The sequence below is a fragment of the Xanthomonas sp. NCPPB 3583 genome (assembly GCF_041475715.2).
GTDB classification, from domain to species: domain Bacteria; phylum Pseudomonadota; class Gammaproteobacteria; order Xanthomonadales; family Xanthomonadaceae; genus Xanthomonas; species Xanthomonas euvesicatoria.
In genome coordinates, this window is the sequence record NZ_CM191263.1 from 1 (window position 1) to 115,343 (window position 115,343).

95 protein-coding genes, 2 other RNA genes and 2 pseudogenes (1 of these 99 running past the window's edge) are annotated in these 115,343 nt (G+C 65.3%); 44 read left to right on the plus strand and 55 right to left on the minus strand.

Annotated features, from left to right (window positions below; all coding sequences use genetic code 11):
• The 12 genes from dnaA to ACCQ07_RS00060 all read left to right on the plus strand — a co-directional run bounded on the left by dnaA (position 1) and on the right by ACCQ07_RS00060 (position 13,979).
• Positions 1–1,329 (plus strand): chromosomal replication initiator protein DnaA, encoded by a 1,329-nt coding sequence (dnaA, locus tag ACCQ07_RS00005; protein WP_372363661.1) that lies wholly within the window; start codon positions 1–3, stop codon positions 1,327–1,329.
• Positions 1,330–1,605: 276 nt separating this feature from the next.
• The gene (dnaN, locus tag ACCQ07_RS00010) at positions 1,606–2,706 is read left to right on the plus strand and encodes a DNA polymerase III subunit beta (RefSeq protein ID WP_005912436.1); all 1,101 of its coding nucleotides are present in this window, start codon (positions 1,606–1,608) and stop codon (positions 2,704–2,706) included.
• Positions 2,707–3,757: 1,051 nt separating this feature from the next.
• Positions 3,758–4,864: a DNA replication/repair protein RecF gene (gene recF, locus ACCQ07_RS00015; protein WP_372363662.1), complete on the plus strand. Its 1,107-nt coding sequence runs from the start codon at positions 3,758–3,760 to the stop codon at positions 4,862–4,864.
• 114 nt (positions 4,865–4,978) lie between these two features.
• Entirely contained in the window at positions 4,979–7,423 is a 2,445-nt protein-coding gene (gene gyrB, locus ACCQ07_RS00020; RefSeq protein ID WP_008572975.1) for a DNA topoisomerase (ATP-hydrolyzing) subunit B, read from the plus strand.
• A 68-nt stretch (positions 7,424–7,491) separates the two neighbouring features.
• On the plus strand, positions 7,492–8,328 hold the full coding sequence (locus ACCQ07_RS00025) for a CPBP family intramembrane glutamic endopeptidase (protein WP_372363664.1): 837 nt from the start codon (positions 7,492–7,494) through the stop codon (positions 8,326–8,328).
• Between the two features lie 183 nt (positions 8,329–8,511).
• On the plus strand, positions 8,512–9,318 hold the full coding sequence (locus ACCQ07_RS00030; RefSeq protein ID WP_071117765.1) for a M48 family metallopeptidase: 807 nt from the start codon (positions 8,512–8,514) through the stop codon (positions 9,316–9,318).
• Between the two features lie 277 nt (positions 9,319–9,595).
• The gene (locus ACCQ07_RS00035; protein WP_008572970.1) at positions 9,596–10,789 is read left to right on the plus strand and encodes a tetratricopeptide repeat protein; all 1,194 of its coding nucleotides are present in this window, start codon (positions 9,596–9,598) and stop codon (positions 10,787–10,789) included.
• Between the two features lie 153 nt (positions 10,790–10,942).
• Positions 10,943–11,614, plus strand: a complete 672-nt coding sequence (locus ACCQ07_RS00040; protein ID WP_005912443.1) for an energy transducer TonB — start codon at positions 10,943–10,945, stop codon at positions 11,612–11,614.
• Positions 11,615–11,699: 85 nt separating this feature from the next.
• Positions 11,700–12,461 carry a TonB-system energizer ExbB gene (gene exbB, locus ACCQ07_RS00045; protein ID WP_005912445.1) on the plus strand — a complete coding sequence of 254 codons (762 nt, stop codon included), beginning with the start codon at positions 11,700–11,702 and terminating at the stop codon, positions 12,459–12,461.
• Between the two features lie 46 nt (positions 12,462–12,507).
• Positions 12,508–12,930 (plus strand): ExbD/TolR family protein, encoded by a 423-nt coding sequence (locus ACCQ07_RS00050; protein ID WP_005912447.1) that lies wholly within the window; start codon positions 12,508–12,510, stop codon positions 12,928–12,930.
• Positions 12,931–12,933: 3 nt separating this feature from the next.
• Entirely contained in the window at positions 12,934–13,347 is a 414-nt protein-coding gene (locus ACCQ07_RS00055) for an ExbD/TolR family protein (RefSeq protein WP_005912449.1), read from the plus strand.
• 251 nt (positions 13,348–13,598) lie between these two features.
• Complete coding sequence (locus tag ACCQ07_RS00060; protein ID WP_029818092.1) at positions 13,599–13,979, plus strand: ExbD/TolR family protein; 381 nt, start codon at positions 13,599–13,601, stop codon at positions 13,977–13,979.
• A 280-nt stretch (positions 13,980–14,259) separates the two neighbouring features.
• On the opposite strand, the gene ACCQ07_RS00065 is transcribed toward ACCQ07_RS00060, so the two are convergent.
• The 3 genes from ACCQ07_RS00065 to cls all read right to left on the minus strand — a co-directional run bounded on the left by ACCQ07_RS00065 (position 14,260) and on the right by cls (position 16,840).
• Positions 14,260–15,027 carry a pyridoxine 5'-phosphate synthase gene (locus ACCQ07_RS00065; protein WP_031420457.1) on the minus strand — a complete coding sequence of 256 codons (768 nt, stop codon included), beginning with the start codon at positions 15,025–15,027 and terminating at the stop codon, positions 14,260–14,262.
• Positions 15,028–15,034: 7 nt separating this feature from the next.
• Positions 15,035–15,304 (minus strand): hypothetical protein, encoded by a 270-nt coding sequence (locus tag ACCQ07_RS00070; protein WP_008572960.1) that lies wholly within the window; start codon positions 15,302–15,304, stop codon positions 15,035–15,037.
• A gap of 75 nt (positions 15,305–15,379) precedes the next feature.
• The gene (cls, locus tag ACCQ07_RS00075; RefSeq protein WP_011345777.1) at positions 15,380–16,840 is read right to left on the minus strand and encodes a cardiolipin synthase; all 1,461 of its coding nucleotides are present in this window, start codon (positions 16,838–16,840) and stop codon (positions 15,380–15,382) included.
• A gap of 407 nt (positions 16,841–17,247) precedes the next feature.
• On the opposite strand from cls, the gene ACCQ07_RS00080 reads away from it, so the two are divergent.
• The gene (locus ACCQ07_RS00080; protein WP_372363665.1) at positions 17,248–17,973 is read left to right on the plus strand and encodes a helix-turn-helix transcriptional regulator; all 726 of its coding nucleotides are present in this window, start codon (positions 17,248–17,250) and stop codon (positions 17,971–17,973) included.
• Positions 17,974–18,022: 49 nt separating this feature from the next.
• Entirely contained in the window at positions 18,023–18,388 is a 366-nt protein-coding gene (locus ACCQ07_RS00085) for a DUF1330 domain-containing protein (RefSeq protein WP_003482184.1), read from the plus strand.
• A 117-nt stretch (positions 18,389–18,505) separates the two neighbouring features.
• On the opposite strand, the gene ACCQ07_RS00090 is transcribed toward ACCQ07_RS00085, so the two are convergent.
• The 3 genes from ACCQ07_RS00090 to ACCQ07_RS00100 form a co-directional block, all read right to left on the minus strand.
• The gene (locus ACCQ07_RS00090; RefSeq protein WP_136733095.1) at positions 18,506–19,633 is read right to left on the minus strand and encodes a PA0069 family radical SAM protein; all 1,128 of its coding nucleotides are present in this window, start codon (positions 19,631–19,633) and stop codon (positions 18,506–18,508) included.
• 195 nt (positions 19,634–19,828) lie between these two features.
• On the minus strand, positions 19,829–20,530 hold the full coding sequence (locus ACCQ07_RS00095; protein ID WP_136733094.1) for a 2OG-Fe(II) oxygenase: 702 nt from the start codon (positions 20,528–20,530) through the stop codon (positions 19,829–19,831).
• Positions 20,531–20,810: 280 nt separating this feature from the next.
• A complete protein-coding gene (locus tag ACCQ07_RS00100; RefSeq protein ID WP_011345782.1) occupies positions 20,811–22,151 on the minus strand; it encodes an outer membrane protein transport protein in 1,341 nt (446 codons plus the stop codon).
• A 218-nt stretch (positions 22,152–22,369) separates the two neighbouring features.
• Between ACCQ07_RS00100 and ACCQ07_RS00105 the strand changes: the two genes are divergently transcribed.
• The 3 genes from ACCQ07_RS00105 (at position 22,370) to ACCQ07_RS00115 (ending at position 24,483) form a co-directional block, all read left to right on the plus strand.
• The gene (locus ACCQ07_RS00105; protein WP_003482177.1) at positions 22,370–23,062 is read left to right on the plus strand and encodes a rhomboid family intramembrane serine protease; all 693 of its coding nucleotides are present in this window, start codon (positions 22,370–22,372) and stop codon (positions 23,060–23,062) included.
• A gap of 108 nt (positions 23,063–23,170) precedes the next feature.
• Positions 23,171–23,491 carry a DUF1820 family protein gene (locus tag ACCQ07_RS00110; protein ID WP_008572943.1) on the plus strand — a complete coding sequence of 107 codons (321 nt, stop codon included), beginning with the start codon at positions 23,171–23,173 and terminating at the stop codon, positions 23,489–23,491.
• Positions 23,491–24,483, plus strand: coding sequence for a D-2-hydroxyacid dehydrogenase family protein (locus tag ACCQ07_RS00115; protein ID WP_372363666.1), 993 nt, complete (start codon positions 23,491–23,493; stop codon positions 24,481–24,483). Before ACCQ07_RS00110 ends, ACCQ07_RS00115 begins: the two co-directional genes overlap by 1 nt.
• A gap of 166 nt (positions 24,484–24,649) precedes the next feature.
• On the opposite strand, the gene ACCQ07_RS00120 is transcribed toward ACCQ07_RS00115, so the two are convergent.
• Positions 24,650–26,179, minus strand: coding sequence for a S41 family peptidase (locus ACCQ07_RS00120; RefSeq protein ID WP_372363667.1), 1,530 nt, complete (start codon positions 26,177–26,179; stop codon positions 24,650–24,652).
• A 104-nt stretch (positions 26,180–26,283) separates the two neighbouring features.
• Entirely contained in the window at positions 26,284–27,582 is a 1,299-nt protein-coding gene (locus ACCQ07_RS00125) for a murein hydrolase activator EnvC family protein (RefSeq protein ID WP_170922844.1), read from the minus strand.
• Positions 27,583–27,679: 97 nt separating this feature from the next.
• Between ACCQ07_RS00125 and ACCQ07_RS00130 the strand changes: the two genes are divergently transcribed.
• Positions 27,680–28,336, plus strand: coding sequence for a DUF4097 family beta strand repeat-containing protein (locus ACCQ07_RS00130; protein WP_008572935.1), 657 nt, complete (start codon positions 27,680–27,682; stop codon positions 28,334–28,336).
• A 161-nt stretch (positions 28,337–28,497) separates the two neighbouring features.
• Entirely contained in the window at positions 28,498–30,294 is a 1,797-nt protein-coding gene (locus tag ACCQ07_RS00135) for a M28 family metallopeptidase (protein WP_029818099.1), read from the plus strand.
• Positions 30,295–30,607: 313 nt separating this feature from the next.
• Here the strand turns inward: ACCQ07_RS00135 and ACCQ07_RS00140 are convergent, their stop codons facing one another.
• The 6 genes and pseudogenes from ACCQ07_RS00140 to ACCQ07_RS00165 all read right to left on the minus strand — a co-directional run bounded on the left by ACCQ07_RS00140 (position 30,608) and on the right by ACCQ07_RS00165 (position 35,999).
• Positions 30,608–31,051 (minus strand): PepSY domain-containing protein, encoded by a 444-nt coding sequence (locus ACCQ07_RS00140; RefSeq protein ID WP_011345787.1) that lies wholly within the window; start codon positions 31,049–31,051, stop codon positions 30,608–30,610.
• 292 nt (positions 31,052–31,343) lie between these two features.
• Positions 31,344–32,477, minus strand: a complete 1,134-nt coding sequence (locus ACCQ07_RS00145; RefSeq protein ID WP_127166456.1) for a glycoside hydrolase family 5 protein — start codon at positions 32,475–32,477, stop codon at positions 31,344–31,346.
• A 274-nt stretch (positions 32,478–32,751) separates the two neighbouring features.
• Complete coding sequence (locus ACCQ07_RS00150) at positions 32,752–33,039, minus strand: hypothetical protein (protein ID WP_146200096.1); 288 nt, start codon at positions 33,037–33,039, stop codon at positions 32,752–32,754.
• Positions 33,040–33,105: 66 nt separating this feature from the next.
• Positions 33,106–34,158, minus strand: a complete 1,053-nt coding sequence (locus tag ACCQ07_RS00155) for a glycoside hydrolase family 5 protein (protein WP_109290582.1) — start codon at positions 34,156–34,158, stop codon at positions 33,106–33,108.
• 132 nt (positions 34,159–34,290) lie between these two features.
• Positions 34,291–34,692, minus strand: a pseudogene (locus ACCQ07_RS00160) (hypothetical protein); the annotation flags it as partial.
• A gap of 233 nt (positions 34,693–34,925) precedes the next feature.
• On the minus strand, positions 34,926–35,999 hold the full coding sequence (locus ACCQ07_RS00165) for a glycoside hydrolase family 5 protein (protein ID WP_372363668.1): 1,074 nt from the start codon (positions 35,997–35,999) through the stop codon (positions 34,926–34,928).
• A 308-nt stretch (positions 36,000–36,307) separates the two neighbouring features.
• On the opposite strand from ACCQ07_RS00165, the gene ACCQ07_RS00170 reads away from it, so the two are divergent.
• Positions 36,308–37,366 carry an NAD(P)-dependent alcohol dehydrogenase gene (locus ACCQ07_RS00170; RefSeq protein WP_184423030.1) on the plus strand — a complete coding sequence of 353 codons (1,059 nt, stop codon included), beginning with the start codon at positions 36,308–36,310 and terminating at the stop codon, positions 37,364–37,366.
• 84 nt (positions 37,367–37,450) lie between these two features.
• On the opposite strand, the gene ACCQ07_RS00175 is transcribed toward ACCQ07_RS00170, so the two are convergent.
• From ACCQ07_RS00175 to ACCQ07_RS00190, 4 genes are all read right to left on the minus strand, one after another.
• Entirely contained in the window at positions 37,451–37,852 is a 402-nt protein-coding gene (locus ACCQ07_RS00175; RefSeq protein WP_126952716.1) for a hypothetical protein, read from the minus strand.
• 462 nt (positions 37,853–38,314) lie between these two features.
• A complete protein-coding gene (locus ACCQ07_RS00180) occupies positions 38,315–39,796 on the minus strand; it encodes a glutamate synthase small subunit GltD family protein (protein ID WP_031420468.1) in 1,482 nt (493 codons plus the stop codon).
• A gap of 182 nt (positions 39,797–39,978) precedes the next feature.
• Positions 39,979–44,451: a glutamate synthase large subunit gene (gene gltB / locus ACCQ07_RS00185; RefSeq protein WP_372363669.1), complete on the minus strand. Its 4,473-nt coding sequence runs from the start codon at positions 44,449–44,451 to the stop codon at positions 39,979–39,981.
• A gap of 202 nt (positions 44,452–44,653) precedes the next feature.
• Complete coding sequence (locus ACCQ07_RS00190) at positions 44,654–45,034, minus strand: I78 family peptidase inhibitor (protein ID WP_011345797.1); 381 nt, start codon at positions 45,032–45,034, stop codon at positions 44,654–44,656.
• A gap of 57 nt (positions 45,035–45,091) precedes the next feature.
• Here ACCQ07_RS00190 and ACCQ07_RS00195 point away from each other — a divergent pair, with 57 nt between their 5' ends.
• A complete protein-coding gene (locus ACCQ07_RS00195) occupies positions 45,092–46,369 on the plus strand; it encodes a DNA topoisomerase IB (RefSeq protein ID WP_372363670.1) in 1,278 nt (425 codons plus the stop codon).
• A 217-nt stretch (positions 46,370–46,586) separates the two neighbouring features.
• On the opposite strand, the gene ACCQ07_RS00200 is transcribed toward ACCQ07_RS00195, so the two are convergent.
• Positions 46,587–46,931 carry a hypothetical protein gene (locus ACCQ07_RS00200; RefSeq protein WP_031420473.1) on the minus strand — a complete coding sequence of 115 codons (345 nt, stop codon included), beginning with the start codon at positions 46,929–46,931 and terminating at the stop codon, positions 46,587–46,589.
• Between the two features lie 248 nt (positions 46,932–47,179).
• Between ACCQ07_RS00200 and ACCQ07_RS00205 the strand changes: the two genes are divergently transcribed.
• Positions 47,180–49,579 (plus strand): penicillin acylase family protein, encoded by a 2,400-nt coding sequence (locus ACCQ07_RS00205; RefSeq protein ID WP_372363672.1) that lies wholly within the window; start codon positions 47,180–47,182, stop codon positions 49,577–49,579.
• A 79-nt stretch (positions 49,580–49,658) separates the two neighbouring features.
• Here ACCQ07_RS00205 and ACCQ07_RS00210 read toward each other — a convergent pair whose 3' ends face one another.
• Positions 49,659–50,528 (minus strand): NmrA family NAD(P)-binding protein, encoded by an 870-nt coding sequence (locus ACCQ07_RS00210; protein WP_372363673.1) that lies wholly within the window; start codon positions 50,526–50,528, stop codon positions 49,659–49,661.
• A 164-nt stretch (positions 50,529–50,692) separates the two neighbouring features.
• On the opposite strand from ACCQ07_RS00210, the gene ACCQ07_RS00215 reads away from it, so the two are divergent.
• From ACCQ07_RS00215 to ACCQ07_RS00225, 3 genes are all read left to right on the plus strand, one after another.
• On the plus strand, positions 50,693–51,568 hold the full coding sequence (locus ACCQ07_RS00215) for a LysR family transcriptional regulator (RefSeq protein WP_014088886.1): 876 nt from the start codon (positions 50,693–50,695) through the stop codon (positions 51,566–51,568).
• A 191-nt stretch (positions 51,569–51,759) separates the two neighbouring features.
• Positions 51,760–52,158 (plus strand): BlaI/MecI/CopY family transcriptional regulator, encoded by a 399-nt coding sequence (locus ACCQ07_RS00220; RefSeq protein ID WP_008572904.1) that lies wholly within the window; start codon positions 51,760–51,762, stop codon positions 52,156–52,158.
• A gap of 3 nt (positions 52,159–52,161) precedes the next feature.
• A complete protein-coding gene (locus ACCQ07_RS00225; RefSeq protein ID WP_031420478.1) occupies positions 52,162–53,901 on the plus strand; it encodes a M56 family metallopeptidase in 1,740 nt (579 codons plus the stop codon).
• A gap of 320 nt (positions 53,902–54,221) precedes the next feature.
• Here ACCQ07_RS00225 and ACCQ07_RS00230 read toward each other — a convergent pair.
• Positions 54,222–54,298, minus strand: a non-coding RNA gene (locus ACCQ07_RS00230) — sX9 sRNA.
• A gap of 739 nt (positions 54,299–55,037) precedes the next feature.
• Between ACCQ07_RS00230 and ACCQ07_RS00235 the strand changes: the two genes are divergently transcribed.
• On the plus strand, positions 55,038–55,604 hold the full coding sequence (locus tag ACCQ07_RS00235; RefSeq protein ID WP_218488963.1) for a hypothetical protein: 567 nt from the start codon (positions 55,038–55,040) through the stop codon (positions 55,602–55,604).
• Between the two features lie 35 nt (positions 55,605–55,639).
• Complete coding sequence (locus ACCQ07_RS00240; protein ID WP_071117899.1) at positions 55,640–56,821, plus strand: saccharopine dehydrogenase family protein; 1,182 nt, start codon at positions 55,640–55,642, stop codon at positions 56,819–56,821.
• A gap of 138 nt (positions 56,822–56,959) precedes the next feature.
• Here the strand turns inward: ACCQ07_RS00240 and ACCQ07_RS00245 are convergent, their stop codons facing one another.
• The gene (locus ACCQ07_RS00245) at positions 56,960–57,745 is read right to left on the minus strand and encodes a DUF1868 domain-containing protein (RefSeq protein WP_008574064.1); all 786 of its coding nucleotides are present in this window, start codon (positions 57,743–57,745) and stop codon (positions 56,960–56,962) included.
• A 10-nt stretch (positions 57,746–57,755) separates the two neighbouring features.
• Positions 57,756–60,413 (minus strand): TonB-dependent receptor, encoded by a 2,658-nt coding sequence (locus tag ACCQ07_RS00250; protein WP_372363674.1) that lies wholly within the window; start codon positions 60,411–60,413, stop codon positions 57,756–57,758.
• Between the two features lie 102 nt (positions 60,414–60,515).
• On the opposite strand from ACCQ07_RS00250, the gene ACCQ07_RS00255 reads away from it, so the two are divergent.
• Positions 60,516–61,673, plus strand: coding sequence for an ROK family protein (locus tag ACCQ07_RS00255; protein ID WP_071117534.1), 1,158 nt, complete (start codon positions 60,516–60,518; stop codon positions 61,671–61,673).
• Positions 61,674–61,816: 143 nt separating this feature from the next.
• On the plus strand, positions 61,817–64,006 hold the full coding sequence (avrBs2, locus tag ACCQ07_RS00260) for a type III secretion system effector avirulence protein AvrBs2 (RefSeq protein WP_218557741.1): 2,190 nt from the start codon (positions 61,817–61,819) through the stop codon (positions 64,004–64,006).
• A gap of 486 nt (positions 64,007–64,492) precedes the next feature.
• Here avrBs2 and ACCQ07_RS00265 read toward each other — a convergent pair whose 3' ends face one another.
• Both ACCQ07_RS00265 and ACCQ07_RS00270 read right to left on the minus strand, forming a co-directional pair.
• A complete protein-coding gene (locus ACCQ07_RS00265; RefSeq protein ID WP_372363675.1) occupies positions 64,493–65,950 on the minus strand; it encodes a ribonuclease H-like domain-containing protein in 1,458 nt (485 codons plus the stop codon).
• Positions 65,947–68,442, minus strand: coding sequence for a DEAD/DEAH box helicase (locus ACCQ07_RS00270; protein ID WP_029818119.1), 2,496 nt, complete (start codon positions 68,440–68,442; stop codon positions 65,947–65,949). The genes ACCQ07_RS00265 and ACCQ07_RS00270 overlap by 4 nt, the downstream gene beginning before the upstream one ends.
• 177 nt (positions 68,443–68,619) lie before the next feature.
• Between ACCQ07_RS00270 and trhA the strand changes: the two genes are divergently transcribed.
• The 4 genes from trhA (at position 68,620) to ACCQ07_RS00290 (ending at position 70,035) form a co-directional block, all read left to right on the plus strand.
• A complete protein-coding gene (gene trhA / locus ACCQ07_RS00275; protein ID WP_011345814.1) occupies positions 68,620–69,282 on the plus strand; it encodes a PAQR family membrane homeostasis protein TrhA in 663 nt (220 codons plus the stop codon).
• Between the two features lie 65 nt (positions 69,283–69,347).
• Positions 69,348–69,605: a type II toxin-antitoxin system prevent-host-death family antitoxin gene (locus tag ACCQ07_RS00280; RefSeq protein ID WP_184423124.1), complete on the plus strand. Its 258-nt coding sequence runs from the start codon at positions 69,348–69,350 to the stop codon at positions 69,603–69,605.
• Positions 69,593–69,895 carry a type II toxin-antitoxin system RelE/ParE family toxin gene (locus tag ACCQ07_RS00285; protein ID WP_184423126.1) on the plus strand — a complete coding sequence of 101 codons (303 nt, stop codon included), beginning with the start codon at positions 69,593–69,595 and terminating at the stop codon, positions 69,893–69,895. The genes ACCQ07_RS00280 and ACCQ07_RS00285 overlap by 13 nt, the downstream gene beginning before the upstream one ends.
• 63 nt (positions 69,896–69,958) lie before the next feature.
• Positions 69,959–70,035: non-coding RNA, sX9 sRNA (locus ACCQ07_RS00290), on the plus strand.
• A 42-nt stretch (positions 70,036–70,077) separates the two neighbouring features.
• Here the strand turns inward: ACCQ07_RS00290 and ACCQ07_RS00295 are convergent.
• Together ACCQ07_RS00295 and ACCQ07_RS00300 are read right to left on the minus strand one after the other, a co-directional pair.
• On the minus strand, positions 70,078–70,977 hold the full coding sequence (locus ACCQ07_RS00295; RefSeq protein WP_372363676.1) for an SDR family NAD(P)-dependent oxidoreductase: 900 nt from the start codon (positions 70,975–70,977) through the stop codon (positions 70,078–70,080).
• Between the two features lie 58 nt (positions 70,978–71,035).
• Complete coding sequence (locus ACCQ07_RS00300) at positions 71,036–71,773, minus strand: SDR family oxidoreductase (RefSeq protein ID WP_031420496.1); 738 nt, start codon at positions 71,771–71,773, stop codon at positions 71,036–71,038.
• A 125-nt stretch (positions 71,774–71,898) separates the two neighbouring features.
• On the opposite strand from ACCQ07_RS00300, the gene ACCQ07_RS00305 reads away from it, so the two are divergent.
• A complete protein-coding gene (locus tag ACCQ07_RS00305) occupies positions 71,899–72,810 on the plus strand; it encodes a LysR family transcriptional regulator (protein ID WP_031420497.1) in 912 nt (303 codons plus the stop codon).
• A gap of 54 nt (positions 72,811–72,864) precedes the next feature.
• On the opposite strand, the gene ACCQ07_RS00310 is transcribed toward ACCQ07_RS00305, so the two are convergent.
• The gene (locus tag ACCQ07_RS00310; RefSeq protein ID WP_031420499.1) at positions 72,865–73,959 is read right to left on the minus strand and encodes an ATP-grasp fold amidoligase family protein; all 1,095 of its coding nucleotides are present in this window, start codon (positions 73,957–73,959) and stop codon (positions 72,865–72,867) included.
• A 252-nt stretch (positions 73,960–74,211) separates the two neighbouring features.
• Here ACCQ07_RS00310 and ACCQ07_RS00315 point away from each other — a divergent pair, with 252 nt between their 5' ends.
• Both ACCQ07_RS00315 and ACCQ07_RS00320 read left to right on the plus strand, forming a co-directional pair.
• On the plus strand, positions 74,212–74,403 hold the full coding sequence (locus ACCQ07_RS00315; RefSeq protein ID WP_031420501.1) for a hypothetical protein: 192 nt from the start codon (positions 74,212–74,214) through the stop codon (positions 74,401–74,403).
• A gap of 115 nt (positions 74,404–74,518) precedes the next feature.
• Complete coding sequence (locus ACCQ07_RS00320) at positions 74,519–75,196, plus strand: SEL1-like repeat protein (RefSeq protein ID WP_372364099.1); 678 nt, start codon at positions 74,519–74,521, stop codon at positions 75,194–75,196.
• A 229-nt stretch (positions 75,197–75,425) separates the two neighbouring features.
• On the opposite strand, the gene ACCQ07_RS00325 is transcribed toward ACCQ07_RS00320, so the two are convergent.
• From ACCQ07_RS00325 to ACCQ07_RS00360, 8 genes and pseudogenes are all read right to left on the minus strand, one after another.
• Positions 75,426–76,034 (minus strand): NAD(P)H-dependent oxidoreductase, encoded by a 609-nt coding sequence (locus ACCQ07_RS00325; protein WP_014088904.1) that lies wholly within the window; start codon positions 76,032–76,034, stop codon positions 75,426–75,428.
• 169 nt (positions 76,035–76,203) lie between these two features.
• Positions 76,204–77,312, minus strand: a protein-coding gene (locus ACCQ07_RS00330; RefSeq protein WP_122272034.1) for an IS3 family transposase whose coding sequence is annotated in 2 segments (ribosomal slippage) — positions 76,204–77,051 and positions 77,051–77,312 — 1,110 coding nt in all. Because the reading frame shifts where the segments join, the coding sequence is not laid out codon by codon here.
• A 113-nt stretch (positions 77,313–77,425) separates the two neighbouring features.
• Positions 77,426–77,646, minus strand: a pseudogene (locus ACCQ07_RS00335) (XAC0095 family protein).
• Positions 77,647–78,045: 399 nt separating this feature from the next.
• Positions 78,046–79,878: an XVIPCD domain-containing protein gene (locus tag ACCQ07_RS00340; RefSeq protein WP_372364100.1), complete on the minus strand. Its 1,833-nt coding sequence runs from the start codon at positions 79,876–79,878 to the stop codon at positions 78,046–78,048.
• 77 nt (positions 79,879–79,955) lie between these two features.
• The gene (locus ACCQ07_RS00345; RefSeq protein ID WP_372363677.1) at positions 79,956–80,594 is read right to left on the minus strand and encodes a hypothetical protein; all 639 of its coding nucleotides are present in this window, start codon (positions 80,592–80,594) and stop codon (positions 79,956–79,958) included.
• A gap of 117 nt (positions 80,595–80,711) precedes the next feature.
• Entirely contained in the window at positions 80,712–81,242 is a 531-nt protein-coding gene (locus ACCQ07_RS00350; protein ID WP_228735415.1) for a hypothetical protein, read from the minus strand.
• A gap of 1,062 nt (positions 81,243–82,304) precedes the next feature.
• Entirely contained in the window at positions 82,305–82,493 is a 189-nt protein-coding gene (locus tag ACCQ07_RS00355) for a CsbD family protein (RefSeq protein WP_008575250.1), read from the minus strand.
• A 236-nt stretch (positions 82,494–82,729) separates the two neighbouring features.
• On the minus strand, positions 82,730–83,899 hold the full coding sequence (locus ACCQ07_RS00360) for an HDOD domain-containing protein (protein ID WP_372363678.1): 1,170 nt from the start codon (positions 83,897–83,899) through the stop codon (positions 82,730–82,732).
• Between the two features lie 213 nt (positions 83,900–84,112).
• Between ACCQ07_RS00360 and ACCQ07_RS00365 the strand changes: the two genes are divergently transcribed.
• Entirely contained in the window at positions 84,113–84,643 is a 531-nt protein-coding gene (locus ACCQ07_RS00365; protein ID WP_031420509.1) for an SRPBCC family protein, read from the plus strand.
• 300 nt (positions 84,644–84,943) lie between these two features.
• Here the strand turns inward: ACCQ07_RS00365 and ACCQ07_RS00370 are convergent, their stop codons facing one another.
• The 3 genes from ACCQ07_RS00370 to ACCQ07_RS00380 all read right to left on the minus strand — a co-directional run bounded on the left by ACCQ07_RS00370 (position 84,944) and on the right by ACCQ07_RS00380 (position 87,088).
• On the minus strand, positions 84,944–85,255 hold the full coding sequence (locus tag ACCQ07_RS00370; RefSeq protein WP_005917446.1) for a protealysin inhibitor emfourin: 312 nt from the start codon (positions 85,253–85,255) through the stop codon (positions 84,944–84,946).
• Entirely contained in the window at positions 85,252–86,322 is a 1,071-nt protein-coding gene (locus tag ACCQ07_RS00375) for a M4 family metallopeptidase (protein ID WP_372363679.1), read from the minus strand. The genes ACCQ07_RS00370 and ACCQ07_RS00375 overlap by 4 nt, the downstream gene beginning before the upstream one ends.
• Before the next feature lie 109 nt (positions 86,323–86,431).
• Positions 86,432–87,088 (minus strand): SDR family oxidoreductase, encoded by a 657-nt coding sequence (locus ACCQ07_RS00380; protein WP_372363680.1) that lies wholly within the window; start codon positions 87,086–87,088, stop codon positions 86,432–86,434.
• A 258-nt stretch (positions 87,089–87,346) separates the two neighbouring features.
• Between ACCQ07_RS00380 and ACCQ07_RS00385 the strand changes: the two genes are divergently transcribed.
• The 5 genes from ACCQ07_RS00385 (at position 87,347) to proP (ending at position 94,951) form a co-directional block, all read left to right on the plus strand.
• Positions 87,347–87,790: an NUDIX domain-containing protein gene (locus tag ACCQ07_RS00385; RefSeq protein ID WP_008573866.1), complete on the plus strand. Its 444-nt coding sequence runs from the start codon at positions 87,347–87,349 to the stop codon at positions 87,788–87,790.
• 283 nt (positions 87,791–88,073) lie between these two features.
• Complete coding sequence (locus ACCQ07_RS00390) at positions 88,074–91,796, plus strand: M48 family metallopeptidase (protein ID WP_372364102.1); 3,723 nt, start codon at positions 88,074–88,076, stop codon at positions 91,794–91,796.
• A 383-nt stretch (positions 91,797–92,179) separates the two neighbouring features.
• Complete coding sequence (locus ACCQ07_RS00395; RefSeq protein ID WP_008577854.1) at positions 92,180–92,578, plus strand: host attachment family protein; 399 nt, start codon at positions 92,180–92,182, stop codon at positions 92,576–92,578.
• Positions 92,579–92,598: 20 nt separating this feature from the next.
• Positions 92,599–92,928, plus strand: a complete 330-nt coding sequence (locus ACCQ07_RS00400; protein WP_008577855.1) for a thioredoxin family protein — start codon at positions 92,599–92,601, stop codon at positions 92,926–92,928.
• A gap of 532 nt (positions 92,929–93,460) precedes the next feature.
• Entirely contained in the window at positions 93,461–94,951 is a 1,491-nt protein-coding gene (gene proP, locus ACCQ07_RS00405; protein WP_055026614.1) for a glycine betaine/L-proline transporter ProP, read from the plus strand.
• A gap of 343 nt (positions 94,952–95,294) precedes the next feature.
• Here proP and ACCQ07_RS00410 read toward each other — a convergent pair whose 3' ends face one another.
• On the minus strand, positions 95,295–95,768 hold the full coding sequence (locus ACCQ07_RS00410; protein WP_008577858.1) for an SRPBCC family protein: 474 nt from the start codon (positions 95,766–95,768) through the stop codon (positions 95,295–95,297).
• Between the two features lie 170 nt (positions 95,769–95,938).
• On the opposite strand from ACCQ07_RS00410, the gene ACCQ07_RS00415 reads away from it, so the two are divergent.
• Both ACCQ07_RS00415 and ACCQ07_RS00420 read left to right on the plus strand, forming a co-directional pair.
• A complete protein-coding gene (locus ACCQ07_RS00415) occupies positions 95,939–96,733 on the plus strand; it encodes an EcsC family protein (protein WP_017157982.1) in 795 nt (264 codons plus the stop codon).
• 195 nt (positions 96,734–96,928) lie between these two features.
• Complete coding sequence (locus tag ACCQ07_RS00420) at positions 96,929–97,585, plus strand: DUF938 domain-containing protein (protein ID WP_372363682.1); 657 nt, start codon at positions 96,929–96,931, stop codon at positions 97,583–97,585.
• Between the two features lie 259 nt (positions 97,586–97,844).
• Here ACCQ07_RS00420 and ACCQ07_RS00425 read toward each other — a convergent pair whose 3' ends face one another.
• The 15 genes from ACCQ07_RS00425 to ACCQ07_RS00495 all read right to left on the minus strand — a co-directional run.
• On the minus strand, positions 97,845–99,626 hold the full coding sequence (locus ACCQ07_RS00425) for a carboxypeptidase regulatory-like domain-containing protein (protein WP_372363683.1): 1,782 nt from the start codon (positions 99,624–99,626) through the stop codon (positions 97,845–97,847).
• 157 nt (positions 99,627–99,783) lie between these two features.
• Complete coding sequence (locus ACCQ07_RS00430; protein ID WP_372363684.1) at positions 99,784–102,057, minus strand: hypothetical protein; 2,274 nt, start codon at positions 102,055–102,057, stop codon at positions 99,784–99,786.
• The gene (locus ACCQ07_RS00435) at positions 102,054–103,253 is read right to left on the minus strand and encodes a BatA domain-containing protein (RefSeq protein ID WP_277574197.1); all 1,200 of its coding nucleotides are present in this window, start codon (positions 103,251–103,253) and stop codon (positions 102,054–102,056) included. Before ACCQ07_RS00435 ends, ACCQ07_RS00430 begins: the two co-directional genes overlap by 4 nt.
• Positions 103,254–103,296: 43 nt before the next feature.
• The gene (locus ACCQ07_RS00440) at positions 103,297–104,193 is read right to left on the minus strand and encodes a DUF58 domain-containing protein (protein WP_031420521.1); all 897 of its coding nucleotides are present in this window, start codon (positions 104,191–104,193) and stop codon (positions 103,297–103,299) included.
• Between the two features lie 13 nt (positions 104,194–104,206).
• Entirely contained in the window at positions 104,207–105,199 is a 993-nt protein-coding gene (locus ACCQ07_RS00445) for an AAA family ATPase (protein WP_372363685.1), read from the minus strand.
• Between the two features lie 112 nt (positions 105,200–105,311).
• Positions 105,312–106,130 (minus strand): DUF4159 domain-containing protein, encoded by an 819-nt coding sequence (locus tag ACCQ07_RS00450; RefSeq protein ID WP_014088927.1) that lies wholly within the window; start codon positions 106,128–106,130, stop codon positions 105,312–105,314.
• The gene (locus ACCQ07_RS00455) at positions 106,127–107,461 is read right to left on the minus strand and encodes a TldD/PmbA family protein (protein WP_008573991.1); all 1,335 of its coding nucleotides are present in this window, start codon (positions 107,459–107,461) and stop codon (positions 106,127–106,129) included. The genes ACCQ07_RS00450 and ACCQ07_RS00455 overlap by 4 nt, the downstream gene beginning before the upstream one ends.
• Before the next feature lie 14 nt (positions 107,462–107,475).
• Positions 107,476–109,110, minus strand: coding sequence for a TldD/PmbA family protein (locus ACCQ07_RS00460; RefSeq protein WP_011345841.1), 1,635 nt, complete (start codon positions 109,108–109,110; stop codon positions 107,476–107,478).
• A gap of 718 nt (positions 109,111–109,828) precedes the next feature.
• A complete protein-coding gene (locus tag ACCQ07_RS00465; RefSeq protein ID WP_029818159.1) occupies positions 109,829–111,457 on the minus strand; it encodes a TldD/PmbA family protein in 1,629 nt (542 codons plus the stop codon).
• A 373-nt stretch (positions 111,458–111,830) separates the two neighbouring features.
• A complete protein-coding gene (locus ACCQ07_RS00470; RefSeq protein ID WP_011345843.1) occupies positions 111,831–112,220 on the minus strand; it encodes a hypothetical protein in 390 nt (129 codons plus the stop codon).
• Positions 112,221–112,285: 65 nt separating this feature from the next.
• The gene (locus ACCQ07_RS00475; protein WP_011345844.1) at positions 112,286–112,510 is read right to left on the minus strand and encodes a DUF2164 domain-containing protein; all 225 of its coding nucleotides are present in this window, start codon (positions 112,508–112,510) and stop codon (positions 112,286–112,288) included.
• Positions 112,511–112,657: 147 nt separating this feature from the next.
• On the minus strand, positions 112,658–113,044 hold the full coding sequence (locus ACCQ07_RS00480; protein WP_372363686.1) for a hypothetical protein: 387 nt from the start codon (positions 113,042–113,044) through the stop codon (positions 112,658–112,660).
• A gap of 85 nt (positions 113,045–113,129) precedes the next feature.
• The gene (locus ACCQ07_RS00485) at positions 113,130–113,597 is read right to left on the minus strand and encodes a hypothetical protein (protein WP_029818163.1); all 468 of its coding nucleotides are present in this window, start codon (positions 113,595–113,597) and stop codon (positions 113,130–113,132) included.
• Between the two features lie 322 nt (positions 113,598–113,919).
• The gene (locus ACCQ07_RS00490) at positions 113,920–114,930 is read right to left on the minus strand and encodes a class 1 fructose-bisphosphatase (protein WP_008573980.1); all 1,011 of its coding nucleotides are present in this window, start codon (positions 114,928–114,930) and stop codon (positions 113,920–113,922) included.
• 267 nt (positions 114,931–115,197) lie between these two features.
• On the minus strand, positions 115,198–115,343 hold the end of the coding sequence (locus ACCQ07_RS00495; RefSeq protein WP_014088932.1) for an amino acid aminotransferase. Its footprint extends 1,057 nt past the window's final position; 146 of the gene's 1,203 nt are visible here — the last part of the coding sequence; its start codon lies off the right edge, out of view; the stop codon is at positions 115,198–115,200.

A 115,343-nucleotide genomic window follows, 5' to 3' on the forward strand; every position in this document is an offset into this window, starting at 1 on the left:
ATGGATGCTTGGCCCCGCTGTCTGGAACGTCTCGAAGCCGAATTCCCGCCCGAAGATGTCCACACCTGGTTGAAACCCCTGCAAGCCGAAGATCGCGGCGACAGCATCGTGCTGTACGCCCCGAACGCCTTCATCGTCGACCAGGTTCGCGAACGGTACCTGCCGCGCATCCGCGAATTGCTGGCGTATTTCGCCGGCAACGGCGAAGTCGCGCTGGCGGTCGGTTCGCGTCCACGTGCGTCCGAGCCGGCCCCCGCAGCGGCGGCGGTGCCAAGTGCGCCCCAGGCTGCACCGATGGTGCCGTTCGCCGGCAACCTGGATTCGCATTACACCTTCGCCAACTTCGTCGAAGGCCGCAGCAACCAGCTGGGTCTGGCCGCCGCGATCCAGGCGGCGCAGAAGCCCGGCGACCGCGCGCACAACCCGTTGCTGCTGTACGGCAGCACCGGTCTGGGCAAGACCCACCTGATGTTCGCGGCCGGCAATGCGCTGCGTCAGGCCAATCCGGCCGCCAAGGTGATGTACCTGCGTTCGGAACAGTTCTTCAGCGCGATGATCCGGGCGCTGCAGGACAAGGCGATGGACCAGTTCAAGCGCCAGTTCCAGCAGATCGATGCGCTGCTGATCGACGACATCCAGTTCTTCGCCGGCAAGGACCGCACCCAGGAAGAGTTCTTCCACACCTTCAACGCGCTGTTCGATGGCCGCCAGCAGATCATCCTGACCTGCGACCGCTACCCGCGCGAAGTGGAAGGCCTGGAGCCGCGCCTGAAGTCGCGCCTGGCCTGGGGCCTGTCGGTGGCGATCGATCCGCCGGACTTCGAAACCCGCGCGGCCATCGTGCTGGCCAAGGCACGCGAGCGCGGCGCCGAGATTCCCGACGACGTGGCATTCCTGATCGCCAAGAAGATGCGCTCCAACGTGCGCGACCTGGAAGGCGCGCTCAACACCCTGGTGGCGCGTGCCAACTTCACCGGCCGCTCGATCACGGTGGAATTTGCCCAGGAGACGCTGCGCGATTTGCTGCGCGCCCAGCAACAGGCGATCGGCATTCCCAATATCCAGAAGACCGTGGCCGATTACTACGGCCTGCAGATGAAGGACCTGCTGTCCAAGCGGCGCACCCGCTCGCTGGCGCGCCCGCGCCAGGTGGCGATGGCGTTGGCCAAGGAGCTCACCGAGCACAGCCTGCCGGAGATCGGCGACGCGTTCGCCGGCCGCGACCACACCACCGTGCTGCATGCCTGCCGGCAGATCCGCACGTTGATGGAGGCCGACGGCAAGCTCCGCGAGGACTGGGAAAAGCTGATTCGCAAGCTCAGCGAGTAGGCCATCGGCTGCCATCGGCGCCAGGCTGGAAAAAAGCGTGGAAACGTTGGGGTCAAATGCGGGAGAATCTGTGGATAACGTTGCACCGCAGTCCGGCTGGGAAACTATCCACAGGTTTTCCGACCAGCTCAGGCGCACTAGTCCAACGCGTTTCAGATGCTGAAATGTCTTTGGAAACAAATAGTTACGGTGGTTATCCGCTGAAAACGGCCCTACCATCACCACCAAGCTTTTGATTTATTCCATATCTTTTAAAGCATAGGGGCACGGAACCACATGCGTTTTACACTGCAGCGCGAAGCCTTCCTCAAACCATTGGCACAAGTGGTCAATGTGGTCGAACGCCGTCAAACCCTGCCCGTCCTGGCCAACTTGCTGGTCCAGGTCAAGGACGGACAGGTCTCGTTGACCGGCACCGACCTGGAAGTGGAAATGATCTCGCGCACGCTGGTGGAGGACGCGCAGGACGGCGAAACCACGATTCCGGCGCGCAAGCTGTTCGACATCCTGCGCGCCCTGCCCGACGGCAGCCGCGTCACCATTTCGCAGACCGGCGACAAGGTCACCGTGCAGGCCGGGCGAAGCCGCTTCACCCTGGCGACGTTGCCGTCCAACGACTTCCCGTCCGTGGACGAGGTCGAGGCGACCGAGCGCGTCGTGGTGCCCGAAGCCGGCCTCAAGGAGCTGATCGAGCGCACCGCGTTCGCCATGGCCCAGCAGGACGTGCGCTACTACCTCAATGGCCTGTTGTTCGACCTGCGCGACGGCTTGCTGCGCTGCGTGGCTACCGACGGTCATCGTCTGGCGCTGTGCGAGATGGAGCTGGAGAAAGCCGGCGGCGCCAAGCGCCAGATCATCGTGCCGCGCAAGGGCGTGACCGAGCTGCAGCGTTTGCTGGAAGGTGCCGATCGCGAGGTCGAGCTGGAAGTGGGACGTAGCCATATCCGCGTCAAGCGCGGTGATGTGACCTTTACGTCGAAGCTGATCGACGGCCGGTTCCCGGACTACGAGGCAGTGATTCCGATTGGTGCCGATCGTGAGGTCAAGGTGGATCGTGAAGCGCTGCGCGCGTCGCTACAGCGTGCCGCCATCCTGTCCAACGAGAAGTACCGCGGCGTCCGTGTGGAAGTGTCGCCGGGTCAGCTGAAGATCAGCGCGCATAACCCCGAGCAGGAAGAGGCGCAGGAAGAGATCGAGGCCGATACCAAGGTCGACGACCTGGCTATCGGCTTCAACGTCAACTATTTGCTCGACGCGCTGTCGGCACTGCGCGACGAGCACGTGGTGATCCAGCTGCGTGACGCCAATTCGTCTGCATTGGTGCGTGAGGCCAGCAGCGAGAAGTCGCGCCATGTGGTGATGCCATTGCGTCTCTAACGCTTCGTTCCACGTGGAACACGCAAAAGCCCGGCATCTGCCGGGCTTTTTGTTTGCGCCATTCGGGGCTTGTTGTGTGTAGATAAGCATCGCGGCCAAGTCGTCTGTGGCGACCAAATGGGGCGTGGGTCGAGCTATGGCGCCTGTGCATGATCTGAAGGGATAAAGCGCTGACGTAAGCGTGGGAGCTATGCCTTCGATCCGATCGATCGACCAAACGCGCTCCACGCGCTTGCCACGGCGCTGCTGTGTTGGCTGGACATCGGCGCCAGGGTTGAGACGCGGTACACATCGAGTTTCAGAATCCACATGGGACGGCCGCGGATCCAGCTCCGACTTGGTCGAACGTCAGGACAAGACTCACCGCGGCGCGTACGTGGGTCCTTTACGGCCTGTTGCCGTCGCCACGCCTCTTCGCGTTACGTCAGCAGGGTCCTGAAATTTTGGACTGGCCTGGCACCTGGCGACTCAGCGAGGTCCGAAAGTCTCAACGTGGCCGGAGCCGAGCCTGATTCATGCGCCCTGTCTTTGGCCGTCGAGCTGGCCTGGTCTGGGACACAGCGAAAGCAGGCAGAGAACAAGACATCTTCTCTCTCATGCGCCGTTGGGTTTGAAACTACGTTCGTTCAAACTGAACAAATTCAGCTAAAGGTGAATCAACTGATTTGCTACCGCCCCTTGCCGGCGAGACCTAGCGTTCAGCTGTTCAGCTCCCTACTGTTTTTGACTTATGCACATCGCGCTTTGCTTTTAAATCTATAAATAACTTAAGAGCTTTGTGGTGATGGTAGGCGCAGATTTCGCGTAAAAACACCTCAAGTGATTGTTCTTAAAGGAAATTATCGGGTCGAAACCCTGTGCTTATCGGCCTGTTTTACGGCTTACAAGCTGTGGATAAGCAAAAACACCGCCCTCCGCCCCCTTTTTATCCACATGTTATCCCCCGCCTGTCCCGCCATTGTCGCCGGCCACGACTGCGCGCGTTTCGTGCCGATCCCGTATCCTTCGACCCGACCGGCATGCCGGATTACAGCCCAGAGCACACCGATCGATGCATGTAGTGCGGTTGTCCATTCATCGGCTTCGCCGGTTTCACACGGTCGAGCTTCATCCCTCCAGTACCTTGAATCTGCTGACCGGCGACAACGGTGCGGGGAAGACCAGCGTGCTCGAAGCGCTGCATCTGATGGCCTACGGCCGCAGCTTCCGCGGGCGCGTCCGTGACGGCCTGATCCAACAAGGCGCCAACGACCTTGAAGTTTTCGTGGAATGGAAAGAAGGCAACGGCGCTGCGGGCGAACGGACGCGTCGAGCCGGCCTGCGTCATAGCGGGCAGGAATGGACGGGACGTCTGGATGGTGAAGACGTGGCGCAGCTTGGCGCGCTTTGCGCTGCGCTGGCAGTGGTGACGTTCGAGCCCGGCAGCCACGTGCTGATCAGTGGCGGTGGCGAACCTCGCCGCCGCTTCCTGGATTGGGGCCTGTTCCACGTGGAACCCGATTTCCTCACCATGTGGCGCCGCTACGCCCGGGCGCTCAAGCAACGTAATGCGTTGCTGAAGCAGGGCGCGCAGCCACGCATGTTGGACGCCTGGGACCACGAACTCGCCGAATCCGGCGAGAGCCTGACGTCTCGGCGCACGCGCTACCTGGAACGCCTGCAGGAGCGGCTGGTTCCCGTGGCAGACGCGATCGCGCCCTCGCTGGGACTGTCTGCGCTGACGTTCGCTCCCGGCTGGAAGCGGCACGAGGTCTCGCTGGCGGACGCCCTGCTGCTTGCGCGCGAACGAGATCGCCAGAACGGCTACACCTCGCAAGGCCCGCACCGCGCAGATTGGGTGCCCAGCTTTCAGGCACTCCCTGGACGGGACGCGCTTTCCCGGGGACAGGCCAAGCTCACCGCCCTCGCTTGCCTGCTCGCACAGGCGGAGGACTTCGCCTACGAACGCGGCGAGTGGCCGGTCATCGCCCTGGATGATCTGGGCTCGGAGCTGGACCGGCACCATCAGGGGCGTGTGCTGCAGCGGCTCGCGTCCGCGCCCGCGCAGGTGCTCATCACCGCAACCGAAACCCCGCCTGGCCTTGCAGATGCCGGCGCACTATTGCAGCAGTTCCACGTGGAACACGGCCACATTACGCGACAGGCAGCGGCCCACTGAGCCGCAACGGCCGGCTCGTGCCGGCTGGTATAATTTGCTCGCTATCCCCCTTTTCCCACGGTGCGGAGCGGCTATCGCCGCCTTCGCCCGTGTTGTGGAGCCAACGGCACGCGCATGACCGACGAACAAAACATCCCGCCAACACCCAACGGCACCTACGACTCCAGCAAGATCACCGTGCTGCGTGGCCTGGAGGCCGTCCGCAAGCGCCCCGGCATGTATATCGGCGACGTCCATGACGGCACCGGTCTGCATCACATGGTGTTCGAGGTGGTCGACAACTCGGTCGACGAAGCCCTGGCCGGGCATGCGGACGACATCGTGGTGAAGATCCTGGCCGATGGCTCGGTGGCGGTCTCCGACAACGGGCGCGGCGTGCCGGTCGACATCCACAAGGAAGAAGGCGTCTCGGCGGCCGAGGTGATCCTCACCGTGCTGCACGCCGGCGGCAAGTTCGACGACAACAGCTACAAGGTCTCCGGCGGCCTGCACGGCGTGGGCGTCTCGGTGGTCAATGCATTGTCCGAGCACTTGTGGCTGGATATCTGGCGCGACGGCTTCCACTACCAGCAGGAGTACGCGCTGGGTGAGCCGCAGTACCCGCTCAAGCAGCTGGAAGCCTCGACCAAGCGCGGCACCACGCTGCGCTTCAAGCCGTCCGTGGCCATCTTCAGCGACGTCGAGTTCCATTACGACATCCTGGCGCGGCGCCTGCGCGAGCTGTCCTTCCTCAATTCCGGCGTCAAGATCACCTTGATCGACGAGCGCGGCGAAGGCCGTCGCGACGATTTCCATTACGAAGGCGGCATCCGCAGCTTCGTGGAGCATCTGGCGCAGTTGAAGTCGCCGCTGCACCCGAATGTGATCTCGGTGACCGGCGAGCACAACGGCATCATGGTGGACGTGGCCCTGCAATGGACCGACGCCTACCAGGAAACCATGTACTGCTTCACCAACAATATTCCGCAGAAGGACGGCGGCACCCACCTGGCCGGTTTCCGTGCGGCGCTGACGCGCGTGCTCAGCACCTACATCGAACAGAACGGCATCGCCAAGCAGGCCAAGGTCGCGCTGACCGGCGACGACATGCGCGAAGGCATGATCGCGGTGCTTTCGGTCAAGGTGCCCGACCCCAGCTTCTCTTCGCAGACCAAGGAAAAGCTGGTCAGCTCGGATGTGCGCCCGGCAGTGGAGAACGCCTTTGGTGCGCGCCTGCAGGAGTTCCTGCAGGAGAACCCGAACGAAGCCAAGGCCATCACCGGCAAGATCGTCGATGCCGCGCGCGCGCGCGAAGCCGCCCGCAAGGCGCGCGACCTGACCCGCCGCAAGGGTGCGCTGGACATCGCCGGCCTGCCGGGCAAGCTGGCCGACTGCCAGGAAAAGGACCCGGCGCTGTCGGAACTGTTCATCGTCGAGGGTGACTCGGCGGGCGGTTCGGCCAAGCAGGGACGCAACCGCAAGAACCAGGCCGTGCTGCCGCTGCGCGGCAAGATCCTCAATGTCGAACGTGCCCGCTTCGACCGCATGTTGGCCTCCGACCAGGTCGGCACGCTGATCACTGCGCTGGGCACCGGCATCGGTCGCGACGAGTACAACCCGGACAAGCTGCGCTACCACCGCATCATCCTGATGACCGACGCCGACGTGGACGGCTCGCACATCCGCACCCTGCTGCTGACCTTCTTCTACCGGCAGATGCCGGAGTTGATCGAGCGCGGCTACATCTACATCGGCCTGCCGCCGCTGTACAAGCTCAAGCAGGGCAAGAGCGAGCTGTATCTGAAGGACGACGCGGCGCTCAACGCCTACCTGGCCAGCAATGCGGTCGAGGGTGCGGCGCTGATTCCGGCCACCGACGAACCGCCGATCACCGGCGAAGCGCTGGAGAAATTGTTGATGCTGTTCACCAGCGCCAACGAAGCGATCGCGCGCAACGCACACCGCTACGACCCGGCCCTGCTCACCGCGCTGATCGACCTGCCGCCACTGGATGTGGAAAAACTGCAGGCCGAAGGCGACCAGCATCCGACCCTGGATGCACTGCAGGCAGTGCTCAACCGCGGCACCCTGGGTACCGCGCGCTACCAGTTGCGCTTCGACCCCGGCAGCGAGAACGCGCCTGCCACCCTGGTGGCCATCCGCCGCCACATGGGCGAAGAGTTCACCCAGGTGCTGCCGATGGGTGCGTTCGAAAGCGGCGAGCTGCGTCCGCTGCGTGAGGTCTCGCTGGCCTTGCACGACCTGGTGCGCGAAGGTGCCCAGATCGTGCGCGGCAACAAGAGCCACCCGATCACCAGCTTCGCGCAGGCCCATGCCTGGTTGCTGGACGAGGCCAAGAAGGGCCGCCAGGTGCAGCGCTTCAAGGGCCTGGGCGAAATGAATGCCGAGCAGCTGTGGGAAACCACGGTCAACCCCGATACGCGTCGCCTGTTGCAGGTGCGCATCGAGGACGCGGTGGCCGCCGACCAGATCTTCAGCACCTTGATGGGCGATGTGGTCGAGCCACGCCGCGACTTCATCGAGGACAACGCGCTGAAGGTGTCCAACCTGGATATCTGAGGCACCCGCATCGGCCGGCACGTCGCAACCGCGGCGTGGTGGCCGGTGCGGTGTTCGCAGGATTGATGATGCGCACCGATCTTCCACCGCCCCCGGCACCACGCACGGTTGCCGGCAAGCCGCCGCTGCTGCCCGTGCTCGTGGGTTTCTGGGTCGACGTGCTCATCGCCGCCGGCCTGCTGTTGACCCTCAGCGTGGCCGGCTTTGCGTTGTGGGGCGCGGTGCGTGGCTTTGGCCACGTACAGGCGGCCAAGGTGCAGGGACTGACTCCCTCGCCCACCGAGGTCATGGCCGCCATTGGCCAACCCGGCGTGATGGTGCAGCTGCTCACCGCCTTGGTCAGCACGGCCACGCCGGCGCTGCTGTTGTACTACTGGCGCCGCCGCGCCACCGCTGCCGAACAGACCGCCTCGCGGACTGCCGCGCGTCGCGCCTCCACCTGGGGCTGGACCGCGCTGGTCGCCGCCGCAGTGTTCCTGCTCAGCAACCTGGTCAGCGTGGCGGCTTCGGCGTTGGGCATCAAGCCGGTGCCCACCAACCTGCCGTTGATGGAAGACGCGCTCCAGCAGTGGCCGCTGGCACTGACGCTGTTTGCGGTGGTCATCGCGCCGGCTTACGAAGAACTGCTGTTTCGTCGCGTGCTGTTCGGGCGCCTGCTCGCTGCCGGCCACCCGTGGCTGGGCATCGTGCTGAGCGGGGCGATTTTCGCGCTGGTGCACGAAGTACCCGGCATCAGCGGCAACGGCCCGGCCGCGATCGCGCAGCTGTGGCTGGTGTACGGCAGCATGGGCGCGGCGTTCGCATGGCTGTACTGGCGCACCGGTACGTTATGGGCGCCAGTTGCCGCGCATGGCATCAACAACGCCACGGCCCTGGCAGCGCTGTACTTTTTCGGGCTTGGCTGAGTCCACAAGCGGTCAGATGCGAGAACCCAGCCGCAGCGGCGCGGCGCCCGGGCACCGAATGGATCCGCACGCTTTGGACAGCCGATCGCCCCGGCTGGGCACGCGTCATCGGCCGCACGGAACCGTTTGACGAAAAGTTAAGACGAGCCTGCCAGAATGCCCCCATGGTTCTAGGGGGATCGAATGAAAGCTAGGCTGTTGATCGTTGTTGCCGTGCTTGCACTGACGGCGTGTGCCACCACAACTTCGCCAACCGGCCGCCGACAGGTGGTGGGCGGGGTATCGCAACAGCAATTGGACCAGTTGGGCGCGCAATCCTTTGCGCAGACCAAGGCCAAGGAAAAAGTCAGCACCGATGGCAAGCAGAACGCCTACGTGCAGTGCGTGGTCAATGCGCTGGTGGCACAACTGCCGCCGCAATGGCGCGAAACCAAGTGGGAAACCGCGCTGTTCGTGGACAACGAAGCCAATGCCTTCGCCCTGCCCGGCGGCAAGGTCGGTGTCAACACGGGCATTTTCACTGTCGCCAAGACCCAGGATCAACTCGCCGCCGTGCTCGGGCATGAGATCGGCCATGTCATTTCGCGCCATCACGAAGAGCGCATCACCCGTCAGCTCGGCGCGCAGACGGGCCTGGGCATCATCGGCGCACTCGCCGGCGCTGCCTATGGCGACGGGGCGGCCAGCGCAGTCAATCAGGTCGGCGGTATGACTGCCCAGACAGTGTTCCTGCTGCCCGGCTCGCGTACCCAGGAAAGCGAAGCCGATGTGGTCGGCCAACGTCTGATGGCCCAGGCCGGCTTCGATCCGGCGCAGGCGGTGACGCTGTGGCAGAACATGATGGCCGCCAGCGGCAATCGCCAACCGCAGTGGCTGTCGACCCACCCCGACCCTGCCAACCGCATCCGCGAACTGCAGGCCGACGTTGCCCAGCTCGAACCGGTGTACCAGCAGGCCAGGCAGAGCGGGCGCGTGCCGCGTTGTGGCTAGTGCTGCTAACGACATCCGTGCGGCCGCCGTCAACCTGGACGAACACCGATTCGATGCGACGCTTGCTTGCCTCCCCTGGTGGCGTACGCGCCGCTACACCGGTCAAGGTCTGTTAGCGACGCTAAGACATCGGTTCCCTGCTTCTGATTGCCGCAACACAACATGGAAACCGTTTTCGGGAACTGAGACTTTCTGCTAAGTTTGCCGGCTCAGATTTTTCGTACAGCGCCCATTCCGCTTTTCGTACCGCCCGACGGCGGATCGTCCGAGGTGAAACATGAAACTGCTCAACCGCAAGCAAGCCCTGTTGTCCCTGTTCATCGCCGCGTCGCTGGGTGGGGCTGTCGTCACCGATGCGGTCGCGCAGTCGGACCGTTCCTCCGAACGCGCCAGCCGCAAATCCAAAAGCGGCAAGGCCGAGGAGCTGTACCCGCAGTCGACCCGCCAGGCACCGACGATCAAGCCGTCCTCCAAGTTGAGCAGCAAGCTGCAGAAGCTGATCGAAACCTTCAACAAGGGCGAGGACTACCAAGGCGTGCGCACCCAGGCCGATGAGATCCTGGCCAACAGCGCTGCCAACGACGCCGACAAGGCGCTGGCGGCCCAGCTGGCCGCGCAGGCTGCCTACAACCTGGACGACACCGCCGCTGCCAAGAAGTACCTGCAGCAGGCCATCGGCCTGAACGCGCTGGACAACAACGGCCAGTTCCAGTCGATGCTGATGCTGGCGCAGTTGCAGATGCAGGACGACCAGCAGGCCGAGGGTTTGGCCACGCTGGACAAATATCTGGAAGAGAGCAAGTCGCAGCGTCCGGAAGACCTGATCCTCAAGGGCCAGGCGCTGTACCAGACCGAGCGCTACAAGGAAGCCATTCCGGTGTTGAAGCAGGCCATCGCTGCCTCGCCCGAGCCCAAGGACAGCTGGAACCAGCTGCTGATGGCGTCCTACGCCGAAGCTGGCCAGACCGGTGAGGCCGTTGCGGCCGCCGAGGCGCTGGCCGCCAAGACGCCCAACGACAAAAAGGCGCAGCTCAACCTGGCCAACATGTACATGCAGGCCGACCAGATGGACAAGGCCGCAGGCGTGATGGACAAGCTGCGTGCCTCCGGCCAGTTGACCGAAGAAAAGGAATACAAGCAGTTGTATTCCATCTACGCCAACACCGAGAACAAAGAAAAGGACGTCATTGCCGTCATCAATGAGGGTATGCAAAAAGGCATCCTCAAGCCTGATTATCAGACATACCTTGCCCTGGCCCAGTCGTATTACTACAGCGACGATGTCCCGAAGGCGATCGAAAACTGGCAGAAGGCCGCACCGCTTTCCAAGGATGGCGAGACCTATTTGAATCTGGCCAAGGTGCTGCATTCGGAAGGTCGCATCCCCGAGGCCAAGCAGGCCGCACAGCAGGCGATCGCCAAGGGTGTTAAAAAACCCGAAGACGCCAAGAAGATCATCAACCTGAAGTAAAAAAAGAAAATAAACCCCCGAAATCCCTGTGTTTTTAGTGGTTACAGGACTCGGGATTGGTATAAGCTTGGGAGTTCCTGCGGTGTCAAAGCCGTCCGAAAACCTGGGGATCATCACAGTGATCCGGGCCCCCACTGAAAGAGCCATTGGCGCATGACGGAACAACTCGTTATCCACAGGCATGACTACGATGCCGGGAACCAGGGTCTGAGCTGGGCCCGCATTATCGGCATTGCTTTTGTAATTGCTTTGCACCTCACTGCACTGATGATGTTGCTGATCCCTGCAGTGGCGCCGAAGGCTCCGGCAGAGAAGGAGCGCACCACCATGGTCACCTTGGTGGATGCACCGCCTCCTCCCCCGCCGCCGCCGCCGCCGCCGCCGCCGGAAGACAAGCCGCCGCCGCCGGTCAAGAATCTGTCGCCGCCGAAGCCGTCACCGGTTCCGCCGCCGCCGGAAGCTCCGGTGGTCGACGTTCCCGAACCGCGTCCGAGCGATATCGTCACGCCGCCGAGCCCGCCGAGCCCGCCGGCTCCGCCGAGTGACATTGGCGCCAGCGTCGATATCTCGTCCAAGAACATGAACCCGCCGAAGTACCCGCCGGCTGCATTCCGTGCCGGTGTCCAAGGTGAGGTCATCCTGATCGTGGATGTGGATGCTAGCGGCAACGTGACCAACGTGTCGGTCGAAAAGTCCAGCCGCAACCGCGACCTTGACCGTGCCGCGATGGACGCAGCACGCAAGTGGAAGTTCAACGCCTCCACCGTCAACGGGCAGAAAGCCGCCGGACGTGTCCGCGTCCCGGTCAACTTTGCTCTGAACTGATCCCACGGGCCGGCCACGGTCGGCCCAGGATCCTGTCTTCCTTTCGCTCCACCCTTCATCACCACACACAACAAAGGTAAGCGTCATGCTGCAGGAATTCTTTATCGCCGCCGCTGCAGGGGGCTCCAATCCGTCGGCCGCTCTGTCGCAGATGGGCTTCGAGCACTTGATCACCGAAATGACCTCCAGCCCCGGCGACTTCGCCGTGTCCTGGGTCGTGTTGATCACCCTGATCGCCATGTCCGCTGCCTCCTGGTACTGGACTGTCATCAACATCTTCCGTGCCACCCGCTTGAAGAGCGCGGCTGACCGCGTCACCACCGCGTTCTGGGATGCCCCGAATGCACAGGACGCCATCCGCGCCATGGAAGAACAGCCGGCTTCCGAGCCGTTCTCGAAGATCGCGCTGGACGCCGCCCAGGCTGCTGCGCACCACCAGCGTGCCGAAGGCAGCACCGGTGGCCTGGGCGAGAGCCTGAGCCGTTCGGAGTTCGTCGACCGCGCCCTGCGTCAGGCCGTGACCCGCGAAAGCACCAAGCTGCAGTCGGGCATGACCCTGCTGGCCACCGTCGGTGCAACCGCACCGTTCGTCGGTCTGCTCGGTACCGTGTGGGGCATCTACGGCGCGCTGATCAAGATCGGTGCAACCGGTTCGGCCTCCATCGACGCCGTTGCCGGTCCGGTGGGTGAAGCGCTGATCATGACCGCGATCGGCCTGTTCGTCGCAATCCCGGCCGTGTTCGCGTTCAACTTCTTCTCCAAGGTCAACAGCTCGGTGATCGCCAAGTTCGACACCTTTGCCCACGACCTGCACGACTTCTTCGCCACCGGTTCGCGCGTTCGCTAATCCGGTCGTCAAGAACGCCTTCGCAACGATTTAGACGGAGCCCGTTATGGCCTTCAGTAGTGGAAACAGCGGTGGCCCGATGGCCGACATCAACGTGACGCCCCTCGTGGACGTCATGCTGGTGCTGCTGATCATCTTCATCATTACGGCACCGCTGATGTCCCATAAGGTCAAGGTGGAGCTGCCAGAGGCCAACTTGATCCAGAAGGAAGATGCGGAGAAACGCGCCGCGCCGATCACTCTGGCCGTCAAGGAAGATGGGTCGCTGTACTGGAACGACGAGCCGATTTCCAAGGAAGCCCTGGAGTCGCGCCTGTCCACAGCCGCACAGCAGACCCCGCAGCCGCCGCTCAACCTGCGTGGCGACCGCACGACCAAGATGCGTACGATCAACGAGATCACCAAGATCGCGCAGGGTCAGGGCATGCTGGACGTCGGTTTCGTTGCAACCAAAGTGAAGGGGCAGTAAGCCATGGCATTTAGTACTGGTGGAAGCCGTGGGCCGATGGCCGACATCAACGTCACGCCCCTCGTGGACGTGATGCTGGTGCTGCTGATCATCTTCATCGTCACCGCGCCGATCATGACCTACCCGATCGCCGTGGATCTGCCGCAGCGGGTGCTCAACCCGCCACCGCAGACGACCGAACCGCCGCCGCCGATCGAGTTGCGTATCGACGCCAGCAACCAGGTGTTCTGGAACAACAGCCCGACTCCGGTCGATGTGTTGCAACAGAAGATGGAAGAAGTGGTGCAGGCCGATCCGACCAATCAGCCGGAACTGCGCATCGATGCAAATCCGGATGCGGAGTACGAGGTGATGGCCAAGGTGCTGGCCGCTGCGAAGAACTCGCAGATGAAGAAAATCGGCTTCATGCAGCAGTAAACGTATCTGCAAGACCGCAACACAACAGTCATGACGCGACTGCAACGCCACCGGAAACGGTGGCGTTTTTTTATGTGTGCTTCGACCCAAGCGCGTTAATGGCAGCGCTTGTAGACCCTTCAGCGTCAAGCACCCATTGCCGAGCCGATGCCGTGCCGCCAGCGCGCCCGTACCCGCGTCGAGTTGCCGGTGCAGGTCGCAGGTGTGTGCTCGGCCGTGCAGCACCCACGATCACAGCACGGGAGGCAGTCATGGCTTTCAGTACGACAGGGGATCGGGGACCGCTGGCGGAGATCAATGTCACGCCGCTGGTGGATGTCATGTTGGTGTTGTTGATTATCTTCATCGTCACCGCACCGATGGTGACGCGGACAATCGCGGTGGATCTGCCGCAGCACATTTCGCAAGTGACCACACGGCCGGAGCCGCCTGCACCAATCGCCTTGCGTGTGGATGCCGACGCACAGCTGTTCTGGAACGCCAACCCGGTGACCTTGCAGCAACTCCAGTCCAGGTTGATCGAGCAGATGCAGGCAACTGCAGGACATCAGCCGGAACTGCGCATCGCCGCCAGTGTGGACGCCGAGTATGCCGTGATGGCCAGCGTGCTGGCGGCAGCGAAGAACGCGTAAGTGCAGCGCATCGCCTTTGTGCAGTAGTGTTTCTGCAAGCGCGTATTGCGCTTGGCCACGTGCAGTGCATGCAACAACGCACGATGCGGTCGCCCAGGCGCCGCATCGCGGCTTCGGACGCGACAGGTATGGGGAGTTAATCGAGGTTGTTTCTCACCGGCAGCAGCTGGCCGTCGCTAACCAGGCGCTCGTCGTGATGTTCCTGCGTAGCATCCACCACGCGAACGTGGTTGTCGCCAACCCGGGCATCGATCATCGATGCCGACGTTAGCGCATGGACTCAAGCGCTAACGTGGCTGCCACGCAGGATGTCGACGTACGCGCGCACGCTTGCATCCAATCCCTGGTACAAGGCCTCGCTGATCAAGGCGTGGCCGATGGATACTTCCAGCACCCCCGGCACAGCGGCGAGAAAATCGCCCAGGTTGGCTTGCGACAAATCGTGCCCGGCATTGATGCCCAGGCCTGCGGCACTGGCGCGCTGCGCGGCATCGGCGAACAGCGCCAACGTGGCATCGGCCTGGCCGCTGGCGTGCGCGTGCGCATAGGGGCCGGTGTACAACTCGATACGGTCCGCACCGAGCGCGGCTGCGCGGGCGATGTCCGGGTTACCCGCATCGACGAACAGGCTGACCCGGCTGCCCAGCTGCTTGAACGCGGTGATCAGCTCGGCGAGCTGCGCGGTGTCCTGCGCAAAATCGAAACCGTGATCGGAGGTCAGCTGCCCGTCGCCGTCCGGCACCAGGGTGATCTGCTGCGGGCGCGTGGCACGGCACAATTCCAGCAACCCCGGGTAGCCTGCGCGCGGTGGCGCGAAGGGGTTGCCTTCGATATTGAATTCCACCGCCTGCGCGCGCGCGAGCGCACTGAGCGCCAACACGTCGTCGGCGCGGATATGCCGCTGGTCCGGGCGCGGATGCACGGTGATGCCGTGCGCGCCGGCGGCAATGCAGGCGCGTGCGGCCTGCACCACGTCCGGGTCGGCGCCCCCGCGCGAGTTGCGCAGGACTGCAATCTTGTTGACGTTGACGCTGAGCTGGGTGGTCATGCGGTGATCAGGCCTGCGGCTCGCTGTCGCGTGCGGCGGCCAGGGCGGCCGACTTGCGTGCTTCTGCCAGCTCGCGCAGGCGGCGCAGCTCGGCCGGGTCGATCATGCTGCTGGTATCGCGTTGGGTGTCGCCCATGCGCGAGGCGAACCAACCGCGCGTCCACAACAGCAGCAGCACCAACGCCACCAGCAGCGAGACCACCAGCAACCACACGTGCGGCGTGCTGAAAGCCAGCACCAGCGCACCCAGTGCCATAAGCAGAAACAGCCAGTGCATGACGCGCTCCCCCGTTGAGTGGCGGCAGTGTAGCGCCGCGCCCGGCGCGGTTCCACGTGGGCGCCGCACCGTTGGTCAGAGCAGCGGCGACAACAGCCGGGCGAAGGCCTCCGGCAGGCGCGAGCGCCATAACGGCCGATGCCGCGCGAATTGCACTTCCTGCGCCTGCTGCAGATCGGTGCCGATCAGCCCGGCCATCTCTGCTGCCACGGCCTGGTCGCGGAACAGCATCGACAACTCGAAATTCAGCCGGAAGCTGCGGCTGTCGAAATTGGCGCTGCCGACGATGCAGACATCGTCGTCGGCCAGCAGCGCCTTGGTGTGCAGCATGCGCGGGCCGTACTCGTAGATGCGGACACCGGCTTCCAGCAACTCGTCGAAATACGAGCGTGCCGCGTAGGTGACCAGGCGCGAATCGCTGACCCGCGGCACCAGCAGGCGCACGTCTAGCCCGCCGAGCGCGGCGGAGGTCAGCGCCATGCGCGCCGCTTCGCCGGGCACGAAGTACGGAGTGACCAGCCATACGCGATGCTTGGCTTCATGGATGGCGGCGACCATCAGGCGGTGGATCGCTTCCCACGACGAATCCGGGCCGGACACCAGCACCTGCGCATCCACCGTGCCTTGCGCGCGGGTGGGCACATCGTCCGGCCACAGCTGCTGGCCGTGGAAGGCCGCGCGGCCCTGGCCGGTGGCATAGAGCCAGTCCTCCAGGAACACCAGCTGCAGACTGCGCACCACATGGCCTTGCAGGCGCACGTGCAGATCGCGATACGCCTGCTTGCGCACCTGTTCGTTCTCGTCGTCGGTGACGTTGATGCCGCCGGTGAAACCCACGCGGCCATCGATGACGATCACCTTGCGGTGGGTGCGCAGGTTCAACCACGGCCGCTTGAATGGCTTGAGCAATTGCGAGGGATGGAACCAGGCGGTTTCCACCCCGGCCTCGCGCAGCGTGCGCAGGGCGCGTCGGGTCATTGCCGATGAGCCGATCGCATCCATCAGCAGCCGCACCTTGACTCCGGCACGGGCACGTTCCATCAGCGCAGCGCAGATCGCGGTACCGCTGTGGTCGGGCTGGAAGATGTAGTACTCCAGATGGATATGGTCGCGTGCGCCCCGGATCGCTTCGATGATGGCGGCATACGTGGCAGCGCCATCCACCAGCCAGTGCACCTCGGTGGCGCTGCTGGGCGCCAGCCCGGTGGTGGACTGGGCGATCTTGGCCAGCTCGGTACAGTCCGCATCCGGCGGGCAGACGCTGCTGTAGCTCTCCATGCCCGAGCGCGAGCGCCCGCGCCGCAGCCGCTGCCGTTTGACCTTTTGCGGGCCCAGCCAGTAGTAGATCAGCAGCCCCAGGTACGGCAGCGCCGCCAGCGACAACACCCAGCTCAGCGTGGCCACCGGTTCGCGCTTCTGCAGCACGATCCAGCCGGCGATCCACAGCAGATACAGCACATAGGCGGCCAGGAGGAGCGCTTCGAGGTGGGGAATGGTGGCCAGCCACTCCCACGCGCCCTGTGCAAGTGCGAGCATGCGCGGATTCTACGGGGCGCATGCGGTGTTGCGATGATCACTGCCCGCGTGAGCGAGGTGGCGTTGGCGGCGGCGGCACGCAAACGCAGCCGATACCGGCCTGCACGCGCCGGTGCCCTCGAGCCGGCAAGACCTGCCCGTTCTGCAGGCGTCGGTCGCATGCCCGGGCGCTTCCAGCCCTGGATGGCATTCGCCAGAGCGGGCTGCAGCGCTGGCGGCCAACCTGCCGGGGAAGCGCCGAATGGGGCGCCGATACCGCGTTGCGCGCCGTGCCCCAGGCGGCAAGCCTGGGCCGCAGCGCACGCGGTGCCTCCACGCGCCATCGGACGCTTCGCACTCACCTCAAAGTACATGACACGCTCTAGGATGAGCGCCGGAATGCAAGGCTGTCGCGCGAAGGCTGATGGATGTCCAGGACAACCCGCCTGTTTGAACTGCTTGGCCTGCTGCGCGCGCACAGACGGCCGGTGTCGGCAGCTGCGCTGGCGTCCGAGTTGGGGGTATCGCAGCGAAGCGTCTACCGGGATATCGACACCTTGCGCGCGCTCGGTGCGCCGTTGGAGGGCCAAGCCGGCGTTGGCTATTACCTGAAGCCGGGATTCTTCCTGCCATCGCTGGCGTTTTCGCAGGAGGAACTGGATGCGGTCATGCTGGGCCTGGATTGGGTCAAACAACGCGCCGATCCTGCCTTGGCCAGATGTGGTGAAAGCGCGCTGGCGAAGATCTTGTCTGCCAGAAGGCACGGCGATGGCGCCGGCACAGACATGGCGCCAGCGGCGATTCTGACCGCCGCTTCCACATCCGAGTCGGTCGATCATCCGCAGACCGCCGTGTTGCGCGAGGCCATTCGGCGGCAATGCAAACTGGCGATCGGCTATGTCGATGCGCACGAGACGCCCTCCGAGCGCATCGTCTGGCCGATCGCCCTGGTGTATTTCGACGACGTACGCGTCCTGGCGGCCTGGTGCGAGCGCCGCTGCGCGTTCCGGCATTTTCGTGTCGATCGGTTGCAGGTGCGGGCACTGCTGCAAACGCGTTACCCGCAGTCGCGCCAGGCGTTGGTGAAGCAATGGCGAGAGCAGGACCGCGACTGGCGTTTGCTACTGACAGTTTCTGACAGGCCGCAACGCTAGCGTGTGTTGGCCGCTTCCACTGCGAGGAAGCCAGACCAAGGAGACTGACATGGTTGCGTTTTTACCCGATGCGCTCGGTGCGTTCCTGGATGACGAGGACACCTCGGCGATCGTCATGTTGAACCTGATTCGCTTCCAGGCCGATGGTGGCCGCGAGCGCTATCACCAGTATCTGCGGTTGGCCACGCCCATCCTGGCCCGGTTCGGCGCGCACATTGTTTTCAGTGGCGATGGCCTGCCGGTGCTGACCGCGGGCCAGGCACAGCCGTGGGATGCGGTCACGCTGGTGCAGTATCCGGGTCGATCCGCCTTCAAGCAGATGATTGCCGATGCGGAGTATCAGCACGCCTTCGAGGTGGGACGTTCGGCAATTGCCGAGATCGTGCTGCAACCCTTCCACGGCATCACGCTGTAGCCCTCTGCTGGACGCGTTGCAGCGCGTTTGCCGGCGCTGGCGCATTGGTCCTGCTGCCGAACGCGTTGCCTGCGCGTCGGGGCCAAGGCCACTGCAGGCAGCGCGGACCCGGCAGGATCAGAACAAGTCCAGCTGCGGCGTGTCCGGTCTGGGTGGACGGAACTGCGTGGTATCGAGCCTGGGCAGCCGCCCGAATCCAAGGCGCCGATACGCGATGGAAAACCGCTGCGCGATCAGTTCTGCAAATGGGCCTTCGCCGACCATGCGCTTGCCGAAGCGGCTGTCGTAGTCCTTGCCGCCGCGCATCTGCTGGATCAGGCTCATGACATGCTTGGCACGATCGGGATAGTGCAGCTCGAGCCACTCGCGCCATAACTGGGTGAGCTCGTGCGGCAGGCGCAGCAACACGTAGCCGGCCGAACGTGCGCCGTGGGCTGCGGCTGCGTCCAGGATGCGCTCCAGTTCCTTGTCGTTGATCATCGGGATGACCGGAGCGACCAGCACGCCCACCGGTACGCCGGCAGCGTGCAGCGCCTGCATCGCGCGCAGTCGCGCGTGCGGCGCGGCGGCGCGCGGCTCCATCTTGGCCGCGAGGCGATTGTCGAGCGTGGTGACCGAGAAATACACCGACACCAGGTTGTGCTGCGCCATCTCGGCCAGCACATCGATGTCGCGTTCGATCAACGCTGCCTTGGTCACGAAGCTGACCGGGTGACGGGCCTGCGCAAGCACTTCCAGGCATTGACGGGAAATGTGCAGGCGCCGCTCGGTGGGCTGGTAGGCGTCGGTATTGATCCCCAACGCGATCGGCGAGCACTGGTAGGACGGGCGTGCGATCTCTGCGCGCAGCAGCGCTGCCGCATTCGGCTTGGCGAAGATCCGCGTTTCGAAATCCAGCCCTGGCGACAGATCCAGATACGCGTGCGAGGGCCTGGCAAAGCAGTACACGCAGCCGTGCTCACATCCCCGGTACGGGTTCACCGACTGCGAGAAGCCGATGTCGGGCGAGTTGTTGCGGCTGATGATGCTGCGCGCGATTTCCTCGGCCACCACGGTCTTGGGACGCATGGCGGCCTCGCCGTCGGCATCGAGCGCGCCCCAGCCATCGTCTATCTCGACGGCGGTGGTGACCGCGAAGCGGCCGGGCACGTAGGCGGTGGTGCCGCGCCCCTTGATGACCGTGCGCGAGCTGCGGACATCGCGCTCAGCTGCCGCGCTCGCGCCGGGGAAAGAGTTCTTCTGCATGCCGTTAGTATTCTTACTAACCAAGCCTGGTGCAAGCGACGTGTACCGGTCCGAGGAGCGAGCACAACTGCTACGACGCGATGCAGGGCGCAGTCGCAGCGGGGGAATGGAGAATCGGGAAACGGGAATCGGCAAAGCAACAGCAACAGCAGAAAGCGCCGCCGTTGCGATTCCCCATTCCCTATTCCCGATTCCCTAATCCCCGCCGTAAAGCGCCTGCGCCGACTGAAACAGAATCCAGCTAGTGGCAATGAACTTGTCGCCGCCGACCGGGCGGTTGCCGCGGTGGGTGTGGGTGAAGGCGGTGGGAGCGATCAGCAGGCTGCCGGTGCGTGGGCGCGCCTTGCGTTGCTGGAACAGGAATTCGGTTTCGCCCTGCTCGAATTCCTCGTTGAGATACAGCGTCCACAGCAGATGCCGATGCAGCGTGTCGGCATTGGCATCGCGCGGATACAGCTCGCAATGCCAGTACGGGTAGCCGCCCTGGTCGGCGGTATACCACTGCAGATTGATCGCACCCGGGCGCAGGCAGGTGCGTGCCAGATCGCCCAGCGCCTGGTCGCTCATCTGCACGATATCCTCGGCCACCAGGCGATGCGCTGTGCCATCGGCCGTGGTGACCTGCAGCATCAGCGGTGAAATCAACGCCTGCGGATACTGCCGCAGATACGTGAGCACGCCATCGAACACGGCCTGTTGCAGGCGGTTTTCCACTTCCGCCCATTCGGTCATCCCACTGATGCGCAAGTCGCGGCTGTGTTTGAGGTCGGGAAAGACGCCGCCACCGATGCGGCCGGGATGCAGCTGCTGGCTCTGGCGCATGCGCTGCACGATGGCCACGCACTCTTCGCGCGCGATGGCGTTGTCGGTGATCTGGATGAAGTCGGGTTGGCTCATGCGCCTGACCATAGCAATCCGGCGCGCCGGCTGCAGCGTTCGACAGGCCTTGCGTGCCGGCGGGATCAGCACGCGAAGTTGTCGGGATCACCCGTGTGTGGCCCGGTAGCGTCACCGCGCACGGTGGGCAAGCGCGGTGCCGAGGCGATGTGTCCTGCCTGCTTTGCTTGTTGCTTGTTGCTTGTTGCCCGTTGCCCGTGTCGTGGGTGGAGCATGCAAGGCGCCAAAGAAAAACCCCGCCGAAGCGGGGTTTTTCGTCACGCAACGCGTGCTGCGGCGATCAGAACTTGTAGTTGATCGAAGCGGCCAGCACGTCGCCCTTCACGTCGTAGCTGCCGGCCAGACGGTCGCCGGTGGCGCTGCGGGTGTCGCTGGTCGGGTCGCTGGTGAACAGGTGGGTGTAGCCGAAGTTGTACTCGGTCTGCGCCGACGGACGCCAGCTCATGCCCAGCGAAACCCACTTGCGGCTCGCGTCCGGCACGCGCACGTCGCGGTGTTCGGCCGTGGTCGGGGTCTGGTCGTACGCCAGGCCGCCGCGCAGGGTCACCGTGTCGCTCATGCGGTAGTCGGCACCGATCGAGGCGAAGGTGGTGTCGCGGTAGGAGAAGTCCAGCACGCTGTCGGGCTGGTTGGAGGCGAAGTCCACGGTCACCTGGTCGAACTTGCTCCAGGCGGTGCGGGTGACGTCGGCCATGATCGACCACTGCTCGTTCACGTTATGCGTGAAGCTGGCGGTGGCGCTGGCCGGCAGCTTGACGGTGGCGCGGCCCTTGGTGTCGACGAAGGTACCCGGCGCGGCTACGCCCAGCACGGCAGCAGCACTGCCCGGCACGGTGAAGTCGGCGGTGCCGTCGGTGATCTTGTGTTCCACCTGCGAGCGGTAGCTGAAGCCGATGTGGGTGTTCTCGTCGATGCTGAACAAGCCGCCCAGGGTGAAGCCCACTTCGGTGCTGTCGCCCTTGATGCGCGAGTAGCCATCGGCGCTGCCCGGCGCGAAGCCCGGCACGCGGCGCGCAGCCAGCACGCTGCCGAAATCCACGGCGTTGGCCAGGTCGATATCCAGACGCTCGGCGAACACCGAGGCACCGAAGGACACGTACGGGTTCACGTCATAGGAGAACGCGACGTTGAAGTCGATCGCCTGCAGCTCGGTCTTGGTGCCGTGGTAGCGGCCGACCCAGTCGCGGTCGTATTCGGTCTTGAAGCCGAACGGCACGGTCAGCGAGGTGCCCAGGTGCATGTTGTCGTTCTCGCCGAACGGCACGTGGAAGTACATCGCCGGGACCGGCGCGATCATGCCGGCGTCGCCGCCGTTGCCGCCGGAGACCGGAGCGCCGTTGGCGTAGGCCGCGGTGTCGGGCTGGAACTTGGCCGAGAAGCTGATGGCGCTGACGTCGGCCTGGAACAGGCGACCGTCCAGCTGGCGCATGCCTGCCGGGTTGTTGGCGATGATGGAGGCATCATCCGGGGCGCTGCCCGAACCTGCGAATGCGCGGCCAAGGCCCTTGGCGCTGTTTTCCTTCAGCTGGAACGCGGCGCCGTGCGCCTGACCAACGGCCAGCACGCCAGCGATACCGACGGCCAACAGGGTGGCGCGGCTGAGAGTGGAAGCGGTAGACATAAGTTGTAGCTCTCCGGATAAGGACTGCAATGGTCGGTTCAGCGCCCGCGTCCAGCACCAATCCAGTGCCCGGAGCGCGCCGGAGACCCCCCCCCGACATACGACGCCGTACGCAGTATACCCATGACGATTAACCGAACAATAACGAGGCGCGCGCTGAACGTGCCGTCAGGTTAGGGCTGGGTTCAGCAGCGTGGACCGGCTATTGTCGCCGTCCGATGTTCGTCTCTCTTCCTTCCCGCAAGAAACCCACCCCGCGCTGGGCAGTGCCGTTGCTGTTCGCCACGGTGTGGCTGGCGTATCTGTGGTCGATCAGCCGGCCGGGCGAGGCGCGCAATACGTTGTGGCTGGACTGGGGCGCGCTCTCCAGCGGGGTCTCCAATCTGGGCGACTGGTGGGCCACCTTGCGCGACGGCAGCGTGCTGCGCCTGTTCACGGCGCTGTTCCTGCACGCGGACTGGTCGCATCTGCTCGGCAACCTGGTGTTCCTGCTGATCTTCGGGCTGCCGGCCGAACGCATCCTGGGCCCGTGGCGGTTGTTGCTGCTGTTTCTGGTCGGCGGCGCGGCCTCCAACCTGGCGGCGATCTTTGCCATCGGCACGCCGGACCGGGTGATCATCGGCGCCTCGGGTGCGGTGTCGGCGTTGATCGGCACGTATCTGGCGCTGTTTCCGGGCGCCAAGCTGGGCGTGGTGCTGCCGCTGGGCGTGTTTCTGGAATTCATTCGTGTGCCGGCGCCGCTATTGATCGGCGCCTGGGCACTGCTGCAGGTGGTGTTCGCCTATATCGGCCCGGCGTTCGGCATGGTGGCGTGGTCGGCACACATCGCCGGCTTCGTGTTCGGCATCGTGTACGGCCTGTACGTGCGCGCGGCGATCGCGCGGCGGCTGCGCAAGCGCCACGGTTTCTGAGCCGCGCAGCATCCGGGCTGTAGCGGCAGGCCGCACCCCATGCGTGGCCGAGGTACCGGCACGATGCCGCGCACGTCGCTGTCCAGGCGCGCGCCTATAATCGTGTGCATGTCCAAGTCTCTGTACAAAGTCACCTTCCTCAATCACGGCAAGGTGTACGAGCTCTACGCGCGTGAGGTCACCGGCAGCCATCTGTGGGGCTTCAACCAGATCGGCGAGCTAGTGTTCGACGTGCACGACGGGCTGGTGGTGGACCCCACCGAAGAACGCCTGCGCGAGGAATTCGGCAATACCAAGACCTTGCACCTGCCGATGCAGAGCATCGTGCGGATCGAAGAAGTGGAGAAAAAAGGCCAGTCGGTGATTCGCGATGCCACCACCGGCGACAAGGTGGTCACCCCGTTCCCCTCGCCGATCAAGCCACGCTGATGCGCATTGTGGTGCCCGACGACTACCAGGGCGCCGTCGCTCAGCTGCCCTGCCTGCAGCAGATGCAGGGCCACCCGGTGCAGGTGCTGGGCGCGTTGGGCGAGGAGCTCGACGCGCGTGCCGCATCTCTGGCCGACGCCGACGCATTGGTATTGATCCGCGAACGCACGCGCGTGGATGCGGCGCTGCTGCAACGGCTGCCGCGGTTGAAACTGATCAGCCAGACCGGGCGCGTTGGCGCGCATGTGGATGTGGCGGCGTGCACCGCATCGGGTGTGGCGGTGGCCGAAGGCGTCGGCTCGCCGGTGGCGCCGGCCGAGCTGACCTGGGCGCTGATCCTGTCGGCCAGCCGTCGGCTGACCGACTACCAGCATGCATTGCAGCAGGGACGCTGGCAGGCGCTTGGCGATCCCGGCCTGGGCCGCGTGCTGCATGGGCGCACGCTGGGGATCTGGAGTTATGGGCGGATTGGCCAACGCGTGGCCAGCTTCGGGCGCGCGTTCGGCATGCAGGTGCTGGTGTGGGGCGGGCCGGCATCCTGTGCGCAGGCAGCGCGCGATGGGTTCGCGGTTGCGGGCAGCCGCGAGGAACTGTTCGAACGCAGCGACGTGCTGTCGCTGCATCGGCGCCTGACTGCGCAGACACGTCATGACATCACCGCACAGGATCTGGCGCGCATGCGCGCCGACGCGTTGCTGGTCAACACCAGTCGTGCCGAGTTGATCGCCCCTGGCGCCCTGCTCGCTGCGTTGGACGCGGGCCGGCCGGCGCAGGCCGCGCTGGATGTGTTCGAGCACGAGCCGGTGCTGGACCCGCGCGATCCGCTGCTGCGGCATGCGCGCGTGCTGGCGACACCGCATCTGGGGTACGTGGAGCGCGACAGCTACGCGCTGTATTTCGCCGCGGCGTTCGATAACGTGCTGGCGTTCGCGGCGGGCACACCGCGCAACCTGGTCAATCCTGAGGTGTTGGCAACAACCCAGCGGGTGTGATTCCCCGCTGGGTGAGCGCGGCCTGGAAGCAGCCGACCAGCCGCGCGCGCTGCTGCCAGGTGAGCGGCGATTGATGTTGGGTGCCGCATGCACCACTCCCACACCAATCCTTTGCGAGACGACCAAACCCGCCTGACGACGGGCCACGACGTTGCATGGGCCGCTCTTAGTTGCCCGGTTCGGTGGACGCTGGCGTGTCCTTTGGCGGCCCCGGCTGCACCGGTTCGGCTGGCGCTGCGGGTGCAGTGGCCGGCTTGGCCTTGCCTGCCGGTTCGGCCGATGTGGGCTTGTCCGTGGTCGCCGGGCGCGCTGCGGCGGGCTTGGGATCGGCACCGGTCGTGGCTGGCTTGGCCTTCTGCGCGGCGTGCGCCTTGGCTTTGCGTGCAGCCTGCGCCTTGGCGACGGAGCCGGGTTGCTTGAGTTCGGCCAGGGCTTCGGCGATCGGGCCGTCGCCCGGCAGCACGTCGCCGGCGCTGTAGCCCTCTTCGCCTTCGTCGTCGCCGCGCAGGTGGCCCGGCAAGGTGGCTTCGCTGTAGTCGGTCAGGCTGGCCGGCACATCGGCATCGCCGGGCTGCGGTTCGGGGGTGAGCAGTACGTCCGGCACGATGCCGCTGGCCTGGATCGACTTGCCGCTGGGGGTGTAATAGCGCGCGGTGGTGAGCTTGACCGAGTCGCCGTTATCCAGCGGCAGCACGGTCTGCACCGAGCCCTTGCCGAAGGTGCGACTGCCGATGATGCGTGCGCGCTTGTTGTCGCGCAGCGCGCCGGCCAGCACTTCCGACGCACTGGCCGAACCGGCATCCACCAGCACCACGACCGGTGCGCCGCTCAGCAGATCGCCCGGGGTGGCGTCGAACTTGGCATCGCTGATCGAGATGCGCCCGCGCGTGCTGACGATATTGCCCTTGTCCAGCAGATCGTCGGCCACCTGCACCGCCGAGGTCAGCAGACCGCCGGGGTTGCTGCGCAGGTCCAGCACCAGCCCGCGCAACTTGCCGCCGGCCTGCAGCTGCTTGAGGTTCTTCTGGAAATCGGCACCGGTGTCGGCCTGGAAGGTGCTGATGCGGATGTAGCCGTAGCCCGGCTCCAGCAGCTTGCTGCGCACGCTGGCCACGCGGATGGTTTCGCGCTGAAGGGTCACATCGAACGGCTTGGGCGTCTTGTCGCGCATGATGGTCAACACGACCTTGCTGCCGGATTCGCCGCGCAGCGGCTCCATCGCCTTGCTGGCATCGATCGGCTTGCCGTCGATGGCCACGATCACATCGCCGGCGCGGATGCCGGCGCGCGCGGCCGGGGTGTCGTCGATCGGCGCGATCACCTTGAGGGTGTTGTCCTGCTGCTGTAGCAATTCCACGCCGATGCCGTCGTAGGCGCCGGTGGCCTGTTCGTCGAAGGCTTCGGCATCTTCCTTGTCGAAATAGGTGCTGTGCGGGTCCAGGTCCGAGAGCAGGCCGCGCACGGCGGAGTGCATCAGCTTCTTGTCTTCGACCGGGTCGACGTAGGCCTGCTTGACCGCGTTGTAGACCGCCACGAAACGGCGGATCTCATCCAGCGGCACCTTGGAAACAGCGGCTTCATTGGCTTCCGGATCGTCCGCGCTGGCCTGGGCGGCGGCGGGGCCGGCCTTCTGCGCCCAACCAGGCGACGCGAACAGGGCCAGCGACAGGGCAACGGACAGGACGGCTACGCGCATGAAGCACTCCGACAAAGAGATAAGGCGCCCCGCAGCGCGGAGCTGACCGGATTATGCGCGAAGCAGCGGTAAATCCGCGTTGAATCGCGGGCGGTGCGCGGCGCTCAGCGGCGTTGCAGCCAGCTCGATGGATCCACCGGCTGCCCGTTGCGTCGCAATTCGAAGTACAGCGCCGGCACGCCCTGCCCGCCCGAACTGCCGACCTTGGCGACCGCGTCGCCACGTTTGATCGATGCGCCGGCATCGCGCAGCAAGGTGTCGTTATGCGCATACAGGCTCATGTAGCCGTTGCCGTGGTCCACGATCAGGATCATGCCGTAGCCGGTCATCCAGTCGGAAAACACCACCGTGCCATCGGCCACTGCGGTCACGGTGGTGCCCTTGGGCGCGCCGATCAGCACGCCCTTGCTGGTGTGGCCATCGGGCAAGGTGGCGTTGAAGCGCGCCAGCAGATTGCCCGCCACTGGCCAGCTGAGCCCACCGACCTTGGGGGCCGGTGCGTTGGCGACCACCTTGGGCGGGGTCTTGCCGGGGCGATCGGAACGCTCGGTTTTGCTGCGTTTGGCCTGCGCGGCGGCTTCGGCGGCAGCGCGTTTTGCGGCAGCGCGCCGTTCGGCTTCGGCCTTGGCGGCCGCTGCGCGCAGATTGGCGAGCAGTTGTTCCAGCGCCTTGGCGTCCTGGCCGATTGCCTTTTCGCGCTCGGCGCGCTGCTTGTAGCGATCGTCCAGCTGCGCGACGGTGGCCGCCTGTTGCGAGCGGTCCTTCTGCAGCGAGGCCGCCTGCGCCTTCTGCTGCGCGCGTGCGGCATCCAGCGCCTGGCGCCGGGTGGCGATGTCCTGTTCCACTTTCGCAAGGGCATCCAGTTGCGTGGTCAGGGCGTGGATGCGTTGCGCACGTGCGTTTTGCACATAGCGGTGATCGGCCAGCATGCGCGTGGCATCGCCCACCGTGTCCTGCGACAGCAGCACCTTCAACGGTGCATTGCGGCCCACCTGATCGGCAGCGCGCAACAATGCCGCCAGCTGCGTGCGCTGGCTCTGCAGGCCGCGCTGCAACTGCGCGCGTTCCTGCTGCAGGGTGGACAGATGCTGTTCCTGCGCGCGCATCGCCGCTTCGGTTTCGCTCAAGGCGCGTGCGGTCTTGGCCACTTTCTCGTCGGCCTGGCGTAGCTGTTGCGCAGCAGTGCCGCGTTTGCCTTCCAGTTCGCGCCGATCGGCGCTGATGGTCTTGAGCTCATCGCGCAGCTGCTGCAGTTTGCGCTCGGTCTCGCGCTGGCTCTGCGCGCTTGCGCCCACGCTGCCCAGCAACGTGCAGGCCAGCACACCCGCCGCCAGCCACATCCGCCCACGGCCGGTGGCGGGAGCGAGCGGCAGGCGCGGCAGCGGTGCGGACGAAGGGGGCAACGAAAGATCCAGTGACTTCAGGCAGGTGCGCGATTGTAGCCAAGCATGATGTGATCGCCGCCACGCCCCAGACTACCGCCGCCGCGCGAGGTTCAGCATGAAGCCCCAAATTCTCCTCCTGGCACTGTCACTGGTCTGCACGAGCGCCTGGGCCGAGGAGGACGTCAGCAAGGTCAACGGCAAGATCAGCGCAGATGCCGGCAAGACCTACGGCGCCCTGGAAACGGTCAACGGCTCCATCGAGATCGGTGCCGGTGCGCAAACCAAGAACGTGGAAACCGTCAATGGCGGCATCCGCATCGGCGACAACGCGCGCACCGGTGGCGTGGAAACGGTCAACGGCTCGATCACGCTGGGCCAGAAAGTCACCGTGTCCGGCGGGCTGGAGACGGTCAACGGCAGCATCCTGGCCGAGCGTGGCAGCCAGATCAGCGGCGGCGTGGAAACGGTCAATGGCAGCATCGGGCTGGTGGGAACCGAGCTCGGCAAGGGCATCGAGACGGTCAACGGCGACATCACTGTCGGGGTGGGGTCGCATGTGCGCGGCGGCATCGAAGTGAGCAAGCCGAGCTTCGGTTTTTCGTTCCAGCCCTCGCGCAAGCCGCGCGTGGTGATCGGCCCGGATGCGGTGGTCGATGGGCCGTTGCACTTCGAGCGCGAGGTCAACCTGTACGTGCACCGCAGCGCCAAGATCGGCGCGGTGAGCGGCGCCACCGCGCGCAGCTTCGATAGCGACGTCGCACCGAAGGACTGACCGACGCAGCACGCACCTGCCGGTGCGTGCGCCGGATCCAGGGCGCCCGCTCCAGGCGCCCTGCCCGGCCCGCCATGCAACCGCAGCACACGCAGCCGCGCGCTCACCCCGCCGTCCGACGCACGCTCTAAGATCGGGATTCCGCCGCACGAGGAGTTCCGATGCCCCGCAAGATCCTGTTGTGCCTGGCCGCGACGCTGGCCCTGGCCGGCTGCAAACGCGAACCCGCCGCTGCGCCCGGTGCGCCTGCCGCGCAGACGCCGACCGAGAGCGCGCCCACCGCGCCGGTCAGCCGCCACACCTTCTCCCCGGAAATGACCACGGGCGACTTCGCCGAACTGGTCAAGACACTGGCGTCGGACGACTTCGAAGGCCGCGGCCCGGGGACGCCGGGCGAAGAAAAGACCGTGACCTACATCCGCGACCAGATGCAGCGCATCGGGCTGCAGCCGGGCAATGGCGACAGCTGGTTCCAGGAAGTGCCGATGGTGGAAACCACCGCCGATGCATCCACCGCGCCCAGCCTGCGCAGCGGCGAGCAGACCCGCACCCTCGCCTTCGGCACCGACATCGTGGTCGGCACGCGCTCCGGCCAGGCCGAGGTCAAGCTGGACAACAGCGAGCTGGTGTTCGTCGGATACGGCGTGGACGCACCCGAGCAGCAGTGGAACGACTATGCCGGCCAGGAGTGGAAGGGCAAGACGGTGGTGATGTTCGTCAACGACCCGGGCTTCCACACCGACGATGCCAAGTTGTTCGATGGCAAGCGCATGACCTACTACGGGCGCTGGACTTACAAGTTCGAAGAAGCCGCACGCAAGGGCGCGGCTGCGGCGTTGATCGTGCACGACACGCCCGGCGCCAGCTACGGCTGGGACGTGGTGAAAAATTCCTGGTCCGGCCCGCAATACGACTTGCCGGCCAAGGACGACCCCGACCCGCGTCTGCCGGTGCAGGGCTGGATCAGCGCCGAAACCGCCAAGCAATTGTTCGCCAACGCCGGATTGGACCTGGCGCAGGCCTACAAGGACGCCAGCAAGCGCGGCTTCAAGCCGGTGCCGTTGAAGGCCAGCTGGTCGGTCGATCTCAAGAGCACCATCGCGGCCAAGACCTCGCGTAATGTGGTCGGCGTGCTGCCGGGCACCAGCCACGCCGACGAGGCGGTGCTGTACATGGCGCACTGGGACCACCTGGGCAAGCATCCGGGCGAACGCGGCGACAACATCTACAACGGCGCGGTGGACAACGCCACCGGCGTGGCCGGCATCCTGGAAATCGCCGATGCATTCGCGCACCAGGATCCCAAGCCGGCGCGCTCGGTGGTGTTCCTGGCGGTCACGCTGGAAGAATCGGGCCTGCTCGGTTCCAAGTATTACGTGGCCAACCCGAGCTTCCCGCTGGACAAGATCGCGGCGGTGATCAATCTGGATGCGATGTCGGTGGCCGGGCGCGCACGCGATGTCACCGTGGTGGGCATGGGCAGCTCGGAGCTGGAGGACATCCTCAAGCCGATCGCCGCCATGCAGGGGCGCACCCTGCACGCAGAAGCCACCCCGCAAAGCGGCTCGTACTTCCGCTCGGATCACTTCAACTTCGCCAAGGCCGGCGTGCCGGCGTTGTATGCCGATGGCGGCGAAGACCTGCGCGAGGGCGGCACTGCCGCCGGACGTGCCGCGGCCGAGGACTACGGACGCCATCGCTATCACGCCCCGGGCGACGAATACGACGCCGCCACCTGGAAGCTCGATGGCACCATCGAAGACCTGCAGGTGGTCTATGGCGTGGGCAAGGAGGTCGCTGCCGGCGAACGTTGGCCCAACTGGTACCCCGGCAACCCGTTCAAGGCCGCGCGCGATCGCATGATGGCCGGCAAGCCTGGCGCGAGCGCGGCGAGCGCGCAGCCGGCCGACGCTGACAGCGCGGCCACGCAAACGCACAAGGCCCAATCTCCACGCTGAGGCCGCCGCGCCGTCACTGCCGCACGGTGTGGCACGACTGCATCAGCGACCTGCCTTGCGCGACCATCGCCGGAAACCAGCTGTTACGCAAAAGGCCTCCCACCGGAGGCCTTTTGCATTGTTGCCTCATATGAGGCCTCTGGCGATCAGCCACGCCACATCGTGCAGCTGCGATCTTGCGCGATCAGGGGCCTGCTGCACTGACCTTACATCTCAGCCCATGGATGGGACGCATGGCCATGCGGCAATCGCGCATGCTCTGCGACGCTCGATCTACCCTACCCGCCTGGCAGGCGAACGAGACGTGCGCCACTCAATCGTTCTCCACGCTCACCACGTGACCGTCTTCCGGATCCACGTGCAGTTCGACTTTCTGCCCGTTGCGCTTGGCATCGGCCTTCCACAGGCCATCCTTGAACTTGAGGTCGTGCACATCGGCATAGCCGCCGGTGGAGAGCGACGCGCGCACGTCGGCTTCGCTGAGCTTGGAGGTGGTCTGGTCGCCATAGACGCGGCCGGTCACCGGATCGATGTGCACGTCCACGTCCTTGCCGTCGCCGCTACGCGCGTCTGCCGTCCAGACGCCATGCTCGAACTTGACGTCGTGCACCTTGGTGTAGCCCTTTGCGGTGAGCATGCTGGTGACCTCACCGGAGGTGAGCGCCTTGGCCGGCTTGTCGGCCGCCTGTGCCAACGCACCCTGCGACAGCAAGGCAAGGGCGCCGATCAGTGCGGTCTTCATCAATCGCTGTGTCATGGGAATGCTCCTGCAGTGAAGTGCGCTCATGCTGGAGGGCGGCCTATCGCCATCAGGTGAAAAACGGGCAAGCGGCCGCAACGAAAGTTCAGTTAGCTGAAACGCCGAGGTGCTTGCTCACCTGCGATGCACGCGATGTTTACATCGACGCGGATGTTGCGGCTGAGCACGCATCGTGTGTTATCCACGATCGCAATCGCAGCAACGTGCGTGTGCTTCTCACCTTGCCAACGCCGTGTGCCCGCGCGCTGCGTGCGCTGGAAAAGCCGCCTTGCGGCGGCTTTGCTTGGCATCAGCGTGTCGTGCGTGCAGCGGATGTGCTTGTTGCCGAGGTCGATGCAGCGGAGCTGCGCGCTGCGGCAGTCGCAACCGGCGCACGCGTGGCGAGTGCGGCCTGTGGCGACAGGATCGCCATCTGCGGCTTGTCGGTGCCGTCCTTGTTGGGGTGCACGTTGTACGCGTAGCTGAGGTTCCACCACGAACCGGCCGCCCACCAGGTCCAGCCCAGCCACACGTCTGCATTGGTTTCCATGTGTGCCAACATGCCTTGCAGCGCCTGGTTGCACACCGCATTGTTGGCGGTGCCGAATTCGCCCAGAAAGCCGCGCTTGCGGTTGGTGCGCAGCCACTGCGTGAAGTTGCGCAGGCGCTCGGCGCCGATGGTGCTGCTGACACAGGTGCTGCTGGTGCCGCTGGAATCGGCATCCAGATACTGGTGCACTTCGAAGGCGTAGCGATTGAGCGGGTCGTAGATGGCGGTCAGCGCGGTGGCGTTGGAATAGCCATCGCTCGTGGGGGAATACCAACTGTGCGCGCCGGTCCACAATGCGCCGGGCACCAGAATCAGGTTATTGGCACCGGTCCTGCGGATGGCATCGATGGCGGCCTGCGCTGCGCCGGCCCATTCGCTGGCCGAAATATTGTTGGGCTCATTCATCAGCCCGAACATCACCGCGTTGTCGCTGTTGAATGCCAGTGCCAGACGACGCCAGAGATCGGTAAACGTGGCCACCGGTACTTCCGGGCCGCCGATCTTGTAGCCGTAATACTTGGCGTAGTTGTGGATATCGATGAGCAGATACATACCGGCTGCCTTGGCGCGTGCCACCGCCTGCTGCAGCAACGCGAGCTGTGCCGGGTCCAGTTCGCCGTTCGCGGTGGGCTGCAGCCGCTCCCACAGGATCGGCAGGCGGATGGTATTCATGCCGACACCGGCGAAATAGGTGTAATCGTTGGTCGCGGGGTACATATAGTCCTTGTTGAGGACTCCGGGCTTCTTGGACGATGCGTACTCGGCACCTGAAAGATTGACGCCGGCATAGGTGAGCGCGCGCGTCTGCGCGTGGGCCAGCGACAGGCTACCGAACACGATGAAAAGCAGCGTAGAGCGCAGTAGCGCGCGCAACGAAAAGCAGACAGCAGACATGACACAACTCCTCAGACGGGGGCGATGCGGGTAAGTGCATGCGCGTTACGTGCGATGCACTGCATCGGTCTAAGTCAATGCATCAGCCGTGCCCAATTGCTGCCGGTGGCCAGTTCAGCGCCAATATGCGAACTGCATCGCAGTCACACTCTGCAAAGTGCGTTGTCGAGATTGATAGGCCGCACAAAAGCGCCAGATATGGGCCGGTATTTGCGCAAGTGCGGCGTGGGTTCGTCCGTGCTGTCGACTTTGCGTCGTATAGAAGCGCCTGCCGTCAGTGGCATGACGTCATGTCCATGACGCCATGCCGCATTGAAGTGCAACCGAGGTTGCAGGCATAGGCTGCCTCGATCTTTCCGCGAAAAGACCAGGAAAAGTGTCCGATCGCGATAATGCTCAGCCCGGTAGAAAGCGCGCTCGCTACCGGATGGAAGAGCGACGTGTGATGACGATTGCCTGCGGCGCCCGCACGTGCCTGCACTGGCGCTATCGTTGCCAACAGCAGCGACAGCACCCGCGTGCAGGCGTCAGGCGGGCGCGGCAGGCGCTTGGCGTGGATCACCTACGGTGTGGTTTGCGTGCCATCCGCGCCCAGCTGACGACTATTTGCTGGGCGCGTTGGTCGCGCTTAATCGGTAATCCGGCGCGCACGTGGGCTCAATATCGACATTTGCGGCTTGTCGCGCCCCTGCGCATCCGGTTGCACGTTGAACGGATACGCCCTGCTCCACCACGCGCCTGCCGCCCACCAGGACCAGCCCATCCACACATCGCTGTTGGATTCCATGTAGCCCAGCATGCCGTTGAGCGCGAGATTGCAGGTGACCGTGTTGCCGGTACCGAACTCGGCAAGAAACCCGCGTTTTTTGTTCAGGCGCAGCCATTCGGTGAAACTGCGCAGGCGCTCGACTCCGATCGTGGCACTGACGCACCCGCCGCTGGTGCCGCTGGAATCGGCATCCAGATATTGATGCGCTTCGATGGCATACCGATTGAGCGGGTCGCGAATGGATGCCATCGCCACTGCATTGGATTGCCCGGCCACTGTGGAGTACCAGCTATGCGCGCCTGTCCATAACGCACCCGGCACCAGAATCAGATTGTTTGCACCGGTTTTACGAATGGTGTCGATCGACGCCTGCGCGGCTCTTGCCCACGCTTGCGGATCGATGTCGTAAGGCTCGTTCATCAGCCCGAAGATCACGGCGTTGTCGCTCTTGAAGGCGATCGCCAGCCGTCGCCATAGATCGTTGAAGGTGCTGATCGGCACTTTCGTGCTGCCGATGGTGTGGCCGTAATACTTGGCGTAGTTGTGCACATCCACGATCACGTACATGTTGGCCGCCTTGGCGTTGGCGACCGCCTGCCGGATCAACGCCAGCTGCGCCGGATCCAGCTCGCCGCCCGCTTTTGGCTGCAGCCGTTCCCACAGGATCGGCAGGCGAACCGTGTTCATGTGCTTGCCGGCGAAGTAGGCGTATTCGTCGGCCGCCGGATAGTGATAATCGATGTTGAGCACGCCGGGTTTTTGTGAGGATTTGATCTCGGCGCCGGATAGATTGATGCCTGCATACTTCAGGCCGGAAGTGCTTTGCGCCTGCGCGAGCGGCATGACGGCAAGCAATAGCAAAGACAGCGCGCGGCAACGCGGCCGGCGCGTACGCGTGGTGAGGGATTTCATGGGGGAACTCCTGAGACTTCTGCGTGCGAAAGACCTGTGCAAGGACGGCGCGCTGATGCGGGTATGAGCTCGTTCGATGTAAGACAGCAACGCGTCCATCACCAGACTAGGCGTATACGCCCGCACAAACCACGGTTGAGAGGGATCAATCGGCCAAGCTGTGCAGTGACCCGCAGTTCTTGTGTTAGAGCGCGCACGCATGGCGCGAACGTACCGCACCGTTTGCACACGCTTCGAACAGTGGCGCGCATCGCCTGCGCGATGGCGTGCTGTACATCGCGGGCGAATGCAGCTGCATTCGTGCAATGCCTCTGCGCTGCAGCGCCTATCTGTCCATCACGATGGGTTGCCTGATTGGCGATGCTGTCGCCGGGCAATGCCAGCCACAGCGGCAGACAGTGCGCAGGTGTAGTGCGGACGTCGACGCGATAGCGCGGATTGGATGAGATCGCTCGCGCGTCGTCCATGCATCGTGGCGCGCAGGCGTCGCATCAGGGCGTCGCCGAGACGGCAGCCTCGCACTGCAAGTTGCACCAGCGCATGGACGATATGGCCAGCGCTCGATACCGGGCTGTTGCATGCCATCGAACAGCGCACATCGGCAACACGCAGCGCGTGAGCTGGCGCGCGATTGCCTCTGCCTTCTGCTGCCCGCAGCGAGCCAGCGGCGGTCTGCCCTTCTCCGAAGCAGGCGGCCCCACGCGCTGCGGCAATGACAAAAAAGTGGCCGCAACACTGGTTGCGACCACCTCTGGCTGCGCCGCTGCTTACTTGCCGGCGCGGCGTGCGTACTTGCTCAGGATCGCCATCTGCGGCTTGTCGCTGCCGTCCTTGCCCGGTTGCACGTTGAAGGGATAGTCCGGCTTCCACCACGCGCCCGCCGCCCACCAGGTCCAGCCCAGCCACACGTCGCTGTTCTTTTCCATGTAGGTCAGCATGCCTTCCAGCGCCTTGTCGCAGACCGGATTGTTGGCCGTGGCGAATTCGCCCAGAAAGCCCTTCTGCTTGTTCTCGCGCAACCACGAAGTGAAGCCCTGCAGCTTTTCTTGGCCTACCGAGTCGCTGGTGCACACCGGCTTGGTGCCGCTGTAGTCCTTGTCCAGGTACTGATGCGCTTCGAAGGCCAGGTTGTTGCCCGGGTCCTTGAGGATTTCCAGCGCCTTTGCGTTGGAGACGCCGTAGCTGGTGCTGCGCCAGCTGTGTGCGCCGGTGTAGGCGGTGCCCGGCACCAGGATCAGGTTCTTCGCGCCGGTCTTGCGGATCGCGTTGATCGCCCCCTGCGCGGCATTGGCCCAGTCGGGTGCGGAAATGCCATTGGGCTCGTTCATCAGCCCGAAGATCACCGCCTTGTCGTCCTTGAACTCCAGCGCCAGCCGGCGCCACAGATCGGCCAACGCGCCGGCCGGCACATCGCTGGTGCCGATGCGCTTGCCGTTGTACGTGGCGTAGTTGTGCAGATCCAGGATCAGGTATTGCTTGTTGGCCTTGGCTGCTTCAAGCGACTTCTTGATCAAGCCCAATTGGGCCTGGTCCAGCGGGCCATTGAGCTCGGGCTGTACGCGTTCCCACAGGAACGGCAGGCGGATCGTATTCATGCCCTTGCCGGCGAAATAGCTGAAATCCGAGGCGGCAGGGTAGGTGTAGTCCTTGAACAAGGTGCCAGGCTTCTTGCGCGAGTTGAACTCGGCGCCGGACAGATTGACGCCGACATACTTCAGGCCGGCGGTGTCCTTCTTCGGGCCGGGCGGCTCCTTGGCCTGGACCAGTGGGGTGGCGGCGAGCAAGGTCAACGCGAGCGCGGCGATGCGCAAGCGGGGAAAGTGCGGGGGAGTGCGGAACATGGGAGTCTCCTTCGGCATCGACGTGGGCGGCCGCGGGGGAGGGCACGGCCAGCGCAGATGGTGCAGCGCCATCTGCTGCTGCGTGAGTCTGGGAGCTCGCACGTTAGTGCGCCATTCACGCGCATGGCGCGGATTTGACCGCGTGCGAACACGCGCAAGGCGCATCATGCCGCTGCGCTCGCGTTCGCAAGAGACCAGGTAAGACGCACTGTCGCAGGAGTGCGACATCCGCGCGTTTTAAGCTACCGACCCTTTCTTCCCGTTGTTGGCGCGCCTTGCCGACGACGCAACACCCCCGGAGTTTTCCCATGAGCACAGCCCACGCCTACGCTGCCCAGGCCGCCGATCAACCACTTGCCCCGTTCGTGTTCGAACGCCGCGCGCCCGGCCCCAACGACGTGCAGATCGACATCGCCTACTGCGGCGTGTGTCACTCGGACCTGCATACCGCACGCAACGAATGGCACAACACGCTGTACCCCTCGGTGCCCGGCCACGAGATCGTCGGCCGCGTGACCGCCGTCGGCAATGCGGTCACCGGTTTCAAGGTCGGCGACCTGGCCGGTGTCGGCTGCATGGTCGACAGCTGCCGCAGCTGCGCCTCCTGCCAGGAAGGCGAAGAACAGTATTGCGAACAGGGGTTCACCGGCACCTACAACGGGCCGATGTTCGGCGGCGGCGAGAACACCTACGGCGGCTATTCCGACCATATCGTGGTCGACCAGAAATACGTGCTGCGCATCACCCACAGCGACAACCTGGCCGCGGTGGCACCGTTGCTGTGCGCCGGCATCACCACCTATTCGCCGCTGGCACACTGGAAGGTGGGTCCGGGCCAGAAGGTGGGCGTGGTCGGCCTGGGCGGCCTGGGCCACATGGCGGTGAAGATCGCCAAGGCGATGGGCGCCACCGTGGTGTTGTTCACCACCTCCGAGAGCAAGCGCGCCGATGCGCTGCGCCTGGGCGCCAGCGAAGTGGTGATCTCCAAGGACGAAGCGCAGATGGCTGCGCAGTACAACACCCTGGACTTTATCCTCAACACCGTGGCCGCGCCGCACAACCTGGACCCGTTCCTCAACGCGCTCAAGCGCGACGGCGCCATGGTGCTGGTGGGCGTGCCCGAGCAGTCGCACCCGTCGCCGGCGGTGTTCAACCTGGTGATGAAGCGCCGCACCCTGGCCGGCTCGCTGATCGGCGGCATCCGCCAGACCCAGGAAATGCTGGATTTCTGCGCCAAGCACAACATCGTCTCGGACATCGAAACCATCCGCGCCGACCAGATCAACGAGGCCTACGAGCGCATGCTCAAGAGCGACGTGAAGTACCGCTTTGTGATCGATATGGCCACGCTGGATAAGGCGGCCTGAGTAGTTGTTACGTCACGCTGTAATGTTGCCGTCTGCGTCGCTGTCGATGCGGACGGTAATACACCTCGCTACTCTGCTGGCGAGCTAATCAACGATGTGGATAGAGGGTTCCTTTGTGCATAGAACGTTGATGCACTCAGAGTGGTCAGCGATGAAAAACTCCATAACTTCGCCGTAGAATCCTGTTGGAATATACGACTCAAGTACTTCATCGTGCTGGCTCCAACCGCCAAAGAGAACCTGTGAGACGGTTGCTCCCTCTATCTCATCAAATGATTCCATATTGCAGCGCCAGAATTCAGAGAAATCGCGTTCGTCCAGTATCTTTACGCCGACCACATCGCTAAAAATGATTTGGACAGTCCTATTAGAGGCATGGGCGGTCAAGTGTACGACGCAGCAGTTTTTTTCATAAACGATTTTCGAAACTGATGTGTACTCAGGTAAAACTGAGCTAGGCAGGCTCCGCAAGGTTAATTTCTTCATGTCTACGTCTAATCGACCCGAGTCTCGGTTTGGCTTGTAGTGATTCTCGTTGAAGCCGAACGTGTAGAACCCGGCAAAACAAGACGTTGATTTCGCAAAACCAGCAATAATCGCCTGAATAGTGGTCGGGCTGTTGAGTGATTCCGAAACGAGTTCCTTCAGATGAATCGATGCAAAGTGCCGTGCACTTCTCTCTCACCAGGCTGCCACACGCTTCGACGGAGAGAAGCGTACGGGCAGCGCAAGGTTATGTGACATGCCCAAGCTAAGAGCGCAGCTTGCCTGTACCCTCGGGCATCATTGAGTTCGTTGATCTTTAGATGTCGAATGCGAGGCGCAACGTCCAGCTCAGGTATTGCTAGTTCTATCTCACGTAGCTCTTGAGGCGCGACTTCGGGGTCTCTGTAGGAAAGATTCTTCGCCTTGCTGAGCTAGGCGCGATCCATATGCTCCTCATCACCCTCATGCCGCAGCCGGCTCCTTGACCTGCGCGTTCACCCCCAGCAGCTGCACGATGCTTCCCGCCGCATCGCGGCCTTCGGCCACTGCGGTGACCACCAGGTCCGCACCGCGCACGCAGTCGCCGCCGGCGAACAGGCGCGGGTTGCTGGTCTGGTAGGGCAGGCGGCCGTTGCCGTCGGCCGGGGCGACGATGCGGCCGTTGCTGCCGGCTTCCACGCCCTGCGAGGCCAACCAATCGGGCAGGGTGGGCGAGAAGCCGAAGGCGATGATGACCACGTCCGCTTCCAGCAGCGATTCGCTGCCTTCCACCGGCACCGCATTGCGGCGGCCGCTGGCGTCGGGCTCACCCAGCTTGGTTTCCACCACGGTCACGCCGATGGCTTCGTCGTCGGCGCCGGATTCGATCGACAGCGGCTGGCGGTTGAACAAAAAGCGCACGCCTTCTTCGCGCGCGTTGGCCACCTCGCGCGCCGAGCCGGGCATGCTGGCTTCGTCGCGGCGATACGCGCAGGTGACCTTGGCCGCACCCAGGCGAATGGCGCTGCGCACGCAGTCCATGCCGGTATCGCCACCGCCCAGCACCACCACGCGCTTGCCGGCGAGGTCGGGCAGGGCGAGCTGGTCTTCCCAGCCGGCGATCGGCCGGCCGTGCGGGTCGTTGCCGCTGACGATGCGGCTGTTCTGCACCAGGAACGGCAGCGCCGGCAGCACGTTCTTCAGGTCCTGCCCGGGCAGGCCGCCGTCGGTGTAGCGATACGCGCCGGTCCCTAAGAACACCGCGTCGTATTCGCCCAGCAACTGCTCGATGCTGACGTCGCGGCCGATCTCCACGCCCAGGCGGAACTGCACGCCCATGCCTTCGAGGATCTCGCGGCGCTTGCCGATCACCGACTTGTCCAGCTTGAAGCTGGGGATGCCGAACTGCAGCAGCCCGCCGATCTGCTCATAGCGGTCGTAGACCACCGCCTCGATGCCGGCACGCGCCAGCCGGTCCGCACACGCCAGCCCAGCCGGGCCGGCGCCGATCACCGCCACGCGGTGGCCGGTCGGCTGCACGTTGCCCAGATCCGGGCGCCAGCCCATCTTGAAGGCGGTGTCGACGATGTACTTCTCCACCGCGCCGATGGTGACTGCGCCGAATTCCTCCAGCGTGCAGCTGCCTTCGCACAGGCGGTCCTGCGGACACACCCGCCCGCACACTTCCGGCAGCGGGTTGGTGGAATGGCATAGCGCGGCGGCTTCCTCGATGCGGTTTTCCTGCACCAGCTGCAGCCACTGCGGGATGGCGTTGTGTACCGGGCATTTCCAGCTGCAATACGGGTTACCGCAGTCCAGGCAACGGCCGGCCTGGTATTGCGCATCGGCCTTGTCGAACTTGCCGTACAACTCGCCCCAGTCGCCGGAGGTGCGCAGTTCCACCGGAATGCGCGTGGGCATGGTCCGGGGCAGGTCGAGGAATTGGAAGGCTTGCTTGCGGCTCATAGGGGCTGGGATTCGGGAGTTGGGATTGGGGATTCGCAACAGCGGGCGACATGGGTCTGACGCAGTGCGAATCTCGAACAGGCAATCTCGATGCGTGAGAGCAGGGAGTGGAGATTCGGACATCGGGATTTGCCAAGGCGACGACAGGTCGCATGGCTTGAGCGAATCCCCAATCCCGTCACTCAGGCGGCACGCCTGAGCGACTCCGTCAGCGACTCGATGCTGGCGGCCTTGGGTTTGACCAGCCAGAACTTGCCGATGTAGTCGCGGAACTCGTCCAGGATCTGCTGCGCCCAGATGCTGCCGGTCAGCTCGCGGTGGCGGCTGATCAGCGTATGCAGATGCTGGCGATGGTTCTCGAAGCCTTCGGCCGAGACGCGGTGGATGTCGATGAGCTCGTGGTTGTAGCGGTCCACGAAGTCGCGTTCGATATCCAGCACGTAGGCCAGGCCACCGGTGAAGCCGGCGCCGAAGTTCAGGCCCACCTTGCCCAGCACCAGCACGATGCCATCGGTCATGTATTCGCAGCAGTGGTCGCCGGCGCCTTCCACCACCGCCAGCGCGCCGGAGTTGCGCACCGCAAAGCGCTCGCCCGCCCGCCCGGCCGCGAACAGCTCGCCGCCGGTGGCGCCGTACAGGCAGGTGTTGCCGACGATCGGCGTGTTGCGTGCCTCGAAGCGCGCGCCGCGCGGCGGACGCACCACCAATCGCCCGCCGGCCATGCCCTTGCCGACGTAGTCGTTGGCTTCGCCTTCCAGCTCCAGCTGCAGGCCACCGGCGTTGAACGCGCCGAAGCTCTGCCCGGCGGTGCCGCGGAAGCGCAGGTTCAAGGGCGCATCGCTCATGCCGTGGTTGCCGTGCGCGCGCGCGATGGCGCCGGACAGGCGTGCGCCGATCGAGCGGTCGGTGTTGTGGATCAGGAAGCGATGGTCGCCACCGCTCTTGTGCGCGATCGCATCGGCGAGCAGGCCATCCATCTGCGTGGCCAGGCTGTCCGGCGATTCGTACAGGCGCTGGGCGGCGCAGTGGCTGCCGTCGTAGCGGGCATGCGTGAGCAGGCGCGAGAGGTCGACCTTGACGCCGGGGCGCGGCGAAACCTCCAGCTGTTCCAGCAGGTCGGTGCGGCCGACGATCTCGTCCAGCGAGCGCACACCCAGGTACGACAGCCACTGGCGCACTTCTTCGGCCAGCAGGCGGAAAAAGTGCTCCACCCGCTCCGGCAGGCCGGTGAAGTAGCCGGCGCGCAGGCGCTCGTCCTGGGTGGCCACGCCGGTGGCGCAGTTGTTGAGGTGGCAGATGCGCAGGTACTTGCAGCCCAGCACGATCATCGGCGCGGTGCCGAAGCCGAAGCTGTCGGCGCCGAGCAGCGCGGCCTTGACCACGTCCAGGCCAGTCTTCAGGCCGCCATCGGTCTGCAGGATGGTGCGCTCGCGCAGATCGTTGGCCACCAGCGCCTGGTGCGACTCGGCCACGCCCAGTTCCCACGGCACGCCGGCATAGCGGATCGAACTGACCGGGCTGGCACCGGTGCCGCCGTCATGGCCGGACACGGTGATCAGGTCGGCGCCGGCCTTGACCACGCCGGCGGCAATCGTGCCGACGCCGGCATGCGCCACCAGCTTCACCGAGACCAGCGCGGTCGGGTTGACCTGCTTGAGGTCGTAGATCAGCTGCGCCAGGTCTTCGATGGAATAGATGTCGTGATGCGGCGGCGGGCTGATCAGGCCGATGCCGGGCTTGGCGTAGCGCAGCCGGGCGATCAGTTCGTTGACCTTGTGGCCGGGCAGCTGGCCGCCCTCGCCGGGCTTGGCGCCCTGGGCGACCTTGATCTGCAGCACCTCGGCATTGACCAGGTATTCCGGGGTCACGCCGAAGCGGCCGGAGGCCACCTGCTTGATCTTGGAGCGCTTCTCGGTGCCGTAGCGGGCCGGATCTTCGCCGCCTTCGCCGGAGTTGCTGCGCCCGCCCAGGCGGTTCATCGCAATGGCCAGCGCTTCGTGCGCCTCGGGCGACAACGCGCCCAGGCTGATGGCGGCGCTGTCGAAGCGCCGCAGCACATCTTCGGCCGGGGCCACCTGATCCAGTGGCGTCGGGGTGTCGGCACGCTTGAGCTGCACCAGGTCGCGCAGCGTGGAGGCCGGGCGCGCATGCACCGCGTCCACGTACTTCTGCCAGTCGCCGGCATCGCCGGTGCGGGTGGCACGCTGCAGCGTCATGACCACGTCGGGGTTGTACATGTGGTACTCGCCGCCGTGCACGTACTTCAGCAGCCCGCCCACTTCCGGCTTGAGCTGGTCGTTCCAGGCGCGCACGGTCAGCTCGCGCGCCTCGGTGTCCAGCCGTGCCAGATCCACGCCGCCGATACGCGCCGGGGTGTCGGCAAAGCACAGGTCCACCACGTCCGGGTCCAGCCCGACGATCTCGAACAGCTGCGCACCGCGATAGCTGGCGATGGTGCAGATGCCCATCTTGGAGATGATCTTGGACAGGCCCTTGTAGATGCCTTTGCGATAGCGGCGGCCGATCTGCGACTGCTCGCCACCCTTGCTCAGCTGCAGGATGCCGCGCCGACCCAGGTCGAACAGCGTCTGGTAGGCCAGGTACGGATACACCGCGGTGGCGCCGACGCCGAGCAGGCAGGCCATGTGGTGCGGGTCGCGCGCGGTGCCGGTCTCGATGATCAGGTTGACGTCGCAGCGCAGGCCCACCTTGCACAGGTGGTGATGCACCGCGCCGGTGGCCAGCAGCGCATGCGCCATCGGCCGGTCCGGCACCGGGTAACGGTCCGACAGCAGCAGCATCACCGCGCCGTCGCGCGCGGCGGCTTCCACCTCCTGGCAGATGCGCTCCAGCCCGGCCTTGAGGCCTTCTTCCAGGCTGTAGGACAGGTCGATCAGGCGGTTGCGCTCGACGTACTGCTCCATCTTCAGCAGCTGGCGCAGCTTGCGCTGGCTGAGCACCGGCGAGTTGAGGATGACGTGGTTCACCGTCTCCGCACCGGCGTGGAAGATATTGGTCTCCTTGCCGAGCTGGGTGGTGAGCGACATCGCGATGCCTTCGCGCAGCGGGTCGATCGGCGGGTTGGTGACCTGCGCGAACGCCTGGCGGAAGTAGTCGTACAGCGGCCGGGTCTGACGGCTGAGCACCGCCATCGGGGTGTCGTCGCCCATCGAGCCGGTGGCTTCCTGCTCGGTCTCGGCCAGCGGGCGCAGCACCTGTTCCACTTCCTCGGTGCTGAGCTGGAACAACTTGTGATAGCTGCGCAGGGTCTGTTCGCTGAAAGGTTCTTCCACCAGCGAGGGGTCGATCAATTCGGTCTGCAGGTAGGTCACGCCCTGCTGCAGCCATTGCTTGTACGGCGCGCGCGCGCGGTTGATGCGGTCGATGGCATCGGAATCGAGCAGGTCGCCGCGCTTGAGGTCGATGGCCATCATCTCGCCCGGGCCCAGCTTGCCCTTGCGGGTGATGCGCTCGGCCGGCAATTCCCACACGCCGGCCTCGGAGGCGACCAGGAAGTGGCGGTCGGAGGTCAGCATCCAGCGCGCCGGGCGCAGGCCGTTGCGGTCGAGCATGCAGGCCGCGTAGCGGCCATCGCAGGCGACGATGCCGGCCGGGCCGTCCCACGGTTCGGTGTTGAGGCCGTAGAACTCGTAGAACGCCGCCAGGTCGGCGTCCTTGAACTCCAGCGACTGGGTCGCCGGCGGCACCAGGATGCGCAGCGCCTGCAGCAGGTCCATGCCACCGGCGATCAGCAGCTCCAGCATGTTGTCCAGGCTCTGCGAATCGGAGCCATGCATGGAGATCACCGGATCGAATTCGGCAATGTCGAAGCGCGGGGTCTGCCACACCTTGCTGCGCGCCTGCGCCCAGCGGCGATTGCCTTCGATCGTATTGATCTCGCCATTGTGGGCGAGCAGCCGGAACGGATGCGCCAGCGGCCAGCGCGGCAGCGTGTTGGTGGAAAAGCGCTGGTGGAAGACAATCGCGCTGGAGGCCAGGTCGCTGCGCTGCAGGTCCGGGTAGAAGGTGCTCAGCTTGTCCGGCAGCACCATGCCCTTGTAGCTGATGCCATTGGGCGAAAGGGTGGTGACGTAGAAGTCCGGCACGCCCTGCAGCTGCTGCTCGGCGCGACGGCGCGCCAGGAACAGCGCCAGGGTAAAGCCGTCTTCGGTCTGCTCCGCACCGGCATCGACAAACACCTGCTCGATGCGCGGCAAGGTGTCGCGCGCCAGCTGGCCGCACACGCTGTCGTCGGTGGGCACCACGCGCCAGCCGCGCAGCTGCACGCCGGCGGCCTGCAGCTGCGCTTCCAGTTCGGCGCGACATCGTGCGGCGTCGGCCTCGTCCAGCGGCAGGAACACCACGCCGGCCGCGTAGCGCGTGCCCAGGGGGATGCCGGCATCGCGCGCGAGCCCGCGCAGGAACGCATCGGGTTTGCGAATCAGCAGGCCGCAGCCATCGCCGGTGAGCCCGTCGGCGGCGACACCGCCGCGGTGGGTCATGCGCGAGAGCGCCGCAATCGCGGTATCCACCAGCGCGCGGGAGGGTTGGTCGTCCAACTGGGCGACCATGCCAAAACCACACGCGTCGCGCTCGTCGCGCACGCTGTTGTAGAGACCGTCGTCGTTGAGCCCTTGGCGAGTGCGGGGGGCCATGTCTGCCTCTTTGCGATCTTAGGAGAGCGGCGACGACGTCGCAGCGCTCGATCCGTGGAGCGTTCGAAGAGGTCACCGGATGATCGACTAGACCACAGTTGATGCGGTGCCGCAATACACCGTTACAGCTGCAACGAGAACCGCTGCAACCCCTTGTGCCAGCAGGCTTGGCGCCGGTCTTGCGACAGGCGCCAAGGCCGTCTCAGCCGCAGCGCACCGAGGTGATCACGTTCTTGGCGTCCACTTCCAGATTGAGCCGTTCGCCATTGAATTCCATGGTGGTCATCTGGCCGGGTTTGAGCACACGCACCGACTTGGCGCCGGCATCGCTGCGTGCCTGTTCGCCCACCGCATCGGTCAACGGCTGGCCCACCAGCGATTGCACCTGGGTGGCATCGCAAGTGCCGATCGGCGGCGCTTCCGGCGCTGCATCCGGTGCGGGCGCAGCGGCTTGTTCGGCCGCGTGCTGGGCCTTGGCGGTGACGGCTTCCTGCTCATCGGGTTGCGGTTTGTTGCAGGCAGTCAATGCAGCCAGCATCACCAGGGTGCAGGTCAGGCGAGCAACAGGTAGAACAGCGCGCATCGATCACTCCAGCAAAGGGGGGATGCCCAAGCATAAGCACAAAGTCACGCGACGGGCATGGCTTGCGCACACGGCGTTGTCGTAGCGTTGACGCAGCCTAGTCTTGCTGCGGCCAACAATCGCGGCCAGTCCCTCGACCTGTGCGCAATGAAAGCCAAACGTGTTGTTCGCAATGCCGCAGTCGCCGTCAGTACCGCCGGCAAGCTCGCGGCGGTCGCCACCGGCGCCGCCGTCGCCACGGCCGCTGTGGCAAGCGCAGCCGCTGTGGCGCAGGCCAAGGCGACCGCGCGTGCGGCCGGGCTGACCTATGTCAACGACCAACAGCCCGGCATCAGTCGCCGCAAGGCCGGCAAGAGCTTCAGTTACCGCGATGCCGACGGGCAACGCATCGCCGATGCCGACACCTTGCAGCGCATCCGTTCGCTGGCGATTCCGCCGGCCTATACCGACGTGTGGATCTGCGCCAAGCCCAATGGCCACCTGCAGGCGACCGGGCGCGATGCGCGGCGGCGCAAGCAATACCGCTATCACGCCGACTGGGCGCAGGTCCGCGGCGAAGGCAAGTTCGAACGCGTGATCGCCTTCGGCACTGCGCTGCCCAAGTTGCGGCGGCGGTTGCGTCGCGATCTGGTGCTGCCGGGATTCCCGCGCGAAAAGGTGCTGGCGATCGTGGTGGCGTTGCTGGCCGACACCCTGGTACGCGTCGGCAATGCCGAATACGCGCGCAGCAATCGCTCGTACGGGCTGACCACGCTGCGCAACCGGCACATGGAATTTCTGAAGGGCGGACGCGCGCGGCTGAAATTCCGCGGCAAGAGCGGCCAGGATCACGATATCGAAGTGGACGACAAGCAACTGGTCAAACTGATCCGGCAATGCCAGCAGCTGCCGGGGCAGTCGCTGTTCCAGTACCGCGACGACGACGGCCAGTTGCAGCCGGTGGATTCGGGCGAGGTCAACGACTATCTGCGCGAGGCGATGGGCGAAGACTTCACCGCCAAGGATTTCCGCACCTGGGGCGGCACATTGGCCGCGCTGCAACGCCTGGCCCGGCTGCCGCTGCCGGAGCGCAGCAGCGAACGTGCGCTCAAGCAAGTGCAGAACGATGTCATCCGCGAAGTGGCCGATGCCTTGGGCAATACGCCCTCGGTGTGTCGCAAGGCCTACATCGACCCATGCGTCTTCGAAGGCTGGCGTGCGGGCCAGCTGCAGGCCATGGCCACCGGTGTGCGTGGCGAGCGCCAGTGGGAAGCGGCCACGCTGAAGTTTTTGAGCGCTTCGCGCAGGAGGCTCAAGACGCAGACGACGTCTGCGGCAAGGCGCAAGTCGGCGTAAGCGCCCGAGGCTGACACGCCACGGCATTCGTCACAGCCAGGGTGTCGGCGTGTGCGGGCATCACGTACCGCGCGCACGCCGGTTCCTGCGCGTCGCTCATGTCCGCCTGGCGACGATCAGCGACGCGGTGTCAACCATTCCAGGTGGCCGCCTCGGGACGCAGACAGCAGCGAGTGCCGTACCGAATCCCGAATTTCGATTCCCGAATCCCGAATCCTCAGCCGCAATAGATGGCCGTGATGCTGTTGTTCGGGCCGGTTTCGATGGTGAGCTGATCGCCGCCGCTTTCGCTGGCGCCCTGGGCCGGGTCGGCCAGGCCGCTGGCGGTGGTGCCGCCGCTGGCGCGCTCGCCGCGGCGCACGATGACGCGCTGGCTGTCGCTATCCACGCGTGCACGTTCGATGGTCTGCGCGGCCGCCGCCAGACCCACCGCACCACGCACCTTGTCGCTATGGCACTGGCCGGAGATGGCGCCGTCGATGGGCTGCACCTGCGCCACCTGGTTGGAGGCACAGGCCGACAACAACGCAGCGGCAGCGAGTGGGGCGAGGATACGGATCATCGGGAAGCTCCAGGGCAAGAATGCCGCAAGCGTGAAGGTGGCGTTGTCGGGATGGCATGAAGATGCTGCGCGGCACCGTGTCAGAGACGGGCCTCACCCGTGTCTGCCGGTGATCGTCAGCGCGCCGGACACGCTGCGCCAACGCTGGGCTACCTGGATTCGCTTGCCAATCCAGTGTTTCCGGACAGCGCCTCGCCCAGCAGCGCGAGAGGTGCAGACTCCTGCTTCCAACCCAGACGATCAGTAGCATGACCATCAAACCGCTGCTGCTTGCATTCGTTGCCTGCGCGGCGCTGCCGCCTTCGGTTGCACGTGCAGCGCCCGCGCCCAGCCAAGCCACCATGACGGTGGCAGGTCTCCAACGGCCGGCGCAGATCCGCGTGGACAGGTGGGGCCTGGCACATATCTACGCGCAGACCGACGACGACGCGTTCTTCGTGCAGGGTTTCAATGTGGCGCGAGACCGTTTGTTTCAGCTGGATCTACTTCGCCGCAAAGGGCTGGGCCATCTCTCCGATGCGTTCGGGCCAACCTATGTGGAACAGGACCGTGCCGCGCGGCTGTTTCTGTATCGCGGCGACATGGCACAGGAATGGAGCAGTTACGGGCCCACTGCCCGGCACGACGTGGGCCGATTCGTCGCCGGCATCAATGCGTATATCGCATGGCTGGACAGTCACCCGCAGGCACTGCCCTACGAATTCGACAAGCTGGGGTATCGCCCCGAACGCTGGGCGCCGGAGGATGTGCTGCGCATCCGCACCACCGGCCTGAGCCGCAATGTCAAAAGCGAAGTGGCGCGTGCGAACGTCGCCTGCAAGGCCTCGCTGGCTGTCGATGCGATACGCCTGAGACTGCAGCCGGCCTGGACCACCACGCTGCCGGACGGGCTGGACCCGTGTCTGCCGAAAGACGTGCTGAAGGTCTACGAGCTGGCGACGCAAAGCCCCAAGCTGAGCGCAAGCACGCAACTTGCGGCAATCGCATCGACGTCATCGGCCATTGACGAGGACGCCTCTGCCGAAGGCAGCAACAACTGGGTCATCGCGTCGCAGAAATCCGCGACCGGTCACGCGGTGCTGGCGGACGACCCGCATCGGGCCTACAACGTGCCCAGTCTTCGCTACTTCGTGCATCTCAACAGCCCTGGTCTGGACATCATCGGTGCCGGCGAGCCCACCGCGCCTGGCATCGCGATCGGGCATAACCGAACCAGCGCGTTCGGCCTGACCATCTTCAACATCGATCAGGAAGATCTGTACGTGTATCGGTTGCGTCCAGACGACAACGCGGCGTACTGGTACCAGGGCAAATGGGAGCCGCTGCGCAGCGAGCACGAACAGATCGCCGTGCGCGGCGCCGCGCCGGTGACAACAGAGCTGCAATTCACCCGTCACGGGCCGGTGATCTATGTCGATGTCGAAAAACATGTGGCGTATGCGCTGCGGTCGGTATGGAGCCAGCCCGGCGCGGCGCCCTATCTGGGCTCGCTACGCTACCTGCGCAGCAACGCGTTCGTGCAGTTCAAGGCCGCACTCGCCCATTGGGGAGCGCCGTCGGTCAACCAGGTCTATGCAGATGTCGGCGGAACCATCGGCTGGGCCACCGCCGGCATGACCCCGCGCCGCGATCACGGCGATGGATTGCTGCCCGTGCCCGGCGATGGCCGCTACGAATGGAACGGCTTCTGGGACAGCACGGTGTTGCCCTGGTCGAAGAATCCCAAAGCCGGCTTCATCACCACCTCCAACGAGATGAACCTGCCCGCCGGCTACCCGGTTGCGCAGCGCAAACTCGGCTTCGAGTGGGCCAATGAGGCTCGCCATGCCCGCATCACCCAGGTGCTCTCGCAGCTGCCCAAGGTGACGCTGGAGGATTCGGAAAAACTGCAGAACGATCAGGTCTCGTTGCCCGCGCAACGCCTGGCCGCATTGTTGCGACCGCTGCGTTCGCAGGACCCTGATATCAGCGCCGCACTGGCGCTGCTGCGGCCATGGAATGGCGAGGTCAGCGCCGCGTCGCCCGCCGCAGCGCTGGAAGAGGTCTGGTTCAGTCGCTATCTGGGCAATGCATACAAAGCGTTGCGATTACAGCCGTCGGAGGCCGACAGCTTCGGCGCGCCCGATGCCGCGGCCATGCTGGATGCGCTGGAACATCCCGGCGCCGCGTTCGGCGCAACGCCGGCCGCACGCCGCGACCAGTTGCTGCTGCAGTCGTTGCGCAGTGCGTACCAGGCGCTTGTCTCGCTGCAAGGCCCCGATGCCTCGCAGTGGCAATGGGGCAAACTGCATACCAACAAGATCTCGCATGCGATGAGCGCGGTGGCCGGGGCCGATCGCGCGCTGCTTGATGTCGGCCCGTTCGCCAAGGGCGGCAGCCCTTATACGCCGAATCAGTCCAGCTACGACCCTGCCGATTTTCGCCAGACGATCGGTCCTTCTGCACGATTGATCATCGACCTGGGCAATTGGGATAACTCTCGCGCCATGAATTACCCCGGCCAGTCCGGCGACCCGGCCAGCCCGCATTATCGCGACCTCGCACCGCTATGGCTCAAGGGACGCTATTTCCCGCTGCTGTACACGCGCGCTGCGGTAGATGCGGCAACCGAACAGATCTTCGACCTGGTGCCTGCGCAGGCGCACTAACGCAATCGCGAACCGACCTGACGCCGCGCACATCGCGTAGCAAGCGCGAGAATCCCCGCGTTTGCTACGCCGCCTGCGCTCACGCCGGCGCAGTCGCCTCGCGCACGAAGGCTTCATAGGTGCGCAGCGGACGTCCCAGCAGCGCCTGCAACTGCGCCACCGTGCCCTCTGCCGCGTGCATCCCCAGGCGCTGGATGCCGGCCATCATCAGGCGCATGTCATAGGCCAGCCACGACGGGCCGTACGCCGCCAGCTGTGCTTCGAAGGCGGCCACGTCATCGCCGGCGTAGGCGATCTCGCGCCCAAGCGCTGCGCTCCAGACCTTGGCCGCATCCACCCCGGTCAGTGCCTGCGGGCCGACCAAGTCGAGCGTGACGCGTGGCAACGGACCGTCTGCACGGTCGCGGCGCAGCAGCTCGACCACTGCGATATCGGCGATGTCGCGCGCATCGATCATCGCGATGCCCTGTGCGCCGATCGGCATCGGGTAGAGGCCGTATTCGGTGATCGTCTGCTGCGCCATGCCTTCGTTCTGCATGAAGTACGCCGGCCGCAGGATCGTTGCCGGAATTTCCAGGCTTTCGATCATGCGCTCGACGGTGTGCTTGCCGGTGAAGTGCGGCACGTTGGTGTACGTGTCGGCATGGATCACCGACAGATACACGATGCGCTCGATGCCGGCTTCCTTGGCCAGATTCAATGCGATCAGCGCCTGGGTCACTTCGTCGGGGGTGACCGCATTCAACAGGAACAGCGTGCGCACCGATGCCAGTGCGGCGCGCATCGATGCGACGTCGGTGAGGTCGGCCACCACTTCGGTGACACCTGCCGGAAAGGAGCGCTTGCCTTGCTGGCGGACCAGCGCCTTGACCTGCGCGCCGGCGTCGGCAAGGCCTTGGGTGACCAGGGAACCGACGGTGCCGGTGGCACCGGTGACGAGAATGCTCATGGTGAATCTCCTGCGTTGGATGGACGGTTGGATCGGAGCGAAGCGGCCGGTGCGGTGGTGCTGCTGCCGGTGCGGCCGCCTGGTGGGTGGGGCAACGATATGCCGTTGCACTGCCAGTACGAAGACGCCAGGATGTAGACATCCCGTTTCAGATGTGGAACAGCATGGACCTCAATGCCCTGATCGATTTCTCGCTGGTGGCCGCCAACCAGGGGCTGGGCAAGGCCAGCCGCGCGAGCGGCAGATCGAAGGCGACCTTGTCGCGGCGCATCACCGAGCTGGAGGAACAGCTGGGGGTGCGCCTGGTCGAGCGCAGTGCCCGTGGACTCAAGCTCACCGAGGCAGGACAGCAGTTGATGGAGCGCACCCAGGTGCCGCTGAGCGAGGTGGCCGAGGCGATGACAGCCGCGCGCGAGGGGTTGTCATCGCCGCGCGGCCGCTTGCGCGTGGCGTCCCCGGTGTTGTTCTCCCAACTGGCGATGGGGCACATCGGCGCCGACTTCTGTGCGGCCTATCCGGAGATCACGCTGGAGGTGGTGGCCGAGGACCGCACGGTCGATCTGATGGAAGAGCAGTTCGATGTCGCCATCCGCATCAACCCAAGCCCGGACAGCCGCCTGGTCGGGCGTTGCTTTGCCAAGGACCGGTTGGTGGTGGTGGCCGCACCGTCCATCGCCATGCCGTCTGGCGATGCGGTGCATCCGGTGCCCGGCGTGGTGATGTCCAGCTTCGAGCCCACGACCTGGACGCTGGATGGTGGGCGCCTGGTCCTGGAGCCGATTCCGCGGATGCGGTTTTCCTCGTTCCTGATGGTGCGCGATGCGGTGATTGCCGGTGGCGGCGTTGCGTTGATTCCGCAGTCGATCGCGTGGCAGCAACTCGCCCGCGGCCAATTGCTGCAGTGGGGAACGATCTCCGGCGTGGCGCCGGCGTTGTGGGTATTGCACACCTCCCGGCGCCTGGCAGCGCCGAAGGTACGCGCCTTCGTGGATTTCATCTGCGCCCGCTATCCGGACGCGTCGTTGGTGTTGAAGGGGTAGGGCGGTGGCGCGGTTCTGTTGAACGTGCGCCAGGTCCGCCAGCACGTGGCGAGCTTCTGCGCGCAAGCGGTTGCCCGTGCCATCGGGCCTTGGCAAAGGCACACAGACGCCACGGCCACCCACACGTCCCCCTGCCATCCGACCTATTGACTACAGCTGTCGTCAGGCCTACGGTAGCGACAACTGTAGTCATGGAGAGCGCCATGCGCGGCAAGACCATCGGGGACCAGGAGCTGGCCCTGCTGCAATACATCGAAGAACAGCGGCATGCCAGCGTGGGCGAAGTGGCGGGGGCGTTCGGCGAGCCGCGCGGGCTCGCCCGCTCCACCGTGCTGACCATGATGGAGCGGCTGCGGGCCAAGGGCTTCCTGCGCCGCAAGCAGGTCGAGGGTGTGTACCGCTACAGCGCCACCGCCGGCCAGGACGATGTGGTGCGCGGGGCAGTGGGGCAGTTCGTCGAGAAGACCCTGCAGGGCTCGGTGTCGCCGTTCGTGGCGTGGATGTCGCAACGCGCCGAAGTCAGCGATACCGAACTGGCCGAACTCGAAGCATTGGTTGCCAAGCTGCAATCGCAGCGCAAGGAGGATTGAGTCATGTCGCCCCTGATCGAAGCGGTGTTATGGAAGCTTGGCGCCACCAGCGTGCAGACCGCGGTGCTGGTGTTGGTGGTATGGGCGCTGTGCCGCGGCGTGCGCCGCCTGCCGGCAGCCACGCAGACCTGGTTGTGGTGGCTGGTGGGCGTGCAGGCCGTGGTGGGCCTGGTGTGGAGCAACCCGGTGCAGTTGCCGGTGCTGCCGGCGCACAGCGTGACCACGGCGCTGGGCTCGGCCGACAGCCTGGCGCCACTGGCAAACGCCACCGCCGCGGCATCCACGGCCGCGCATGCAGGCGTCACCGCGCAGGCCATGCAGGTTGGCGCGTGGTCGACCTGGCCGGTGGCATTGCTGGCACTGTGGGCGGCCGGCGTGCTGGTGCTGGCCGCCGGCACGGCGCGCGCCTATCTGCGCAGCCGTGCATTGGTGCGCGCCGCGCAGCCCTGCAACGACCGCGCCCTGGTGCAGGCGTTGCAGATGGCTGCTGAAGCGCATGGCTTGTCGCGCCCGCCGGCGCTGCGGTTGTCGGCGCAGATCGATTCGCCCCAGTTGATCGGCCCGTGGCAACCGGTGTTGCTGTTGCCCGCTGCACGCTTGCCGCACATGGCCGATGACGATCTGGACATGGCACTGACCCATGAACTGATCCATCTGCGTCGTGGCGATCTGTGGTGGGGCTTGCTGCCGGCGCTGGCGCAGCACCTGTTCTTCTTCCACCCGCTGGTGCATCTGGCCGCGCGCGAATATGCAATCGCCCGCGAAGCCGCCTGCGATGCCGCCGTGGTCGCCGGGCACCGCCATTGCCGCCACGACTACGGCCGCTTGTTGCTGCAACTGGGTGTGGCGCCGCGCCCGCGCGGTGGCGTGGCAAGTGCCTCGCCTTCGTTCATCAGCTTGAAGCGCAGGCTGTCGATGTTGCAGGACACCCACGCGTTTCCGCGGCTGGCTGCCGCGATGATTCTGGCCGCGGTGGCGGTCTGCGGTGTGCTGCCGCTGCGCCTGGTGGCCATGCCGGTGCCGGCACCGGTGACGTCTGCCGGCATGCAGCCGGTCGTGGTGACGGCCCCGGCAGCGCCGCGTGCACAGGTCAGCAGCACGGCGGAGCCTGCCGACGCCGCAGCGCCGATGCGCGCGTTGCCGGCGCTGCCAGCTGCGCCGGCGCAAGTGGCCGCCCCTGCCACGCACGGTGTCATCGCCGATGTGCTGGGCGCCGAACCGCTGCATGACGAGGACGCAGACCCGATAGACAGCGGCTGGAATCTCGACCTGGACCGCATCCGCCGCGATGCCAGCCGTGACGCGCAAGCCGCCGTGCACGATGCGCTCGCTGCCGACAACCACGACCTTGAACTGCAGCAAGACCGCATGCAGGCCGCGCAGGACGCATTGCAGGACGCACGCGAACAACTGGCCTCGCTAGGCCCGGAACTGGCGCAGGCCAAACAGGAAGCGCAACAGCAAGCGCGGCAAGCCGAGCAGCAGATTCGCGAAATGACGCAACAGCATCGTCAGGCGCAATACGCGTATGCGGCCGCGGTGCGCCAGGCGGACGCGCTGTCGCGGCACCAGGTCGAAATGGCCAAGCAGGCCGCTCTTCAGGGCCGCGCCGAGGCCGAACGTGGGCAACGGGAAGCGGCGCAAGCGCAACGCGAGGCAGCGCAAGCGCAGGTCGAGGCCGAAAAAGCGCAAGCAGAGGCAGACCAAGCGCAAGCAGAAGCAGAGCGGGCGAAGAACAACTAGGCGCGATCGACCAGACCGCTGCGCTCACCGTCAGGGGCGCATGGTCGGTACCAGCAGTTGGCATGCACCACGTGCAGGTTCGGGAACGCATTGCTTCTTGGCGCGCGCATTACGCCAGCCGATCGCCATCGCCGACAGCTGTTCGCACCGGTTTGCCGGCTGCCGCAGCGGTCCAGTAGGGAGAACCAGCGCGGCTCGCGGTAGACCGCACGTTACCGCGGCGATGGGGTTCCGTTGGCCACGGAGCAGCAACGCATGGCGTGCAGCCCGCTGCACATCCGGCCGTGCACGGCCGGCACACGTGCGGCCGCAGTAACAGCGGAGAACAGAGCGTCGCGAGCAGTCGTCGGGTGGGCGTGGCCAGCGCGATCGGAATCGCAGTGTAGGCGCGGTACATGCCATTTCAGAGCACCGCCCGGCACCCACCGGGCGGTGAGTGGAGTCACCTTTCGCTGCTTTTCGGCGCAGGTCCCGACGCCAAGCAGCGGCCGGCGCACTGCATTGGCATCGCCTGGGTAACGGCAGCACCTGCATCACCACGGGCCCGCCACAGCCCGGTACTCCTGCATCACGACGCTGCAGCGTCGGCAACGCCGTGGCCGCGTGATCGCTGTTTCCATCCGCCTGCGTGCCCTGCGCAGGCGGCACTCAACTCGCTGTGCCTTTCGTGGAGATCTCACATGATCCAGACCACTTCCCCCGTGCTGTGCCTGCGTTCGGCGTTGCTGTTGGCCCTTGCCGCAGTTGCCGGCAGCGCGGCCATCGCACACGCCTCTGCCGTGCCTGCAGTTGCCGGTGTGCGCAGCTCACCTGCTGCACCGGTATTTGCTGGTTCTGCTGCGTCAGCAACAACGCAGCTTGCATCCATTGCCGATGTCTTGCCTGTGGATGGCATTGCAACGGTTGCGCCAGTCACACCGGAGAGTACCGTTGCGCGAACCGCGCCGGTTGTCGCGGCACGGCGCGCGCCTGCGATCGCTTCGCTAGCGCCGGCCGCCTCGATGACGCCTGCGCTTGCCGTCGCCGGTGCCCGGACGGCACCAGCAGCGCCCGCTGCGCCTGCCATTTCTCCAGCGCCACCGGTCGCTCCCGCTGCACCGACTGCAGTTACTGTGCCGGCACGGCCGCGCATGGGCATGCCGACATCCTGCGGCCATGCCATTGCAAACACGCAGAGCCAAGGCGATGCCTACGTGCTGATACATGGCGATCGCGAAGTGATGCACGGCACGCCCGATGATCTGCAGACGGCGCGCCGCTACGCTGGCGATGGAAGACGGGTGTTGTGGTTTCGCGCCGATGGCAAGCAGTACCTGGTGCGCGACCCGACGTTGCTCCATCAGCTGGCCGTGGCGCATCTGCGCAGCCGGCAATTGGCCGACGCGCAAGCCGGGTTGGCCGCACGTCAGCAGGCCTTGAGCGAACGGCAGGCCGCACTCGCCGCGCAGCTGTCTGCGCATGCCGCGCCGCGCCTGCTGCAGGCCTCGACACGCACCGCATCGGCCACGACCTCCACCTCGGCGCAGCCGCCTGCAACCCCCGATGCGCTGCAGGCGTTGTCCAGGCAGCAACAGGCACTGGCGCAACGGCAGGCCGAGTTGGCGAGCAAGCAGGCCGGTGCATCCCGCCTGGCCACGCAGCAGGCATTGAAGGTATTGCGCGAAGCACTGAGAAGCGGGCGCGCGACGCGTATCGACGGTTAGTGGCAGAGTGCCCTCGCGCAACAGCACAAGCGCAGATGACGGTGCGCTCGCCGATACTGTGCACAGACACAGGCGGCGGGCAGGCCATGACGTATCGGGTAGTGGTGTTGGGCGGCTTCGGTCATTTCGGCGCACGCATCGTGCGTGCGCTGGCGGCAACGGCGCAGATCCATGTCATCGCGGCAGGGCGGCATCCGGGCGATGTCGCGACCAAATGGCCGGGTGCCGCACCCGGTCGCATCTCCACCTGTCGCCTGGATATCGATGCCAGCGACTTCCCTGCGCAGCTGGCGGCCACCGGTGCCGATGCGGTGGTGCATACCGCCGGGCCGTTCCAGGGACAGGAGTACGCGGTGGCCCGCTGTTGCCTGCAGGCCGGCATGCACTACATCGATCTGGCCGATGGCCGCGCCTTCGTCCGCGATTTCCCCGCGGCGATGGATGCCGCCGCGCGGCAGGCCCAGCGCGTGGCGATCAGCGGCGCCAGTACCTTGCCGGCGTTGTCCAGCGCGGTGATCGATGCGCTGTTGCCGCGCTTTTCGGCATTGCACGAGATCGGCATCGTCATCGCGCCCGCACAGGGCACGCCATTGGGCCTGGCCACGGTGCGTGCGGTGCTGTCGTATTGCGGCACGCCCTTCCACTGGTGGCACGCCGGCCGCTGGCAGCAGGTGGTGGGCTGGGCGCGCCCCACGCGCGTGCACTTCGCGCAGCTCGCCCCACGCCTGGCCTCGCCGTGCGATGTGCCCGATCACGACCTGTTGCCGCAGCGCTATCCCGGCGTGCAGACCGTGCAATTTCGTGCGGCGCTGGAAGTGCCGTTCCTGCAGCGCTGCCTGGCCGGCGTCGCCTGGCTACGTCGACGCGGCGTGCCGCTACCGATGCAGCGCCTGGCCGATGTGTTTGCCAACGCCGGGCGCTGGTTCGACCGCTTCGGCACCGATCTGGGCGGCATGCGCGTGGAGCTGCGCGGCACCTGCGATGGCACGGACGGGGCAAGCCGCCCGCTGGTGCTGCACTGGGACCTCACCGCCGCGATGCTGCACGGCCCGGAAATTCCGTGTTTCGCCGCGGTCTTGCTGATACGCAAACTTGCCGCCGGGCATCGGTTGCCGATCGGTGCGCATGCCTGCATGGGGCTGCTGACGCTGGCCGAGTTCGAGCAGGAGTGTGCCGCGTGGCAGATGACCACGGCGGTGACGCAAGCGCACCGGTAGCGGGCGATGCGCAAGACGAGCGCAGCGCCAGGCCTTTGCCGAGCACGCCAGGCAGAAAACCAAGCGCTCTGCGCGCGGCGGGGAGTTCTGAAACCACGTGGCCGGCGCACATCGCTGCGCCGCCGACTCCACGCAACCTCAGACCTCTTGCACCGTGCGAAACGCGTCCATGTCGTTGAACGTACAAAAATGAAAGCGTGGCACCGTGATCGGCCCCGCGGCTGCCAGCTGTGTGAGCCAGCCGCGCACCGCGGAGCGATACGCCGTCTGTTCTGCCGCATCCAGCGTGTCGCACAGGTAGGCCAGCGAAATATGAAACTGGAAGTTGGTGTAGTCGGGGCGCTGCAAACGTGTCAGTTGCATCAGCGCCTGGCGCGCAGCTTCCAGGCGCTGCGCGGTTTGCGTGTCGGCCGGCTTCAACGGAATCAGCAGATTGTCGTTATTGCCGGTCCTGGCTGCGGTGGGGTTGACCAGAAAGCGGCAAGCGCCCAGCGGCGGCGCGGCGCGCTCCTTCAACCGCGCCAGATAGGCCGCGTTGATATCTGCCAAGGCATGGTCGCGCGGCAGATCGCTCGGCCAGGGCCCACGCGCGCGATCGATCTCGTTGACCCCGCCCAACAAGGTCACGTGGTAGCTGCTCGGCGGCAGCACGGCGAACTTGTGGGCAAAGCGCTGCTCGGGGAATTGGCGGTAGATGTTCAGCACGCGGTCGAAGCTGTCGTAGCCATCGCCCTGTTGTTCCAGATGACCCACGAAGGTATTGCCGGCAAACGGCATCGGCCGTCGCGAGCGCAGAAACTTGCGGCCCACATCCGAGGGCGGTGGCGTCATGGCCGGTGTGGCGAGACTGGTGGCCAGCAGCGAGGTGCCGGCGGCAGCCATCAGGCGACGGCGGCTGATGCGTGTGTCCAGAAACGACGACATGGGAAAACCCTCAGAGTTTGACGTTGACGCCGAGCATCACGGTAGGTGCCATTTTCCAGGCCGATTGCACGTATTCCTGGTGGCGGCCGATGCGGTATTCGTAGCCCTGGCCGGTCAGGTTGAGCACATCCAGGCTCACTGCCACTGCCGGCGAGACATCCCAGGCCAGTTTCAGGTCGAGACGGTCCAGCGGCTGTTGGTAGCGGTTGCGATAAAACTCCTGCTGGTTGCTGTAGTTGGGGTAGCGGTCGTCCCACAGCTCGCCGGTACGGCTCCAGGCCAGGGTGCTGCGCAGCGGCCCACGGGCGTAGTTCAGGGTCAGATTCCACAGCTGCTTGGGCTGCTGCGGCAGCACCGACAAGGTGGTGCGGCTGCCATCGCCGAGCACCACCGGGTAGTCCACGTCCAGGAAGGTGACATTGGCACCGACCGACAGCCCGGCCAGCGCGGGCAGCCACGGGCCCAGTTCCTTGATCGCGCCAAGTTCGGCGCCGCGCATGCGGACCGGCCGGTCGGTATTGCGCGGTTGGGTGACCAGCACCTGCTCGCCGTCGATGCTCTGCAGCTGGCCGTAACGGAAAATCTCGTTGTCGATGGTCTTGTGGAACAGCGCGATCGACAGCAGGCTGCCACCGTCGTCGAACGTCCAGTCGTGGCCAAGGTCCAGATTCTGCGAGCGACGCGGCTGCAGGTCCGGGTTGCCCTGGTTGAGCGTGGGCGGGTTGCTGCCCAGCGTGAGCACGCCGCCGTTCAACGCCATCTGGTCCAGGCGCGGTCGCCCGATCGAGCGCGAGGCGCCGAAGCGTAACGTGCCGTTGGCACTGGTCTGCACCTGGCCGGCCAGCGATGGCAACCAGTTGCGGTAGGTGCGTTGCGCACTGACAGGCGCCCAGACGGTGCCGCTCAATTGCTGGCCGCTGCTGCCGAAGCGGGTCTGCTCCAGGCGCACGCCGCCGGCCAACCGCCAGCGCTCGCCGCGCCACTGTGCTTGTGCAAAGCCGGCGCGCACCTGCTCATCCACGCTGTAGGTGCCGCTGTTCTGCGCGGTGATGTCCGCCACGCCGCGCGCCTGGCCGGACACCGCATCCCAGCGCGCGTCGGCCAGGTCCGGGTCGATGATCAACATGGGCCCATTGCAACCCAGGGCGCAGGTGGGGTTGCCCAGCACATCGGCCAGCGAATAAGGCAACCCGCTCCAGGTCGTGCGCTGGAACGCGGTCTGCATGTGCGTGCGCACCTGTCGCAGGCCAAAGGCCAGTCCCAGCCCCTGGCTGTCTTCGTCCATGTTGCGACGGAGCTCCAGTTGCAGGTCGCTCACCCGTTCGGCGTAGGTCGTGCGCTCCTGCTGGTGGTTGAGGTTGGCGTAACGGGTCGGGTCGTCGGCCAGGGCCGGGTCCAGGGCCGTGAATGCCGGCAGGGTGCCATTCCAATCGAAGCCGTAAGCCAGGCCATTCTGCTGGAAGCGGTCCCAGGTCTGCGGGTTGTCCACCGTGGCGCGCGAGGTGCTTGCGCGCAGCGCGCCGCGCCACTGGTCAGGCAGCTCGGCCAGCAATTCGCCGTTGATGCCGGACAGCCCGCGCTTCCAGCGCAGCTGCCCCAACTCGACGAGCTGGTTGAGATTGTCCAGCGTGCCGCTTTGCGGGCCGCTGCGGGTCAGGCGCGCGCTGTTCTGCACCTGGGCGACCTGGGCATTGCGGTCGGAAGATTCGTGCTGGTCGAACGTGTAGCCGGACACATGGCCGCTGAGCGGACCATCCGGCTGCCAATCCACGCGTGCGGTCACGCTGCGCCGTTCGCGGGTGTTGTCGTAGTTGTACCAGCGCCGTTCGCTGGGCACCGCCGCGCCGGTGCCGCCATAGGCCGAAGACGCGCGCGTGCCGTCGGCGTTGTACCAATTGAGGGCGCCGCCATTTTCCTGCTGCGGCACCGAAATCTCACGGCGCCAGACACTGGCCGCCCCCAAAAACGCGAACTGGCCGTCACGCCCGAAGCGCTTGCCCCATTTCAGCTCGCCTTCGCCCACCGGCGTGCGGCCGCCATAGCGGCTTCCCATGAGGTTGGCGCCGCCCTTGGCCGAGGCGGTCAGCAGGCCGTCGGGCCGGGCAAAGCCGGTGGCGGTGACCAGATTGGTGACACCACCGATCGCGCCGCCATCGTTCTCCGGCAGCAGCGACTTCACCACATCGATGCGGTCCACGAAGTTGGCCGGCAGCACATCCATCAGCGCCTGGCGGCTACCGATGTCGTTGCTGGCGAAGGCAAAGCCGTCGATCAGCATGCTGTTGTAGTTGCCGTTGAGGCCGCGCACCGTCACATAGCGTGGTTCGCCCTGGTACTCGACCGTGCTCACGCCGGTGACCCGGCGCAGCGCATCGCCCACATTGAAGTCCGGCAATTGCCCGATGCTGTCGGCGGCGACCGAATCGACGATGGTGGGCGCCGCCTGCTTGGTGGCGATGGCGCGCGTGTTCTGCGACTGGAACGGGTTGCGCACCTGCACCGCGTCCAGGGTCAGCGCGTCGCCTCCGCCGGACATGTCGGCTGCGGTGGCGTGCGAAGGAAGCCAGCCGATCAAGGCCAGCCCCAGCGCAAGCGACAGCGCATGCGGAGGCTGTGGCCAAGACGGGGCAATGCGAGTGGGGCGGGAAGGGGGATGCAACAGGCGCATGGCACGATATCAACGTCGGTGGCCCCAACGCAGGGCCGCGGACGGATTAAATTAAGCTGCTTAATTAAAGCAATTATGACAACGACGGACGTTTCGCCCTGCATGCCCTCTTTGTTCGCAAACGCAGCCATTCGTTCGCATTACCGCCGCCGCAGCGATGGGCAGGCCGCCGGTTCCAGCGAGCGCCTGCTGCTGGATCTGATCCGCAGGGCAGGGCAATTCGAGCGTGCGGATCTGCCGCGCGCCAGCGGGCTCAGCGTGCCCGGCATCAAGGGCATCGTCGACCCGCTGGTGGCGCACGGCCTGCTGCAGCTGCGGCCCTCGTTGCGGCGTGGCCGTGGCCAACCCAGCGCGCAGGTGAGCCTGGTGCCGGGGTATGCATACAGCGTGGGGGTGTCGGTGATGGTCGATGGCTTTGCGGTGGTGCTGATCGACTTCGCCGGCCAGGTCCGCGGCATGCGCCAGCTCACGGCCTTCCCGCTGACGCTGGCGGTGGTGCGTGCACAACTGCCGACCCTGGTGGAGGCGCTGCTAACGGCGGCCGGCGTGGATCGGCAGCATGTGTTCGGCGTCGGTCTGAGCATGACCGGCCCGCGCATCGGCGACGGCACCCGGGTCAATCCGCCCTTGTCGCTGGCAGCGGAATGGATGCAGGTGGAGCTGGACCGGTTTGTCGCCGATTGCCTGCAGCTACCGGTCTGGATGGACAACGACGCCCATTGCGCCGCCCTGGCCGAGGCCGTGTACGGCATTGGCCGCCAATCGCCGGACCTGGTGTATCTGTCGATCTCCGACGGCTTTGCTGCCGGCGTGATTGCAGCCGGCAACGTGCGCCGCGGCGCGCACGGCAATGTGGGCGAACTGGGGCGCATCTCGGCCATCACCGGCATGGCCCGGCCAACCCTGGAAAGCCTGCGCCAGGCGCTGGCCGCCGATGGCCACGCGCTGCCGGACCTGCACACCATGCTGCAGCACTACGATGCGGCCTGGCCGCAGATCGATGCGTGGCTGGATGCAGTGGAGCCGACAGTGACGCTTGCGGTGGCGGCGATCATTGCGTTGATCGATCCGCGTGTGATTGTTTTTGGCGCGCGGCTGCCCACCGATCTTGCGCAACGGCTGATCGCCCGCATCGCCTTCGAACCTGCGCCGCGGCGTGGCGTTGCATTGCCGTATCCCACGCTGCAGGTCGGGCAGGTGACGGCGCATGCCACCGTGCTGGGCGCGGCCATGCTGCCGTTCAAGGAAACGCTGTTCTAGCGCACCGCATGCGCGGCGATATACGCGCCAAGTGCTGGGCAACGCGTCCAAACAATGCCTGCGCCGCACGCCTGCCAACGCGCGCAACGCAGGCATCGTTTCGCATCCGGGCGGTACTTTTCGCCTAATTTGCCAATTGTCATATGCCACGCGCTTTACTGGCCGCCCGCCGCGTTTTCGAGGTCATCATGCGTATCGGTCCTCTGCAACCTTCTATCGCGCACACTGCCGCGCCGGCACTACCGACGCACACCAGTGCGATCAGCCCGACGCAGGTGCCGCACATGCCGGGCAACACTCCGCCACTGCGAGAAAGGCCGCGTCGCCGCGCCACCAATATGCCCCCGCTGGTGCCGTTGAACGACAGCGCGATGACCGGCAAGCCGGCCCTGGTGGCGCTCGACAGCGAATTCTCAGAGCAGCGTCTGGCCGAAGTGCAGGCGCGCCAGATCACCGTGCAGACCCTGCAAGCCAAGCTTGCCACGCATCTTGCGCAGGCCGGCACGGCGCTCAAACCCGACAGCATTGCCGCACGCTTTGCCGCCGGCACACTGGAGCCGGTGTATCTGGATACCGCCGCCTTCAATGCCATGTCGCGCGGGCTGCCCGCACGCGCACGTGCGGCCGCAGGCCCGGTGCTGATCGATGCACAACAAGGTCGCATCATCTTCAATCTGCAGCGCGCGTTTGCGCCTGGCGACACCTTCAGCGACCCGGCGCTTGCCGCGCTTGGCAAGCAGTTGAATCTCTCCGGCCACGGGCTGGCAACGCCGAACTGGCTGCAGCCTGCCGCAGGCACGCCGGGGCGGCGCAAGCTGCAGCAAGCCGCGCGCTACCACGGCCACGAGGTGCCGGCCCGCGACGGTGGCGCCGGGTTCTTCAAGGCCAACGACCATCGCCTGCTGGAAGGCAAGCAAGTGCTGTTGCGCAATCATCAAAAGTCGCTCGTGCACAACCACTACTTCGAAGCACCCAGCACGCGTGCGTTCGGAAAGGACGTCATGGTGCATCGCGGGCTGTTCGATAATCACGCCGGCATTCCGGAAAACTCCCTGGCGTCCATCGATCATGCCTACGAGCAGGGCTACCGCAATCTGGAGCTGGACGTCGAAGTCAGTTCCGATGGCGTGCCGGTGTTGATGCACGATTTCAGCATCGGCCGCATGGCAGGCGACCCGCAGAACCGATTGGTGTCGCAGGTGCCGTTTGCCGAGCTGCGTGAGATGCCGTTGGTGATTCGCAACCCGGCTAACGGAAACTACGTCAAGACCGACCAGACCATCGCCGGTGTGGAGCAGATGCTGGAGCACGTGCTCAAAAAGCCCGAGCCGATGTCGGTGGCGCTGGACTGCAAGGAAAATACCGGCGAAGCGGTGGCGATGCTGCTGATGCGCCGGCCGGACCTGCGCAAGGCTGCGGCGATCAAGGTCTATGCCAAGTACTACACGGGCGGCTTTGACCAATTCCTGTCCAATTTGTACAAGCACTACCAGATCAACCCGTTGCACTCGCAGGATGCGCCGCGCCGCGCCGCGCTGGATCGCCTGCTGGCCAAGATCAACGTGGTGCCGGTCTTGAGCCAGGGCATGTTGAACGACGAACGCTTGCGCGGCTTCTTTCAAAGCAATGAGCAGGGCGCCGCCGGGCTCGCAGACACCGCAATGCAGTGGCTGGACAGCTGGACCAAGATGCGCCCGGTGATCGTGGAGGCGGTGGCCACCGACGACAGCGATGCCGGCAAGGCCATGGAAATGGCTCGGACGCGGATGCGCCAGCCGGACTCGGCCTACGCGAAGGCCGCGTATTCGGTGAGCTACCGGTATGAGGACTTTTCCGTGCCGCGCGCCAATCAAGACAAGGATTACTACGTTTACCGCAACTTCGGTGAACTCCAAAAGCTCACCAACGAGGAATTCGGCGTCAAGCGCACCACGGCCGGCGCGTTTCGCGACGATGGCGAAAGCCTGTTGACCGATCAGCCCGAGGCCGAATTGCTCGCCATCCTGGAAAACCGCACGCTGGCCCGGGGCCATACCGGCAATGAACTCGACGTGCCGCCGGAAACGCCCATCGATATCAACCGGGACGCCGAGATCGTAAAGCAGCGAACCCAGCAATTTCAGGCCAGCTCCATCCCCGCCGACCCGAATCACATCGCCGCGGTTCGCGAAGGCAAGCAACACGATCACACCGTAGACATGGTCAATGACCCTGCAGCAACGCGTGCGCTGGACAAGCGCGCCAAAGCGCTTGGTTTGCTGACCGACAAATACCGTGGCGCGCCTGTGACCCACTATCTCAATGAGCAGGCCAGGCAGACCGAGACGGATTGACCTTCCAAGCTCACCGCTTCGGTTGGCAGGTTGAGCACTTGGGGCGGCATGCAGACGCCCAAGCCACGCTCGGCAGCGTCAGGGATTGCGAGAGATCACGCGCCTGCACCGGCAAGCCGGCGCCGGGAGCGGTGGGGCGGCCGATCAGCCGCGTTGCAGTGCCCTGCGTGCAGGTGCCGCGGCGTGCGCCGCCGCGTTACCTGCATACGCATCCGACGTTGCCTCCCATCGATTCATCGGTGGAGGCGACTGCGTGGCCTGATCGGAATGACCCGCAGCCGCCTGCGGTGCGCCATCACGGCGTTGCATGTCGTCCACCGCAAGCATCCACCCATGGCTGGCGCGCCACGTGGCTCAACACGCCGCAATGAATGGCCGGACGGGTGGTCGTGGAGTGCACGCAGCGTGCGTCAAGCGCCCTGTCGTGGGGCAAGTCCGGCCAACCTCCTGCCCTGCACTAACTCCCCACTTAAATCGCATGACCGGTCAAGGCGTGCGCGCCAACGTCAGCGCATTGCGCTCCTGCGCGTCCACTGCCACCAGCCGTTGCATCAGTAGCGACAGCGTCACCACATCCTGGTGGTTGTGTTCGGCCACGCGGCGCAGGTTGCGCGCGCTGCCGCCGCGCAGGTAACTCAACCAGGCGGCCGGGGCCTCGGAGCCGGGCAGGTCGTCTTCGCGCACCACGCGCAGCAGTTGCCGTTCGATGGTGGACAGCTTGCAGTTCTCCCAGGTGCCGCGATAGCGCCGGCGCGTGGGGAACAGCAGATCCACATGGTCCAGTGCAGAAATCGGGTCGCCGCGACGTGCCAGGCGGTAGCGCGTCTTCAGCAGCGGGGCGTCGTAGCAGCGGCCGTTGTAGCTGGACAGGACGGTGCGCGGTGTCAGCCAGGTGCGGAACAGATCCAGCATCGCGCTTTCGGCCGCCATCGTGGACATCATCAATTGACGCACGCGCAGGCCATTGCCCTGCACGGCATCGGCCACCCAATCGGCCACGCCGATCATGAAGGCGCGGGTGCCGGTACCGCCGGCCAGGCCGGTGGTTTCGGTATCGAAGAACAGCAGGTCCATCGGGTCGACGGCATCGTCGCGTTTGGCAAAGGCCAGCGAGAGCGCCTCGGTGGGAATCGCCTGTGGCAGGAACGCCTGGATCAGATGCAGGCCGGGCGCGATCTCGTTGCCAGGCAGAGATCGGTCGGTGGATGGCGCGCGGATGGGTGCATGCGCCGAAACCGCGCGTTCGCGCAGGCCGATCATCTTGCGCAGGCCGGCGATATCGGTGCGGCGCTGTACCGGTGGTGCCGGCGACATCGATGCGGGCGATGTTGTCGCTGTGCTGCGCGCTGTGGGCCAATGGGGCGCGCTATCCGCCTCAACGGCGATGATTGCATCGACATCGACATTCGAAGGCAGCGCCGGCTTGTGGCGCACATCGTGCTCCACCCACGCAAATACCGATGCCTCGCGCGCAGGCGGTGCAGGCATGGGCGCCTGCAAGGCGCGGCGCGTGCGTGTTGATGCGTCGCGCGCCTCGTTGGGGCGAGCGGCCACGGCGCCATGACGTGCAGCTGCGTTCTCTCGCAGCGGCAAGCCCGCAGTAGGTAACGCGGCGCTGGAGACTGCTGCCCGCTGTGCACGTGTCGGCATGATCGCATCGTCCTTGCGCGCTGCCGGCGTCAGGCCGCCAACCTGACGGCGCAGCAGGCGCAGACGTTCGGCGCTGACGCCCGGGGCATGACCAGGCGCAGGCGTCGTGCCCTGCGTGTGGGCGCCGGAAGCTGGCTGCGCGGCCTCATCGACAGGCGCGGCATCCGCAGCCTGCGCATCGACCGCCGGCGCATCGTGCAGCGCATCGCCATCGTCAGCCTTCGCCGGCGCAGGCACATCCGCCTGCCCGGCCTGACGCCGCAACAAACGCAGCCGGTCCGCACTCACACTCATGCAAGCACGTCCAGCGCCAGGTCCTCGTCCACCTGTGTGGCATGCCGCAATGGCGCATCGGCATCGAACAACAACGCCAGCACCGTCAGCGCCAGCGACTTGGGCGATTCGCCTTTGGCGGCTTCATGTGCGGCCAGCACCGGGCCCACGCAGGCCGGGCAGCCGGCGCTGCAATCGCACCGCCGTACCAATTCGTCCGCGCGCTGCAGCAGCTCGGCCTGGCGCAGCCACAGCGGCTCGCTCAAGCCCACCCCGCCAGGGAAGTTGTCGTACAGATACACCGTGGGCACGAACGCCTGCTGCAATTCCACCGTGGCCGCATCGCCTTCTTCCACGCCGCGCAGTTGCCCACGCCCGGTCTGGTCGGCCACTGCAAACCAGGCGCCGTCGCCATTGCCCACCGCCTTTTGCAGATCGCGCGCATCGGCCATCACGGCGACCGTGGCCACCACGTGCAATGCATAGGCAGCGCCCAGAAATCCATCCAGCGCATCCTGCTTGGATGTAAAGGCTTTGCCCAGCGTGGCCTGCGGCAACTGCCACCATACCGCGGTGGTGTGCAATTCCTGGTCGGGCAGATTCACCGGCCCGTAGCCGATGTTTTCGTGCGTGTAGTAGCGGATCTTCTTATAGCCGGACACGCGCCGCACCACGTGCACTTCGCCGTGGTGGCAATCGCCACGGCCGGCCACGCCGCCGTCGAAGCGGTCCAGCACCTTCAACTTGGTGTAGTCGATGCTGTCGGTGTAGTAGTCCACATGCGTGCGCGTCACGTACGCCTTGCGGCCTTCCCAATCCAGCCGCTCCACCTGGTAGGGCGTGCTCTGCACCATGTGGATGGCGCCTTCGTACAAGGTGAGTGCAGCGGCCGAATAATCCACCTCGGCGATGATCTGCTGCTTGCCGTCGCTCTTGTCCACCACCACAAAGTTGCCATCGGCCACCGAGCGCAGGCTCACCGCATTGGCCGGGTAGCTGTCGGCGATCCATTCCCAGCGGTCGCCTTCCTGGTGGATCACCTCGCTTTCGGCCAGCGCTTCCAGGAACACCACCGGGTCGATCGGGCCGAATGGCTCGTCGGCAATGAACGGCAGCTCGAAGGCCGCGCAACGGATGTGATCGAACAGGATCAGCGGTTGGTCCGGTGCGGTACGCGCATGTTCGGGCGAGGCATCGGCAAAGAAATCCGGGTGTCGCACCACGTATTGGTCCAGCGGTTGCGAGCTGGCCACTAGCACGCCCAGCGCCGGTTGCTGGCGGCGCCCGGCACGGCCGAAGCGCTGCCAGGTGGCCGCCACGCTGCCGGGGTAGCCGTTGAGGATCACCACGTCCAGTGCGCCGATATCCACGCCCAGTTCCAGCGCCGAGGTGGAAATGATGCCGTCGATCGTGCCGGCACGCATTGCACGCTCCACCTCGCGCCGCTCGGTGGGCAGATAGCCGCCGCGGTAGGCGCGAATGCGTGCCGGCTTGCGCGGGTCGTGGTCGAAGATGTCCTTCAGATACTTGGTCAGCACTTCCACCATCAGGCGCGTCTGCGCAAACACCAGCGTCTTCAGGCCGCTCTTGATGGCAATGCGCGCGATGCGGTTGCTCTGCGAACGCGCCGAGGCACGCAGGCCCAGATCCGCATTGACCACCGGCGGGTTCCACAACAGCACATGCTTGTCGCCGGTGGGCGCGCCCGATTCGGTGATGGCATGCACCTGCTCTTCGATCAAGGCCTGCGCGTGCGCATGCGGGTTGCCGATGGTGGCCGAGCACAGGATGAATTGCGGGGTGGCGCCATAGAATGCGCAGATGCGCTTGAGCCGGCGCAGCACATTGGTGACGTGGCTGCCGAACACGCCGCGATAGGTGTGGATCTCGTCGATCACCACATAGCGCAGGTTCTCGAAGAACTGCGCCCACTTGGTGTGATGCGGCAGGATCGCCTGATGCAGCATGTCCGGGTTGCTCACCACGATGTCGCCATGCAGCCGGATCGCCTGGCGCGCATCGCCGGGCGTGTCGCCGTCGAAGGTGAAGGCCTTGACCCCCAGCTCGCCGGCGCGGTTCAACTCCAGCAGCTCGGCCACCTGGTCCTGCGCCAGCGCCTTGGTCGGGAACAGGTACAAGGCCTTGGCGCCGCTGGTCATCGCCGCGCTCACCACCGGCAGCGTGTAGCACAGCGATTTGCCCGAGGCGGTGGGCGTCACGATCGCCACATGCTCGCCGCGCTGTGTCGCTGCCCAGGCATCGGCCTGGTGGCTGTAGAGCTGGCTGATGCCGCGCGCCTGCAACGCATCTGCCAATGCGGCCGGCACATCCTCCGGGATCGGCGCGTAACTGCCGTCGCGCCCGGGGATGGTGAAGCTGCCGGTGATGCGGTCGTGGTAACGCCGTTCCAGGCGCTGCGTGAGCAACGCGCCGTCGCGGCTGGGCCGGCCGTCGGTGGTGGCCAGCGCGCGTTCGGCGGTTTCGGTGCGGGGAGCGAGGGCAAACGGAGGCATACGGCAAGGGCTCCCAAAGAGGGAGATCAAACGAAAAGGATGTCTCAGGGTATGAGACCGGCGCGCCCGCGCCCAGCCTGCCTCACTGAGCGGATTCAGCAAGCCGGGTATCCTGTCGCCCCCACAGCGTCACGGCTGCCTTGCACGCTGTGGGATCCCCCACACCGAAGAAACGCCGTGCCCGTGCCTGCCAACGTCACTGCTCCGCATTACAAGTCCGTTTCTGCCCGCCGCGCCGATATCGCGGTGCATGCTGCCGGCCTGTTGCTGGCCATCGTCGGCGGCGCCTGGATGGTGGTGCGCGCGCACGCCAACCAGACCATGCTGCTGGCCACCTGCATCTACGCGCTGGGGCTGCTGGTGATGTTCGCCTGTTCGGCGGCCTACAACTTCGCACCGCCGCAGCGCCAGCCGATGCTGCGCAAGTTCGACCACGCCGGCATCTTCGTCATGATTGCCGGCTCCTACACGCCGTTTTTCCTGGTGGCGCTGGACGGCACCTGGCGCTGGGTGATGATCCTCAGCGTCTGGTGCGTGGCCCTGTTCGGCGTGTTCGCCAAGTTGTGCCTGCCCGGCATCGCCAAGGGCTTCTGGGTGGCGATCTATCTGCTGCTGGGCTGGGCCGGCATCGTGGTGATCAACCAGATGATCGCCGGGCTGGACAGCGCGGTGCTGTGGCTCATCGTTGCCGGCGGCGCCTTCTACACCGTGGGCGTGGCGTTCTACGTGCGCAAATCCATGGTCTACAACCGCGCCATCTGGCACGCCCATGTGCTGGGCGGCGCGCTGTCGCACTGGTGCGCCATCTGGCTGTGCCTGCGGCCGTTGGGCGAGGGGTGACCACGCAGTGTGGCGTCCTCGGGCCGGCCGCTTGCCCCGCCCGAAGTGATACTTAATGTCACTGCATGCGCACCGAACTTGTCACCACGCTCAAGCGTCAGGCGACCGAACCCCTTGCAGCTGCAGAGCGCGACAAGGAGCCAATCCTGATCACACAGCACGGTTTATCCAATGCCTATCTGGTGGATGTTGCCAGCGATGAGCGCATGCAGCAGCGCATTGCGCTCCTGGAAGGAATCGCCCGTGGAGAAATGGCAGTCGCGCAAGGCCGTACGCTGCGCCATGAACAGGCACAGCAACGCATGGCGCGATGGCTGAAATAATCTGGTCGGTGCCGGCATTGGCTGATCTGGACGCGATTGCCGACTACATCGCAATCGATAACGCACCCGCTGCAGCGGCGGCGCTGGTCAAATGGGTGTTGCCGCAGGTCGAGCGATTGATTGAACACCCGGACAGCGGAAGCCGGCCACAGGAACTCCAGCGCTCGCGCTATCGCCAGATTGTCGAACCACCTTGCGGCGTGTTCTACCGCGTGGATGGGCAGCACATTGTGCTGGTGCACGTCATGCGGTGGGAGCGCGCGCTTCGCAGGAACTGTCTTTCACGCTAAGAAGAGCGGCCAACAAAACCACGGCACAGCCACCAGGCGGGCGCAGCCGGTGCTCGGTGCGGCATGCACCGCGCCGACACGTCGGTTGTGAGTGCGCCGTCCACATCCAGCTGACGACTGCTCGCCACCGTCTGTTAGCCGCTCTACGGCCGGCAGGCACTCCAAGCGCCTGCCGCATCCCATCATTCCACCACGCGCGGTGCCAACAGATCATCCAATCCCACACGGTGCAGCATCTCCGCGCGCAGGCGATCGAGGACCGCAAAGCCCACGTCCGCGCCGTCGCCCGCCGGGTCGATATGCACCCGGAACGGCCGCTTGCCGAACGGTGCGTTCACCACCTGCACGATCGCCTGCGCCACCTCGGCCACGTCGGCGTCTTCGGGCACCAAGCGCGCAAATGCCTGCTGCACCTGTTCGCCAAAGCCCGCATACGGGCCGGCCTCGTACGCAGCGGCGCGCGCGGCGTCGTCGGGCGTACCGGCATGGGCAAAGTGGTTGGTGCCCTTGGTGAAGGCGCCGGGCACGACGATCGAGGTCTCGACGCCCCAGCGTGCCAACTCGCGTGCGTACTGCACCGCCAAGGCATCCATCGCCGCCTTGGCCGCGAAATAAGGGCCCAGATACGGCGGGGTGCCGCCTGCCGAGCTGCTGCTGGACACCCACACCAACAGGCCCTGCTGCTGTGCCCGCAAGTGCGGCAATGCCGCGCGGTTGACCCGCTGGGTGCCCAGCACGTTGATGTCGTAGACCTGCGCCAGCTGTTCGGCGGTGAACGCCTCGGCCGGGCCGAACACCATGTGCCCAGCGTTGTGCACCACCACGTCCAGCCCACCGGCCTGCGCCACGATGGATGCCACCGCCGCGTCGGCCGAGGCCTGCGATTGCACGTCCAGCTCGACCGTGTGCAAGGCCAGCTGCTGCTTGCCCGCCAAGCCGGCCATCTCCTGCACCACGCCGGCATTGCGGCCGGCGGTATCGCGCATGGAGGCGTAGACGGTGTGGCCGGCGGCGGCCAGCGCTTGCGCGGCCAATCGGCCAAAGCCGCTGGACGCGCCAGTCACCAGAATGCGTTTGCGCATGTCATTACTCCTCGAGGGGGAAACCAGCAGCGTGCGCATTGCCGCGCGCCACAGCGGGTCAGACCATGCCGCCGTTGGCGCGCAGGACCTGGCCGTTGATCCAGCCGCCATCCGGGCCGACCAGGAACGCCACCGCTGCCGCGATGTCGTCCGGGCAGCCAAGACGTTCCAGCGGGTTGGCCTTGGACAAGCGTTCGATCAATTCCGGCGACTTGCCGTCCAGGAACAGCGCCGTGCCGGTCGGGCCAGGCGCCACCGCATTGACGGTGATGGCACGCCCGCGCAATTCCTTGGACAGGATCGCCGTCAGCGTTTCCACCGCCGCCTTGGTGGCCGCATACACCCCGTAGGTTTCCAGCTTCAGGCCGACCACGCTGGTGGACAGGTTGATGATGCGGCCGCCGTCGCGCAGCCGTCGTGCGGCCTGGCGCAGCGTGTTGAAGGTGCCTTTCAGATTGATCGCGATGTGTTTGTCGAACAAGGCATCGTCGCTGTCGGCCAGCGTGGCCAGCTGCATGATGCCGGCGTTGTTGACCAGCACATCCACGCCGCCGAACGCAGTCTCGGCCGCGGCAAACAGGCGCTCGACGGCGACCGGGTCGCTGACATCGGCCTGCACGCTGATCGCGCGGCCACCGGCCGCTTCGATGCTGCGCACCAGTTGATCGGCCTCATCCGCATGGCCGGCGTAGTTGAGCACGACGGCAAAGCCATCGCCGGCCAATCGCTGCGCGATGGCAGCGCCAATACCGCGAGAGGCCCCGGTAATCACTGCAACAGTGTGCTGCTGAGTCATGCATGTTCTTCCGTTATGCCGCGGGCTGCGGCGTTGCGGAAACTATCCAATGCAATGACACGACGATCATCACACTAAACTGCACAGCACTGTTTCCAGCGCCCGAACAGTGGGCAAGGAGTGTCATGGATCGGTTCGACGCCATGCGGTTGTTCGTGCGGATCGTGGAGCGGCGCAGCTTCACTGCAGCGGCCAACGACATGCAAATTCCGCGCTCCACCGCCACCAAGGTCATCGCCGAGATGGAAGCGCGCCTGGGCGTGCGCCTGTTACAGCGCACCACGCGCGTGGTGCGGCCCACGCTCGATGGCGAGCTCTTCCATCAACGCTGCATGCGCATCCTCGACGACGTGGACGATGCCGAAGGCAGCTTCCGTGGCGTGGCACCCAAGGGGCTGCTGCGGGTGGAAGTGCAGGGCACGCTGGCGCGGCACTTCCTGCTGCCCGGATTGCCGGCGTTCTTTGCGCACTACCCGCAGATCCAGCTGGTGATGAGCGAGAGCGACCGCTGGGTGGATCTGGTGGAAGAAGGCATCGACTGCGTACTGCGCTATGGCCCGCTGCGCGACAGCGAACTGGTTGCACGCCGCGTGGCCATGCTCGAACGCCTCACCTGCGCCACGCCGCAATACCTGCAACGTTTCGGCATGCCTGCGCAGCTGGAAGCGCTGGACCACCACCGCATGGTTGGCTTGCGTTCGATCACCACCGGTGTGGTCACACCGCTGGAATTCCAGACCGCCCAGGGGCTGCGCACCTTCGCATTGCCCAGCCCGCTCAGCGTCACCGGGACCGAAAGCTATCTGGCCGGCATCCGGCTTGGCCTGGGCATCGCGCAGGTGCCGCGCTTCCATGTGGCGCACGACCTGCAGCAAGGCACGCTGGTGGAGATCCTGCGCGATACCCCGCCGCCGTCCAACCCGGTGTCGCTGCTGTATTCCCGCGCCCGCCAGCTGTCGCCACGGGTGCGCGTGTTTCTGGACTGGGCCGCTGGCGAATTTGCCAAACAGGCCGGCTTGACGCAGCCCGTGGGGTAGACGCGCTGGCGCGCTGCATCGGCATCGGCTGGGCAGCGCACCTGCGTTGACGCTTCACCGCTGTGGCACGCGCACACCCACACCAAACCCCTGCATCGGCAGACCCGGCTCTTCAGGCGCGCGCCGCTGCACCCACATATCGCCCATCATCCGGTCCAGCCCGCGGCCCAATCCGGTCACCAACCCGGCGCCTGGGGTAAAGGTGAGTTCGCCGAAATACACCTGCCCGTGCTGGATATACCAATCCACCCGCACGTAATCGAAGTCGCTGGCCAGCACCTTGCTCAGTTCCAGCGCTTGCTCCAGCAGCTCCGGCGCACATGGCGGTGCGCGTCCGTCGTCGCGGATGCGATGGAACGCATCGTGCAAGTTGCCGACGAAAAACGTCATCGACAATTTCGGCGTGTCGAAGCGGCCGTAGATCACCTGCAACACGTATTTGAACGTGCCATCGGCCTGGCGAAACATGTGGAACTTGTAGTCCACCGGCACCTGCTGCGCATCGCCGATATATTTTTCCACCAGAATGCGCGGCGGAATATCGCGGTAATGGATCTCGCGCACCATGTCGGAAAAATCGGTGCGCATCCATTGGCCGCAACGCGCGATGATGCGGCGTTTCTGCTGCGCGTCCGGCTCATCGCGCACTACCTCCACCATGGCCGCGCCGTGGTTGGCCTTGATCACCGTCTGCTGCCACTGCGGCAAGCGCAGCAAATCTTGCGGGTCGGTGGTATCCAGCAATAGCGGGATCAAATGCGCCTGGCCGATCCTGGCCGCCACATACGGCCGCACCGCGAACTTGTCGGCCAACCGCTGGTATTGCGGGTAATCACCGTGCACACACTTGCGGTAGAGGATCTTCTCGTTGAAGCATTTCGGTGCGTACAGATCCGGCAGGCGTCCAAACGTATGCAGGAAGTACAGCCGGTCCTGGTGCCGCCAGGGCAAGGTGCGTACAAGGCTGCGCGCGCCCTTGCGTAGCAGACGCTTGAGGTTGGCTGCGTCTGCCGTGGTGCGCGTCGGCGCGGCCGGGGGGCCAATCCCTGCTGGCCATGCCAACCCCGGCAGCAGTGCAGCCCATGGCTGGGCCGACGCCCGCTCTGCACCCACCGGCCGCGTGTGCAGCCCCGTTCCGTTCTCGCCCATGGCCAGCTCCCTCCTCGAATATGAGACACCCATCACACTTTTGTGTGTTGTTAGCCACGGTATACGAGAAAAGAACGACAAACGTCACGCATTGTCTCAAGCAGCCCAATTACGCAAACATCGCTGTGTTTTCGGTCCAGAAATGCCGAAATTGCCGGCTGTTGGGTCTGCTTTGATGCGTTGCGGAAGCAGGTGCAGGCGCCACCGCCAAAACCTGGGGACATCCACCGGCGGTCGATCAGACCCAAAGCCATGAGCCATGCATTGCGCGCGGCCAAAGTCCAAACGCCTGCCAGTGCAATGCCATGCGCCCGTCTGCTGCCAGCCCGCCTCGCCGCCAGCGAACGCTGCTATGCAGGCATGTATTTGCTGCGCCTTCGCCACGCGCAGCGGGTCAATGGCATGGCTGAGATAAAAAGCGGCAGCAGCGTGCAGCGGACTTGACCGCGCCATCGCTGCCGCGCAAGGTGCAGGCTCAAGGAGCAACGCAGCTGCGGCATGTGCACCCCGCACATCTTGCATGCATCAGGACAGCCCTATGAACGTCGTTAGCACCGCGTTGATCGCGCTCACCGTCGTGGCACTCAGCAGCTGCACCAACACGCCGCCGCCAGTGCACACACCCTCAGCCATCGCGCCCACGGCCCACGCGCGCACCGCCAGTGCCGCACCGAACAACGTCTCGCGGTCACCGGCTACGCGTGTAGCGCAGACCCATGCCGCCACAACGCCGTATCTCTGCAATCCCGGCTCAGGCGCCTGCATCGCTGGCGGCCCATTGCTGGCCAGCTCGCAGGCAGAAGCGCACTGGCTGATTGCCCACGGCTACCCGTCGCCGACCGAGCACGCACGCTTGAGCAAGCTGGATCTGGCCCAGTTGCAGGCCGAATCGCAGGCGGGCAATCCGGCGGCCACTGTGCTCTACGGCAGCAAGACCGCACTTGGCGGCCGTTTCGAGAGCGGCGTGGCCACATTGCGCAAGGCCGCAGCCACCGGAAATATCTACGCCTACTATGGGCTGTCCGAGGTCTACAACGGCGACACCCTGCAAAAGAGCCTGGTCGAGAGCGCAGCGTATCTGCGGCTCGCCTATCTGCTCGGCGATCGCAAGGCATCGGCGGCCATCGCACAAAGAGGTTTGAGCGGTATCGAAAGCGTCGTTGCAGATGAGCGTGCGGCAGCGCTGTACCAGACCTTTGTCAAGTCCTCGCGCCCGTCTCCGCGGCCGTTTGAGTGATGCGTGATGGCGGGCGACAGGTTGCTGCACGACCCCGGACGCGCGGCCGCGCAGGGTGCATGCGCGGCCAGCAAACGCTGGTGCGGTTGCACGTCATGACCAGCGCGGCATCATGCAAGCGAGGTCATGACGCGCGCGCATCATCGGCACGCAGGCACGCAGGCACGCAGGCAGCTTGCAGACCTGCCAATCACAATGACGCGGCAGCCGTAGCCTGGAGTGCGCCGGGTCATCTACATGCAGCTGCTTTTGCGGCAAACAACCGCGCACCAATTGCGCGCGCTGTGTCGAAGTGCGATTGCGGAAAGCCCGCATCCGGCACTGTCAGCAGTTCCGAGGTGCGTACCGGCGCACCGCAGAAATCGAAGATGCCGTGATTGATCTGTGTCTTCATCGCACCGAAGTAGCCGTGCCGCGCGTAGGTGCGCTCGTCTGCGCCGCCGATGGCCAGCATGTGGACGTCCAGGTGCTGTAGCTTCTTCATGATCTTGCCGTCGGCGCTTTCGTCGAACGCCCAGCCCAGCGTAAACACCCGGTCGATCCAACCTTTCAGCAGCGCCGGAAACGACCACCAGTAAATCGGGAACACCAGCACCAGCGCATTGGCCCGGTCCAGCCGCGCGTGTTCGGCCGCTACATCTGGCGCAGGTGCCGCGCGCTGCTGAAAGAGCGCGATGTCAGCCTGGTTGAAGCGCGGGTCGAAACCTTCCTGCGCCAGGTCAGCAACCTCGACCGTGTGGCCGCCGCCGGCCGCCTCCAGCCCAGCGCTCACCTGCGCGGCAATGGCGTGCGTCAGCGAGCGCGGCTCGGGATGTGCAACAACAATCAGGGCATGCATGTAGGTAATCACTCCAGGGAGAAGACAAGCACGGCTTTACCTGCAGCCGCATCAACGCGACAGAATGCTAACGACCCGTTGCAAAAGCGCTGTCAACACGAAAGGTGATGTGGTCAGTCAGCGAGCAAAGCCAGCGACGTCGCCCGACCACGTGTCGACTCCCCGTAATTCAATGCCAGCTAAAACTAGAGGTCTGCGGTTGATGTTGATCACGGAACTCGACGGGCGTTAGCCCGCCCAGGCTGTCGTGCGGGATCTGTTGGTTGTAGTCGGCGAGCCACTGTTCGGTCTGTTCGCGGACCTCGCTTAGCGTGCGGAAGATGTGCATGTCCAATACGCCACGCCGATAACTGCCGTTGAAGCGTTCGATGAAACCGTTTTGCATCGGACGCCCCGGCTCGATGAAATCCAACGCGATACCCTTGCGCTCAGCCCACTCGGCCAAGGCCAATGCAACAAATTCCGGGCCATTGTCCAAACGCAACTTGTTCGGATAGCCGCGCCAGGCTGCGATGCGTTCCAACGTGCGGATGACGCGGGCGGCCGGAAGATTCAGGTCCACATCGATGGCCAAGGCTTCCCGACTGAAATCGTCGATGACATTGAACGTGCGGAACCGCCGACCATCCCATAACGCATCGGACATGAAATCGATCGACCATCCAGCATTGGGTCGATCGCCGCATGCCAGCGGCTTTGGATAGCGCGTCGGGACCCGGCGCCTGCTGCGACGTCGTTGATTGAGTTTCATCAAGCAGTACACGCGCCAGACCCTTTTGTGATTCCACACATGTCCGCGACGGCGGATGATCTGAAAGAGCTTTCCAAATCCACGCTCGGGAAAACGCTCGGCCAACTCGGACAACAGCGCAATGACCTCCTCGTCGCGATCGGGACGGCGCCGATAGCGCGCTGTCGAGCGAGCCACGCCAACTACTGAACAGGCCCGGCGCTCGCTCCAGCCATGCCGCTCGACGAGCCAGGCCAGAAGCGGGCGTTTGTGCGTCGGGTCTACAGCTTTTTTGCGATGACATCCTTCAATGCATGGTTTTCCATCGCGAGCTCGGCGTACATGCGCTTGAGCTTGCTGTGCTCGGTCTCCAGGTCGCGGAGGCGTTGCACGTCAGCGGCCTCCATGCCGCCGTACTTGGACTTCCAGACGTAGTAGGTCGCCTCGGAAATGCCCAGCTCGCGACAGACATCCTTGACCTGGCGGCCGCCCTCGACCTGTTTCAGCGTGGCGACGATCTGGCTCTCGGTGAACTTGCTCTTGCGCATTGTTGGTCTCCTTGGTGGCTAGTGTGCTGGAGACCTCTAGTTATGGCTGGATCAATTTTACGGGAGACTGACACACGCTCACATGGCGCCTCGCGTGCGTCGAAGGAGGCGCACTATCCAGCAGTGCCCAAGGCGTCCAATACGTCGTCCACCTGCTTAGCCAACTGCTGCATGCAATGCGCCCACTGCCGTAGTGGAATGGCCGGCACGCCCATGGTGCTTTCGTCGCACGAACGCGGTGTGGCCAAGGTAGCGAGCAGGCGCAGCTGGTCGCATACGCATAGCAGGCGGTATTGCGTGCCTTCGGACATCCAGTAGCGGGTTCGTCGTGCATGCCGCTCTCCCTGCCATGAGACAGCCCCCGCTGCACAACGCAGCGGGATGCCGGGAGGCTAGGAACCGCAGACAGCCGGCGGGCTTATTCCCCTTGCGGGTGTTGTGTTCGCCGCCCTCCCGGTGCAAGAACGCCGAGCCGTGCCAAGCCTTTCGGTCGGACACAAAAAAACCAACCAAATTCTCGGAGGTGGGTGCCGCTGTCTGTGTGGAGTTCTAGGCTCCGAACGGGAGTGTGCGGGCGGTGGTGGCTAGGGGCAAGTTGCAACACTCGCCCTGCGCCGGTGCGCAACTGGCATACGCGTACTGCGTGTTGGGCGTGTATCGAGCGACGTGAGGTGATGCAACGCAGACCGTAATCCGGCTCCGATGGTGTCGTAGCGCTCCGGAAGCGTGCGATCTAGCGGGACAGGCTGCCCTGGCTAGGCTCGTTCATTCCACGTGCCAGCTCTTGCTGCTGTGTCAGGGCTCTTTCCTGCGCGATGGCTTGGTTGGCCGCCAGGAGTTTCTGGTCCGACTGTTCCACCGGGGTGCGAATTGCCTGGTCGATCTCCACGTGCACACGCTTGTGCCCAGGGTCATCCAGCCGCCCTTCTACCGCAAACACGTTGCCGGTCTTGCCCATCACAACATGGTCCACGCGGCTCAACGCATTGTCTGCCAGCGAGCGATCCCCCGCAGCCGGGTAGGCCTCGCGGTTGTCCTTGCACACCGCCAGCAGGCTACGGCTGACGCGCTCGCTCATGTCGTCGTACGGCTTGCCCACGCTATCGTCGATCTTGCGGACGCCACTGCGAATCTGCTCCAGCATGCGGTGATCCGGGTGCGCAGGATCGTCCGGCCCAAGCGAACCCGTTGCAGCAGGCGCACTGGGCACGACCGGAACATAGGTATGGTCGTGCGCGGGATTCACGCTTCCATCCTGGGTATGGTCGAAATGATGCAGCGTGGGCGGCCGGGTACTTGTGTCCTGATACGGAAACGGTGACTTGTTGACGCCTCGGTCCAGCCCCTCGTTCTCGATCAAATGTTCTTTGAGCCCCAGCGCTGCCATATCGATGGTCACTTGCGGCCGGGCACCTTGATACATCACGTTCGCGCGATCTTCGGCCTGCAGGATCTGCTCGACAGCCCAGGTGCCGTAGTAATTGGTGTAATCCGCAGTGGGCTGCAGCTGGCCAGCTTGATTGCGGTGCTCGCCGAGGCCTACCGGGTGCTGGCCTGGCTGCGCGTAGAGGGGAGATGGACGGTCGAAGTAATGCTGGCCCATTGCGGCGATGTTGCTGACCGTTGGAGACAAACTGCCATCCTGATTGAAGCCGAGGCCAGGATTTGCCACTGCCTTAGTGGTAAGCGGATCCCTGTGTACGAAATCTAGCGTCCTCGCATTCTTGGTGTTTAACATGAGATCAAGGCCATTGGCAGTCGGATTAGACTGTCTTTCGTGGCTGAGTAACGCATTCCAACCCGCGATTTCTGCTTTCGCTTCGTCCTCGCGTCCCGACTGGATATATGAACGCAGCTCGTTGGTGTAGTCGTGCACAGGAGTCTTGGCGATTGCCTGACTCCTTACATCATTCAGAAAGTTGGCGGTAGCTTTTGTTTTATCCGCATGATTAAAGCTGTGTTGAATTTCATGCCCAAGTACGAACACCATATCTTTCTCAGAGAATCTGCCCTGAGGGTTGTTGGCAGATGCTGTCTGCAAGCCAATCGGCGGCAAATTCATAACCTTGTTGTTGCCATCATAGGTCCCGCCGGCGGAGACACCCGGTCCAACAAATCCAAAGCTCTCAAGTTGTGCACGTTTCGGGCTTGATGTATCCGAAGGATCGACGGTGGTTGCCGCTTTCTTAAGCTGATCAGCAAGGAACGGTGATCTGTTTAGCGTGGACTGCAAGTTGTCCACCATATCCTGCGTCACAGGATGACTGACTCTGGCCACATCTTGATACGTGCTCCGAGCAAACACCAGAGTCATATGTTGGACTTGCAGCGTAGCCTTTAAATCACTACTAGGAGTTGTGCCTGCTGGCTGAAAGCTTGCCGTCGGGAGCGTGATAACTCCGCTTTGCATGTCGTAACTGCCCACTAAATTTGGGGCTCTATTAGCTGATGACTGTAAGGAAAATCCCTGCAAATGCCCTTGTTTAGCCTCTTTCTCGAACTCTTTAAGAAGCGTTGTGTTGGAGATAATTGCCGTGCGCAGTTGCTGTGCTTGATCCCGCGTCACACTTGGATCAGTTGAGAAACGGGCAAGCGCTGCTTCGAGTTGGGGGCTGACGGCTGCCATCTTTCGTTCCTTGTTGATTAGTTCAACGTACCGATAGATTTGACGCAAAGTCGACCAGGCTCACGGACCACAATGTTCCTCGGGACAACGGAAATAACGATATCCCCACCAACTCCATCTTTTGCAAATTTTGTGTAACGCCAATCCTCAAGCTGACCAATCGGTCCGTAATTAGGTGAGGCATTAAAGCCCATTGCTTTAAGTGCCTTGTCATAATGATCAAAATCAAGCCCGCAGACAGCAGACATATTAGACCAATCGTCTTTATCGTTTTGAAAAGTCAAGTCCACGCCTTTTAAAAGCGAGGGCGATTCTGGAACATAGGTAAATGCATAGCGCCACCCATCTTGCAGATCGATGCTCCAGTACGCCACTGACAGCTCTGCTGGATCTGGTTTCTTAAGAGTGATCCCCATAACTTCCCGAATACGTTCGGGACTCAGGTCATCACGGGACTCTAGCCCCTCGACCAGTTTCAAGAACCGATTGCCTATTTCTTCAGCGCTAAGCGTAATTTTGTTGGCGGTGACAGCCTCTGGCAAAGTCATGTCAGCGTGCTCCTTCGGAAGCGGCTTCAGTGGTCCATGGGCACAAGCACTTAGTGCAGGTGCGCAGAGTGCGGTTAGGAAGAGCAGGGCTGCTCGGGGGAAGCGCATTGGCAGATCCTAAGGGGTGACAGACGCAGCATACAATGTGTGAATTCATACGTAGAAAAGCTGGCGAGAGCTGCTTCGAGTTGCGGGCTAGGCGTTGCCATCAGCTTCCGTCCTTGGTTAGTTCAGTGTTCCAATTGATTTGACACATAGCCTGCCGGGAGAAACAGGCACTTCATTTTGAGGAACGAGCGAAATCACAATATCGTTTCCGCTTCCGTCTTTCGCGAAATTAGCAAACCGCCAGCTTTGTAGTTGGCCGATCTCACCATGCACGGGCGAATCCACAAATCCCAACTCAATAAGCGAACTTTTGTATTCCTCAAAATCGACGCAGTTATCTTGAAGACTTGAAGATCCTTCATCCTCGTTGACAAAAGACAGACCAATGCCCTGCTTGAGAGCACGAGACTCGGGAGTAAGCTCCAATAAGTAGCTCCAGCCATTACTAAGCGCTTGGCCGTGGATATACGACTCAAGAGCCTCAGAGGGGAAGGAAACTTTTTTCAGAGAAATGCCAGTGACTTCGCGGACCCGATCGACTGTCAGATCTTTCCTGGAGTCCAACCCGCCCAGCAGTTTCAGAAATCTTTCGCCAATCTCAACAGCGCTGAGCGTAGGGTTGACCATTGAAGTATCAGGCGTCGTCATTGCACGCGGCTCTTTTGGAAGTGGCGAAGTAGGTTTACCAAGTGTATGTGCGCATGCACATAGCGAAGTTACGCAGAGGATGGCAACTGAGAACATTGCAACCTTGGTGGGTCTCATACGCGATCCGTACACGTAGGCAGGTCATCGTACTTGAGCAAGGCAGGTCGCGGGATCACTTCCGCGCAAAGGATTCACTCATAGCATCGCTGCTCCACTGAGCATGTGACTCAGCGGCAGATCGGTGCACGCATACCATCTCGAATCCGTCCTGACATAACGTCATCGGCCCGGGTCGAAGTCGCGATGATCTTGAGCAGCCACGTCACCTGCGGGAACACTACGCGTTCCTCTCTGCTGTCTTCCATCAACCACAGCTCCGATGTCTTTCGGATGCTGGTGAAGTTAGGGATACTAACTCTTGTTGTCAACAGGCAGATTCTTCGAAAAGCGTGGCTTCCAAACGGTATCGCTTGCTCTAACTCATGCCCTTCAAAGCAGCCGACGTCACCACTCATCGCGTCGCCTCGACGGCATGCCTGTCGCGCTCATGCCGCTGCGCCGCTTCCAGCGCCGCCACGAATCCTGCATCGGCATCAGTATATGGGCTTGTAGGTGCAGGTGCCGATGTCTTCTGCAATGCGGAAAACATCGCCTAGGCTGCTGCATTGGTGCGGCTCGCATTGCCGCGTGCTGCACTGCGTAGCAGCTGGCGTGAGGCAGCGAAGCTGCGGCCGCGGGTGATGAGATGGTTACCTTCCGTCTCGCATCCGTCACGCCAGGCGCTGCCATCAGTGAGTAGCCCCCATAGTCCCGGTGCTGGCAAGGCGCTCGCCAATATGCATACCCACCTTCAGACCCGGTTCGGTATGCACGCCATCCTGCTGTTCTATACGCGCGATACAGCGTCAGCGCCGCGTGCCAAAACGCCAACGCCCCGACCAGGTCGGGGCGTTGGTGATCGAGCGCTGCTTGCGCTACATCACTGCGTGCGATGTACGCGACGCATAGTCCTGATGCGGTTTACAGCACGGCAGGCATCCGCCTACCGATCATGCACCCGATTTACTTATTCGATTTGACAGCGTCGCGCACGTCATCGGCAACTTCGCCGGCCTTGCGCTGCACCTTGCCAACATTCTTTTCGGCGGCGCCTTCCAGTTCGGTGCTCTTGTCGCCAGTGACGCGGCCGATGGCTTCCTTGACCGAGCCCTTGACCTGCTTGGCGGCACCGTCGATACGATTCTTATCCATGGATGTTGCTCGTCGTTTGGGGAACCCGGCCAGTCTGTGCGCGCCGGCGTGAGCATGATGTGCGCTTGCATCCGGATGCCCCAGTTGCGAATGCACTAATTGCGTTAGTGCATTTGCGCCAGCTGCAGCTAGCAGGGCCTGGCTAAGCCGAATCTTCAAGGCATGCAGTGGACATGGTCATCGGCTGATTGACGCTGGGATGCTGCGGTAAGCAACGGCCGTAGCGTTACTGCAACTCACTCTACGCTCGCTGCCACCAGCCGCTGCCACAGTGCGGCGTTGGCGTCGCTGTCCGGCTCCAGGGTGGCCAGGATGCCGAGCGCGTGGTCTTCGTGCTCGGCACCGTGGCGGGCGAGCATGGCCAGGGCGGCGGCGAGGCGGCCGTAGCGCAATGCCAGGCCGAGCGGGGTGGCGAGCAGGCTGGTGTCGTGTTCGGGGCGCTGTTCGTCCAGCGCGGTGCCGAGCTGTGGCGGCAGGTCCCAGGCGGTGGCAATGGTCTTGGCCACGGCGGCGGTATGGCGTTCGACCAGGGCGGCGGCTACCTCCAGGTTGTAGGGCACGCCGCGGCGCTCGGCGTAGGTGTCGCGCAGGACGCGCAGGATCACGATCGCGCCCAGGCCCTGCAGCAAGCCGGCGAGTTGACCGGACAAGGTGTCGCCGCCGCGTTCGCGCAGATAGGCGGCAGCGGCGGTGGCGGTGCGCAGGGCGTAATCCCACACGGCGGCAGGCAGGCGTGAGTACAGCCCGCCATCCAGGCTCAGCACCGGCTGCATGACGGCCGCGGCGACGATCTGGCGCACGCCTTCGGTGCCGATATGCACGACCGCGCGCTCCAGGCTTTCCAGCGGGCCGCCTTGCGGGCGGTACAGCGCACTGTTGGCGATGCGCAGCAGGTTGGCTGCCAACGCGGGGTCCTGCGCGATGATCGCGGCGATGCCGCGGCCGGAGGCATCGGGATCGTTCACCGCACGCATCAGCTGCGGCAACAGGTGCGGGCGACGCGGCAGCAATTGCGGCCGCAGGTCGACTTGTTCGAGCGCGGCGGCGACGGCGGCCAACACCTCGGCCTGGGCTGGGTCGCCGGGCAGCGTGCCCTCGGCCAGCGATGGCGTGGCCATCACCGCCGCATACATGCGCCGCAACAGCGGGCGCATCGGCGGTGGTTCGATCTGCAATGTCTGCGCAGCGGGCGGCGGCACGGGCTGCTGCAGCGGCGCGGCAGGCGATGGTGCCGGTGCAATCGGCGAGGGCGACGCATGTGCTGTGGACGCATTGCTTGCCGACGGCGTCGCGATGTCATCGGCCTTGGCGTCGCGGCGTCGCGCCAGCAACCACCACAGACCTCCGGCGAGCACAACGGCACCTAGCAGTCCGGCGGCGAGCAGCAACACAGTGACGAGCATCATGGAAAAATCGTCTGATCAGTGCGGCGACTATCCGCGAAGCCGGTCGCGGCGGCAATGCGAGCGTGTGTCGCTGGGCATTGCCGTCGGACGGTCGGGCAAGCTGGCGCGCACATGCAGCAGGCCACCGTCGCGTCGTTGCGGGCTGGGGCAACGCAGTGCGTGCAGCAGGCAGCAGCTCATACCCCGCCGAGCCGCCGCCGCCCGTGCGCGATAGTGGCGCACGCGGGCCATGGCCTGCCGATGATGTGCAACGGCCGGTTCATGGCTAGCATGCAGAGACGTTCTCTGCCCAAGCGAGTGCCCATGTCCACCGTCACGCTCCACCGCGTCATACGTGCCAGCCCCGAGCGGATCTATCGCGCCTTCCTCCAAGCCGATGCGGTGGCCAAGTGGCTGCCGCCCAATGGCTTCACCTGCACCGTGGAGCATTTGCATGCGCATGTCGGCGGCACCTTCCGCATGGCGTTCACCAATTTCGCCAATGGCCAGCGCCACGCGTTCGGCGGCACCTACCGCGAGCTGCAACCCAACGTGCTGTTGCGCTACGACGATGCGTTCGACGACCCCTCGCTGCCTGGCACCATGGTCACCACGGTGCAGTTGCACACGCTGCCGTGCGGTACCGATCTGCACGTGGTGCAGGAAGGCATTCCCGAGCAGATTCCGCTACACGCCTGCTACCTGGGTTGGCAGGATTCGTTGATGCTGTTGGCGCATCTGGTGGAAGCGCATCCGGAGAATTGATCGGCTGCCGCGCACCGCGTGCTTGGTGCAGTGCAGCGATGAGGGGCATGTCTTCAGACTGACCGCTGCGCTGCACGTCGCGCTAACGCGGTGCGCGCCACTATGCATCACCAGCTGTGCAGCCCTAGAGCATCTAGGCAGCTTAAAGGGTGCAGGCATCCGCAGTTGGACCACATTCGCTCACCGACAGACACCGCGCACCGCGCGGTGTCTTCGTTTGGGTAAGAAGCCAATGCCGCGCGTCGCACGCGCCGCTGTAAGGCGGTGCCTTCCAGGTCACACCGCGGCCGTCGACCTGCGCTACAGCGTGCCCTGCTTCCACAGCTGCACGATTTCCGCAGGTGCATGTTCTTCGGGGATGCGCAGCGGCTCGCTGGCGCCATCCCAGACGATGCTGAAATAGCGGCGATCGCCACCGCCGGCCTGCGGCGCCGGCAACGCGTGCGCCATGCACTGATCCAGCACGCTGCGCAGTCGCACCCGCTGCGCATCGTCCAGCGCATCCATCGCCAACTGGCGCTCGCGGCGCATGGCCGGAAACGCCGCCACCCCGCCTTCGCGCGCCAGTCGCAAGGTCACGCCGGTTTCCACCGGTGGCCGTTGTGGGCTCATGCGAGCACGCCCACGTCGCGCCAGGCTTGCTGCACTGCTGCGGTTTCGCTGCTGTTGGCGCCGTACTCGGCGCTGGCCACCTCGATGGTCAGCGCGGCGAAGGTGGCGAAGTCCGCGCTGGCGGCCAGCTCGCCACCGGTGAGCGCGCGATACCAGATGCGCCCGGTCTTCTCCCACGCCGCCCCACCGATCGCGACGGCGGCCCGATAGAACGCGTGATTGGGAATGCCGGAGTTGTAGTGCACGCCGCCATCGTCCTCTTGCGTGTCGACATAGCCGGCCATGGTCGCCGGCTGCGGGTCCTTGCCCAGGGCCGGGTCATCGTACGCGCTGCCGGGCGCCTGCATCGAGCGCAGGCCCACGCCCTTGATGCCGGGCATCAGCAAGCCGGCGCCGATGATCCAGTCGGCCTGGTCGGCGCTCTGGCGCAGCGTGTACTGCTTGATCAGCACGCCGAACACGTCCGAAATCGATTCGTTCAAGGCACCGGACTGGCCTTGATAGATCAGGTTGGCGGTGCGCTCGGTGACGCCGTGGGTGAGCTCGTGCCCGACCACATCCAGGGCGATGGTGAAGCGGTTGAACACCTCGCCGTCGCCGTCGCCGAACACCATCTGCTCGCCGTTCCAGAACGCGTTGTCGTAGCCGCGCTCGTAATGCACGCTGCCGATCAGCGGCATGCCCGCCGCGTCGATCGAATTGCGCCCGTACACGGTCTGGAAAAAATCGTGGGTCGCGCCCAGGTAGTCGTAGGCTTCGGTCACCGCCACGTCCTGGGTGGCGGCGGCACCTTCGTCACGCACCAGGGTGCCGGGCAGGGCGGTGCCTTGCTGGGCATCGTAGATGCGCCGCTGCACCGCCGGGGCGGTCTGTTGCGCCTTGGCATCTGCCGCCGGCGCATCGGCGCGTGCCAGCAGCCCCAGTGCGCGCTGCTGCCGTAGCTGGGCGGTGATTTGCCGCGAAAGCAGCGCGCACCGGCGCGCGTGTGCGGGCGCAGCCTGCGCCACATGTTCGAGCAGATACGGCGGCAGGATCCCGGCGCGGCGCGCGCTGACAAACGCGGACATAAGCGACCTCCACAATGGCTGCGCCAGCGACTATGCGGGCGCCGGCTTTAGGAATTCGTTAGCCGGCGCCGGTGGCCGCGTGCAGTGCGGATCGCATGGGGTGTTGCGTTCATTCCAGCTGCGACAGCGCCTGCGCAATGGGGGTCTGCCCGTCGATAAAGCCGATCGTTTTGCCGATGCTGCCCGGCGTTGCCAGTGCGGCGGCGATCACCTGCGCCACGTTGGCACGCGAGACGCCGCCTTCGGCATCGCTGCCCGGGTCGCGGGTGATGCGGCCCGAGGGCGGGTCCAGGGTGAGCCGGCCGGGGCCGAGCACGGTCCAGTCCAGCGTGGTACTGCGCAGGTGCGCATCGGCAGCGGCCTTGGCCTGCGCATAGGCGAAGAAGGCATCGTCCGGCCCGATGCCGTGTTCCAGCCCGGCGCCGAGATAGGACACCATCACATAGCGCCGCACGCGCGCCTGCTCGGCCGCATGCATGGAGCGAATGGCCGCATCGCGATCCACCGCGTAGGTGCGCGCCGCATCGCCGCCGCCCGCCCCGGCCGACCACACCACCGCATCGTGACCGGCCAGCTGCGCGGCGATAGCATCGGTCTGTGCGTGTTCGATATCGAACACCACCGGCGTGGCGCCATCGGCCATCACGTCGTCTTCGTGTGCAGGGTTGCGGAACAGCGCGGTAACCTGATGCCCGCCTTGCACCAACAGCGGCGTGAGCAGGCGCGCCACCTTGCCGTGACCACCGATGAAGAGAATTCGAGACATGCACCTCTCCAACAGCTGCGCGCCGACATGGCGCGGAAAGGCGGCCATCCTCGCCAATGCGGTGCTAAGGCGGTGTAATCGCGCGCCGGCACTGCCATACCGCGATAAGCGCATGCCTTCCGCAGTTGCGCGCTGCCGCCGCTGCTTCCTGGATGGCGCTCCTCAGTGCCAAGGCGTGGCGATCGAACATTCCGGCCAGCATTCCCCGCAGCCACCACATCTAGGACACTGACGGGCCAGAGTCTGCGAGAGTTGCTGATGCCGATGTCTTCCGAGTTACGCCCGCGCGTTGGCTGCGGTGCCTTCATCCAGCGCGCCGATGGCCGCCTGTTGCTGGTGCTGCGCGGGCGTGCGCCCGAGCAAGGCCATTGGGGGCTGCCCGGCGGCAAGGTGGACTGGATGGAAACCGTGGAAGCCACGGTGGTGCGCGAAGTGCTCGAAGAAACCGGCCTGCAGGTGCACCCGCAGCGCGTGCTCTGCGTGGTCAGCCACTTCGAGCCGGACATGGACCCGCCGCAGCATTGGGTGGCGCCGGTGTATCTGGCCAGCATCCAGGGCCCGGAACAGGCGGTGCTGCGCGAACCGCAGGTGCTGCTGGAACTCGGCTGGTTCGCACTCGATGCCCTGCCCACGCCACTGACCCGCTCGGCCATGCAGGCGGTGCAGCAGGTGCAGGCCGAGCACGCCGCAGCCCGGGCATGACTGCCTGACAGCCGCGCTGCGGCTCTCGTGCGGCGGGCATGTGCTGCGCCGCGCAGGTCACATGGATTTTGTCGCCGCGCTCGGCTATTTTCTGCGCTGCCGGGGCGAGGGGACAGCGCGCCCGGCGGATCGAATCGCACGGCCGGGATGCCGAACGACTGCGTGGCGCCCGGCCACTCATCAGGGGACACGAATGGAATCGCTCTATCCGCAAGGCCCGGCCGTGGTGCCGGAACAGCTCACTGCGCCCAGCAGCAACTATCGTCGCAACGCCTGGCTGGCCATGCTCGGCCTGGGCGGTTTCATCGCCGTGTACCTGGGCTTGCTGGTGTGGTTCGGCTGGACCGCCTACCGGCTGGTCGCCGGCTTGCTGCAGGGCTCCGGTGGCGAGCAGGCATTCTGGCAATGGGTGGTGGCCGCCGGCGCGGCGTTTCTGGCGGTGTTCATGGCCAAGGCGCTGGTGTTCAACAAGCGCGCCGAACGCGACACCCGCGCGCTGGAACTCACCCCCGCCGAGCAGCCGGCGCTGTTCGCCTTCCTGTACCGGCTGGCCGACGATGCCGGGGCACCGCGCCCGCACAAGGTGTACCTGTCGGCGCAGGTCAACGCCGGGGTGTTCTACGACCTGTCGCTGATCAATCTGCTGCTGCCCTCGCGCAAGAATCTGGATATCGGGCTGGGCCTGGTCAATGTGCTCAACCTGGGCGAATTGAAGGCGGTGCTGGCCCATGAATTCGGGCATTTCGCCCAGCGCACCATGGCGGTCGGCCGTTGGGTGTATATCGCCCAGCAGATTGCCGCGCACATCGTGGGCAAGCGCGATGCGCTGGACCGCATACTGGCCACGCTGTCGCGCATCGACCTGCGCGTGGCGTGGATCGGCTGGGGGCTGTCGTTGATCGTGTGGTCGATCCGCTCGCTGGTCGAAATCGCCTTCCGCGGCGTGGTACTGGCGCAGCGCGCACTTTCGCGCGAGATGGAATACCAGGCCGATCTGGTCGCCGCATCGCTCACCGGCAGCGATGCGCTGGTGCATGCACTGCACAAGCTGGAAGCGGCCGATGACGGCTTCCAGCGCGCGCTGCGCTTTGCCGCGCGCGAATTCGCCCAGGACCGCCCGGTCAAGGATCTGTTCGCCATCCAGTCGCGCATCATCGAACACATGCGCGTGGTGTTGAACGACCCCGGCCATGGGGCGGTGCCGGCGGTACCGACCGAGACAGCGCCGATGCACCGGCTGTTTCATGGCGAAATCGCACAGCCCTCGCAGATGTGGGCCACGCATCCGCCCAGCGCCGCACGCGAGGAGAATCTCAAGCGCCGCTACATCGCCTGCCCCATCGATGCGCGCCCGGCCATGGAGCTGCTGCATGACGCCCAGGCGCTGCGTGAACGCGTGTCGCTGGGCATGTTCAACGGCCAGGCGCCCACCTGCGTGGACACTGCCGTTTCGCTGGAGCAGTTGGAACGCGACTTCGCCGCGTTGTCGTTGTCGCGGCGCTACCAAGGGCTGTACCTGGGGCGCTCGTGCACGCGTACCGCGCGCACCCTGGACGAGCTGTATGCCACGCCGCTGCCGTCCGGCGACCTGCTGCAGGCGTTGGACGGCCTGTACCTGCCCGACGATGGCCAGGCGATCGAACAACTGCGCGAGCGCGAGCGCCAACGCGCCACCTTGCAAGGCCTGATGGATGGCGGGTTGCGCGCCGCCGGCGGGGTGGTGACCTGGAAGGGCACCACGTTGTCGCGCACGCAGCTGCCGGCGGTGATCGCCGAGCTGGACGACGAGCTGCGGGTGCTGCGTGCGCGCGTCAGCGGCCATGATCAACGTTGCCGCAGCGTGCACCTGGCGGCAGCCAACCGTATCGGCGGCGGCTGGCCGGCGCTGCTGCGTGGCTATCTGGCCGTGCTGCATTACACCGACCACACCATCGCCGATCTGGAAGACGCCAATCTGCTGTACCTGCAGACCTTCCAGAGCGTGATCGCCGATGGCCGCGTCTCGTCCAAGGAATTGCGCAAGCTGGTGGCGGCCTGCAATCAGGTGCAACGCGCGCTGGGTCAGGTGTATGCGCAAGCCGGCCAGGTGCAGATGAACGCGCCGCTGGCGCAGGCCCTGGGCAAGCCGCAGTGGTCGCAGTGCCTGCCGGAATTTGGTCTGGTCGAGGCCGACGAGAACAACATCAATGCCTGGATGAAGGCCGCCGGCAGCTGGGTGCAAGTCACCCTGGACGCCCTGGGCACATTGCGCGATGCCAGCCTGGAAGAGTTGCTGCGTGCAGAAAACGCCGTGGCCGAGCGACTGCGCAGCGGCGACACCTCGCCAACCGACGCCACCCCTCCGGCGGCACCGACCGACTACCCGATCCGCCTGCCGGGCGAGATGCGCCAACGCGATCTGCGGCAGAACCTGTGGCAGCGCTTTCTGGCCGCCGACGGCGTGTTTCCGTCGGTGGCGCGGGTGGCGGTGGCCGCATCGATCGTGGCTGGCGTGTTGTGGGCCGGCGGCGCGGTGGGCATGGCCGAAGTGGTCGCCTACAACGGTTTGCAGCAGACCGTGACGGTGGCCATCGACGGGCAGTCGGCCACCATCCCGGCCAATGAGCGCCATGTGTTTCGCCTGTCAGAGCGTTCGACCCATCATGTGGAAACCCGCACCGCCAACGGCGCGGCGATCGAACGTTTCGATGCGCCCAGCGGCGGCCACGGCGGCCAGTTCGCCTACAACGTGGCCGGTGCCGCGCTGCTGCTGAACTGGCGTGCCAGCTACGGCTCGGCCAGCGAAGACACCACGCGCAGCCTGAGCACCACACGCTGGCAACGCACCCAGGCGCAGGACATCTTCAGCGAGCCGCCGCAGAAGGTCAGCGGCAAGGGCGGCCAGTACCGCGACGTGCTCACGGCCGTGTCCGGGCGTTCGCCCCACGAGCTGTTGGGCGAGCTGGGACCGGAGCGCGATCTGGCCCTGATCACCGCGCACGCGCGCTGGGACGCTGCGGACTCGGCGTATCTGGAGCAGTGGATGGAGCAATTGCGCAGCGCAGCGCCACAGGCCTTGCCCGCCATTTTGACCGAGCGCCTGCAGCGCAACCGGCAAGACGTGGTGGCGCTGCGGATGCAGCAGGACATCGCCACGCCCGAGCAACGGGCGCAGGTGTGCGGCCAACAGACCGCCGCTGCGCAGGCGCATCCGGATGCGCCTGCATTGCAGTACGCGGCGATCCGCTGCCGCAGCGATACCCCCGAGCGCGACCAGGCGTTTGTCACCGCACAGGCGCGCTGGCCGAATGACCCGTGGCTGCAGCGCGCTGCAGCGGCCGTGCAGGTCGGTCAGCTGCATCTGCCGCAAGCCCAGGCGCTGTACGAACAGGCAGCGCGCGCGCCGGCACTGGCCGATGACGTACTGCCGCTGCTGGCGCGTTTGCAACGCTACCGCGGCCTGGCGATGGATCTGCCAGGCATGGCGCAGCAGTCGCCATCACTGGCATCGATCGTGGCACTGGAGGGCGGTGAGCGCACCCAGGGCACGCCGTACCACAGCTATTACGCCCTGGCCCACGGGCAACTGGACACGGCAGTGACAGAGGCGGCCGCCGATGCCGACGTGCAGGCGCGCATCGTCCGGCTCGCGGCCGCGTCCCATGGCGCCAGCGCCGCATTGCTGCAGCAGGCACGCGTGCTACCCGAAAGCGCCGGGCTCGACCCGATCACTGCACCGAGCGCCTGGGCACTGGCCGCGCGCGAGGGCTGGCAGACGGATGCGTTGCGTGCGGCAACCCTGCAAGGGACCGGCGAAGATGGCGCCTACATCGCCCGGTTCTTCGACGCGGTACAGGCCGGCGGCAGCCAGCAGCAGGCCGAAGCGGCGTTGGGCGGCGTGAGCCTGGTCGGCCGCGGCCTGGCCTACACGATGGCGGCGGTCCTACTGGGCCAGCGCTGCCCGGATGCATGGCGGCGTGGCGCCCAGCAGCTGTTGTTTGCCAGCGAGCGCCCCTATCTGGGCTGATGCAGTGCCCGGTGTACGACGATGCAATCGCTCAGGTGAGGGCGCCACGTCCCTCGCTCGGACACTGCCGGCGTAGCGCACGCGATGACGCCGCGTTGCCGAGCGGATGCCCAGCAACGAACAACACCTGCGCTCGCCGCCGTGCGGGTGCGGGCCGGCCGCGGCACAGCTTCCATTTCCCACGCCCCACGGAAAAAGCCAGCAGGCGCTACGCGCCATCGCGCGTTTTTTTCAGCAGGCAGCGCAGCTGCCGTTGCCGAAGTTCGACGCGCAGCCCTAACGCGCTGCTGACACCGGCTAGGCGCAATCCTTACATCTTCTCGCCTAGGTTGAGATCGACTGGCGCTGCAGTGGCAGCGTCAACATCGACCAGGAGAAATGGGATGAGTCTGCAAATTCCTCAGGGCGCCTTGGTAGTGGTGGCCGACGGCGGCGAAGCCCGCTGGTTCACCAACACCGGCAACGAATCCAAGGTGGTGTTGCGCCAGCACGCGCGCACCGACGTGCAGAACGTCGATGACGACGGCCCGGCCGGCAAGGCGCCGCAAGATCTCACCGAAACAGACCTGGACGAAATGACATTCGCCAAGCAGCTCTCGCACGCCTTGAACGATGGCGCCTTGAAGCACGAGTACACGCACCTGGTGCTGGTGGCCGACCCGACCACCTTGGGCCGCGTGCGCCCGTTGCTGCACAAGGAAACCCAGCAGCGCCTGGTGGGCGACCTGGCCAAGGATCTGACCAACCTGCCGCTGGAAGATATCCAGCGCGCCTTGTCGTAATCAAGCGGAGCATCCAGACGATGGGCTTCGTTCGCCAGTACGCCTCCCAGGCCCCGGAACGCAGCGCAGTGGAGGCACAGACCGGTTTGCAGGTTCTGGAATTCGGTACCGACTGGTGCGGCCACTGCATTGCCGCGCAGCCGCTGCTGCAAAAGCTGTTGGGCGGATACGAAGCGATCGACTACCGCAAGATCGAAGACGGGAAAGGGCGGCCGCTGGGCCGCTCTTTTCGCGTCAAACTGTGGCCCACCATTATCCTGCTGCGCGACGGGCAGGAACTGGCACGCGCAGTCAGACCGCAAACGCGTGAGGACCTGCAAGACCTGTTGTCGCTGCTGGATGCAGCCTGATTGCACGCAACATCGCATCGCCTTGAGATGCGCTTGCACGGCGCTGAGCATCGCTGACGAACGTTGGCGTGCGGTCGTCTGACGCAGGCGCAGCAGGTTTTCATTCTCTGTAAAAAGCGGGCTTGCGATGCATCGTGCTGCTGCAGGTGCTGCGTCACGCAGGGCGTGCGCGACATCGTCGCAGCGGATGCGTACACAGCGGACGGGCGCGTACGCATCGCGCACCAGTGCAGATGAATCGGCCAGAAAACAAGGTGTTTTGCGCGCCTGGCGCCGTCGCGCCTGCATCGATCGGCCGGCTGTAGTAACATAGCGCACTGATCAAGCCCTTGGGCAATGCCCATCCCTTGGTCGTCTGTCCCGCAGCGTCGTTGAATCCACGCGGCCGTCCGGGAATGCCTCCGGTGTCATCTAAGTGCAATGCGTTGCCGTACTTGCGTGATGTGCCGTGTCCTGTGCGTTGCCAGGGCGTGTGGGTAGCGACGGCCTGCGCCCGACGAGATATCCCGGGCGCAACTTACGGAGACCATAAATGCACGATGCCCGCGCGATGCGTTCGCACTTTGGCTGGTTCAAACGCCGCCGCCAGCTGCAACTGGATGACGTCACCGTGGTGGACCGCAGCATGCTGCGCAAGGCCGTCGGCGCTGCGGCGCTCGGCAATGCGATGGAGTGGTTCGACTTCGGCGTATACGGCTATTTGGCGGTGACGCTGGGCCAGGTGTTCTTCCCGGCAAGTAGCCCCACCGCACAATTGATCGCGACCTTCGCCACCTTCACCGTGGCCTTTCTGGTGCGGCCGATCGGCGGCATGGTCTTCGGACCGCTCGGCGACCGTTACGGGCGCCAGAAAGTCCTGGCCGCCACGATGATCCTGATGGCGCTGGGCACCTTCAGTATCGGCCTGATTCCGGCTTACGAGCGCATTGGCTTATGGGCGCCTGCACTGCTGTTGCTGGCGCGTTTGCTGCAGGGATTTTCCACCGGCGGCGAATACGGCGGCGCGGCCACCTTCATTGCCGAATACGCCACCGACCGCAATCGCGGCCTGATGGGCAGCTGGCTGGAGTTCGGCACGCTGGGTGGCTACATCGCCGGCGCCGCCACCGTGACCGCCTTGCACATGAGCGTGACTCCGGCGCAGATGCTCGATTGGGGCTGGCGCGTGCCCTTCCTGATCGCCGGGCCGTTGGGGTTGCTGGGCCTGTACATGCGCATGAAGCTGGAAGAGACCCCGGCATTTCGCGCCTATACCGAACAATCCGAGCAGCGCGAACGGCAGACCGCCGCGCAGGGCCTGACCACGCTGCTGCGCCTGCATTGGCCGCAACTGCTCAAGTGCGTGGGCCTGGTGCTGGTGTTCAACGTCACCGACTACATGCTGCTGACCTACATGCCCAGCTATCTCAGCGTCACGATGGGTTACGCCGAGAGCAAGGGCTTGTTGCTGATCATCCTGGTGATGCTGGTGATGATGCCGCTCAACATCGTCGGCGGCATGTTCAGCGACAAACTGGGCCGGCGGCCGATGATCATCGGTGCCTGCATCGCGTTGTTTGCGTTGGCGATCCCGTGCCTGTTGCTGGTCGGTAGCGGCAACGACGGGCTGATTTTCGCCGGGCTGATGCTGCTTGGCCTGGCCCTGGTGTGCTTCACCAGCTCGATGCCGTCCACCTTGCCGGCGCTGTTCTACACGCCGGTGCGCTACAGCGCGTTGTCGATTGCCTTCAACGTGTCGGTGTCGTTGTTTGGCGGCACCACGCCGCTGGTCACCGCCTGGCTGGTGGAGCGTACCGGCGACCCGCTGGTGCCGGCGTACTACCTGATGGGCGCAGCGGCGATCGGCTTGCTGACGATGCTGTTCGTGCGCGAAACCGCGGGATTGCCGCTACGCGGCTCGCCGCCGGCGGTGGCCAGCGATGCCGAAGCGCGCGCCCTGCTGCAGGCCGACAGCCCGGTGACGGTGGATGCGCAATTGCCAGTCACCACCACAGCGTCGATGGGCCAACCGCGCACGGCGTGAGTTGTCGGCGATTCGCACGGCATGCATTTGTGGCTTCAGGCGCATGCGGTGCTGTTGCAGCAACCGATGAGATCACGCCAGAGGCGATGCGGGCGATGACGCTGCGCATCGCCGCCAATGTGAAGGCAGGCGACGGCCGGAACCTTTGAAGATGACGGTCGGCGGGCTAATAAAACCGTCGCGAGCAACCGCTTGGCGGTTTGCGTAGCAGCGGTGTTGGCTGTGCTTGTTCGTCACGCACAGGATGGGTGGAAACGTCGCTTCGCCAAGTTTCAGGTCCACATGCTGTTGCCCGTGATCGACGCAGCGCGTTGCACGATGCTGCGGTTCGCCGCTGCTGCCTTTAGCGTGCGGTGTACGGGTTGTGCTCTGGCAACACGGGCATGCGCATATCGGCCGACGGCGCGCCTTCGCCGGTTTCCACATAGCGTTTGAGGCTGCTGCCGAGAAAGAAACGCCAGCCACGCGCGCAGGCCTCCTTGCACGGCGAATCGCGATACCCGGACTGCACGAAATCCACCTGCGTGCCCTGGCTGATGGAGCGCAGCTCAAAGCGCATCACCGTGCCTTTCCAGGCGTCGGTGTCGAGCATGTTGGAGTCGTGGCAGCGCCAGCACACCAGTTGGTGATCGGCGCCTTCGTCGATGCTCAGTTCCACACGCCAGCCCTGCCGGCTCCAGTCCAGGCGCACCAGATCGTCGGCCAGGCTCACTTCACGGGTCCACCAACGCGCAAGCTGCCTGGGCTCGGACAACGCAGCGCAGACCACTTCCGGCGCGGCGGCAATGACGATGCTGTGGCGGATCTCGCAATTCATCTGGTGCGCATTCGCTGCTTGGACGCCGATGATTGCCGCATTTTAACAGCCAATTGCGCTGCAGGCCCAACAGGGTCCGGTTCGCTTGTGCGGCACTCACATCGCGCTGGGTACCATCGGTCAGGTCCCAACCATGATGAGCAGGCATGACGACGCTTCCGATACCGGTGATGGACGCTGCCGCGCAGCGCGATCTGGCCACGGCCCACGCATTGCTGGAAAACCCCGGCGTGGCAGCGCAACTGGCCAATGCGCTGGGCGCGCCGATCGAGAGCCTGATCACCAAACGGCTTCCCAAGGTGGTCACCCGCAGCATCGACGGCGTGACCCGTCGCGCGCTGCAGGTGGCGATGAAGTCGGCGTTGCTGAGCCTGCGCGGCAAGGCCGATGCGCAGCAACCGGCATCCACGACGCGGCATACGCTGGCGGTGGCGGTTTCCGGCGGTGCAGGCGGGTTTTTCGGCCTGCCGGGCTTGATGGTGGAGCTGCCGGTGACCACCACGGTGATGCTGCGCTCCATCGCCGATATCGCCCGTGCCGAAGGCGAGTCGCTGCACGACCCGGACACCGCGCTGGCGTGCCTGGAAGTGCTGGCGCATGGTGGGCGCAGCGCCAGCGACGACGGCGCCGAATCCGGCTACTTCGCAGTACGTGCGGCGATGGCGCAGCAATTGAGTGCGGCGGCCAGCTACGTGGCCGCACACGGTTTTGCCAGCAAGGGCGCACCGGCGTTGGTCTCGCTGGTCTCGCGCATCGCGGCGAAGTTTTCGGTCAACGTAGGCGAAAAGCTCGCCGTGCAGGCAGTGCCGCTGGTCGGCGCAGTCAGTGGCGCCACGCTCAATACCGTGTTCATGCGCCACTTCCAGGCGATGGCGCGCGGACATTTCATCGTGCGTCGGCTGGAGCGTCGCTTCGGCGAAGATGCGGTGCGGCGCGCGTACGAGGCATTGCCGCCGCCGCGGTGATGCGTGCCGCTGCATGCGAAGGTCGCAGATGACTGCAAGGTCATCGTGCAGTAGGTGTCGCAGCCACGGGTGACGCTGGCCCAACGCAACGCAACGCAACGAAACGCGCTGCGGGCGAAGGGCCGCGGCATCCGGTTCACCGAACGGTTGCCGCCAAGCGATGCTTGGGCGCGATAATCGCCGCAACCACGACAGATGCCGATGATGCCCAAACCGTTTTCGCCAGCGTCCGCGCGCAACCGCGACCCCATTCTCGAGGTACTGCGCACGCATTTCGCCGACCGGCAGCAGGTGCTGGAAATCGGTGCGGGCACCGGGCAACACGCAGTGCATTTCGCTGCGGCGATGCCATGGTTGCAGTGGCAGGCCAGCGATCACCTCGATCATCTTGCCGGCATGCGGCAATGGCTGGACGAGGCGGTGCTGCCGAACACGCCGCCACCGATTGCACTGCAGGCCGTGCCCACGCCCACGCCCGGGCTCGCACCGCCGCCCAGCCTGCCGGTGCTGCGTGGCGGCCAGCGCGGCTTCGATGCGATCTACAGCGCCAATACCTTGCACATCATGGGCTGGCTGCAGGTGCAGGCCTTGTTCGCCGGATTGCCCGCGGTGATGGCGCCCGATGTGGTGCTGGCGATCTACGGGCCGTTCAACCGCGATGGGCAATTCACCAGCGACAGCAATCGCGCCTTCGACACCATGCTGCGCGAGCGCGACCCTGCCTCGGGTATTCGCGATGCCGAAGCGGTGGATGCGTTGGCGGCATCGGTGGGGTTGCAGTTGATCGATGACGTGGCCTTGCCGGCGAACAATCATTGCCGGGTGTGGCGGCGCCTGACGGCGGCGAGTTAATCGCCGGCACTGCTGGGCGGACTTGATGGGCATGTTGTTGGTTCGGCGCGAAGTCTCACCGTGTAGCGACAAGCCTGCGCATTTGCGTGTGGAATCCAACGCGTGCTGCGTCGCGAGGCGCAAATGACGCACCGGTGAGCCGTCTGCTGCGAATCGCACCGCGGGATTCAAGACCACGCGCGACTCTGTGCAGCGGGCCATTCCGCCCTTGGCAACGTCGATCTGCAACGCCGCCTTTCCTAGGTCGTTCAAGCGCTTGTTACGGCACCCGTTGCGAAGGTCGCTTTCGCTCAAACCACCACAACGCGGCGGCCGCGCCGAGCCAGACCAGCAGCCACGGCCAGCGCGCGCCGGGTTGGGTAGCAGGGTGTGCAATGGGTGCGGAGGCAGCGCCGGCCGCCAGGGCGATGGTGGCGAGGCGGCTTTGCTGTGCGTACAGGGCCGGCGCTTCATTGGGCGCGCGGACATGGAGCCAGCGTTGGGTGTTGCCGCTCTCCAGGCGATGCCAGCCGGGGGTTGCCGGCCAGTAGCCGGCGCAACGCGGCCCATTGCCGTTGCGTTCCGGCAGTAGTGGGTGGCGAGCCCGGTCAGGGTCGGTCACCAAGGCGTCGGCGTGCAGGTCGCACAGCGGCATGCGGTGTTGCGACCAGCCTTCCTGCACCGGGGTGGGCAGCGCGCCGCCTGGGCGGGCGACGGCGCCGGACAACTGCGCCCAGAGCGCGGCGTGCAGATCGCTGCGGCCGGCCAGCACCAGCGCGAAGCTGTCTTCCACCAGGCCGATGCCGATGCGCCCGCGGCCCTGGGCCCGCCACCAGCCCAGGGCGCTGCCATCGTCGGCGCGGGCGGCGACCAGGGCGTCGGTGGCTTGCGGTTGCAGGTCGCGACGTTGCAGCGGCGCCAGCGTCAGGGCGTCGCCGGGGCCGCCGGCAGGATTCGCGGGCGCGGCCGGCGGCGAGAGTCGCTGCGGTGCGGGCACCGGGCTGCTGGTGCTGCCGCCGCTGACGCCGAGGCCGAGCGCGGCCAGCGCTGCGCGGGTGTTGGCGTCCAGCGGCCCGTCGGTGCGCACCAAGACACCCAGGCCGCGCTGGATCGCGGCGCGTAAGGTCTGGCGCTGCGCAGCACCCAGTGCGACCAGGCGGCGCGGGTCGACGATCAGCAGGTCCAGCCGGTCCAGGCTGGCCGCATCCAGCGCGGCGCCCTCGCCGAGTTGCACGCCAGCGCCGACCGCGATCTGGCTACGCACGTCCAGCCCGGCATCGCTGGCCCAGCGGCGCAGGTATTTCAGCTCCGGCTGCGGCGCGCCGGCCAGGAGCAGCACGCGCATCGGCGCCATGGCAGCGATCAGCACCGGTACCTCCACGCGGCTGCGTTCTGCACCGGCGGCATCGCGTGCACGCACGGCGAACAGCACCTGGCCCGGCGCGCGCGCCAGGCCGCGCAGGCGCACGCGGCCGGCGCGGTCGGCCACGGCGCTGTCCACCACCTGCCCGGCCGGATCGAGCAGTTCCACGCGCGCGTCGGGAAGGCCCTGCACCTGCGCAGACACCGCAATGGTGTCGCCCGGGGCGACTGGCGGTGGGGGCGAGACCGCGACCACGCCGCGTGGGGCGGGGCTGAGCTTCAGCCGCAGCGGAATGTTCAGGCCCTCACGGTCGCGCGCGGGCAGGCCGCTGCCATGCACCACCAGCGCCGTGGTGCCGGGTGCGCGCCGCAGTGCGGTGGCCAGGTCCGGCACGCGCATCACGCCGGGTAATGCGGGCGCCTCGGGCAGGGCGACCCAGCGCGCGAGGTCGCCGGTGGAGATCTGCCCGGCGGCGGTGCTGGCGGTGGCGACATGCAGTTCCCCACCGGTACCGGCGCGCGGCGGGGGCAGCAGCACCGGATAGAGCAGTGCCGCGAGCAACGGTTGGGCGGCGAACAGCAGCCAGAGCCGGGTGCGCGCATAGGGCTGCCGGTGGTGCGCCCGCACCAGCCGCACGCAGCCGATGACGGCGATCAGCAGCAATGCCGCACCGACCAACCAGTGCAAGGAGGGCGTCATGGTTGGTGCTCCGGGCGCAATGCATCCTGAAAGCGCCCGCCGTACAGCCTTGGCGATGCGGTCCGCGCGCACGACCGCGGACCGCCTGCTGCCAGGTCTACAGACCACCTCGGTCCGATCGAGCGGTGCACCGGGAGCAGGCGGATCAGGGCGGGACTCACGGCTGCATCTCCTGCCGCAGCGCATCCAGGTAGCGCTGGCCGCGCGGGTCGGGCGCGGCGCGGCGATGCGGTGCTGCCGGCGGGGCGAGCAGGGTGCGCCAGACCTGGGCGCGCAGCTGGGTGCGGCAGCGGGCGCAATCGGGTTCGGCGCGCAGGGTTTCCACGGCGGCGGCCAGGCCCAGCGGGTCGTGCAGGCGGTCGTGCTGGGTCTGCAGCCACTGCGCGTAGCGGGCCAGGGTGGCGTCGGGCACTGGGGCTGCCTCGCCCAACGCGTCCCACAGCTGCAGCGCGGACGGGTCCGGGGCCGGGCGGGTGTCCAACCCGGCGGCACGGTCGCCCAGGCCGGCGCGATCGCCGCTCAGCCGCCGGCCGGGGTCGATCGGCGGCAACTGCGTGCCCACGCGCGCCAGGTAGATGCGTTCGGCTTGCTGCACCTGTTTGATGAAACCCAGCGCCTTGTTGGCGTACGGCAGCGCGCGCTCGGGGTGGCCCTGGCGCAGCTCGCCTTCGGATTGCCACATCTGGTCCAGCGCCGCGCGCAGCAGGGCGCGGGTTTGCGGGTCGAGCAGGGTGGCGGCTTCGGCGTGGTCGTGGGTATGGCCGAATTCGGCCAGCACGTTCTCTGCTTGGCCGAAGCTGCTGCGCTCGGGCCGGCCGTTGCTGCCGCCATGGTCGTGGTCGTCCAGTGCGGCGGCGCCGGGTTCGCTGGCGTGGGCGGCGTGAGCGTGATCGTGAGCGTCGTGGTCATGCGCGGCGTGCGTGTCCGAAGCAGCGGCCGGCGCGCTTGGCGCATCGGCGGTGGGCATGTCGGCGGTGGGTAAATCGTCGGCCGGGGCGTCGCTGGTGGGTGGCGCGTCGGCAGTCGGCGGACCTTGCGGCGCGCCTTCGCTCTCTTCGCCGAGGAATTGGCCATAGCGCAGCCGCAACAGGCGCTGGTCCACGCCGATGGCATCGGAGCGCTTGAGGAAGCTGGCCGCGTCCAGGCGCGGTTTCTCCTTCAGCAGTGCCTGCGCGTCGATGATGATCTGGCGCTGGCTGCGGAAGTAGGCCGGCAAGGTCTGCTTGACGCTGGCTTCCAGGCCGGAGGCCATGGTCTGTTCGGGCGGCGGCCAGCGCAGGATCACACTGGCGCTGCGGCCTTCCTGCGGGCCGGGCTGGCGGGTGTCGTGGACGATGAGCTGGGCAATCAGGTCGTCGCCCGCGGCCATGCCCAGCGCCTGCGGCTGCACGGTGGCGGCGAAGCCGCGTTGCCGGGCCGGGCCGCTGCCGGTGAGCGTGCGGCGCTGGGTGCTGAAGGTGATGTTCTCGCCGCTGCCCTGGGCCAGGGTCAGGCGCAGCTCGGCGCTGGCGGCCACGGCGTAGTCGTCGCTGGCTTCGAAACGTAGCGTCCAGCTGCGGTTGGCCGGGGACCACAGCACCAGGCTCTGTTCGGGGGCAAGCACACGCACCTGCGGTGGGCGGTCGGGCAGCACGTCCAGCCGATGCAGCTGGCGGTCGGCCGGCGCGCCGTCGATGAGGATGCGGTACAGGGTGGCGCGCTCGGCGACCCAATGGCCTTGCCACGTCTCGCTGCTGCCTTCTCGCGCCAGCGCGACGGTGCGGCCGTCGGTAAGCCGCAGGGCCACGCTGCGCGGCGCCGGGCTGACCTGCAGTTGCCAGTCCAGCCGGGTGCCGGCCGGCACCTTCGCATCCAGGCCGGGCAGGCGCGCGGCCGGCAGACCGGTGTAGGCCGGCGGGCTGCTGCGTAGCTGCGCCTGCCGCAGCGTAGGGGCGCCACTGCTGGCACGCGCGGCGGCAACGCGGTCGGTTGGCGGAGTGCGTTGGGTGGCCGGTTGCGGCCACAGCAGCAGCGCACCGCAGGCGAGCGCACCCAGCACGCTCCAGGGCCAGGCGCGGCGCCACGGCCAGGCCGGGCGCAGATCGCGCGAGGTGCTGCGCAGGCGCTGCTCCAGTCGTTGCCGTTGCAGGGTCTGCAGCGGACCGAGTTGAGCGATCGGCGCGAACAGTAAGTCGCTGCTGTCCTCCAGATCTGCATCGCGGTCCAGCCGGCGGATCAGCCAGGCCTGGTCAAGACGCCGCGCGGCCAGCAGCGCCACGCCGCCCAGTGCCAGCAGGCCCAGAAGCAGCAGCACCACGATGGCGACCTGCGCACCGGCGCGCCACGCCAGCGCCGCCGGCAGCGCTGCCCACGGCAGCCCGAACAGCAGCACGCCTGCGGCCTGTCGCCGCCGTGCCGCCTGCCACGCGCGCTGCAGTGCCGGCGTGCTCATGCGGGAGTGGCCCGGCGCGGCGCGGTGGCCAGCCAGCGTTCGAGCGCGAACAGCAGCAGCACCAGGCCGATCAGCCACGGCGCCAGCGGTCGCGGCGTGGTCGTCAGGCGGGCGGCGGCACCGCGCTGCGGGTGCTGGGTCTGCGCCAGTGCGCGCTGCGGTGTGGGTGCTGGTTGCAGGGCGTCGTGCAGGCGGGTGGGGAAGTCGGCATCCAGCAGCGCCGGCAGTTGCTGCGGTTGCAATGGTGCGGCCCAGCGCAGCATGCGTCCGCGGCCGAACGCTGCGGCATCGAGCCATGGCGCGCCAGAGGCGGTCTGTTGCACGGGCTGCAGCGTCGCGGCGAGGTTGGGCGGGAGAGGTGTCTGCGCATCCACCAGCAACTGCCCACCGGCTGCGACCCAGGCCATCACCGGCGCCGGCGGGGCACTGCGCGACAGCCACGCCACCACGGTGCCGGGACCCCAGCGCGAAGGCTGCGCGTTGGCCGGCGTGCTTATCGGCAAGCTGCCCGGCAGCGCCCAGGCGGCATGTACGGCACGCAGATAGCGCAGGGCCGGCGTGGTGCTGTCGTCGGCAATCGCCTGCAGTCGTAGCGGCGCGGCAGCGGCGGGCGCCGCAAGCGGCGACTGGCCGGGCACGACCTGCCACCGCACCTGATGCGACAGCTGCAGCCGTTGCGCATCCAGCGGGCCCCACTGGGCCGGCACGATCACGCTGAGCGCCGCATCTGGCGGCAGGCTGGCATCGAGCTCGCGCAACAGGCTGGAGACCGGTTGCGTCGCGCCCGCAGGCGTGGCGAGAGTCTTGGGGGTCTTGGCATTGGCATCGGCATCGACCGGCGGGAAGCCCGGCGCCAGCCATACCCACCGCGCGTCCGCGACGTGGCGCAGCTGGCGTGCGGCGGCCACATCGACTCCCGGGCTGAGCGCAATGCGTGGGCGTGCATCGTCGTGATCGCGCACGGCCGGTTCGGCCAGCAGCAGCGCCACCGCAACCAGCAGCAACAAGCGCGCCAGCAGCAGCGGCCATTCGTCCAGACGCACGCGGTGGCGTGGGCGCGGCAGCGCACGCAACCAGCGCAACGCGGCGAAGTCGGTCGGCCGGTGTTCGCTGCGCCGGGCCAGATGGATCAGCAGCGGCAGCAGCAACGCGGCCAACGCGGCCAGTCCCGCAGGGAAAAGCAACAGCAGGTTCATCGCGGTACCCGCCTGGCGACATGCGCGCAGCCGACCTGCCAGCTCATCGCCGCGCGCCTTGCCCGAACAACTGGCGTAATGCCACCTCGGGCGCTGCGTCCAGATACTGCACTGCGTGCGCGATGCCGGCGGCCTGCCAGCGCGCCTGCTGCGCGCGCTGTGCCGCGCCGAAGCGTTGCAGATAATCGGCGCGCATCGCCGCGCCATCGCCCAGCAATTGTTCGCCGGTTTCCGGGTCGCGAAACCGGTGCCCGCCGCTGAAACTGAAATCGCGTTCGTCGCAGGTCAGCACCTGCAGTTGCATGACCTGGCGGCGTGCGGCGGCGAGTTTTTCCAGTGCAGCGTTGAGGTCTTCGTCGAAGCCATCGCCGATCGACAGCACCAGCGCATGTGTGGCGATGCGTTCCCACAACGGGCGCACGGCGGCCATGCCCGGCCAACGCCCACCGGCGCGCAGTCCATGCAGGGCCAGCCATAGCCGGTCGCGTTGCCGCGGCCCGGCGCCGGCCGGCACTGCCACCAACCCGCCGCCATGCACGGCGAACAGACCGACCTGATCGCCCTGCTGCAGCGCGATTTCAGCAGCGCAGGCGGCCAGGGTTGCCATCGCCTGCAGGCGCGTACTGCCGGGCCGCGCGTGATCGGCCTGGCCGGCAGAGGCGGTGGCATCGAGCAACAGCCACAGCGTCAGCGGGCTTTCGCGCTCGGCTTCGCGCACGAAGAAGCGGTCCGAGCGCGCGTAGAGCTTCCAGTCGATCTGGCGCAGCGCATCGCCCGGTTCATAGGCGCGGTATTGCGCGAATTCCAGCCCGGCGCCGCGGCTACGGCTGGCATGTTGGCCGATGCCGTGCGCACCCTGTGCATGACGCGCACGCAGCTGCAGGCCACGCAGGCGGCTGCGTACGTCGCTGGGAATCAATGCCGGCACGTCCACACTCACGCCGCGCGACGCCTCAGGTAGGGAATGGCATGGCGCGCAGCAATGCGGCGACCACGTCGTCGGCTGTGCGTTGTTCGGCCTCGGCCGCGAACGAGAGCAACAGGCGGTGGCGCATCACCGGCGCCGCAAGCGCCACCACGTCTTCGCGGGTGGCTGCAAAGCGTCCATGCAGCAGTGCGCGCGCCTTGGACGCCAGCACCAGCGACTGCCCGGCGCGCGGGCCGGCGCCCCATTTGATCCACTGACGCACCTCGTCGCTGGCCTGCGGGCCAGGACGGCTGGCACGCACCAGACGGTTGATCCAGGTCAGCAACTCTGCGCCCACATGCACCTGCCGCACATGCTGTTGCAGCGCCTGCACGCTGGCCGCGTCCATCACCTTGGGTACCTGCGCGATTGCGCTGCCGGTGGTCTGGCTAAGGATGTCGCGCTCTTCCTGCTCGCTGGGATAATCCACCCGCACATGCAGCAGGAAGCGATCCAGCTGCGCCTCGGGCAACGGGTAGGTGCCGGCCTGTTCGATCGGGTTTTGCGTGGCCAGCACGAAGAACGGCGCCGGCAGCGCATAGGTGGTGCCGGCATAACTCACCGTGCGTTCGCTCATCGCTTCCAGTAATGCGGCCTGGGTCTTGGGCGGGGTGCGATTGAGTTCGTCGGCCAGCAGCAGATTGGTAAAGATCGGCCCTTGCTGAAAGCGAAAATGCCGATGCCCGGTGCCGTGGTCTTCTTCCAGCAACTCGGTCCCCAGGATGTCGCTAGGCATCAGGTCGGGGGTGAATTGCACGCGGCGAAACTGCAGTTCCAGCGCCTGCCCCAGCGAGCGCACCAGCAGCGTCTTGCCCAGGCCCGGCGCGCCTTCCAGCAGGCAATGGCCGCCGGCGAGCAGGCCGATCAGCAATTGCTCCACCACCGCGTCCTGGCCCACCACGGCCCGGGCCAGGGCGGCGCGCAACGTGCCCAGCTGGGCGAGCTGCGCGGTGAGGATGTCGTCGTTGGGGGAGGTCATGCGCGAATTCTCGTTGGATGGTTGCTGATGCGCGGCGCGCTTGCGCGCGAGGCCTCAGCGGTGATTCTTGATTGCGCAAGCCTGGTTCGCCATGGCGAGCACCCTGCGGCGATCAATTGGTCAATGCATACATCACGATATTGACGCCGAACTTGGTGTTGTCTTCGGCCAGAAAACGCTTGTTGCGCCAGTCGTAATCCCATTCGCAACCGTAATCCTTGTTGCTGTAGAGCACCCCGAGCCGGCCATCGATGCTGATGCCTTTGAGATAGTCGTGCACCAGGTCGTCGCCCCAGCCATTGAGTTCGAAACCGGTGGCCGGCGGGCCGTCGGGGAAGTTGAAGAAGGCGCTGTAGAGCCGATGGTTCTTGGGCAGCTTCTGCAACGCCGTCTTGCCGAAGATCGAGGTCATCTGCGCTTCGAAGGAGGTGGCGAACAAACCGTCGATATCGTGGTTGCAATCGTCCACGAACACGAAGCCGCCGTTGCGCACATAGCGCTCGAAGTTGCGCCGCTCGGCCGGGTTGAACTCCACCAGCTTGTGACCGGACAGATAGCAGAACGGCGCCTGCAACATGCGCGGGTCGGCCAGATCCAGCACATGTTCCTGCGGGTCCACCCGCAGCTGGGTGTAGTCGATCAACGAGGTAATCAGATTGGACGGCATGCGCGCGTCCACATCCCAATCGCCGGAGTCGTAGCGCAACCGGGTGAACCAGAAATCGTAATTGCCGGCCGCCCGCACGCGCTGCGGCAGCGCCAACGCAGCGACGCTACCGAGCAACAGGCCGAGAAAGTGGCGGCGCGTCGCAGGCGCCGCCAAGTGACGTAGACCGGAAACGGGAGGTGCAGGAAAAGTATCACGATGCAGAGAGCCTGCTGTGCTCTCCCATTCTCGAATCCCGACTCCCGATTCTCGGCTTCTACTCACACCGCATCCGACAACGAAGTAAACGTAAAGTCCCGCAGCCGCATCGGCGGAATCATCATCACGAAGTTGGATTCATCGCCAGCCACGCGCACCGGCTTGCCCAGCTCGTCGATGTTGTTGAGCATGATCACCGGCGATTCGTTGAAGCGAAAATTCTTCACCGGGTATTTGATCTGGCCGTTCTCGATGTAGAACGTGCCGTCGCGGGTGAGCCCGGTCAGCAGCACGGTCTGCGGGTCGACCATGCGGATGTACCAGGTGCGCGTGACCAGGATGCCCTTCTCGGTACCACGCACCAGCTCGGCGATGTTCTTGTCGCCGCCGGCCATCAGCAGGTTGCCCGGCTCGCCGACCGCACGCTTGCCGTTTTTCTGCGCCCAGAAGCGCGAATACTGCAGGTTGGCGATCTTGCCGTTTTCCACGATGGACATCTTCTCGCGCGGCAGGCCTTCCTCGTCCCACGGCATCACTGCCGCACGTGGGTCCCACGGGTCGGCGGTGATGTTCACGCGCGGGTCGTAGACCTGTTCGCCGAGCTTGTTGCCGCCACCTTTCTTGGACAGGAAGCTGCGTCCCTCATCGGCCATGCGCGCGTCGAAGAAATTCATCATGAACGAGATCAGGCCTGCGGCCGCCGCCGGCTCCAGGATCACCGTGTACTTGCCCGGCTCCAGCGCCTTGGCTTCGGCCGAATCGCTGGCCTTGCGCATCGCGATGCGGATGTCCTGCTCGGCCTTGAAGTCGGCGGCATCCTTTAGATTGCGGCCCACCCAGCCCGAGCCGCGACCATCTTCGGTGCGCACGGTGCAGGTGTAGTCGAAGCGCGCACCGCGCTGATAGCCGAAGTTGCCCTTGCTGTTGGCGAATGCGGTAAAGCTCTGGCCGTCTTCGAGGAAGCCTGCGGCGATCAGCCCCTTGCCCTTGCATGGGGCGATCGAGTCGGCCGCCACCTGCGCGCGGAACGCCGGATCGACCGCTGCCGTGGATTCGCTGAAGGTCGGGCTGGGCCTGTAGGTCTGCTTGTCGACCGCCGGCATGAATTCCGGGTTTTCCGGCGCCAGCCGTGCGAGGTCTTCGGCACGGCGCACCACGCGCTCCAGCGAGGCGTCGTCGAACGCGTTGATGGTGGCAACGCCCACGCGCTTGCCGAACGCCACCTGCACCTGCAGGTCGGTGTTGTCGACGATGCCGCTGGTGGACACGTTGTTGAGCGCAAAACGGATATTGCCGTCGATCGAGCCGGTGAGCGTGGCGGTGCACTCGTCGGCCTTGGACAGCTTGATGACCTTGTCCAGGATGGCCTTGGCCTGCGCTTCGGTAAGGATGCTCATGTGGGTTTCTCCTGTCAGCCGAGCGAGCGGGCGGTGCTGATGACGTTGATGCCATCGAAGCGGGCGGTGGACGAACCGTGCGAGACCGCCGAGACTTGGCTCGGCTGGCCCTTGCCGTCGAAGAACGAGCCGCCCAGCCGGTAGTCGCGTTGATCGGCCACGGCGCTGCAGGCATTCCAGAACTCCGGGGTGCGGATCTGGTAGGCCACGTCCTCGAGCATGCGGGTGATGGCGCCGTTCTTGATTTCGTAGAACAGCTGGCCACCGAACTGCGCGTTGTAACGCTGCTGGTCGATGGAGAACGAGCCGTCGCCGATGATGTAGATGCCGTTTTCCACGTTCTTGATCAGATCGCTCACGCTCAGCGGCGTCTTGCCGGCGGCCAGCGACACATTGGCCATGCGCTGGAACTGCACGCTCGACCACGAGTCTGCATAGCAGCAGCCATCGGAGGCGGTCTTGCCCAGGATATGCGCCTGATCGCGGATGGCCTGGTAGTCCACCAGCTTGCCGTCGCGGATCAGGTCCCACTGCTTGGTCTTGACGCCTTCATCGTCGTAGCCCACCGCACCGAGGCTACCGGGTTGGGTCTTGTCGGCGAGGATATGCACCTTGTCGCTGCCGTACTGGAAACCGGCCTTGAGCTTGTCCAGCGTGGCGAAACTGGTGCCTGCGTAGTTGGCTTCGTAGCCGAGTACGCGGTCCAGCTCCAGCGGGTGACCGATCGACTCGTGGATGGTGAGCCAGGTGTGCGAGGGATCCAGCACCAGGTCGTACTTGCCCGGCTTGACCGACGGCGCCTTGAGCTTTTCCTGCGCCTGCTTGGCCGCCGCAATCGCATCTTCCTTCATGTCGTAGGACAGGCCGTAATTGACCACGCCGTTGGGCGAGACGAACTTGCCGGAGGCGGCGCCATCGAGATATTCATAGCCCAGCCCCATCGGCGCGGACAACCCATCGCGGGTGCGGAACTTGCCGCTGGCCTTGTCGATGGCCGTCACGCTCATCGGCGCCCAGATGCGGTGCACGTCCTGGTCGATGTAGGAGCCGTCGGTGCTGGCGAAATACTTCTGCTCGTTGACCACGAACAGCATCGAGTTGACGAAATTGGCCCCGGCGGCCGTGGCGGCGGCATTGACGCCGAGCAGCAGGTCCACCTTGTCCTTGATCGGCACTTCCATGGCGTTTTTCTTGATCGGCGTCTTCCAGCTCACCTCGCCCACGCCCGGCGTCGGCGCCAGTTGCACCGGCGTGCCCTGCACCTTGGCATTGGCCTTGGCGATTGCCGCCGCCTGCGCGGCGGCCTTGGCCACGCCCTGCTCGGTGAGCTCGTTGGTGGCGGCAAAGCCCCACGCGCCGCCCACGATGACGCGGATGCCGGCGCCGATGGACTCGGTGTTGACCACGTTCTGCACCTTGTCTTCGCGGGTGATCACGAACTGGCGCAGGTAGCGGCCGATGCGCACATCGCAATAGCTCGCTCCGGCCTGGCGCGCCGCGTTCAAGCCGGCATCGGCCAGACGCTTCTTGCGGCCCACATCGAAGGGCGTGAGCAACTGCTCGGCGGCAATGGCCTTGCCGAAGTAGGCAGGCACGATCAGCCCGCCCATGGTCAGCCCGGTGAGGGCCAGGAAATCACGTCGCTGCACGGGCAACTCCCCAATAGTCCCGCGCGGCGCGCAGGTGGTGTGGTGACACGCACATGGCTCTGCGCGCGGTATCGGCCGATTCTTGCCGGGCGATGAATGCTGCGTCAAATGACTTTCGGCAGGGGTGCGTGTGCAAACGTTGTGCGCAGGCCGATGGCGTGGCACAACCGGCGTGCATCGAGTGGATGGCGAGCGCGGCTGGCGGTGTGCGATGACTATCGCTGTACGTTGGATGCGCAGATCCATTCCTTAAATCAGGTGCAGAGCGCATGCTCTGCGCGCTCACTGCAGGGTCCTTGCCCGCCCACCATCGCAGGACACGCTGCAAGTACGTCCCTGTAAGCTCCGTGGCGGCATCCATGCCGCCAAGGGTCCCGCGACGGTGAGCAGGCAAGGACCAGTCAAGTTGGTCGGTGTGCAAAGTTTTCAGCAAGCAAACAGCAATGGTCTCGCGCGGTGCTCTCTGTTCTTCAACAAGCAACCAGCGGACTTTCTGGTGCAGTGTCCTCGCCGATTGCGGGACCGTTGGCGGCATGGATGCCGCCATCGAGCCCCCATGGACGGGTTCACGGCGTGTCCCGCAAACGGTGAGGGCACCGCGCGCTCGACTGACCAAGCTTGAAGATAGTTAAGCGACCGCAACAAACACAATCTCAGTGCCTAAATGTGCTGAGCCAACGCAGACAACTCAATCACCACGCAGTCGATCCACCAACCCTCAACCCAACGAACGCGCGGTATTGATCACGTTGATGCCATCGAAGCGCGCGGTGGACGCGCCATGCGACACCGCCGAGACCTGGCTCGGCTGGCCCTTGCCATCGAAGAACGAGCCACCCAGGCGGAAGTCGCGCTCGTCGCACACGGCGCTACAGGCATTCCAGAATTCCGGCGTGCGGATCTGGTAGGCGCCGTCTTCCACCAAGCGGGTGACCTGGCCGTTTTCGATCTCGTAGAACAGCTGCCCGCCGAACTGCGCGTTGTAGCGCTGCTGGTCGATCGAATACGAACCGCGCCCATGGATGTACAAGCCGTGCTCCACGTTCCTGATCATGTCGGCAACCGCCAACGGCGTCCTGCCTGGCGCCAACGACACATTGGGCATGCGCTGGAATTGCACGTTCGACCACGAATCGGCGTAGCTACAGCCATCGGACGCAGTCTTGCCGAGCAGGTGCGCCTGATCGCGCGTGCATTGGTAGTCGACCAGGATGCCGTCCTTCACCAGCTCCCATTGTTTGGTCTTGACGCCCTCATCGTCGTACCCCACCGCACCCAGGCTGCCCGGCTGGGTCTTGTCGGCGACGAAGGTCACTGCATCGCTGCCCCAGCGGTAACCTGCATCGCGCTTGTCCAGGGTGGCGAAACTGGTGCCGGCGTAGTTGGCCTCGTAACCCAGCACGCGATCGAGCTCCAGCGGGTGCCCGACCGACTCATGGATGGTGAGGAACAGATTGCTCGGGTCGATCACCAGATCGTACTTGCCTGCCTTCACCGACGGCGCGGTGAGTTTGGCGCGCGCCTGCCTAGCCGCGGCGATCGCATCTTCGCGCGCATCGTAGCTGTGCCCGTAACCGATCAGCCCGCCTGGCAGCTGGTGCTTCTGGCCGGCATCGCCATCCAGGTATTCGTAGCCCATGCCCATGGGCGAGGACAGCCCATCGCGGGTGCGGAACTTGCCGCTGGCCTTGTCCACTGCAGTGACGGTGAAGGGCAGCCACAACCGGTGCACGTCCTGATCGATGTAGGAGCCATCGCTGCTGGCGAAATATTTTTGCTCATTGATCGCAAACATGCGCGAGGCCACGAAGGTGGCCCCGGCATTGAGCGCAGCTGCATTGACGTCCATCAGCAGTGCCACCTTGTCCTGCAGCGGCACTTCCATGGCGTTCTTCCTGATCGGCGTCTTCCAGCTGACCTGTCCGGCCGGCGTCACCGGCGCCAGCTGCACCGGCGTGCCGCCCAAGCGCGCATTCGCCTTGGCAATGGCCACCGCCTGCCGCGTGGCGGTGGCCACGCCATCGCTGGTCAACGTATTGGTGGCCGCAAACCCCCAGGCGCCATCGGCCAGCACGCGCACGCCCACCCCGATGGATTCGGCATTGACCACGTTTTCCACCTGCGCCTCGCGGGTGATCACGAATTGACGCAGATAGCGCCCCACGCGTACGTCGCAATAGCTGGCACCGGCAGCCTTGGCGGTGGTGAGCGCGGCATCTGAAAGGCGCCGGTTGCGTGCTGCATCCAGTGGGGCAAGCAGCTGCTCGGCGGCGATTAGCCGCGTGTTGGGGAGCAGCAGCCCGGCGGCGCCGATGCCGGACAGAGTGAGGAAGGTACGACGGTCCACGTGCGGTCTCTCCAATCGATGCGTGCAGCGCGAGAGGCGCACACCGGCATCCGAGCGTTACCGCGTAGACCGATTTGGTCAAGTGCTAGCGGTGTTCGATCCAAACAGTTCCCTGCAATGCAAACCGAACGTGGCCCGCATAAGCGAACGCGAGCAAGCGTGAATCGTGCGCATGGTGGTGGGCCACGACGCAACCCTGCCTCGGCTGCGGATGTAGCAGCGCTCTAGCGGGGCGTGCGCTGTCTATCGTACGCAGGGAAATTCGACGACACCCTCGAATCACTGCACTGCACTGCACTGCACTGCATCTGGGCGCAGGCGCACTACCGGACAGTGTCGGACGGGATGTTGAAGCCGGCACTTCAGCGCAGTCTCAGGGCGTCCCGCTACGGCGGAGCTTTCGGTCCAGTACATAGCCGAGTACGCCGCCCAATGTGATCGGTAGCAACGCGTAAATCGGAATGAAGATCAGCGCCAATGCCGACTGTGCATCGGCGCGTAAATCGAGGGTTGCATGCGCCCAGGCGAGCACACCAAAGCCAAGCAGGCACGGCACCAACAATGCAATCGGACGCCGGTACAAAAAGCTGATGCACAGCAGCGCACCCCAGGCGATCGCATTGAATCCACCCAACAACAGCCAACCACCGAGGCCGACATCCGTGTACTGGCGCAACCACCCCAGTCCGAATGGCAGGCGTGCCGCATACGGCAGCACCACGCCGGCGATCACGAGCAGGAAGCGGGCACTCGCTAAAGTCATTGCAGTCTTCCCTACCTGTCGTTCAAGAGGAAACGCTAGCGCATGCGCGTGAACCGGAGAGGGTCCTACCTTATGAAATCGGTGGGTCGTTCCAGCTGGAATATCGATTCGCCCAAGTCGTCCAGCTTCTTGGCAACGATGGCCTGCGCATCGCAGATACCCCGATTGTAGAAATAGGCTCCCACCTCTTCGGTGAAGAAATCCAGCAGAAACTCCGCATCGAAGCGTCCTATCTGCTGCTTCAGTTCCTCGGTGAAATACAGCTGGATCTTACGCGTGATGCCGCCCACTCGCCTTCGCTGAATTTGATCTCGATTATGGATGCTCTGGCTGGCTCAACCGCGGTATCGGGGCGATTTGCGTCGCGACACCGGCAGCTTGGGGCGATTGCTGGCGGTTGAACCCAATCACTTGCTGGTCGGCATCGAGATGAAGGGTCAGATGGCAACCGGCCAGCGGGAAGGCCGCCCTGCCCGAATGTAGTCAAGGTATTCGGACTCGGCAATCCCGAGCTTGGTCCAGCGAGTAGGGTCCGCCGCCAGGAATGTGCTGGCATACGTCACGGCAGCGGCAGCGTCCGCAAAGATGGCGGCAGGGGCACAAGGCCCGTCTGGCTCGAAATATGCGAAGTCATGCAGATCCGAATAGTCTTCGCTGCCAATGTCCTCGACGTCATACATCCATACCTCGATGCAATCGTTTGCCGGCCGTAGCTCGACATGGCGAACGTATGCTGCATCGACTGGGCTTATTCCGAGAAATTGCTCGACCGACGTGCTGCGCCGTAATGTGGCTGGAATATCGATCGGCAAAAGATGTCGCATACAGGCTCCCTGCCTTCAAATTGCCGTTGCTCCTCAAGTAAATCGAGCCGCGCCGCGCCGCGATGCGGCGTCGGCTCGATTGTGCTTACTTGGACTGGCTTGCCGCGCGCTTGAAATAGGCCGTGCGCATCATCGGGTTGCCGTCCTTGAAATACGCTTCGATTTCGGTCATGACCTTGCCGTCGGCACTGACCGTATAGGTGCGGGTGGAGGCCGGGACGCCTTGATACATCAACTGCATCACCAACACGCCGGGCTCGGGCATTTTGACCGCGGCACGGTCCACCAGGTAGGTGCCCGACGCCTGACCCGGTGTGCCGTCCAGCAGTAGCGTGGATTGCGCCTGCAACTTCGTGTCGTCGTGTTCGACGATTTCGGCAGTGGTTGCCCATTTGTTACCCGGAACCTGCTTGAACTGCAGGACGACACGTTTGGGGCGTACAGCTTCCGGCATCGGCAGGCTGCTGGTGTCCAGCAGCCAGGTTCCGACCAGTGGCGATGGCGTGGTTGATGCGGAGAAGGCGGGGGTGGCCTGCAACAGGACGGCAGCCACCAGTGCAACGCGTGCGGTCTTCATGAGAACTCCCTGATCCAGACGTGATCCTTGCGGTCAGTCGGCCGACTGGTGCAAGGCAGTGCGATTGGAATCGACTTCGCGTAGACCGTCCCACTCCGGCTCCGGCCCGAGGGCGATACTCACTGCTGCCACACGTGGAGTCAAATGACGACCCATGAAGACATGTCGCGCCGGCGGCCCTCGTTTGCCATCGTCTAATGAGCGCTGCAATCAGCGGGCGCCATGAACCAAGACACCCGCACTAGGCGGGTGTCTTGTGGAATCCAGTTTGCGTGCCTTGCAAGCTGCACCCGCTGCCTTACGCCTTATCGGCATCCAGGTGATATCGCGTCGCTTCGGCCACTTCGTTCTTCGAGCCCAGGAACACCGGTACGCGCTGGTGCAGTTGTGTCGGCTGGATGTCCAGAATGCGTTCGCGTCCGGTGGTGGCGGCGCCGCCGGCCTGTTCCACCAGCATGCTCATCGGGTTGGCTTCGTACATCAGGCGCAGCTTGCCCGGCTTGCCCGGATCCTTCTTGTCCCAGGGGTAGATGAAGATGCCGCCGCGGGTGAGGATGCGGTGCACGTCGGCCACCATGCTGGCGATCCAGCGCATGTTGAAATCCTTGCCGCGTGCGCCGTCCTTGCCGGCCAGCAGGTCGCCCACGTAGGCCTGCATCGCCGGTTCCCAGTGGCGCTGGTTGGACATGTTGATGGCGTATTCGGCGGTGTCTTCGGGCACGCGCATGTTGGCCTGGGTCAGCAGGAAGCTGCCTTCTTCGCGCTCCAGGGTGAAGGCGTGGGTACCGTGGCCCAGCGTGAGCACCAGCATGGTGCTGGGGCCGTAGATGCAATAGCCGGCGGCGACCTGTTGGGTGCCCGGCTGCAGGAAGTGCTCATCGCCCGGCTTTTCGGTGCCCTTGGGTGCGCGCAGCACCGAGAAGATGGTGCCGACCGAGACATTGACGTCGATGTTGGAACTGCCGTCCAAGGGATCGAACAACAGCAGGAAATCGCCGCTGGGGTATTGGTCGGGCACCGGCTGGCTGTGGTCCATTTCTTCGGACGCGCACGCGGCCAGATGGCCGCCCCAGGCGTTGGCTTCGAGCAGGATGTCGTTGCTGAGCACATCGAGCTTTTTCTGTGCTTCGCCCTGTACGTTGCCGGTGCCGGCATCGCCGAGCACGCCGCCCAGGGCGCCCTTGCTCACGGCGATGGAAATGCGCTTGCAGGCGCGCGAGACGATGGTGATCAGCTGGCGCAATTCCGCATCGATACGGCCGGCGTGTTGCTCTTCGATCAGGAAGCGGGTCAGCGAGGGACGCGACATGGGAACGGGCAGCCTGTGTAGGAAGTGGGCCGCCATTGTCGCCATTGCCGCGTTAGATTTCGATCACTTGATGCGCGGTTTGCATCGCCGGTGATCGAATATGTGCGGATGGCGTGTGATAAGCGGGGGGTTGTCCCGCGCTACCGCATCCAGCACGCCGTGCGTCGTCGGGGCGAGGGTGCAGCAGCAAGCACAAAAAAGCCGGGAGGCTTGCGCGCTCCCGGCTTATGACTTCAGCCGCTGTCGCCGATGGCGCTCCGCGCTGCATTACACCCGGCTGACAGTGGCCACGGCCTGGGCCACGTAGTCCAGGTTGCGCTGGCTCAGTGCGGCCACGCAGATGCGGCCGGTGCCGACGGCGTAGATCGCGAACTCGTCGCGCAGGCGGTCCACCTGGGTCCGGGTCAGGCCCG

Excerpts from the sequence above, each read along its gene's own strand:
- dnaA (WP_372363661.1), top strand. The coding sequence starts at position 1 with ATGGATGCTTGGCCCCGCTGTCTGGAACGTCTCGAAGCCGAATTCCCG.
- dnaN (WP_005912436.1), top strand. The coding sequence starts at position 1,606 with ATGCGTTTTACACTGCAGCGCGAAGCCTTCCTCAAACCATTGGCACAA.
- recF (WP_372363662.1), top strand. The coding sequence starts at position 3,758 with ATGCATGTAGTGCGGTTGTCCATTCATCGGCTTCGCCGGTTTCACACG.
- gyrB (WP_008572975.1), top strand. The coding sequence starts at position 4,979 with ATGACCGACGAACAAAACATCCCGCCAACACCCAACGGCACCTACGAC.
- ACCQ07_RS00025 (WP_372363664.1), top strand. The coding sequence starts at position 7,492 with ATGCGCACCGATCTTCCACCGCCCCCGGCACCACGCACGGTTGCCGGC.
- ACCQ07_RS00030 (WP_071117765.1), top strand. The coding sequence starts at position 8,512 with ATGAAAGCTAGGCTGTTGATCGTTGTTGCCGTGCTTGCACTGACGGCG.
- ACCQ07_RS00035 (WP_008572970.1), top strand. The coding sequence starts at position 9,596 with ATGAAACTGCTCAACCGCAAGCAAGCCCTGTTGTCCCTGTTCATCGCC.
- ACCQ07_RS00040 (WP_005912443.1), top strand. The coding sequence starts at position 10,943 with ATGACGGAACAACTCGTTATCCACAGGCATGACTACGATGCCGGGAAC.
- exbB (WP_005912445.1), top strand. The coding sequence starts at position 11,700 with ATGCTGCAGGAATTCTTTATCGCCGCCGCTGCAGGGGGCTCCAATCCG.
- ACCQ07_RS00050 (WP_005912447.1), top strand. The coding sequence starts at position 12,508 with ATGGCCTTCAGTAGTGGAAACAGCGGTGGCCCGATGGCCGACATCAAC.
- ACCQ07_RS00055 (WP_005912449.1), top strand. The coding sequence starts at position 12,934 with ATGGCATTTAGTACTGGTGGAAGCCGTGGGCCGATGGCCGACATCAAC.
- ACCQ07_RS00060 (WP_029818092.1), top strand. The coding sequence starts at position 13,599 with ATGGCTTTCAGTACGACAGGGGATCGGGGACCGCTGGCGGAGATCAAT.
- ACCQ07_RS00065 (WP_031420457.1), bottom strand. The coding sequence starts at position 15,027 with ATGACCACCCAGCTCAGCGTCAACGTCAACAAGATTGCAGTCCTGCGC.
- ACCQ07_RS00070 (WP_008572960.1), bottom strand. The coding sequence starts at position 15,304 with ATGCACTGGCTGTTTCTGCTTATGGCACTGGGTGCGCTGGTGCTGGCT.
- cls (WP_011345777.1), bottom strand. The coding sequence starts at position 16,840 with ATGCTCGCACTTGCACAGGGCGCGTGGGAGTGGCTGGCCACCATTCCC.
- ACCQ07_RS00080 (WP_372363665.1), top strand. The coding sequence starts at position 17,248 with ATGTCCAGGACAACCCGCCTGTTTGAACTGCTTGGCCTGCTGCGCGCG.
- ACCQ07_RS00085 (WP_003482184.1), top strand. The coding sequence starts at position 18,023 with ATGGTTGCGTTTTTACCCGATGCGCTCGGTGCGTTCCTGGATGACGAG.
- ACCQ07_RS00090 (WP_136733095.1), bottom strand. The coding sequence starts at position 19,633 with ATGCAGAAGAACTCTTTCCCCGGCGCGAGCGCGGCAGCTGAGCGCGAT.
- ACCQ07_RS00095 (WP_136733094.1), bottom strand. The coding sequence starts at position 20,530 with ATGAGCCAACCCGACTTCATCCAGATCACCGACAACGCCATCGCGCGC.
- ACCQ07_RS00100 (WP_011345782.1), bottom strand. The coding sequence starts at position 22,151 with ATGTCTACCGCTTCCACTCTCAGCCGCGCCACCCTGTTGGCCGTCGGT.
- ACCQ07_RS00105 (WP_003482177.1), top strand. The coding sequence starts at position 22,370 with ATGTTCGTCTCTCTTCCTTCCCGCAAGAAACCCACCCCGCGCTGGGCA.
- ACCQ07_RS00110 (WP_008572943.1), top strand. The coding sequence starts at position 23,171 with ATGTCCAAGTCTCTGTACAAAGTCACCTTCCTCAATCACGGCAAGGTG.
- ACCQ07_RS00115 (WP_372363666.1), top strand. The coding sequence starts at position 23,491 with ATGCGCATTGTGGTGCCCGACGACTACCAGGGCGCCGTCGCTCAGCTG.
- ACCQ07_RS00120 (WP_372363667.1), bottom strand. The coding sequence starts at position 26,179 with ATGCGCGTAGCCGTCCTGTCCGTTGCCCTGTCGCTGGCCCTGTTCGCG.
- ACCQ07_RS00130 (WP_008572935.1), top strand. The coding sequence starts at position 27,680 with ATGAAGCCCCAAATTCTCCTCCTGGCACTGTCACTGGTCTGCACGAGC.
- ACCQ07_RS00135 (WP_029818099.1), top strand. The coding sequence starts at position 28,498 with ATGCCCCGCAAGATCCTGTTGTGCCTGGCCGCGACGCTGGCCCTGGCC.
- ACCQ07_RS00140 (WP_011345787.1), bottom strand. The coding sequence starts at position 31,051 with ATGACACAGCGATTGATGAAGACCGCACTGATCGGCGCCCTTGCCTTG.
- ACCQ07_RS00145 (WP_127166456.1), bottom strand. The coding sequence starts at position 32,477 with ATGTCTGCTGTCTGCTTTTCGTTGCGCGCGCTACTGCGCTCTACGCTG.
- ACCQ07_RS00155 (WP_109290582.1), bottom strand. The coding sequence starts at position 34,158 with ATGAAATCCCTCACCACGCGTACGCGCCGGCCGCGTTGCCGCGCGCTG.
- ACCQ07_RS00165 (WP_372363668.1), bottom strand. The coding sequence starts at position 35,999 with ATGTTCCGCACTCCCCCGCACTTTCCCCGCTTGCGCATCGCCGCGCTC.
- ACCQ07_RS00170 (WP_184423030.1), top strand. The coding sequence starts at position 36,308 with ATGAGCACAGCCCACGCCTACGCTGCCCAGGCCGCCGATCAACCACTT.
- ACCQ07_RS00175 (WP_126952716.1), bottom strand. The coding sequence starts at position 37,852 with ATGAAGAAATTAACCTTGCGGAGCCTGCCTAGCTCAGTTTTACCTGAG.
- ACCQ07_RS00180 (WP_031420468.1), bottom strand. The coding sequence starts at position 39,796 with ATGAGCCGCAAGCAAGCCTTCCAATTCCTCGACCTGCCCCGGACCATG.
- gltB (WP_372363669.1), bottom strand. The coding sequence starts at position 44,451 with ATGGCCCCCCGCACTCGCCAAGGGCTCAACGACGACGGTCTCTACAAC.
- ACCQ07_RS00190 (WP_011345797.1), bottom strand. The coding sequence starts at position 45,034 with ATGCGCGCTGTTCTACCTGTTGCTCGCCTGACCTGCACCCTGGTGATG.
- ACCQ07_RS00195 (WP_372363670.1), top strand. The coding sequence starts at position 45,092 with ATGGCTTGCGCACACGGCGTTGTCGTAGCGTTGACGCAGCCTAGTCTT.
- ACCQ07_RS00200 (WP_031420473.1), bottom strand. The coding sequence starts at position 46,931 with ATGATCCGTATCCTCGCCCCACTCGCTGCCGCTGCGTTGTTGTCGGCC.
- ACCQ07_RS00205 (WP_372363672.1), top strand. The coding sequence starts at position 47,180 with ATGACCATCAAACCGCTGCTGCTTGCATTCGTTGCCTGCGCGGCGCTG.
- ACCQ07_RS00210 (WP_372363673.1), bottom strand. The coding sequence starts at position 50,528 with ATGAGCATTCTCGTCACCGGTGCCACCGGCACCGTCGGTTCCCTGGTC.
- ACCQ07_RS00215 (WP_014088886.1), top strand. The coding sequence starts at position 50,693 with ATGGACCTCAATGCCCTGATCGATTTCTCGCTGGTGGCCGCCAACCAG.
- ACCQ07_RS00220 (WP_008572904.1), top strand. The coding sequence starts at position 51,760 with ATGGAGAGCGCCATGCGCGGCAAGACCATCGGGGACCAGGAGCTGGCC.
- ACCQ07_RS00225 (WP_031420478.1), top strand. The coding sequence starts at position 52,162 with ATGTCGCCCCTGATCGAAGCGGTGTTATGGAAGCTTGGCGCCACCAGC.
- ACCQ07_RS00235 (WP_218488963.1), top strand. The coding sequence starts at position 55,038 with ATGCCGACATCCTGCGGCCATGCCATTGCAAACACGCAGAGCCAAGGC.
- ACCQ07_RS00240 (WP_071117899.1), top strand. The coding sequence starts at position 55,640 with ATGACGGTGCGCTCGCCGATACTGTGCACAGACACAGGCGGCGGGCAG.
- ACCQ07_RS00245 (WP_008574064.1), bottom strand. The coding sequence starts at position 57,745 with ATGTCGTCGTTTCTGGACACACGCATCAGCCGCCGTCGCCTGATGGCT.
- ACCQ07_RS00250 (WP_372363674.1), bottom strand. The coding sequence starts at position 60,413 with ATGCGCCTGTTGCATCCCCCTTCCCGCCCCACTCGCATTGCCCCGTCT.
- ACCQ07_RS00255 (WP_071117534.1), top strand. The coding sequence starts at position 60,516 with ATGCCCTCTTTGTTCGCAAACGCAGCCATTCGTTCGCATTACCGCCGC.
- avrBs2 (WP_218557741.1), top strand. The coding sequence starts at position 61,817 with ATGCCACGCGCTTTACTGGCCGCCCGCCGCGTTTTCGAGGTCATCATG.
- ACCQ07_RS00265 (WP_372363675.1), bottom strand. The coding sequence starts at position 65,950 with ATGAGTGTGAGTGCGGACCGGCTGCGTTTGTTGCGGCGTCAGGCCGGG.
- ACCQ07_RS00270 (WP_029818119.1), bottom strand. The coding sequence starts at position 68,442 with ATGCCTCCGTTTGCCCTCGCTCCCCGCACCGAAACCGCCGAACGCGCG.
- ACCQ07_RS00280 (WP_184423124.1), top strand. The coding sequence starts at position 69,348 with ATGCGCACCGAACTTGTCACCACGCTCAAGCGTCAGGCGACCGAACCC.
- ACCQ07_RS00285 (WP_184423126.1), top strand. The coding sequence starts at position 69,593 with ATGGCTGAAATAATCTGGTCGGTGCCGGCATTGGCTGATCTGGACGCG.
- ACCQ07_RS00295 (WP_372363676.1), bottom strand. The coding sequence starts at position 70,977 with ATGCGCAAACGCATTCTGGTGACTGGCGCGTCCAGCGGCTTTGGCCGA.
- ACCQ07_RS00300 (WP_031420496.1), bottom strand. The coding sequence starts at position 71,773 with ATGACTCAGCAGCACACTGTTGCAGTGATTACCGGGGCCTCTCGCGGT.
- ACCQ07_RS00305 (WP_031420497.1), top strand. The coding sequence starts at position 71,899 with ATGGATCGGTTCGACGCCATGCGGTTGTTCGTGCGGATCGTGGAGCGG.
- ACCQ07_RS00310 (WP_031420499.1), bottom strand. The coding sequence starts at position 73,959 with ATGGGCGAGAACGGAACGGGGCTGCACACGCGGCCGGTGGGTGCAGAG.
- ACCQ07_RS00315 (WP_031420501.1), top strand. The coding sequence starts at position 74,212 with ATGAGCCATGCATTGCGCGCGGCCAAAGTCCAAACGCCTGCCAGTGCA.
- ACCQ07_RS00325 (WP_014088904.1), bottom strand. The coding sequence starts at position 76,034 with ATGCATGCCCTGATTGTTGTTGCACATCCCGAGCCGCGCTCGCTGACG.
- ACCQ07_RS00345 (WP_372363677.1), bottom strand. The coding sequence starts at position 80,594 with ATGCGCTTCCCCCGAGCAGCCCTGCTCTTCCTAACCGCACTCTGCGCA.
- ACCQ07_RS00350 (WP_228735415.1), bottom strand. The coding sequence starts at position 81,242 with ATGACGACGCCTGATACTTCAATGGTCAACCCTACGCTCAGCGCTGTT.
- ACCQ07_RS00355 (WP_008575250.1), bottom strand. The coding sequence starts at position 82,493 with ATGGATAAGAATCGTATCGACGGTGCCGCCAAGCAGGTCAAGGGCTCG.
- ACCQ07_RS00360 (WP_372363678.1), bottom strand. The coding sequence starts at position 83,899 with ATGATGCTCGTCACTGTGTTGCTGCTCGCCGCCGGACTGCTAGGTGCC.
- ACCQ07_RS00370 (WP_005917446.1), bottom strand. The coding sequence starts at position 85,255 with ATGAGCCCACAACGGCCACCGGTGGAAACCGGCGTGACCTTGCGACTG.
- ACCQ07_RS00375 (WP_372363679.1), bottom strand. The coding sequence starts at position 86,322 with ATGTCCGCGTTTGTCAGCGCGCGCCGCGCCGGGATCCTGCCGCCGTAT.
- ACCQ07_RS00380 (WP_372363680.1), bottom strand. The coding sequence starts at position 87,088 with ATGTCTCGAATTCTCTTCATCGGTGGTCACGGCAAGGTGGCGCGCCTG.
- ACCQ07_RS00385 (WP_008573866.1), top strand. The coding sequence starts at position 87,347 with ATGCCGATGTCTTCCGAGTTACGCCCGCGCGTTGGCTGCGGTGCCTTC.
- ACCQ07_RS00390 (WP_372364102.1), top strand. The coding sequence starts at position 88,074 with ATGCTCGGCCTGGGCGGTTTCATCGCCGTGTACCTGGGCTTGCTGGTG.
- ACCQ07_RS00395 (WP_008577854.1), top strand. The coding sequence starts at position 92,180 with ATGAGTCTGCAAATTCCTCAGGGCGCCTTGGTAGTGGTGGCCGACGGC.
- ACCQ07_RS00400 (WP_008577855.1), top strand. The coding sequence starts at position 92,599 with ATGGGCTTCGTTCGCCAGTACGCCTCCCAGGCCCCGGAACGCAGCGCA.
- proP (WP_055026614.1), top strand. The coding sequence starts at position 93,461 with ATGCACGATGCCCGCGCGATGCGTTCGCACTTTGGCTGGTTCAAACGC.
- ACCQ07_RS00410 (WP_008577858.1), bottom strand. The coding sequence starts at position 95,768 with ATGAATTGCGAGATCCGCCACAGCATCGTCATTGCCGCCGCGCCGGAA.
- ACCQ07_RS00415 (WP_017157982.1), top strand. The coding sequence starts at position 95,939 with ATGGACGCTGCCGCGCAGCGCGATCTGGCCACGGCCCACGCATTGCTG.
- ACCQ07_RS00420 (WP_372363682.1), top strand. The coding sequence starts at position 96,929 with ATGCCGATGATGCCCAAACCGTTTTCGCCAGCGTCCGCGCGCAACCGC.
- ACCQ07_RS00425 (WP_372363683.1), bottom strand. The coding sequence starts at position 99,626 with ATGACGCCCTCCTTGCACTGGTTGGTCGGTGCGGCATTGCTGCTGATC.
- ACCQ07_RS00430 (WP_372363684.1), bottom strand. The coding sequence starts at position 102,057 with ATGAGCACGCCGGCACTGCAGCGCGCGTGGCAGGCGGCACGGCGGCGA.
- ACCQ07_RS00435 (WP_277574197.1), bottom strand. The coding sequence starts at position 103,253 with ATGAACCTGCTGTTGCTTTTCCCTGCGGGACTGGCCGCGTTGGCCGCG.
- ACCQ07_RS00445 (WP_372363685.1), bottom strand. The coding sequence starts at position 105,199 with ATGACCTCCCCCAACGACGACATCCTCACCGCGCAGCTCGCCCAGCTG.
- ACCQ07_RS00455 (WP_008573991.1), bottom strand. The coding sequence starts at position 107,461 with ATGAGCATCCTTACCGAAGCGCAGGCCAAGGCCATCCTGGACAAGGTC.
- ACCQ07_RS00470 (WP_011345843.1), bottom strand. The coding sequence starts at position 112,220 with ATGACTTTAGCGAGTGCCCGCTTCCTGCTCGTGATCGCCGGCGTGGTG.
- ACCQ07_RS00480 (WP_372363686.1), bottom strand. The coding sequence starts at position 113,044 with ATGCGACATCTTTTGCCGATCGATATTCCAGCCACATTACGGCGCAGC.
- ACCQ07_RS00490 (WP_008573980.1), bottom strand. The coding sequence starts at position 114,930 with ATGTCGCGTCCCTCGCTGACCCGCTTCCTGATCGAAGAGCAACACGCC.